The 95,732-nt window shown below is 71.0% G+C and carries 93 protein-coding genes and 2 pseudogenes (1 of these 95 running past the window's edge); 47 read left to right on the plus strand and 48 right to left on the minus strand.

What is annotated here, in order from left to right; all coding sequences use genetic code 11:
• From ACFPA8_RS10890 to ACFPA8_RS10900, 3 genes are all read right to left on the minus strand, one after another.
• Window positions 1–424, minus strand: partial view of a S1C family serine protease gene (locus tag ACFPA8_RS10890; protein WP_386445992.1) — the beginning only. Its footprint begins 680 nt before the window's first position; only the first 424 of its 1,104 coding nucleotides appear in the window; its start codon is at window positions 422–424; the stop codon falls past the left edge of the window.
• A 96-nt stretch (window positions 425–520) separates the two neighbouring features.
• Window positions 521–1,558 (minus strand): LacI family DNA-binding transcriptional regulator, encoded by a 1,038-nt coding sequence (locus ACFPA8_RS10895; protein WP_386445995.1) that lies wholly within the window; start codon window positions 1,556–1,558, stop codon window positions 521–523.
• 40 nt (window positions 1,559–1,598) lie between these two features.
• Window positions 1,599–2,447: a response regulator transcription factor gene (locus ACFPA8_RS10900; RefSeq protein WP_386445998.1), complete on the minus strand. Its 849-nt coding sequence runs from the start codon at window positions 2,445–2,447 to the stop codon at window positions 1,599–1,601.
• Window positions 2,448–2,580: 133 nt separating this feature from the next.
• Between ACFPA8_RS10900 and ACFPA8_RS10905 the strand changes: the two genes are divergently transcribed.
• The 11 genes from ACFPA8_RS10905 to ygfZ all read left to right on the plus strand — a co-directional run bounded on the left by ACFPA8_RS10905 (window position 2,581) and on the right by ygfZ (window position 10,480).
• Window positions 2,581–3,657, plus strand: coding sequence for an alpha/beta hydrolase (locus tag ACFPA8_RS10905; RefSeq protein WP_386446001.1), 1,077 nt, complete (start codon window positions 2,581–2,583; stop codon window positions 3,655–3,657).
• Between the two features lie 41 nt (window positions 3,658–3,698).
• Window positions 3,699–3,965 (plus strand): MoaD/ThiS family protein, encoded by a 267-nt coding sequence (locus ACFPA8_RS10910; RefSeq protein ID WP_386446003.1) that lies wholly within the window; start codon window positions 3,699–3,701, stop codon window positions 3,963–3,965.
• Entirely contained in the window at window positions 3,962–5,005 is a 1,044-nt protein-coding gene (locus ACFPA8_RS10915) for a hypothetical protein (protein ID WP_386446005.1), read from the plus strand. Before ACFPA8_RS10910 ends, ACFPA8_RS10915 begins: the two co-directional genes overlap by 4 nt.
• A 130-nt stretch (window positions 5,006–5,135) precedes the next feature.
• Window positions 5,136–5,846 carry an LmeA family phospholipid-binding protein gene (locus ACFPA8_RS10920; RefSeq protein WP_386446008.1) on the plus strand — a complete coding sequence of 237 codons (711 nt, stop codon included), beginning with the start codon at window positions 5,136–5,138 and terminating at the stop codon, window positions 5,844–5,846.
• A 199-nt stretch (window positions 5,847–6,045) separates the two neighbouring features.
• Entirely contained in the window at window positions 6,046–6,129 is an 84-nt protein-coding gene (locus ACFPA8_RS10925) for a putative leader peptide (RefSeq protein WP_386446314.1), read from the plus strand.
• Between the two features lie 196 nt (window positions 6,130–6,325).
• Window positions 6,326–7,165, plus strand: coding sequence for a sulfurtransferase (locus ACFPA8_RS10930; protein WP_386446010.1), 840 nt, complete (start codon window positions 6,326–6,328; stop codon window positions 7,163–7,165).
• Between the two features lie 48 nt (window positions 7,166–7,213).
• On the plus strand, window positions 7,214–7,501 hold the full coding sequence (locus tag ACFPA8_RS10935) for a DUF1416 domain-containing protein (RefSeq protein WP_386446013.1): 288 nt from the start codon (window positions 7,214–7,216) through the stop codon (window positions 7,499–7,501).
• A 157-nt stretch (window positions 7,502–7,658) separates the two neighbouring features.
• On the plus strand, window positions 7,659–8,027 hold the full coding sequence (locus ACFPA8_RS10940; RefSeq protein WP_386446015.1) for a DsrE family protein: 369 nt from the start codon (window positions 7,659–7,661) through the stop codon (window positions 8,025–8,027).
• Window positions 8,028–8,353: 326 nt separating this feature from the next.
• Window positions 8,354–8,932 (plus strand): heme-binding beta-barrel domain-containing protein, encoded by a 579-nt coding sequence (locus ACFPA8_RS10945; RefSeq protein ID WP_386446018.1) that lies wholly within the window; start codon window positions 8,354–8,356, stop codon window positions 8,930–8,932.
• Between the two features lie 22 nt (window positions 8,933–8,954).
• Window positions 8,955–9,446, plus strand: a complete 492-nt coding sequence (locus tag ACFPA8_RS10950) for a Fur family transcriptional regulator (protein ID WP_386446020.1) — start codon at window positions 8,955–8,957, stop codon at window positions 9,444–9,446.
• Between the two features lie 62 nt (window positions 9,447–9,508).
• Window positions 9,509–10,480, plus strand: coding sequence for a CAF17-like 4Fe-4S cluster assembly/insertion protein YgfZ (ygfZ, locus tag ACFPA8_RS10955; protein ID WP_386446023.1), 972 nt, complete (start codon window positions 9,509–9,511; stop codon window positions 10,478–10,480).
• A 22-nt stretch (window positions 10,481–10,502) separates the two neighbouring features.
• Here the strand turns inward: ygfZ and dtd are convergent, their stop codons facing one another.
• Entirely contained in the window at window positions 10,503–10,952 is a 450-nt protein-coding gene (dtd, locus tag ACFPA8_RS10960; protein ID WP_386446026.1) for a D-aminoacyl-tRNA deacylase, read from the minus strand.
• Window positions 10,953–11,113: 161 nt separating this feature from the next.
• On the opposite strand from dtd, the gene ACFPA8_RS10965 reads away from it, so the two are divergent.
• The 3 genes from ACFPA8_RS10965 to ACFPA8_RS10975 all read left to right on the plus strand — a co-directional run bounded on the left by ACFPA8_RS10965 (window position 11,114) and on the right by ACFPA8_RS10975 (window position 14,218).
• The gene (locus tag ACFPA8_RS10965; RefSeq protein WP_386446029.1) at window positions 11,114–11,707 is read left to right on the plus strand and encodes an RsiG family protein; all 594 of its coding nucleotides are present in this window, start codon (window positions 11,114–11,116) and stop codon (window positions 11,705–11,707) included.
• A gap of 73 nt (window positions 11,708–11,780) precedes the next feature.
• Complete coding sequence (locus ACFPA8_RS10970) at window positions 11,781–12,845, plus strand: asparaginase (protein WP_386446031.1); 1,065 nt, start codon at window positions 11,781–11,783, stop codon at window positions 12,843–12,845.
• Window positions 12,846–12,967: 122 nt separating this feature from the next.
• Window positions 12,968–14,218 (plus strand): GNAT family N-acetyltransferase, encoded by a 1,251-nt coding sequence (locus tag ACFPA8_RS10975; protein WP_386446034.1) that lies wholly within the window; start codon window positions 12,968–12,970, stop codon window positions 14,216–14,218.
• Between the two features lie 41 nt (window positions 14,219–14,259).
• On the opposite strand, the gene ACFPA8_RS10980 is transcribed toward ACFPA8_RS10975, so the two are convergent.
• Together ACFPA8_RS10980 and ACFPA8_RS10985 are read right to left on the minus strand one after the other, a co-directional pair.
• Entirely contained in the window at window positions 14,260–14,655 is a 396-nt protein-coding gene (locus tag ACFPA8_RS10980) for a DUF6188 family protein (protein ID WP_386446037.1), read from the minus strand.
• 151 nt (window positions 14,656–14,806) lie between these two features.
• Complete coding sequence (locus ACFPA8_RS10985; RefSeq protein WP_175439819.1) at window positions 14,807–14,983, minus strand: hypothetical protein; 177 nt, start codon at window positions 14,981–14,983, stop codon at window positions 14,807–14,809.
• A 270-nt stretch (window positions 14,984–15,253) separates the two neighbouring features.
• On the opposite strand from ACFPA8_RS10985, the gene ACFPA8_RS10990 reads away from it, so the two are divergent.
• From ACFPA8_RS10990 to ACFPA8_RS11000, 3 genes are all read left to right on the plus strand, one after another.
• Complete coding sequence (locus ACFPA8_RS10990; RefSeq protein WP_386446040.1) at window positions 15,254–16,129, plus strand: GntR family transcriptional regulator; 876 nt, start codon at window positions 15,254–15,256, stop codon at window positions 16,127–16,129.
• 85 nt (window positions 16,130–16,214) lie between these two features.
• Window positions 16,215–17,381, plus strand: coding sequence for a phosphotransferase (locus ACFPA8_RS10995; RefSeq protein WP_386446043.1), 1,167 nt, complete (start codon window positions 16,215–16,217; stop codon window positions 17,379–17,381).
• A 40-nt stretch (window positions 17,382–17,421) separates the two neighbouring features.
• Entirely contained in the window at window positions 17,422–18,123 is a 702-nt protein-coding gene (locus ACFPA8_RS11000; RefSeq protein ID WP_386446046.1) for an HAD family hydrolase, read from the plus strand.
• A 138-nt stretch (window positions 18,124–18,261) separates the two neighbouring features.
• On the opposite strand, the gene ACFPA8_RS11005 is transcribed toward ACFPA8_RS11000, so the two are convergent.
• The 5 genes from ACFPA8_RS11005 to ACFPA8_RS11025 form a co-directional block, all read right to left on the minus strand.
• Window positions 18,262–20,559, minus strand: a complete 2,298-nt coding sequence (locus ACFPA8_RS11005; protein ID WP_386446049.1) for an MMPL family transporter — start codon at window positions 20,557–20,559, stop codon at window positions 18,262–18,264.
• Window positions 20,559–21,425 (minus strand): cytochrome d ubiquinol oxidase subunit II, encoded by an 867-nt coding sequence (locus ACFPA8_RS11010; RefSeq protein WP_386446052.1) that lies wholly within the window; start codon window positions 21,423–21,425, stop codon window positions 20,559–20,561. Before ACFPA8_RS11010 ends, ACFPA8_RS11005 begins: the two co-directional genes overlap by 1 nt.
• Window positions 21,425–22,768 carry a cytochrome ubiquinol oxidase subunit I gene (locus tag ACFPA8_RS11015; protein ID WP_386446055.1) on the minus strand — a complete coding sequence of 448 codons (1,344 nt, stop codon included), beginning with the start codon at window positions 22,766–22,768 and terminating at the stop codon, window positions 21,425–21,427. Before ACFPA8_RS11015 ends, ACFPA8_RS11010 begins: the two co-directional genes overlap by 1 nt.
• Window positions 22,769–23,029: 261 nt before the next feature.
• Window positions 23,030–23,695, minus strand: a complete 666-nt coding sequence (locus ACFPA8_RS11020; RefSeq protein WP_386446058.1) for a response regulator — start codon at window positions 23,693–23,695, stop codon at window positions 23,030–23,032.
• Entirely contained in the window at window positions 23,692–24,975 is a 1,284-nt protein-coding gene (locus ACFPA8_RS11025; protein ID WP_386446061.1) for a sensor histidine kinase, read from the minus strand. Before ACFPA8_RS11025 ends, ACFPA8_RS11020 begins: the two co-directional genes overlap by 4 nt.
• Before the next feature lie 128 nt (window positions 24,976–25,103).
• Here ACFPA8_RS11025 and ACFPA8_RS11030 point away from each other — a divergent pair, with 128 nt between their 5' ends.
• The gene (locus tag ACFPA8_RS11030; RefSeq protein WP_386446063.1) at window positions 25,104–25,526 is read left to right on the plus strand and encodes an ankyrin repeat domain-containing protein; all 423 of its coding nucleotides are present in this window, start codon (window positions 25,104–25,106) and stop codon (window positions 25,524–25,526) included.
• Window positions 25,527–25,685: 159 nt separating this feature from the next.
• Here the strand turns inward: ACFPA8_RS11030 and ACFPA8_RS11035 are convergent, their stop codons facing one another.
• From ACFPA8_RS11035 to ACFPA8_RS11045, 3 genes are all read right to left on the minus strand, one after another.
• Window positions 25,686–26,777 carry a MerR family transcriptional regulator gene (locus tag ACFPA8_RS11035; protein WP_386446066.1) on the minus strand — a complete coding sequence of 364 codons (1,092 nt, stop codon included), beginning with the start codon at window positions 26,775–26,777 and terminating at the stop codon, window positions 25,686–25,688.
• A gap of 110 nt (window positions 26,778–26,887) precedes the next feature.
• A complete protein-coding gene (locus ACFPA8_RS11040) occupies window positions 26,888–27,736 on the minus strand; it encodes a class I SAM-dependent methyltransferase (protein WP_386446069.1) in 849 nt (282 codons plus the stop codon).
• Window positions 27,737–27,833: 97 nt separating this feature from the next.
• A complete protein-coding gene (locus ACFPA8_RS11045) occupies window positions 27,834–28,448 on the minus strand; it encodes an NADPH-dependent F420 reductase (RefSeq protein WP_386446072.1) in 615 nt (204 codons plus the stop codon).
• Window positions 28,449–28,825: 377 nt separating this feature from the next.
• Between ACFPA8_RS11045 and ACFPA8_RS11050 the strand changes: the two genes are divergently transcribed.
• The gene (locus tag ACFPA8_RS11050) at window positions 28,826–29,554 is read left to right on the plus strand and encodes a DUF4097 family beta strand repeat-containing protein (RefSeq protein ID WP_386446075.1); all 729 of its coding nucleotides are present in this window, start codon (window positions 28,826–28,828) and stop codon (window positions 29,552–29,554) included.
• An 83-nt stretch (window positions 29,555–29,637) separates the two neighbouring features.
• Here the strand turns inward: ACFPA8_RS11050 and ACFPA8_RS11055 are convergent, their stop codons facing one another.
• Entirely contained in the window at window positions 29,638–30,765 is a 1,128-nt protein-coding gene (locus ACFPA8_RS11055; RefSeq protein ID WP_386446078.1) for an aminotransferase class V-fold PLP-dependent enzyme, read from the minus strand.
• 258 nt (window positions 30,766–31,023) lie between these two features.
• Between ACFPA8_RS11055 and ACFPA8_RS11060 the strand changes: the two genes are divergently transcribed.
• The 3 genes from ACFPA8_RS11060 (at window position 31,024) to ACFPA8_RS11070 (ending at window position 35,445) form a co-directional block, all read left to right on the plus strand.
• Window positions 31,024–32,280 (plus strand): saccharopine dehydrogenase family protein, encoded by a 1,257-nt coding sequence (locus ACFPA8_RS11060; protein ID WP_386446081.1) that lies wholly within the window; start codon window positions 31,024–31,026, stop codon window positions 32,278–32,280.
• A 101-nt stretch (window positions 32,281–32,381) separates the two neighbouring features.
• A complete protein-coding gene (locus tag ACFPA8_RS11065) occupies window positions 32,382–33,785 on the plus strand; it encodes a dihydrolipoyl dehydrogenase family protein (protein ID WP_386446082.1) in 1,404 nt (467 codons plus the stop codon).
• 205 nt (window positions 33,786–33,990) lie between these two features.
• Window positions 33,991–35,445: a radical SAM protein gene (locus ACFPA8_RS11070; RefSeq protein ID WP_386446085.1), complete on the plus strand. Its 1,455-nt coding sequence runs from the start codon at window positions 33,991–33,993 to the stop codon at window positions 35,443–35,445.
• Window positions 35,446–35,474: 29 nt separating this feature from the next.
• Here ACFPA8_RS11070 and ACFPA8_RS11075 read toward each other — a convergent pair whose 3' ends face one another.
• The 9 genes from ACFPA8_RS11075 to ACFPA8_RS11115 form a co-directional block, all read right to left on the minus strand.
• Entirely contained in the window at window positions 35,475–36,458 is a 984-nt protein-coding gene (locus ACFPA8_RS11075; RefSeq protein ID WP_386446088.1) for an Rv1681 family radical SAM protein, read from the minus strand.
• 4 nt (window positions 36,459–36,462) lie between these two features.
• Entirely contained in the window at window positions 36,463–37,272 is an 810-nt protein-coding gene (locus ACFPA8_RS11080; RefSeq protein WP_386446091.1) for an Rv1680 family SBP-like protein, read from the minus strand.
• A gap of 67 nt (window positions 37,273–37,339) precedes the next feature.
• Window positions 37,340–38,464, minus strand: coding sequence for an acyl-CoA dehydrogenase family protein (locus tag ACFPA8_RS11085; RefSeq protein ID WP_386446094.1), 1,125 nt, complete (start codon window positions 38,462–38,464; stop codon window positions 37,340–37,342).
• Window positions 38,454–38,843 carry an Rv1678 family membrane protein gene (locus ACFPA8_RS11090; RefSeq protein WP_386446097.1) on the minus strand — a complete coding sequence of 130 codons (390 nt, stop codon included), beginning with the start codon at window positions 38,841–38,843 and terminating at the stop codon, window positions 38,454–38,456. The genes ACFPA8_RS11085 and ACFPA8_RS11090 overlap by 11 nt, the downstream gene beginning before the upstream one ends.
• 64 nt (window positions 38,844–38,907) lie before the next feature.
• Complete coding sequence (locus ACFPA8_RS11095; protein WP_386446100.1) at window positions 38,908–39,465, minus strand: DoxX family protein; 558 nt, start codon at window positions 39,463–39,465, stop codon at window positions 38,908–38,910.
• A 385-nt stretch (window positions 39,466–39,850) separates the two neighbouring features.
• Window positions 39,851–40,909 (minus strand): ABC transporter ATP-binding protein, encoded by a 1,059-nt coding sequence (locus tag ACFPA8_RS11100; protein ID WP_386446103.1) that lies wholly within the window; start codon window positions 40,907–40,909, stop codon window positions 39,851–39,853.
• Window positions 40,906–41,895, minus strand: coding sequence for an ABC transporter permease (locus ACFPA8_RS11105; protein ID WP_386446106.1), 990 nt, complete (start codon window positions 41,893–41,895; stop codon window positions 40,906–40,908). The genes ACFPA8_RS11100 and ACFPA8_RS11105 overlap by 4 nt, the downstream gene beginning before the upstream one ends.
• Window positions 41,892–42,749: an ABC transporter permease subunit gene (locus ACFPA8_RS11110; protein ID WP_386446109.1), complete on the minus strand. Its 858-nt coding sequence runs from the start codon at window positions 42,747–42,749 to the stop codon at window positions 41,892–41,894. Before ACFPA8_RS11110 ends, ACFPA8_RS11105 begins: the two co-directional genes overlap by 4 nt.
• Complete coding sequence (locus ACFPA8_RS11115; protein WP_386446112.1) at window positions 42,746–43,999, minus strand: ABC transporter substrate-binding protein; 1,254 nt, start codon at window positions 43,997–43,999, stop codon at window positions 42,746–42,748. The genes ACFPA8_RS11110 and ACFPA8_RS11115 overlap by 4 nt, the downstream gene beginning before the upstream one ends.
• Window positions 44,000–44,146: 147 nt before the next feature.
• Between ACFPA8_RS11115 and ACFPA8_RS11120 the strand changes: the two genes are divergently transcribed.
• Window positions 44,147–44,761 carry a CDP-alcohol phosphatidyltransferase family protein gene (locus tag ACFPA8_RS11120; RefSeq protein ID WP_386446115.1) on the plus strand — a complete coding sequence of 205 codons (615 nt, stop codon included), beginning with the start codon at window positions 44,147–44,149 and terminating at the stop codon, window positions 44,759–44,761.
• Between the two features lie 141 nt (window positions 44,762–44,902).
• Here ACFPA8_RS11120 and ACFPA8_RS11125 read toward each other — a convergent pair.
• The 7 genes and pseudogenes from ACFPA8_RS11125 to ACFPA8_RS11155 form a co-directional block, all read right to left on the minus strand.
• Window positions 44,903–45,478, minus strand: a pseudogene (locus ACFPA8_RS11125) (TVP38/TMEM64 family protein); the annotation flags it as partial.
• Window positions 45,468–46,277, minus strand: a complete 810-nt coding sequence (locus tag ACFPA8_RS11130) for a class I SAM-dependent methyltransferase (protein WP_386446117.1) — start codon at window positions 46,275–46,277, stop codon at window positions 45,468–45,470. The pseudogene ACFPA8_RS11125 and the gene ACFPA8_RS11130, both read right to left, overlap by 11 nt.
• A gap of 277 nt (window positions 46,278–46,554) precedes the next feature.
• The gene (locus ACFPA8_RS11135) at window positions 46,555–47,433 is read right to left on the minus strand and encodes a potassium channel family protein (RefSeq protein WP_386446119.1); all 879 of its coding nucleotides are present in this window, start codon (window positions 47,431–47,433) and stop codon (window positions 46,555–46,557) included.
• Between the two features lie 260 nt (window positions 47,434–47,693).
• Window positions 47,694–48,485: a sulfite exporter TauE/SafE family protein gene (locus tag ACFPA8_RS11140; RefSeq protein ID WP_386446122.1), complete on the minus strand. Its 792-nt coding sequence runs from the start codon at window positions 48,483–48,485 to the stop codon at window positions 47,694–47,696.
• 118 nt (window positions 48,486–48,603) lie between these two features.
• On the minus strand, window positions 48,604–50,028 hold the full coding sequence (locus ACFPA8_RS11145) for a rhodanese-like domain-containing protein (RefSeq protein ID WP_386446124.1): 1,425 nt from the start codon (window positions 50,026–50,028) through the stop codon (window positions 48,604–48,606).
• Entirely contained in the window at window positions 50,025–50,348 is a 324-nt protein-coding gene (locus ACFPA8_RS11150; RefSeq protein ID WP_386446127.1) for a rhodanese-like domain-containing protein, read from the minus strand. Before ACFPA8_RS11150 ends, ACFPA8_RS11145 begins: the two co-directional genes overlap by 4 nt.
• A 559-nt stretch (window positions 50,349–50,907) precedes the next feature.
• On the minus strand, window positions 50,908–51,186 hold the full coding sequence (locus ACFPA8_RS11155; RefSeq protein WP_386446130.1) for a metal-sensitive transcriptional regulator: 279 nt from the start codon (window positions 51,184–51,186) through the stop codon (window positions 50,908–50,910).
• A 78-nt stretch (window positions 51,187–51,264) separates the two neighbouring features.
• Here ACFPA8_RS11155 and ACFPA8_RS11160 point away from each other — a divergent pair, with 78 nt between their 5' ends.
• Window positions 51,265–51,837, plus strand: a complete 573-nt coding sequence (locus ACFPA8_RS11160) for a rhodanese-like domain-containing protein (protein ID WP_386446133.1) — start codon at window positions 51,265–51,267, stop codon at window positions 51,835–51,837.
• Between the two features lie 203 nt (window positions 51,838–52,040).
• Window positions 52,041–52,913, plus strand: coding sequence for a GNAT family N-acetyltransferase (locus ACFPA8_RS11165; RefSeq protein WP_386446135.1), 873 nt, complete (start codon window positions 52,041–52,043; stop codon window positions 52,911–52,913).
• 151 nt (window positions 52,914–53,064) lie between these two features.
• Here ACFPA8_RS11165 and ACFPA8_RS11170 read toward each other — a convergent pair.
• The 3 genes and pseudogenes from ACFPA8_RS11170 to ACFPA8_RS11180 all read right to left on the minus strand — a co-directional run.
• Window positions 53,065–53,394, minus strand: a pseudogene (locus ACFPA8_RS11170) (ATP-binding protein); the annotation flags it as partial.
• A 10-nt stretch (window positions 53,395–53,404) separates the two neighbouring features.
• Entirely contained in the window at window positions 53,405–55,057 is a 1,653-nt protein-coding gene (locus ACFPA8_RS11175) for a long-chain fatty acid--CoA ligase (protein WP_386446138.1), read from the minus strand.
• A gap of 187 nt (window positions 55,058–55,244) precedes the next feature.
• A complete protein-coding gene (locus tag ACFPA8_RS11180) occupies window positions 55,245–56,567 on the minus strand; it encodes an MFS transporter (RefSeq protein WP_386446141.1) in 1,323 nt (440 codons plus the stop codon).
• A 284-nt stretch (window positions 56,568–56,851) separates the two neighbouring features.
• Between ACFPA8_RS11180 and ACFPA8_RS11185 the strand changes: the two genes are divergently transcribed.
• Window positions 56,852–58,132 carry a PucR family transcriptional regulator gene (locus tag ACFPA8_RS11185; RefSeq protein WP_386446144.1) on the plus strand — a complete coding sequence of 427 codons (1,281 nt, stop codon included), beginning with the start codon at window positions 56,852–56,854 and terminating at the stop codon, window positions 58,130–58,132.
• On the opposite strand, the gene ACFPA8_RS11190 is transcribed toward ACFPA8_RS11185, so the two are convergent.
• A complete protein-coding gene (locus tag ACFPA8_RS11190) occupies window positions 58,119–58,682 on the minus strand; it encodes a DM13 domain-containing protein (protein ID WP_386446316.1) in 564 nt (187 codons plus the stop codon). The genes ACFPA8_RS11185 and ACFPA8_RS11190 overlap by 14 nt on opposite strands.
• A 504-nt stretch (window positions 58,683–59,186) precedes the next feature.
• Here ACFPA8_RS11190 and ACFPA8_RS11195 point away from each other — a divergent pair.
• Window positions 59,187–60,956 carry a GDSL-type esterase/lipase family protein gene (locus tag ACFPA8_RS11195; RefSeq protein ID WP_386446147.1) on the plus strand — a complete coding sequence of 590 codons (1,770 nt, stop codon included), beginning with the start codon at window positions 59,187–59,189 and terminating at the stop codon, window positions 60,954–60,956.
• A 321-nt stretch (window positions 60,957–61,277) separates the two neighbouring features.
• On the opposite strand, the gene ACFPA8_RS11200 is transcribed toward ACFPA8_RS11195, so the two are convergent.
• A complete protein-coding gene (locus ACFPA8_RS11200; protein WP_386446150.1) occupies window positions 61,278–62,816 on the minus strand; it encodes an FAD-dependent oxidoreductase in 1,539 nt (512 codons plus the stop codon).
• A gap of 22 nt (window positions 62,817–62,838) precedes the next feature.
• The gene (locus tag ACFPA8_RS11205) at window positions 62,839–63,753 is read right to left on the minus strand and encodes an AurF N-oxygenase family protein (RefSeq protein ID WP_386446153.1); all 915 of its coding nucleotides are present in this window, start codon (window positions 63,751–63,753) and stop codon (window positions 62,839–62,841) included.
• A 288-nt stretch (window positions 63,754–64,041) separates the two neighbouring features.
• Here ACFPA8_RS11205 and ACFPA8_RS11210 point away from each other — a divergent pair, with 288 nt between their 5' ends.
• The 3 genes from ACFPA8_RS11210 to ACFPA8_RS11220 all read left to right on the plus strand — a co-directional run bounded on the left by ACFPA8_RS11210 (window position 64,042) and on the right by ACFPA8_RS11220 (window position 65,783).
• Window positions 64,042–64,530: a helix-turn-helix domain-containing protein gene (locus ACFPA8_RS11210; RefSeq protein WP_386446156.1), complete on the plus strand. Its 489-nt coding sequence runs from the start codon at window positions 64,042–64,044 to the stop codon at window positions 64,528–64,530.
• A gap of 28 nt (window positions 64,531–64,558) precedes the next feature.
• On the plus strand, window positions 64,559–65,257 hold the full coding sequence (locus tag ACFPA8_RS11215) for a hypothetical protein (protein ID WP_386446159.1): 699 nt from the start codon (window positions 64,559–64,561) through the stop codon (window positions 65,255–65,257).
• A 199-nt stretch (window positions 65,258–65,456) separates the two neighbouring features.
• The gene (locus tag ACFPA8_RS11220) at window positions 65,457–65,783 is read left to right on the plus strand and encodes a DUF2516 family protein (RefSeq protein ID WP_386446318.1); all 327 of its coding nucleotides are present in this window, start codon (window positions 65,457–65,459) and stop codon (window positions 65,781–65,783) included.
• Window positions 65,784–65,974: 191 nt separating this feature from the next.
• Here ACFPA8_RS11220 and ACFPA8_RS11225 read toward each other — a convergent pair whose 3' ends face one another.
• Complete coding sequence (locus ACFPA8_RS11225) at window positions 65,975–67,384, minus strand: PP2C family protein-serine/threonine phosphatase (RefSeq protein ID WP_386446162.1); 1,410 nt, start codon at window positions 67,382–67,384, stop codon at window positions 65,975–65,977.
• Window positions 67,385–67,580: 196 nt separating this feature from the next.
• Window positions 67,581–68,648, minus strand: a complete 1,068-nt coding sequence (locus ACFPA8_RS11230) for a C40 family peptidase (RefSeq protein ID WP_386446165.1) — start codon at window positions 68,646–68,648, stop codon at window positions 67,581–67,583.
• 474 nt (window positions 68,649–69,122) lie between these two features.
• Here ACFPA8_RS11230 and pstS point away from each other — a divergent pair, with 474 nt between their 5' ends.
• The 4 genes from pstS to pstB all read left to right on the plus strand — a co-directional run bounded on the left by pstS (window position 69,123) and on the right by pstB (window position 73,475).
• Window positions 69,123–70,238: a phosphate ABC transporter substrate-binding protein PstS gene (gene pstS, locus ACFPA8_RS11235; RefSeq protein WP_386446167.1), complete on the plus strand. Its 1,116-nt coding sequence runs from the start codon at window positions 69,123–69,125 to the stop codon at window positions 70,236–70,238.
• A gap of 191 nt (window positions 70,239–70,429) precedes the next feature.
• On the plus strand, window positions 70,430–71,434 hold the full coding sequence (gene pstC, locus ACFPA8_RS11240) for a phosphate ABC transporter permease subunit PstC (RefSeq protein ID WP_386446170.1): 1,005 nt from the start codon (window positions 70,430–70,432) through the stop codon (window positions 71,432–71,434).
• Window positions 71,435–71,489: 55 nt separating this feature from the next.
• Window positions 71,490–72,575: a phosphate ABC transporter permease PstA gene (pstA, locus tag ACFPA8_RS11245; RefSeq protein WP_386446173.1), complete on the plus strand. Its 1,086-nt coding sequence runs from the start codon at window positions 71,490–71,492 to the stop codon at window positions 72,573–72,575.
• A 123-nt stretch (window positions 72,576–72,698) separates the two neighbouring features.
• A complete protein-coding gene (gene pstB / locus ACFPA8_RS11250) occupies window positions 72,699–73,475 on the plus strand; it encodes a phosphate ABC transporter ATP-binding protein PstB (protein WP_386446176.1) in 777 nt (258 codons plus the stop codon).
• A gap of 247 nt (window positions 73,476–73,722) precedes the next feature.
• Here pstB and ACFPA8_RS11255 read toward each other — a convergent pair whose 3' ends face one another.
• Both ACFPA8_RS11255 and ACFPA8_RS11260 read right to left on the minus strand, forming a co-directional pair.
• A complete protein-coding gene (locus tag ACFPA8_RS11255) occupies window positions 73,723–74,718 on the minus strand; it encodes an inorganic phosphate transporter (RefSeq protein WP_386446179.1) in 996 nt (331 codons plus the stop codon).
• 6 nt (window positions 74,719–74,724) lie between these two features.
• On the minus strand, window positions 74,725–75,345 hold the full coding sequence (locus tag ACFPA8_RS11260) for a DUF47 domain-containing protein (RefSeq protein WP_045862025.1): 621 nt from the start codon (window positions 75,343–75,345) through the stop codon (window positions 74,725–74,727).
• Between the two features lie 259 nt (window positions 75,346–75,604).
• Between ACFPA8_RS11260 and ACFPA8_RS11265 the strand changes: the two genes are divergently transcribed.
• Complete coding sequence (locus tag ACFPA8_RS11265; protein ID WP_386446182.1) at window positions 75,605–75,964, plus strand: metal-sensitive transcriptional regulator; 360 nt, start codon at window positions 75,605–75,607, stop codon at window positions 75,962–75,964.
• A gap of 160 nt (window positions 75,965–76,124) precedes the next feature.
• Here the strand turns inward: ACFPA8_RS11265 and ACFPA8_RS11270 are convergent, their stop codons facing one another.
• Window positions 76,125–76,403: a hypothetical protein gene (locus tag ACFPA8_RS11270; RefSeq protein WP_386446320.1), complete on the minus strand. Its 279-nt coding sequence runs from the start codon at window positions 76,401–76,403 to the stop codon at window positions 76,125–76,127.
• A gap of 148 nt (window positions 76,404–76,551) precedes the next feature.
• On the minus strand, window positions 76,552–77,442 hold the full coding sequence (locus ACFPA8_RS11275) for an SCO4651 family lipoprotein (protein WP_386446323.1): 891 nt from the start codon (window positions 77,440–77,442) through the stop codon (window positions 76,552–76,554).
• Window positions 77,443–77,537: 95 nt separating this feature from the next.
• Between ACFPA8_RS11275 and ACFPA8_RS11280 the strand changes: the two genes are divergently transcribed.
• A complete protein-coding gene (locus tag ACFPA8_RS11280; protein ID WP_386446185.1) occupies window positions 77,538–77,759 on the plus strand; it encodes a hypothetical protein in 222 nt (73 codons plus the stop codon).
• Window positions 77,760–77,864: 105 nt separating this feature from the next.
• Here the strand turns inward: ACFPA8_RS11280 and ACFPA8_RS11285 are convergent, their stop codons facing one another.
• Both ACFPA8_RS11285 and ACFPA8_RS11290 read right to left on the minus strand, forming a co-directional pair.
• On the minus strand, window positions 77,865–78,620 hold the full coding sequence (locus ACFPA8_RS11285; protein WP_386446187.1) for a phosphatase PAP2 family protein: 756 nt from the start codon (window positions 78,618–78,620) through the stop codon (window positions 77,865–77,867).
• A gap of 423 nt (window positions 78,621–79,043) precedes the next feature.
• On the minus strand, window positions 79,044–80,030 hold the full coding sequence (locus ACFPA8_RS11290) for a C40 family peptidase (protein WP_386446190.1): 987 nt from the start codon (window positions 80,028–80,030) through the stop codon (window positions 79,044–79,046).
• A gap of 174 nt (window positions 80,031–80,204) precedes the next feature.
• On the opposite strand from ACFPA8_RS11290, the gene ACFPA8_RS11295 reads away from it, so the two are divergent.
• The 4 genes from ACFPA8_RS11295 (at window position 80,205) to ACFPA8_RS11310 (ending at window position 83,447) form a co-directional block, all read left to right on the plus strand.
• The gene (locus ACFPA8_RS11295) at window positions 80,205–80,513 is read left to right on the plus strand and encodes a hypothetical protein (RefSeq protein WP_028429910.1); all 309 of its coding nucleotides are present in this window, start codon (window positions 80,205–80,207) and stop codon (window positions 80,511–80,513) included.
• A 284-nt stretch (window positions 80,514–80,797) separates the two neighbouring features.
• Window positions 80,798–81,442, plus strand: coding sequence for an O-methyltransferase (locus ACFPA8_RS11300; protein WP_386446193.1), 645 nt, complete (start codon window positions 80,798–80,800; stop codon window positions 81,440–81,442).
• Window positions 81,443–81,621: 179 nt separating this feature from the next.
• Window positions 81,622–82,434, plus strand: a complete 813-nt coding sequence (locus ACFPA8_RS11305; protein ID WP_386446195.1) for a maleylpyruvate isomerase N-terminal domain-containing protein — start codon at window positions 81,622–81,624, stop codon at window positions 82,432–82,434.
• Between the two features lie 572 nt (window positions 82,435–83,006).
• The gene (locus tag ACFPA8_RS11310) at window positions 83,007–83,447 is read left to right on the plus strand and encodes a VOC family protein (RefSeq protein WP_386446198.1); all 441 of its coding nucleotides are present in this window, start codon (window positions 83,007–83,009) and stop codon (window positions 83,445–83,447) included.
• Between the two features lie 133 nt (window positions 83,448–83,580).
• Here ACFPA8_RS11310 and ACFPA8_RS11315 read toward each other — a convergent pair whose 3' ends face one another.
• Entirely contained in the window at window positions 83,581–86,067 is a 2,487-nt protein-coding gene (locus ACFPA8_RS11315; RefSeq protein ID WP_386446201.1) for a hypothetical protein, read from the minus strand.
• 217 nt (window positions 86,068–86,284) lie between these two features.
• Between ACFPA8_RS11315 and ACFPA8_RS11320 the strand changes: the two genes are divergently transcribed.
• Window positions 86,285–87,295: a hypothetical protein gene (locus ACFPA8_RS11320; protein ID WP_386446203.1), complete on the plus strand. Its 1,011-nt coding sequence runs from the start codon at window positions 86,285–86,287 to the stop codon at window positions 87,293–87,295.
• Between the two features lie 262 nt (window positions 87,296–87,557).
• On the opposite strand, the gene ACFPA8_RS11325 is transcribed toward ACFPA8_RS11320, so the two are convergent.
• Window positions 87,558–87,851 (minus strand): YiaA/YiaB family inner membrane protein, encoded by a 294-nt coding sequence (locus ACFPA8_RS11325; protein ID WP_386446206.1) that lies wholly within the window; start codon window positions 87,849–87,851, stop codon window positions 87,558–87,560.
• A 276-nt stretch (window positions 87,852–88,127) separates the two neighbouring features.
• Here ACFPA8_RS11325 and ACFPA8_RS11330 point away from each other — a divergent pair, with 276 nt between their 5' ends.
• The 6 genes from ACFPA8_RS11330 to ACFPA8_RS11355 are packed head-to-tail and all read left to right on the plus strand — an operon-like array spanning window position 88,128 to window position 94,951.
• A complete protein-coding gene (locus tag ACFPA8_RS11330; protein ID WP_386446209.1) occupies window positions 88,128–88,991 on the plus strand; it encodes a hypothetical protein in 864 nt (287 codons plus the stop codon).
• Window positions 88,981–90,297 (plus strand): hypothetical protein, encoded by a 1,317-nt coding sequence (locus ACFPA8_RS11335; RefSeq protein WP_386446212.1) that lies wholly within the window; start codon window positions 88,981–88,983, stop codon window positions 90,295–90,297. The genes ACFPA8_RS11330 and ACFPA8_RS11335 overlap by 11 nt, the downstream gene beginning before the upstream one ends.
• Window positions 90,294–91,859, plus strand: a complete 1,566-nt coding sequence (locus ACFPA8_RS11340; RefSeq protein WP_386446215.1) for an SCO6880 family protein — start codon at window positions 90,294–90,296, stop codon at window positions 91,857–91,859. Before ACFPA8_RS11335 ends, ACFPA8_RS11340 begins: the two co-directional genes overlap by 4 nt.
• A 14-nt stretch (window positions 91,860–91,873) precedes the next feature.
• Window positions 91,874–92,005: a hypothetical protein gene (locus tag ACFPA8_RS11345; protein ID WP_386446218.1), complete on the plus strand. Its 132-nt coding sequence runs from the start codon at window positions 91,874–91,876 to the stop codon at window positions 92,003–92,005.
• Window positions 92,006–92,015: 10 nt separating this feature from the next.
• Window positions 92,016–93,437 (plus strand): ATP-binding protein, encoded by a 1,422-nt coding sequence (locus tag ACFPA8_RS11350; RefSeq protein ID WP_386446221.1) that lies wholly within the window; start codon window positions 92,016–92,018, stop codon window positions 93,435–93,437.
• Between the two features lie 2 nt (window positions 93,438–93,439).
• Complete coding sequence (locus ACFPA8_RS11355) at window positions 93,440–94,951, plus strand: hypothetical protein (protein ID WP_386446224.1); 1,512 nt, start codon at window positions 93,440–93,442, stop codon at window positions 94,949–94,951.
• A gap of 30 nt (window positions 94,952–94,981) precedes the next feature.
• Here the strand turns inward: ACFPA8_RS11355 and ACFPA8_RS11360 are convergent, their stop codons facing one another.
• A complete protein-coding gene (locus ACFPA8_RS11360) occupies window positions 94,982–95,500 on the minus strand; it encodes a GNAT family N-acetyltransferase (protein ID WP_386446227.1) in 519 nt (172 codons plus the stop codon).
• Window positions 95,501–95,732: the final 232 nt, after the last annotated feature.

Consider the following 95,732-nt stretch of genomic DNA (forward strand, 5'->3'; position numbering starts at 1 on the left):
CGGAGGACGCCTCGATCTCCACGACGCTCGGCGCAACCTTCTCCGCCACCGAGGAGACCGTGCCCCCGTCGTCCGCGGCGGCGTGGCCGCCGCCGGCGAGAGCGTGGGCGGCGCTGCCGCTGCCGTCCTCACCGAGCAGTTGCTGCACGCCGACGGCGGCGCCGCCGCCGAGCGCGGCAGCCCCCAGCACCAGTGCGGCCAGCGCCGCCACCGGCAGCCGTACCGCGCCGCGCCGTCTCCCCGCGTGCGCGCCGCCCGGCCCGGAACCGGCGGTGGAAGCCGCGGGGACGAACGAGGCAGGCGGTGCGGGAGGGACGGGCGGATACGACGTGGGCCACGGGGAGGACGTCGTGCTGCCGGGGTGACCGGGGAGGGGCGCCGGCTCATGCCCCGGGTGAGAAGAGAACCCCTGATGTCCGCTCATGCGCTCACCGTCCCCCAGTTCCATGAGAGGGAGCTGAGACCCGGCTGAGAAGGCTCCGAGAACTGCGGTGAGCCGGCCGTCGGCCTCCCGTCAGCGTCAGCGCTTCGGAGGTGACCCGCACCCGCACGAGCGGCGGACGACCAGCCCCGCGGGGAACTGCCGCACGCGCTGGCCCCTGGACCCCGTCACCCGCAACGAGTCGTCCAGCACCAGGTCGACCGCGGCCTTCGCCATGCCTTCGCGGTCGGAACCCACCGTGGTGAGCGGCGGGTCCGTCAGACCCGCCTCCTTGACGTCGTCGAAGCCGGCGACCGCCAGGTCCTGCGGCACGTCCATGCCCAGCTCGCGTGCCGCGCGCATCACGCCGAAGGCCTGGTCGTCCGTCGAGCAGAAGACGGCCGTGGGCCTGTCCGGGGACTGCAGCAGCTCCAGGGCGAGCTTGTAGGTGTCGTAGCGGTTGTAGGGGGCCTGGAAGAGGCGTCCCTCGACGGAACGCCCGGCCTCCTTCATCGCGCGGGTCCAGCCCTCGACGTGATCGGTCACGGGGTCGCCGGACTCCGGCGTGGAGTCGATGCCGCCGAGGCAGGCCACGTACTCGTGTCCGTGCTCCAGCAGGTGCCGCGTGGCCAGTTGCGCGCCGCCGACGTCGTCCAGGACCACCGCGACGTCGTCGATGGCTTCCGGACGGCGGTGCAGCAGCACGACGCGGGCGTCCCAGGCGTCGATCTCGACGGCGGCGTGTTCGCTGGGGCCCTGGCTGATGAGGATCAGACCGGAGACCCGCATCCCGAGGAACGCCCGCAGATAGTGGACTTCGCGCTCGTCCAGGTAGTCGGAGTTGCCGACGAGCACCATCTTCCCGCGCTCGGCGGCGGCCTGCTCGACCGCGTGGGCCAGCTCCGCGAAGAACGGCTGCCGGGCGTCCGGGACGATCAGGCCTATCAGGTCGGTGCGGCGGGATGCCATGGCCTGCGCGACGCGGTCGGGCCGGTAACCCAGCTCCTTGATCGCGGCCAGTACGCGCTCACGCGTCGCCGGTGCGACAGGCCGCGGCCCGTTGTTGATCACATAGCTGACGACCGCGGTCGACGTACCCGCCAGCCTTGCCACATCGTCCCGCGTCACCCTGGCCACCCGGGCAGTCTACGCGGGAAGCATCCGCCGTTTGAGGGCCCTACCGGTTGGGCGTACGACCGCCCCGCACGTTGCCGTCCACGGCCGCGGCTTCCTGTCCGTAACCACCGCTCTCCGTGGCGGATCCGTCAACTGCCTCGCGGGCGACCCGGGTTGCCGCATCGGTGACGGCGCGGGCCGCGGCGGCGGCCTTCTTCTCCTCCGCCGACTTCTCGCCCTTCTCCGGTGAGACGAAGCGGTAGCCGACGTTGCGTACGGTTCCGATCAGCGACTCGTGCTCGGGGCCGAGCTTGGCCCGCAGCCGCCGCACGTGCACGTCCACGGTCCTGGTGCCGCCGAAGTAGTCGTAGCCCCACACCTCCTGGAGGAGCTGGGCCCGGGTGAACACCCGGCCGGGGTGCTGGGCCAGGTACTTCAGCAGCTCGAACTCCTTGAAGGTCAGGTCGAGGACCCGGCCCTTCAGCTTCGCGCTGTACGTGGCCTCGTCGACCGACAGATCACCGTTGCGGATCTCGGTGGGAACGTCCTCGGAGCCTGCCTGCTGCCTGCCGGTCGCCAGCCGCAGCCGCGCCTCGACCTCGGCGGGGCCCGCGGTGTCGAGCAGCACGTCGTCGACGCCCCAGTCGGCGGTGACGGCTGCGAGCCCGCCCTCGGTGACGATCAGGACCAGCGGACAGCCCGGTCCTGTGGAGTGCAGCAGCCGGCACAGGGAGCGCACCTGCGGCAGGTCGCGCCGGCCGTCGACGAGGATCACATCCGCACCCGGGGTGTCCACGAGGGCCGGGCCTTCGGCGGGTGCCACGCGCACGTTGTGCAGCAGCAGTCCGAGGGCGGGCAGAACTTCGGTGCTGGGCTGGAGGGCGTTCGTCAGCAGGAGTAGCGAACTCACGTCAAGTCCTTCCTAGGTCCCCGCGGGGACTTCGGTACGGCACGGCACTGCTTCGTACGGATGCGCTCCTGAAAGCACAAAAGGACCCAGGGGCGGCGCTGCCCGGGTCCTTCACTCCAGCAGAATAGCCGACATGAGTGACGAAGCGGAGTGTGAGTTCGCTCGCTCTTCTGCCCCGGGCGCCTCCGGAGCCGCCGCGAGAGGCACAGAGCGTGAACACCGCGGCGGTGGAAGGCCCGTGGGCGAGACCCTCCGGGAGACCCTGCGGACGGCGGACGGCGTCCGGATCGAGGCCGCGTACGACCCGTACGCGGGCCCCGCGGTGACCGGGGACGACGGGACAGCCGTCCGTGGACTGCCGCAGGGACCGTGCGCGATCGTCGTCGCACACGGCTTCAGCGGTTCCCTGGACCGGCCGGCGCTGCGCAGGGCGGCACGGGTCTTCACGCAGTACGGCGCCGTGATCACCTTCTCCTTCCGCGGGCACGGCAACTCCGGCGGACACTCGACGGTCGGCGACCGCGAGGTCCTCGACCTCGCCGAGGCGGTCTCCTGGGCACGGTCGCTGGGACACGAGCGGGTGGCGACGGTCGGCTTCTCCATGGGCGGCTCGGTCGTCGTCCGGCACGGGGCTCTGCACCGCCGGGACGGCCGGGAGGGGTACCTCGGCGAACGTCCCGGCAGCGACGCTCAGCACACGGAGGCGCACGAACGGCGCACAGGCGCACACCCCGGCACGGCGGCGCAGCCGCTGGAAGACTTCCCCGGGGATGCCACCCAGCCGTATGCCCGTACGCACTCCGACGCCGTCGTGGCCGTCAGCGCACCCGCCCGCTGGTACTACCGCGGCACCGCACCCATGCGGCGGGTGCACTGGGTGATCCAGCGTCCCGTGGGCCGCCTCGTCTCCCGGTACGGACTGCGCACCCGCATCCACCCCCACGACTGGGACCCGGTCCCCCTCTCACCCGTCGGTGCCGCACCGGCACTCGCGCCCACGCCGCTGCTCGTCGTGCACGGCGACCAGGACCCGTACTTCCCCCTCGACCACCCGCAGTCCCTCGCCGGGGCGGGCCACCCCGCAAGCACCGACCTGTGGATCGTGCCGGGCTTCGGTCACGCCGAGAACGCCGCCGGACCCGGGCTCCTGCACCGCATCGGACAATGGGTCGACGCTCGGTGGGAGCGGGCCGCCGGCGGCCCGGCATGATGGGTCCCGCAACCGGGACGGCTGAGAGGGACAGGACCAGGATGGCGACTGGCACGATCCGTTATTGGGCTGCGGCCAAGGCCGCCGCCGGGGTCGCCGAGGAGCGGTACGAGGCCGACACCCTCGCCGGCGCTCTCGACGGCGCCCGCGAACGGCACAGCGGACGCCCCGACTTCGCGCGCGTACTGCTGCGCTGCTCGTTCCTCGTGGACGGCGAACCCGTGGGCAAGCGCGCACACCAAGCGGTGCGGCTGCACGACGGCGGCACCGTCGAGGTGCTCCCCCCGTTCGCAGGAGGCAGCGCATGAGCGAGCAGCCGCAGCACGGTGCGTACGGCAAGAAGGCGAAGCACCGCGGTCCGGAGGACCCGTACGAGACGCAGTACACGGGTTACGGGCGTCCTCACCCGGGACCCGGCCCGATGCCGGCGGCCGTGCCCGACGCCACGACCGGTCCGATGCCCGCCGCTGCTCCCCCCGGCACGACCCCCGGCACGACGGCCGGCGCGACGTCCACCACGGGGCCGCACCCGGTCGCCACGGGCGCACCGGCCGCCGGGCGGCCCGGCGCCCCCCGCCGCGGGGACAGCTCGCCGCTCATCGCCCCCGGCCTCCGACCCGCGGCGCTGACCGCCGCGTTGGCCGTGCTGGTGGGCGGGGCCGCCCCGCTCGGGCCCGTTCCGCTCGCGGTGGCCGTCGCGCTGCTCCAGGCCGTGACCGCCGCGGGCTGGTTCCGGCTGAACGGGATGTGGCCGGCACGGCAGGGCATCGCCCTCGCCTTCCTGGGGGGCCTGGCCACCGACGCCGGCCTGCTCCTGACCTGGAGCGGGCAGGCAGCGGCCGTCGTACTGGGGACGCTCGGCGTCTGGTGCCTGCTCACCCTCACGCTCCATCTGCGCAACGGCTCCGGCCCCGACGAGCGCCTCTACGCCCTGACCGCCGCCTTCACCGCGACGGCCCTGACAGTCGTGGCGGCCGGGTTCCTCGCCTCGCTCGACGCGGCCACCGCGGACGCCGTCACAGCCGGCTGCGCCGCCGTTGCCGTCGCCGTCCTCGCCCGTACGCTCCCGCTGCCGCCCTGGGTCTCGCCCGCGGTGGCGCTGCTCGCCGCCGCGGGGGCGGGGATCGCGGCCGGGCAGCTGACCGGGCTGGGCGGGACCGGCGGTCCCGCGGGTCCCGCCGCCGCGGGCGGACTGCTGGGCCTGGCCGCCGGCGGCTGCGCGCTGACCGGTCTGCGGGTGGCGAGCTACGACTATCCGTCGCGCTTCGTGCACATGACCGCGGGCGTGGCACTGCCGCTGACCCTGGCAGCACCAGCCGTCTATCTGTTCGGCCGTGCCTTCGTCTGAGAAAACCCTCGGGTTAGGCTCGCGGCAGACCCGTGATCCCGGGGTCTCCGGGCTGCCCGCGGCCCGCGGGTCTGCGCAGCACGGAGACCCGGCCGAGCCGACCGCCGCCGCTACATGGGGGAGATCGCAGATGCGCGCACTACGCAGGGGGCTCTTCGTCCTTCTCGTCCTCGCGGTGCTGTTCGCCGGCGCCGACCGGCTCGCAGTCAAGCTGGCCGAGGACGAGGCGGCCGAGAGGATCAGGAGTGCGGAGGGCGTCTCCTCCTCGACCGAGGCCTCGGTCGACATCAAGGGCTTCCCGTTCCTCACCCAGATCGCCGGCAGGGAGCTGGAGCAGATCGACGCCGAGCTCAACGGCATCAAGGCCGGACCGGGCGAGGACGATCTGACCGTCAGCCGCGTCGACGCGCAGCTGAAGAAGGTCCGTATCGGCAGCGACTACTCCTCCGCGGTCGCCGAAGAGGCCACCGGCAGCGCCTTCGTCTCCTACAAGGAACTGACCAAGGCCGCCCACGAGGGAGTACGGGTCGGCTGGGGCGGCAAGGACGAGAACGGCAAGGGCCGGGTCAAGGTCTCCGCCGGTATCACCCTGCTCGGCCAGACCTTCGAGCGCAGCGTCACGAGCACCGTCAGCGTCACGAAGGGCGACATCGTGGAGCTGCAGGCCGACGAGGTGCCGGGTGACGGCATCCCCGGTCTGGAGGGCGCCGTCCGGGAGCGGATCGACTTCGCCCGGAAGATAGCGGGACTTCCGCCGGGGCTGGAGCTGGAAAGGGTCGAGGCCAAGAAGGACGGCATCGAACTGTCCGTGCGCGGCAGCGACATCGAGCTCTCCGAGTGAGATCCGGCGCCCCGGACGCGCTCCCGTCCGGCTGACGAGACAGAAGCGTCCGCGAGCCAGCCTCCAGAGGCCCTGCGGTGCGTCGGGACGGTCCCGCGGGACACCCTCTACGGAGCGTCGTCCCACATTACGGACTTCGACGTCTCACCATATGGATTCGCGGTGACACGGGGCCTCCGACGTCCCTACGATCGACTCCATGAAGCGACAGGCGGACCTCACGAAGCGACGTGCAGTCGACTTGTGCCGTGTCGCCGCAATGCTCTGTCGCACCCCCTCCTGACGGCTGCCCACCAGCACGCCCAGCCGGAGTCCCACAGCCGGCGGCTGCTCGTCCGCAACCGCATCCGCCCGCCGGACTCCGGCTCCGCGCCGCACAGCGCCCTGCCTGTGTGCGCCCGACGATCCCCGCCGTACGTGCGCAAACGCACCGCACCGGTACGTATCCGCTCATCCGCAATCTGCCTCGGAGGAGAACCATGAGCCGCAGTGACGTCCTCGTAGACGCCGACTGGGTCCAGGACCACATCGACGACCCGAAGACAGTCATCGTCGAGGTCGACGAGGACACCTCGGCCTATGACAAGAACCACATCAGGAACGCCGTCCGCATCGACTGGAAGCAGGACCTCCAGGACCCGGTCCGCCGTGACTTCGTCGACCAGGAGGGCTTCGAGCGTCTGCTCTCCGAGAAGGGGATCTCGAACGACGACACGGTCGTCCTCTACGGCGGCAACAACAACTGGTTCGCGGCCTACGCCTACTGGTACTTCAAGCTCTACGGCCACCAGGACGTGCGGCTGCTCGACGGCGGCCGCAAGAAGTGGGAGCTGGACTCCCGCGACCTCGTCGCCGAGGTGCCGGCCCGCGCGAAGACCGAGTACAAGGCCAAGCCGCAGGACACCTCCATCCGCGCGTTCCGCGACGAGGTCGTCGCGGCCATCGGCACCAAGAACCTCGTCGACGTCCGCTCCCCCGACGAGTTCAGCGGCAAGCTGCTCGCCCCGGCGCACCTGCCGCAGGAGCAGTCCCAGCGTCCCGGCCACGTGCCGAGCGCCCGCAACATCCCCTGGTCGAAGTCGGCCAACGACGACGGCACCTTCAAGTCCGACGAGGAGCTGAAGGAGCTGTACGAGGGAGAGGGCGTCGACCTCGGCAAGGACACGATCGCCTACTGCCGCATCGGTGAGCGCAGCGCTCACAGCTGGTTCGTGCTGCACGAGCTGCTGGGCCAGGAGAACGTCAAGAACTACGACGGCTCGTGGACCGAGTACGGCTCGCTGGTCGGCGTCCCCGTCGCCGTCGGCACCGAAGACTGACCGGCCCCGCCGGACCCGACCGACCCACCGAACCGAAGGGAAGATTCCATGTGCGGAGCGAAGGCGGGCGGACCCGACGCCTCCACCGTCAAGCCCGGTGAAACGACGATCCAGGGCAGCGTGACCCGCGACGGCGAGCCCGTCACCGGCTACGTGCGGCTGCTGGACTCCACCGGCGAGTTCACCGCGGAGGTCCCCACCTCCGCCACCGGCCAGTTCCGCTTCTACGCGGCCGAGGGCACCTGGACCGTACGCGCCCTGGTGCCGGGCGGCACCGCGGACCGCAAGGTCGTGGCCCAGGACGGCGGACTCTCGGAGGTCGCCATCGCGGTCTGACCCTCCGACGCGAGAGAGAGCCGTGCCCCGGAGAGCCCCGGGGCACGGCTCTTCCGCGCGCCCGCCGCGTGGACGCGGGACTGCTCCTCGTCCTGATCCCCGGCCGCCCGTCGGCCCGTCGGCCCGGCCGCCCGGCCGCCCGGCATACGCTTGCCGCATGGCAGCAACCAGGAAGCTCGTGATCAAGGTGACAGCGGGGGCGGACGCTCCGGAGCGCTGCTCACAGGCCTTCACGGTCGCCGCAGTGGCGGCGGCCAGCGGTGTGGAGGTCTCACTGTGGCTCACCGGCGAATCGGCGTGGTTCGCCCTGCCCGGCCGCGCCGCGGAGTTCGAACTGCCGCACGCCGCACCGCTGCCCGAGCTGCTGGACGGCGTGCGGGCCGGGGGCCGGATCACCCTGTGCACTCAGTGCGCCGCCCGTCGCGGCATCGAGGAGAAGGACGTCATGGACGGCGTCCGCATCGCGGGCGCCCAGGTCTTCGTCAGCGAGATCACGGGCGAGGGCGTCCAGGCTCTCGTCTACTGACGGCGCCCGTCCGCCGGCCCCGCGGACGCCTGCCCGCTCCCCACGGCGTACGCCCGTACCCGGCGGCCGGGGGCGTCCGCGGAGCCGATTAGACTCGGGGGCGTACGTCGAACAGCACACTTCGCCACATCCAAGGAGCACACCCCGTGCTTGAGGCATTCTTCACCGCGCTGATGGTTCTGGTCTGCGTCGGCACCGCGGCCTTCGCCGGTCTCACGCTCAAGAAGCTCTACCAGGGCCAGCGCTGACCGCACGGAAGGCCGGCTCCCCCGGCTCCGCCCAGTGAACCTCTTCCCTCCGGCTTCCTACAGATCGTCTGAGTCCTCATGATCGAGATCCCGTCCGACCTGCACCCGGACCTCGTCCCCCTCGCCTTCCTGCTCGGGAACTGGCAGGGCGCGGGAGTCGCCGCCCTCGACGGTGAGGACGGTCCCGGCACGGACAAGTGCAACTTCGGGCAGGAAGTCACCTTCAGCCACGACGGGCGTGACTTCCTCGAGTACGTCTCGCACAGCTGGCAGCTCGACGACGACGGCAAGAAGGTACGTCCGCTGGAGAGCGAGAGCGGCTTCTGGCGCATCGACGCCGAACGCAAGGTCGAGGTCGTCATGATCCGCGACCAGGGAATCGCCGAGGTGTGGTACGGCGAGATGGCCGACCAGAAACCGCAGATCGACCTCGCCACCGACGCCATCGCCCGTACGCCCGCGGCCGGCGAGTACAGCGGGGGCAAGCGTCTGTACGGCTACGTCAACGGCGACTTGATGTGGGTGGGCGAACGGGCGGCCCCGGGGGTACCGCTCCAGCCGTACATGTCGGCCCACCTGAAGAAGGCCGTCGACCCCAGCGAATGGGCGAAGGACCTGGGCGATCTGCCCGACGACGGCATCGCCTTCTTCAAATAGGCCGCAGTCCTACACTGACCGTGTGGTGACAACCGACTGGCAGAGCGACCTCAGAGCGCGCGGGTACCGGCTGACCCCGCAGCGCCAGCTCGTGCTGGAGGCCGTCGACAAGCTGGAGCACTCCACGCCGGACGACATCCTCGCCGAGGTACGGCGCACGGCGGGCGGTGTGAACATCTCCACCGTCTACCGGACGCTGGAACTGCTCGAAGAGCTCGGCCTCGTCTCGCACGCGCACCTGGGCCACGGCGCCCCGACCTACCACCTCGCCGACCGGCACGACCACATGCACCTGGTGTGCCGGGACTGCTCGGAAGTGATCGAGGCGGAGCTGAAGGTGGCCGGGCCGTTCGTCGACCGCATCCGGGAGACGTTCGGTTTCGACACCGACATGAAGCACTTCGCCATCTTCGGCCGCTGCGGGAAGTGCACCGAGAAGCGCCAGGGCGCGGCGGTGCGGGAGCAGGACGAGCAGGTCCGGCGGCCCTCGGAGCGCGGCGGAGCGCCGTCGTAGGCTGGTCGTATGTCCTTCAGCAGCCAGGTCCGTCGCTTCCCTTCGCCGCCCGGTGGTGCCGCATGAACTCTCCGCTTCTTTCGCTGCCCGGCGCCGTCGCGGCCGAGGGCCAGGACGAAGGTGTCGCCGCGCACTACGGCGATCTCTTCCGGGAGCAGCGGTCGCTGGCCGAGGGCGAGGGTTTCGTCGATCTCTCCCACCGCGGAGTCGTCACCGTCTCCGGCGCCGACCGGCTCTCGTGGCTGCACCTGCTGCTGACCCAGCACGTCAGCGAACTCCCCGCGGGGCACGCCACGGAGGCGCTGATCCTCTCGGCGAACGGGCACATCGAGCACGCGCTGTACCTCGTCGACGACGGGGAGACCGTCTGGATGCACACCGAGCCCGGTTCCCAGGAGGCGCTCATCGCCTACCTGGAGAGCATGCGGTTCTTCTACCGCGTCGAAATCGCCGACCGCACCGAGGAGTTCGCGGTCGTACACCTTCCGGCGGGCTCCATCGCCGAGCAGCCCGAAGGCACCGTCGTACGGGAGACGCCGCACGGCCGGGACCTCTTCCTTCCGCGTCCCGCCCTGAAGTCCTTCGCCGACGCGAGCGGCCCGGCGATCGGCCTCCTCGCCTACGAGGCGCTCCGCGTGGAGAACCACCGCCCGCGGCTGGGCATGGAGACGGACCACCGCACGATTCCGCACGAACTGGGCTGGCTGGGTTCGGCAGTCCACCTCGACAAGGGCTGCTACCGCGGGCAGGAGACCGTCGCCCGCGTGCACAACCTCGGCAAGCCGCCGCGGCGCCTCGTCTTCCTCCACCTGGACGGCAGCGAGGTACGCCTCCCCGTGCACGGCGACCCGGTGCGGCTCGCCTCCGACGGGCCCGAGGGACGCAAGCTCGGCTTCATCACCACGTCCGCCCGGCACCACGAACTCGGCCCCATCGCCATGGCGTTGATCAAGCGCAACGTGCCGGTGGACGCACAGCTGATCGCCGGGGAGCACGCGACGGCGGCGGCGCAGGAGGTCGTCGTCGCCCCCTGAGGGGCGCCGCCGGTCGGGACGGTCAGACCTCCAGCAGAACGGTGAACGGGCCGTCGTTCGTCAGAGAGACCTTCATCTTCGCGCCGAACCGCCCGGTGGCGACCTCGGCGCCCAACTTCCGCAGCTGCGCGACGACTTCGTCGACCAGCGGTTCGGCGACGGCTCCGGGGGCGGCTGCGTTCCAGGTGGGGCGGCGGCCCTTGCGCGCGTCGCCGTAGAGGGTGAACTGGCTGACGACGAGGAGCGGCGCACCGACGTCCGAGCAGGACTTCTCGCCGTCCAGAATCCGCAACGACCACAGTTTGGCGGCCAGTCGGGCCGCTGTCGCGGGCGTGTCCTCGTGGGTGACGCCGACGAGGACGCACAGGCCCTCGCCGGCGATCTCCCCGGCCGTCTCCGGCGCTGCGCCGTCCGGCGAGTCCCCCTCCACCACGACGCTCGCACCGTTCACCCTCTGCACCACAGCTCGCATGGCAGCCATCATGCCGTGCGGCTCGGCGATGTGTTCGCATGCTCCGGATGGGTGCGACATCGCTGCGCGAGAGCACCGCACAGTGGCACGATGCGTACACGCGGTACGTACCGCAGCTCTCACCGCTATTGCGGCTATAAAGGATGAAGGGGACACCATCCATGAGCGCTACCGGCGCCGCCCGTCCGCCCGGCGGCCCACCGGCCGCCGCCCGTGCCGGTTCGGCCACCGCTCCGCTCAGCCCGCTCACGGGCCCTGACGTGGAAGACGCCCGTACCGAGGCGGAGCTGCGCGGGCTGCGGCTGCCCGAGGTGCGGGCACTGCTGCGCCGCGCGCAGCAGGAGGAGGGCGACCTCAGCTACGTACGGCGTCTCCTGCAGGGCCGCATCGACATCCTCCGCGCCGAGCTCGCCCGGCGCACCGCCCCCGGCTCACCGCTGCTGGAGCTGCTCCCCGAGATCCTCGCCGACGGCCCGTCGCAGCACCGCTCGTCGGCACGGCACGTCACGCTGGGCACACCGCAGAGCGAGGAGTACCGCTCCCTCGCCGAAGGGATGCTGGCGGAGGTCGAGTTGAGCGACCTGACCGCGCGTACGGACGCGGAGCTGCACGACGCCATGGCCCGCCTCGTCCGCTACGAGCAGCACGTGTCGCAGCGCCGTCAGGTGATGCAGCGCACTGCGGACGCGTGCAGTACGGAGATCGCCCGCAGGTACCGTGAAGGCGAAGCGCAAGTGGCAGACCTCCTCCCCTGAGTGCCGTGTGACAAGTACCGAGTGACGAGTACCGAGTACGGGGCGGGGGCGACGATCGCGAAAGGCTCCGCCGATGTCCTCCCCCAGCTCGGGTGCGTCCCAGGCGCCCGGTGCGTCCGGTGCGTCCGAGGCCGCCTCGGCCGCTCCGTCCGGCTCCTCCACCCTTACGGCCGGTACCGACGGCGCGATACCGCCGGTGCTCGCCGAGGTCGTACGTTCGGGATTCACCGAGGGGCACCACCGGGGTTCGCTCGTGGTGCTGGCGGCGGACGGCAGCGTCGAACGTGCGCTGGGCGACGTGGCCTCCCCCTTCTTCCCGCGCTCGGCCAACAAGCCCGTCCAGGCGTCGGCGATGCTGCGGGCCGGGCTCGGCCTCTCGGGCGAACGGCTCGCGCTGGCGACGGCGAGCCACTCCGGTGAGCCCTTCCACCTCGACCTCGTCCGCAAGATGCTCGCCGAGCAGGGCCTCACCGAGGACAGCCTGCAGTGCCCGGCCGAACTCCCCATCGACCAGGAGGAGGCCGACCGCGCGCTGCTCGCCGCCGGCTCGCGGGACGCGGCCTTCAGCCGCGTCGCGATGAACTGCTCGGGCAAGCACGCCGCCATGCTCGCCGTCTGCGCGGCGAACGGCTGGCCGCCGGAGAGCTACCTCGACGCCTCCCACCCGCTTCAGCAGCTCATCGCCGAGACCCTCGAATCCCTCTCCGGAGACCGTGTGGCCCACGTCGGGACGGACGGCTGCGGCGCCCCCTTGATGGCCATCACCCTGACGGGCCTGGCCCGCGCGTTCCGCGCCGTCGCGCTCGCCCCGCCGGAGAGCCCGGAGGGCCGCGTCGCCGACGCCATGCGCGCCCACCCGGAGTACGTCGCGGGTACGCGGCGCATCGACACCTGGCTGATGCGCGAAGTGCCGGGCGTCGTCGCGAAGGTGGGGGCCGAGTCGGTGCAGGCGGTGGGCCTGCCGGACGGGCGTGCACTCGCCTTCAAGATCTACGACGGCGGCAACCGGGCCGTGGGCCCGGTGCTGGCCCGTGCGCTCGCGACGCTCGGGATCGACTCCCCCGTGCTCGACCGCATCGCCGACTCGCCGCTGACAGGCGGGGGACGCCGGGTCGGCGAGGTACGCGCGGTCTTCTGAGCCGCGGAGCGTGCCGGGGCGTATGCGCACCCTCCCCGGCGCACGTGCGCCGGCCGGTGCGCCTGTCCGGGCGGGGCGATATTCCGGTGCGTCACCGTTCGTTCCCGCCTAACGTGACCGGCATGGCCCTGGAGATCCGTACTCTCACCTCGCCCGAGGAGTTGCCCGGCTGGTTCCGTGCCGTCGCCGTGGGCTTCCTCCGCGCTCCCGAGATCTCGGACGAGGAGGTGGCGTCCCGCGCGCCGGGCATCGAACTGGGGCGGACTCAGGGCGCGTTCGACGGAGACCGCTGCGTGGGAACCTTCCGTACGATGCCGCAGCAGCTGACCGTCCCCGGCGGCGCGAGCCTGCCGTCGTGCGCCGTCACCAACGTCACGGTCTCCCCGACCCACCGGCGGCGCGGCCTGCTCTCGCGGATGATGGCGGAGGCGCTCGCCGCGGCGAAGGACCGCGGGGACGCCATGGCCTCGCTGATCTCCGCCGAGTATCCGATCTACGGGCGGTACGGGTTCGGCCCGGCCGCCTGGACCGCGGAGTGGGAGGTCGATGTCGCCCGTGCGGGCCTGGACCCGCGCCACTCCGGCCCCGCCGACGGCGGAAGTGTCGATTTCGCGGACGCCGCCGAGGTCCTCCGCGTCGGCCCCGAGCTGTACGAGCGTTACCGCAGGCAGCCGCACCGGCAGGGCGTCATCGACCGCCCCGGCAGGTGGTGGCGGCAGCTCACGGGTCAACTCCGGCACCCCGGGGACCAGTTCACGCTCCCCTTCTTCGCCGTCCACAGGGACGCGGCGGGGGAACCGCAGGGGCTCGTCGCCTACACCGTGAAGGAGCACTGGGAGGCGAAACTCCCCGAGAACACCGTCGAGGTGGCCTCCCTCACCGCTCTCACCCCCGGGGCCGAGCGCGCCCTGTGGCACTTCGTCCTCTCCATCGACTGGGTCGCACGCGTCCGCTCCGGCAACCGCGCCCCCGACGACCTCCTTCCGCTGCTGCTGCCCGACCCGCGGGCGGCCAGGCTCCAGACCCTCGCGGACTTCCTGTGGCTCCGTCCGCTCGACGTCCCGCGCCTGCTGGAGTCCCGCGGCTACCCCGTACCGGGCACGCTCGTCCTCGACCTGCACGACGCGGCGGGGCTCGCGGGCGGCCGGTACCGCCTGGAGGCGGGGCCCGACGGAGCCGCGTGCAAGCCGTGCGACGACAGCGCCGATCTGAGCCTGGAGATCGGGGAGTTGGGGACGCTCCTGCTCGGCGACGAGTCCGCCGTGCGGCTCGCGGCGCTCGGCCGCGTGGAGGAGCAGCGCGAGGGTGCCGCCGTGTCGGCCGACTCCCTCTTCCGTACGTCGCGCCGGGCCTGGTGCCCCGACGTCTTCTGACCGGCAGAACGGGCGGGCGGCACGGCAGTTGCCGCTCCTGGTCAGCGGTGCCAGTGGGCTTCGCCGCCCGGGCCGACCAGCACGGGTGTGACTCCTTCTCCCGTCAGGTTCCACGACTCGAAGCCGGGATGCGGGGCGACGGTCAGACGGGACCCCTGGTCGAAGTCGAGGATCAGCTTCCCGCGGCCCTCGACCCCGACCCCGGTGACCGTCGCGGTGAAGAGGCCGAGGACCGGGGCGAGTGCGGTCCCGCTTCCCGGTTCGAGAGCGTGCCGGCCGCCGGCGGTATCGCTGAGCGTGAAGTCCGTCTCGATGACGAGTTCGGCGTCGAGACGTCTGCCGGCGCCGGAGTCGCAGGCCGTGAAGCTGATTCGGACCTGCTGGTCGAACGCGGTGCGCGAGACATGGGCGCCGACCAGTTCCGTGGGGACCTTCACTCCGCCTCCGCCTCGTCATATGACCGCGTGCAGCCTAGGCTGCTCCGCTGCCCGCTTCCGCGAGGGCGCTGGAGTCGCGGCAGCACGAGGACGGAAGTGGGGGTACGCGGCGCGCGGCATAGGCGTGGGATGGGAACCGCGCGCCGCGCAGTCAGACGATCAGCATGGTGAGAACCACCGCGCCGACACAGCTGCAGGTGATGTTCTTGGCCTTCACACCGACGCTGAGCAGTACGAAACCGATGACCCCGAGGGCACCGAACTGCCATTCCACCAGCCGCTCGAAACCGAGGACTGCTCCCGCGAGCATGAGCGCGTACAGAGGCATGGCATGACCTCCTTCGTCGAACACGGAGAAGACGGAGCGAGGGGCGCCCGTACGGCGTCGGACAGGCGGGATATCCGGAACGCGTGATGTTGCGGAGTTGCGGTTGATGTTGGCGGGCACTGCGCACACTTGGTGACACCTGTTGGACTTGTTCACCATTCGGATCAAGTTGTTCGCCAACTTCAATCGAAGTCTGCCCACTTGGCGGCAGTCTGAAAACAGTTGACCAACAACTCCCGCGGCTTGGGCCGAAGTTGTACCTTCTTTGTTGTGGACAAGACGACCCCCGCTGAACACGGACGCCCGCAGCACGAAGAGGTCGCCGCCAAGCTCCGGGAACGGATCGACTCCGGCGAGCTCCCCGTCGGAGCCCGCATCCCCACGCAGAAGGACCTGGTCAGCGAGTTCGGAGTCAACCGCACCGTCGTCCGCCAGGCCCTCGACGAGCTCAAGCGGGAGGGGCTGCTCACCGACACCGGCCGCGGCGCGCCCCCGACCGTCGCCGAGCCCGCCCACTCCCACGGAGCTCCGCAGCCCGCGGGCACCGAACTGGCGGAACGCCTCTACGAAGCGTTCCGCGCCGAACACGTCACGATCGACGCGTACTCCCTGACCACCGAGACCTTCAACAACGCCCTCGCCAGGCCCCACCGCGCCATCGCCGACGGTCTTCTCACTCCCCGCTCCATCACGGTGCGCGTCATCATCCCCAGCCCGGACGCCTATCTGGCGCTTCCCCGCCTCGTCGACGACCCGGAGGACCGCCGTCCGCTCCAGCGCCTCCATGCGCTCCAGCGGACGTGGGCCACGGCGCTGCGCATGAGCCTCGACAGCTTCAAGCACCGCTACGAAGTGCCCGAAGTCAGCTGCGCCATACGGACGGTGGCGGCGACCCCGCTCCAGAAGCTCTACATCCTCAACGGCACCGAAGCACTGACGGGCTACTACCACGTGGTGCCGGGAGAGGTGGCGTACCAGGGAGAGACGCTCCAGATCTTCGACGTCCTCGGTTTCGAGACGACTCTCTTCCGCTCCACCGCGGGCCCGCGCAGCCACGACAAGCAGGAGATCGCCTTCGTCCAGAACTCGAAGGACTGGTTCAACTCCCTCTGGGAGACGATCGCCGCCCCGCTTCCCCTCGACTGAGCAGGACGGTCGTGGCCGCGTCGCGTCACGCAAGGGGTAGTCTCAGCGCCCTCACTGTCCTCTGAGTCATCATCCGGTGGCGCGCATGACTGTTCCCCCCGAGCCCCTGGCGGTGTCCCCGACCGCCTCGGCTTCCCCCACAGCCTGGGACCGCTGGCGTCTGCGGTGGCACTTCGAGCAGCACCGGCGCCGTCCCGACGGCTTCCAGCTGCACGGTCACCACCACCACAACTACGTCGTGGAGTTGCGCGAGCCGCTCGCCTCGATAGTGCAGGAGGCACCCGGCCGGCTCGGGAAGTTCCGCACCCCTCTGGAGACCGTGCAGGTCCTGCCCCGGGTGTGGCACGAGGGCGACGTCCTCCGCGCACTGCGCCCCGCCCTGCCGGGAGTTCCCCGTGTCCTGATCACGATCGGCCGGCGTGCGCTGCACTCGTACGTCGAAGGTGCCGCCCTGTCCGAGACGGCACCCCCCGGAACTCCGCTCGGGGACGAGACGCTGCGCCGCATCGCCTCGCTCTTCGGCGACCTCGCGGAGGTCCCCGCGGAGAGCCTGCCGCGACTGCCCGCCGAGTGGAGCAGCGACGGCGACAGCGCCCGGTTCCTGCAGAACCTCGCGGACTTCGCCCACCACGAGGTCCACCTGCGCAACCGTCCCCGATTCGGCGCTCTCTTCCGCGAGCTCGGCATCCCGGACGACGCGATGGAGCGGTTCTCCCGCGACGCGAAGCTGCTGCACGACCGTCCGTACTCGCTGCTGCACGCCGACATCCACCGGGCCAATCTGGTGCGCCGCAAGGACGGCGGCCTCGCCCTCGTGGACTGGGAGTGCGCGCTGTTCGGCGATCCTCTGCACGACCTGGCGACCCATCTCGTACGGATGGAGTACACCGCTGAGGAGCAGCGCCGCATGACGGGCCTGTGGCGGCGCGAGATGCGACGGCGCGGGCTGGCCGACCGGCTCGTGGGCATGGAGTCCGATCTGCGTGTCTACCTCGACTTCGAGTACGCGCAGTCCGTCTTTCCCGACACCATCCGCGCGGCCCGTGCCCTGCCCGCCGATGCGGGCCGGAGCGACTTCGAGGTGGCCGCCGCGTCCGTGCACAGGGCGCTGCGGCGGGCCGAGGCGGCGCTGGAGCTGAGGGGCGTCCCCGACCACGCGCACGTCGAGGAAGCGCTGCGCTCCTGGCACCGTGACCGGCAGCCGCCGCCCCGTCGTCTGCCCGCTGTACGCCGTGGCCCACGCGGGAGATAGTTGAGCGACCACCCGCCACGGACCTGGTACGAGGAGCGGAATGCGCGATCTCATCGGTGCCGCGAAGTGCGTGCTCTTCGATTTCGACGGGCCCGTCTGCCATCTCTTCCGGGACCGGCCGACGCCGGCCATCGCCGCACGTCTGCGTGAGGCGGTGCTGACCGACGAGTTCGCCGGCGACGCCGGGAACTGGCTGCCGGAGACCGACGATCCGCTGGAGATACTGCGCGCCGCCTTCGAGCGGCCCGAGCTCGTGGAACGCGGACTCGCGCGGGACATCGAGCGGGCACTGACGAAGGAAGAGGTGCAGGCGGCACCGGGGGCGTTCCCCACGGCCTACGCCGACACCCTCGTCCGTACGCTCTCCGCGACGGGAAGGCAGTTGGCGATCACCACCAACAACTCCCAGCAGGCCGTGGAGCGTTACCTCCAGACCCGGATGACCGGCGAGCTGTTCGCCGACCGCATCCACGGGCGCAGCTCCGAGGGGCCGCTGCGCCTGAAGCCCGATCCGTACTGCCTGCTGAAGGCCCTCGAGTCGACGGGTACGTCCCCGCAGGACGCCCTGATGATCGGGGACGCGGCCCGCGATCTGGAGGCGGCGCGTGCGGCCGGAGTGGCCTTCGTCGGATACGCGCGCGACGAACACAAGGCGGAGCAGCTGCGGGCGGCGGGCGCCGAACACACCGTCGACTCCCTGCGGGACGTCGTGCTGGCCGTCGATCCGGGCGCGCACGTCTGATCCGGGCGCACGTCTGATCCGGTACGGAGCGGGGTCGCGGCAGCGGGGCGCCGGCGCGACGGGGCGGTACGGGCAAGGCCGACCCGCCCTGCCCGTACCGCAGCCGCCGCAGCCGCAGGCAACGGCCGTCACCGCACGTCAGTGATGCTCCAGCCGTACCCTCGGCAGGACCTTGCGCAGCCACCCCGGCAGCCACCAGGCGCTGCGGCCCAGCAGCTGCATGACCGCGGGGACGACCAGGCAGCGGATGACCACCGCGTCGAGCAGGATCGCCACCGCCAGTCCCAGACCGAACTGCTGAAGCATGCGGTCGGGGCTGAGCACGAAGGCCGCGAAGACGACGATCATGATGGCGCCGGCCGCCGTGATCACCTTGCCGGTGTGGGCCAGCCCCTCCCGTACCGCCAGACCGGGGTCCCGGGTGCGTTCCCATTCCTCGTGGATGCGGGAGAGCAGGAAGACCTCGTAGTCCATCGAGAGCCCGAAGACGATCGCGAAGATCATCACCGGGATGAACGCCTCGACCGGCCCCGGCTGCACTCCGAACCAGCCGTGCTGGAAGACGAGGGTGATCACGCCCAGCGACGCTCCGATGCTCAGCAGGTTCAGCACGGCGGCCTTCAGCGGGATCAGCACGGAGCGGAACACCGCGGTGAGCAGCAGCGCCGAGAGTCCGACCACGACGGCGACGAAGAGGGGCATACGGTCGGCGACCGTGGCGGCGAAGTCCTCGGAAGCCGCCGTGGGGCCGCCGATGAGGAACCGGGCGTCGGTGCGCTGCTCCAGCGGCGGAAGTACGTCCGCACGCAGGGCCGTCACCAGGCCGGACGTCGCTCCGTCCTGGGGTGCCGAGTCGGGGAAGGCGAAGACGGTCGCGGTGGAGGGGTCGGAGGTCGGAACGGGGGGCGAGGTCTCCGCGATTCCGGGGACCTGCGCGAGTTCGCTGCGCAGCGCGCGGGCGGCGTCGGCCACACTCCCGTCCGTACCGCGGCTTTCGGCGACGACGATCAGCGGACCGTTGAAGCCCGGCCCGAAACCGTCCGCGAGCAGGTCGTACGCGGCGCGGCTCGACTTGGTCCGCGGGTCGTTGCCGGCGTCGGCGAAGCCCAGCCGCAGGCCGAGCGCCGGTGCCGCGAGCGCGCCGAGAGCGATCACCGACACCAGCAGAGCCGCCCACGGCCGGCGCTGGACGGCCGCGCCCCAGCGGCGCCACCTCGCGCCCTCCGCCCCGCTCTCCCCGGTGCCGCCGTGACCGTTCTCGCGCCGCTTCGCGGCCCGGCGCGCGACGTTGCGTTCGATCCGGCGGCCGACGACTGCCAAGAGGGCCGGAAGCAGCGTCAACGAGGCGAGCATGGTGACGAGTACGGTCAGCGCGACGGCCAGTGCCACTCCCTGGAGTGACCCCAGGCCGAGGACGACCAGTCCGAGCAGCGCGATGATCACGGTGCAGCCGGCGAAGAAGACGGTGCGGCCGGCGGCGTCCATGGCGCGGCGGGCGGCGCTCTCGCGGTCTGCGCCGTGCAGCAGTTCGCCCCGGTAGCGGGTGAAGATCAGCAGTGCGTAGTCGATGCCCACGCCCAGGCCGACCAGCATCATCACGTAGGGCGTGAAGTCGGCGACGGTGAAGGCGTGGGAGGCCAGCACGATCAGCCCCAGGGCCGTTCCCACCGCGAAGACCGCCGTCACCACGGGCACGCTCGCGGCGATCAGCGACCCGAACAGGAAGACGAGGATCACCAGCGCGCCCATGATTCCCGCGCCTTCGGCGGCCCCGCCCCCGGACTCCTCCGCCGCCCGGGCGGCCTCGCCGCCCAACTCCACCTGCAGACCGCCCCCTTGGGCGCTGCGGGCAGTCGTGAGGATGCGTTCGGTGCGTTCCGGGGGAACCTGTTCGGCCTTGCCGTCGAGTGTGACGGTGGCGTAGCCGGTGCTCCCGTCCCGGGAGACCGCCGAGCCGTCCTGGTACGGGCTGCGCACCTGGGCGACGCCCGGCAGTGCGCCGACCTTCTCCAGCATGGGCTCGACGCGCTCGCGTACGGCCGTCGCGCGGACGCCGCCGTCGCCCTCGTCGTGCAGCACGATCTGGACGCTGTCCCCGGCCTGTACGGAGCCGTGCTCCTGCATCACCTCCAGGGCGCGCTGCGAGTCGGTGCCGGGAAGGGAGAAGTCGTTGCGGTAGGCGTCACCCGCACCGGAGGCGAGCACCTGGGTGCCCACGAGCACCGCCACCCACAGCAGCAGCGCCCACCAGCGGCGCCGGGCGGAGAGTGCGGCGATGCGCTCGAAGACGCTCCTTCCGGCGCCCCCGGAGGCCGCGTGGCCGTCCTGCCGCGTCTTCCCCGTGCCCGGGGGCGGGCCGGTCCCCGTTCCCTGTGCGGCGTCCCCTCCCGCTCCGGTTTCCGGGTCCGGCTGGGCTTCTGTGCCTGTGCGGCCCATCACGAGTCACCTTCCTCGATGTCCATGTGCAGTGCGTGCGTCGAGTCGTCTGCGGGCAGGGGGATTCCGGGCCGCCAGGGGCGGCGGCCGAAGCTCCGCCACATCCACACCTGGGCGCCGATCAGCAGCGGCAGGACGGTCAGGAGGGCCGGCACGAGGAGGCTCAGCACCGGTTCCGTCACGGCGGACTCGGCCAGCGGAAGCCGGGCGCCGCCGGCCACCGGCAGGGCCGCCATCGCCAGGGCCGTCACGGCGAGAGCCCCACGCGGGCCTCCCCCGCGTCCGCTCAGCCGGCGTGCCCGCTCCCCGGGGGCGCCCGTCAGGCGCAGCGCCCCGAACGCGAGACCGTGCGCGGCGAAGAGCGCGGCGACGGCGAGCGCCGTCCCGACAGCGGGAAGTCCCGCGGCCGGACGTCCGGGAGTGCCCGCGAACAGCCCGGCCAGCAACCACCCCCACGAGAGGGCGACGGCCCAACTACCGCCCGTCACCAGCCAGTCGGGGAACGAGTTCGGGCTGCCCCGCCGGCCGTCCGGGTGCTGTCCGTTCACGTGCCACCACAGGCCCGTGTCGCGCAGCATCCACCCGGCCAGCAGCGGGATCAGCGCCGCAACCTGGCCCTGGAACAACTCGCCTTCCAGCGCGGTGAAGCAGCCCGTGAAGACACCGGCCGCGGCGACCAGCCACACCTCGTTGCCGAGGAAGAAGGGGACGGCGGCGGCAACCGTGAGACGCCGTTCGTGCGCGCCCCGTGCCAGGTACGGCAGCACCATGCCCAGTCCGAGATCGGCGCCCGCCAGCACGGACCAGCCGACGGTGAAGAATGCCAGCAGGCCCACGGCCGCCGTCTCCAGTACGTCCTGTGACATCACAGGCTCCACACCGGGTGTTGTGCGTCTGCTCCGGCACCGGTCGCCCGGCCCCTCCCGGAGCCGCCGCCGGGCCCGCCGTCCGGCTCGCGTTCGTCGCGGCCCAGCAGCGGATCGTCGGGACCTCGTGCGGCAGTACGCAGCAGCAGCCACCAGTTGAGGACGACGAGCAGGGCGAAGAGCGTCCCGAACACGGCCAGCGAAGTCCGCATCTGCCCGGCGGAGAGCTCGGATACGGCGTCCTCCGTCTTCAACAGGCCCTGGATGACCCATGGCTGACGACCCGCCTCGCGGAATATCCATCCCGCGGTCATCGCGATGTACGGCAGCGGCACCAGCGCCATCAGCACCACGTGCCAGGCACGGAACCGGTGGACGGCCTTGCTGAAGGCGGCCAGCACCGCTCCCGGCAGGCAGACGTGGAGCAGCACGGCGAAGACGAGAAGCATCACGACGGCTCCGCCTCGCGTCAGCGCCGTGGACGGCACGTAGTCGCCCGCCCCGAACTGTGCTAACAACTCCTCCTGCAGCCGGGCGATTTCGCTCTCCTCCCCCTGGAAGACGGCGAGCTTCATGGGCTGGACGCCAGCCAGGGAGGCCAGTTGAACGCCGCCCAGTGCCGCGGTGAGGAAGAGGGCCGGTACGGAGGTGAACACCCCGATCCGCAGCGACTTGCGGAACACTTCGTGCGCGGGGCTGCGTCTGAAGAGGTGGTACGCGCTCACGCCCGCCATGAAGACGGCGGCGGTGAGCAGCGCGCCGCCGAAGATGTGGAAGAAGGCGAGCAGCGAGCTGGGGTTGGTGAGCACCGCCCACGTGCCGTCCAGCTCGATCCCGCCGCCGTGCCCGGCCCCCTTGGGCGAATTCCGGTATCCGACGGGGTTGTTGAGGAACCCGTTGGTGATCAGGATCCAGTACGCGGACAGGTACGCGGTGAGAGTGACCACCCACAGCAGTCCCAGGTGGACCCACTTGCCGAAGCGGTTCCAGCCGAAGATCCACAGGCCCAGGAAGGTCGACTCGACGAAGAAGGCCACCACCGTCTCCATCGCGAGCGAAGCGCCGAACAGCCCGCCCGCGTAGTGCCCCAGCCCGCTCCAGGCCATCCCGAACTGGAACTCCATGACGATGCCGGTGACGATCCCCACGGCGTAGTTGACGACGTAGAGCTGTCCCCAGAAACGCACCATGCGCCCGTAGACCTCGGCTCCGGAGAGCACGGCCCACGTCTGGATGCAGGCGACGACCGGCGCCAGGCCGAGAGTCAGCGAGACGAAGAGGAAGTGGCCGCCCGCCGTGAGAGCGAACTGCCACCGTGCGAGATCGAGAGTCTGGGGGTCCACGCCCGACAGCGTGCGTGTACGGCTGCCGCCCCGGCGTCACCCCACGGCGGTGATGTGCGGTACGCCAGGAGTTGAGGCCACGGTCCGGCCCGTACCGCCCCGGTTGCGGCCGGCCCCCAGACGCCCCTGATACGACCCCTGAGGCGGCCCGCTGCCCCGGCCCTCCGCGCGTCCTCGCCACGGGTGCTCACGCGGGCCGGCGCCCGGACCCCGAGGGGCGGGGCGCCCTCGTCGCGGCACGCCGGCGGCACCGGCCCCGCGCTACGCCAGCCAGCCCGGGGTGATCATGCCCGTCTCGTAGGCGAGGACGACCAGCTGTGCCCTGTCCCGCACGGCCAGCTTCGTCATCAGCCTGCTCACGTGGGTCTTGGCCGTCGCCGGGCTGAGGACCAGCCGCTGGGCGATCTCGTCGTTCGACAGGCCGGACCCCACCAGCGTCATGACCTCACGCTCGCGTTCCGTCAGCGCGTTCAGCCGCGGGCTCGGCCCCGGCCGCTGCGCACGTCCCGCGAACTCGGAGATCAGCCGGCGTGTGACAGCGGGGGCGATGAGCGCGTCGCCGCGGGCCACGACACGTACTGCGTGCAGCAGTTCGGTCGGTTCGGTGTCCTTCACGAGGAAGCCGGAGGCGCCGGCGCGCAGCGCTCCGTAGACGTAGTCGTCGACGTCGAAGGTGGTCAGGATGACGACCCTGACTCCGTCGAGCCGGTCGTCGCCTGCGATGTCCCGCGTCGCCTCCAGCCCGTCACGCTCCGGCATGCGGATGTCCATCAGCACGACGTCCGGCCTCGACTCCCTTGCCAGACGCACAGCTTCGCGGCCGTCCGAAGCCTCCCCGACGACCTCGATGTCGTCCTCGTCCACGAGGATCGACTTGAAGCCGGCACGTACCAGTGTCTGGTCGTCGGCCAGCAGCACCCGGATCACGGAGTCCCCTCCCCCGGCTCGCGCAGCGGCAGCCGGGCCTCCACGACCCAGCCGGTGCCCTCACCCGCGTGACCGTGCACCGCCCCGCCGCCTGCCCCGCCACCGGCCCCGCCGTCCGCCCCGCGGCCCGCCGCGGCACCCGCCGCGTTGCCCACCGTCAGCCAGCCGCCGAGCGCCCGCGCCCGCTCCTCCATACCGCTGATGCCGCTGCCCCGCGCTCCTCGCGGCGCGCCGCGCCCGTCGTCCTCGACCCGCACCCGTAGCACCGTTCCTCCTTCGTCACCCTCGCCGCCGGCCTCGTCCCGGACCTGCACCCGCGCGCTCCGTGCGTGCGCGTGCCGTACGACGTTCGTCAGCGACTCCTGCACGATGCGGTACGCCGCCAAGCTCACCTGCGGGGGCAGTTGGGCCCGTACGTCCACCTCGACGCGCACGTCGAGGCCGGCGCGGCGGGCACGTTCGCCGAGGGCCTCGATCTCGCCCGTACCGACCGCCGCCGGCACTGTCGGTGCCGGCTCGTCCACCTGTCGCAACACACCCAGTGTGGCCCGCAGTTCACGCAACGCCTCCCGGCTGGCGTCCCGCACCGATTCCATGGCCCGCAGCAGTTCGTCCGTACGGGAGGAGTCCTTCGCGTGCCGGTGCAGTGCGGCCCCGGCCTGCACGTTGATCAGCGAGATGCTGTGGCCCAGCACGTCGTGCAGCTCCCGGGCGATGCGCAGCCTCTCCTCCGCCGCGGACTGCATGGCCCGGACGTCCTTCTCACGCTCCGCCGCCAGGGCGCGCTGTTCCGCCTCCCGCAGATACGCCTGGCGTGTGCGCTGGGCGTACCCGGCAGCGACCAGACCCACGAACCACCCCACGAGCAGGAACATCGCGGCGTCGTCGACATGGCGCTCGCCCCGGGAGAGACCGAGCTCTCCGTAGGCCACGCTCACCAGCGTGACCAGGGCGATCGTCGCCGCGGCGATCAGATGTCCGTCGGCGGCGACCGTGTACAGGGCGACGGCGAAGGCCAGCACGAGCAGCGGGACGTCCTCGTTGCTGATCGGGAAGTAGACGCCGTTGCAGAGCAGCACGAACACACCGACGGCGACGGGCCGGCGGTGCCGCCAGTACAGCGCGCCGCACCCCGCGACCGTCAGGAGCCACCCGGCCGCCTCCTGACGCGGCGAGGAGGACTCCACGCCCTGCTTCACGAAGAGGACCCACACCACGGCCAGTACCGCCGCGGCCAGGACCGCCACGACGGCAAGGGTGCGGGGCTTATAGGCGGGCATGCGACGAAGCGTACGTAAGGTGGGCAGCCGAAGCACCGCGCCGGCCCTCCCGCGGCTTCGGCCGGGTGGGGTGCTCCCGACGGGAGGTGCCGCCGGCCCACCCGGCGCAGCAGGACGAGGAGAACGCGATGAGCGACGCCCCCACGCCCGAGAGCAACGAACCCGCGCACGACCCCGAAGTCCTGGAGCTCGCACAGAAGATCTTCCAGCTGGCCCGGCACGGCGACACCGACACCATCGCCGCCTACGTCGACGCCGGAGTCCCCCCGGACCTCACCAACGACAAGGGCGACTCCCTCGTCATGCTGGCGGCCTACCACGGTCACGCCCCGGCCGTGCAGGTGCTCCTGGACCGCGGCGCGGATCCCGACAAGCCCAACGACAAGGGGCAGACGCCCATCGCGGGTGCCGTCTTCAAGGGCGAGGAACAAGTGGTGCGGATGCTCCTCGACCGAGGAGCGGACCCGCGGGCGGGGCAGCCTTCGGCTGTGGAGACGGCGCGGATGTTCGAGAAGACCGAGCTGCTCGAACTCTTCGGGGAGAGCGCCTGACCGGTGCCCGCGACGGCGGCTCCGCCTCCAGGGCCGGGCGGGACGGGACTGGCCAGGGCGGGACGGAACCAGAACGGAACGGGCGGGACGGGACGCGCTGCGGCCCGCCCCGCCCCGGCTCTCCCCCCTCCCCGCGTCTCCGCGTCTCCGTGGGGGAAGCTACGCCTCCAGCACGTCGGCGACGACGCAGCTGACGTTGTCGGGCCCGCCCGACTGCCGTGCCATGCCGACCAGTTCGCGTACGGTCTCCTCCGGCCCGGCCCCTCCGGCGACGGTCTGCCGAACCCGCTCGGCGGGCACCACGGCCGTCAGTCCGTCGGAACACAGCAGGTAGCGGTCGCCGGCCCGCGCGTCCTGGAGCCGCACATCGGGCCGGGTTCCCGGACGCACACCGAGCGCCCGCATCAGCAGCGCACGCTGCGGATGTGAAGCCGCCTCCTCGGCGGTGATGCGCCCGTCGTCGACCATCTTCTGTACGAGCGTGTGGTCGTGGGTGATCTGGAAGAACCCGCCGTCCCGCAGCAGATACGCGCGGGAGTCCCCGATGTGGACGAGGGCCAGCTGTGAGCCCGTCCACAACATCGCGGTGAGCGTCGTGCCGGCCTCGCCGCCGCCCTCCGGGCCTGCTCCGGCGACTTCGCGCACGGCCTGGCCGGCCCGCGTGACGCTCTCCTCCAGGACGTTGAGGAGATCCGCCGCGGAGAGGGCGTCCGCGAGGGAACCGTCCGTCTCCAGCCTCCGCAGAGTGTCGACGGCCGCCGCGCTCGCGGGGGCGCCGCTGCCGCCGAATCCGTCGGCGACGGCGAGCACCTGCGAACCGGCGTACGCGGCGTCCTGGTTGCTCTCGCGCACGAGTCCGGCGTCGGACAGTGCGGCGTACCGGATGGCCAGGGGTCTGTCGTTGTTCGGCATGTGCTGTTCCCTCCGTGACAGGTGGTCGACGAGGAAGGCGGCCATGCCGCGCCGGGCGGCGACGTCGTTCTCGACCTCCGCCCAGTACGCCTCCACCTCACGCGCGGCGGCGGGACCGTCCATGGCGGTCACGTCGCGGATACGCGAGAGAGGCATGCCGAGACGCCGCAGCCACGCCACCAGCCGGGCCTGTTCCAGCTGTTCGGGGGCGTAGAGGCGGTAGCCGGTCACCGGGTCGACGCGGGCGGGTGGGAGCAGTCCGAGTTCGTCGTACAGGCGCAGCGCCTTCGGCGAGAGCCGGGACGCCTTCGCGAACGCCCCGATGGTCAGCAACCCCATGTCCGCTCCTCCTCACGCCGGGCGTCCGGCCCGGCCCCGCCGATGCTGTGGCCTGCCCCGAGGGCAAGGTCAAGGACGGGCCGGAAACAGGTCACGCGACCGGAAACAGGTCACGGAAGAGGACGGGAGCGGGGGCCGGTGCCGTTCCCGGGGGCCCTGGCCGTGAGACCGGGGGCCCTGGCCGTGAGAACGGAGACGGTCACGTGCTCGGTGAAGCGCTCGCACGGCCCCAGCGCCTCACCGATACGCGCCGCGAAGCCGGGCCGGGCGGCGGGAGGCGGCAGCAGGTCCTCGGGGACCGCGGAGAGGACACCGCCCACGACTTCCGCGAGGGCCGGCTCCGCGTCGTACGAGACGTACCGGGTGCGTACGTCCTCGAACCCGGCCGCCTCCAGGGCACGCGCGTACCGGAGCCGGTCCTGCGCGGCTGTGCCGCAGGTGTCCTTCAGCTCGGTCCCGAAGTGCTCCTCCAGAAAGCCGCGCAGGGCCCGTGACCAGGCGCTGTCCTGCAGCCAGGCGGGGGAGCCGTTGGCGAGGACGGCGACTCCCCCGCCGGGGCGGAGCAGCGGCAGGAGTGCACCGAAGAGCGTGCCGTGCCGCATCCAGTGCAGCGCCTGCCCGATCACTGCCGCCGCGAGGGCCCGTCCGCCCAGCAGCGTCCCGAGGGCGGGCACGTCGGTGTCGGCACCGAGGACCCACGTGACGTTGCCGGAGTCCTGCCGCGCGGCTGCGTCTCTCGCATGACCGAGCATGTCGGGTTCGGGGTCCATGCCGATCACCGAGCCGACGCGCCCGGCAAGGGGGAGGGCCAGCTGCCCGGTGCCGCAGCCCAGGTCGAGCACGGTGTCGGCCGTGCCCAACTCGAAGGTCTCGGCGAGCACTTCGATGACCTCGGGTGGATAGCCGCGCCGGAACTCGGCGTAGTACCGGGCCACGTCACCGCTGAATCCGGAAGACATGTCCGTCATGCTGCCCCGGCGCGGACGGCAGGGTGGCGGATGTCGCCGAGAGCAGAGCGGCGCGGCGCGGCGCGGCACGGCACGCTTCGGCCCGGACTCAGCTCGTGACCACGCCGATGTTGAACGTGTGGGTGCCGAGCGCACCGGCGATGCCGAGGAAGAGCAGCGCGTAGTGCTCCTGGCCTCTCGCGGTGGCGATGCCGCCGAGATCCAGCTGTGCGGAGTCGGGCCAGCCGAGGTCGTTGAGCAGGCGGCCGGTGGTCTTCTTGGCCGCGCCGTCGTCGCCGGAGAGGAAGACGTTGCCGGGGCTGCGCAGGGCTCCCGGGTCGGCCATGACGGAGGCGGTCATGGTGGCCAGCGTCTTGACCACGGAGGTGGCGGGGAACGCCGCCTGGATCTCCTCGCCGAGTGAGGTGACGGGGTGGGTGAGCGCCATGCCCTCGGTGAAGCCGATGCCGATGTCGATCAGCACCTTCCCCTCCAGGGCCGGTGGCCCGATCCCGGTCAGCACGCCCAGGGAGGCGTCGCCGGGAGTGGCGTTCACGAGTACCTCGCCGTGCGCCGCCGCCTCCGCCAGCCCGGTGACCGTACGGCCCGGCGCCGCTCGCTCCTCCGGGTGACGTGACCCGAGCACGACGTCGTGTCCCGCGTCGGTCCAGCGCGCTGCCAGTGCGCCGGCGACGTTGCCTGTTCCGAAGAATCCGATTCGCATGGCGGCACGCTAGGCGCAGCGACGGGGTCGAGGGATCGGTCCGCGGGCCGTACCCGTCTCGGTCCGGAGACCCGGGGCCCTGGTCCCGACGGACGTGAACGGGGGACCTGACGGGCCGTGGGTCCTGGGCCCTGACGGGCCGTGGGTCCTGGGTTCGAACGGGCCGTGTGCAGGGGTTCTGACGGCCCGTACGCCTCGTGCGCGGGCCGGTACCGCCCTGCGCGGTGCTCCTCCCCCGTACCCGGTCCGTACGGGCAACCCCTCGCCGGAACCGGGGGGTTGCCTCATGGCAGCACCGCAGCCGGTGCCATAGCCTCGTCGGGCATAGACCGCGAAGCTGCCATTCCGGGCAGCTTCTGATCGAACCGGGAGAAATCATGCGCAGGCTGCTCCGTCTCCTCGGGGCGTTCATCGCGGCCGGGGCCTGCGCGTGCGCGCTGACCGCGTGCGGGCTCGTACCCGATGAGACATTCGAGGACGACGTCACCCTTTCGGAGAAGGTCACGTCCGTACGCCTGGACATCCGGACGGGTGGTGTGAAACTCCGGAGCAAGCAGACCGTCACCGACGTCGCCCTGCACCGCCGGGTCGAGTTCAACGGCGACAAGCCGAAGGCCACCCACCGCGTCGAGAACGGCGTGCTGGTGCTGAGGGGCTGCGGCCGGGACTGCGAAGTGAGCTACACCGTCGATCTGCCGCCGAGGATTCCCGTCAGCGGCCGCACCTCGACCGGCGGGGTCAGTCTCTCCGGAGTCGGCAGGGTGGACGTACGCACCGACACCGGCGCCGTCGACCTCGACGACGTGGACGGCGCCGTCGACGTGCACACCACCAACGGCCGCATCAACGGCCGCGGCCTGAAGGGCGACCGGCTGCGGGCCGAGACCTCCAACGGCGCGATCGACGTCAGCCTGGCCACGCCGCAGGACGTACGGGCCAGGACGGCCAACGGCGCGATCTCCGTCACCGCGCCGGACGGGAGCTACGACGTCTCCGCGGAGACGGACAACGGCAGGAAGAGCATCGGCGTACCCGACGACCCGTCCGGCGACCACCGTCTCGACCTTGAGACGAGCAACGGGAGAATCACCGTCAAGTCGTCCTGACGGCAGGGCGTCCGGCGCCCGCGGAGCGGTCCGGGCCACCGGACGGTACGGGGCGCCGGACCGCTCCGCGGGCGCCGGACGCGTCAGACCGACGGCCCGTCCGCCGCTGCCATGTCCAGGTGCCCGTCCACCACCTCCGCCGCCCGGTCCACGTCGGCCTCGGTGTTGTACACGTGGAAGGCGAGGCGCAGCCTGCCCGCCCGCACGCTGCCGACGACCTCCGCCCGCTCCAGCAGCCCGTGCGTGCCGTCGTCGACCGCCACGCTGACGATCGCCGAGTCGCCCGGCGGCAGCCCCACGGCTTTGCGGAACCGGTTGGCCAACCCGAGGGCGTGCTCGTGCAGTGCGTCCGTACCGACCCCGGCGAGCAGTTCGAGCGCGGGTTCCTGGCCGACCCACGCATGCCACACAGGGGAGAGATCGAACCGGCGGGCGTCATGGGCGAGCCGCAGCGGACCGCCGTAGAGGCTCTCCCACCGCTCGTCTCCCGCGTACCAGCACGCGCCGTGCGGGATGATCTCGTCCACGAGCGCGGGCTGCACGGTCGAGAAGGCTGTACCGCGCGGCCCCAGCAGCCACTTGTAGCCCCCGCAGGTGGTGTAGGCGAAGCGGGACGCGTCCACGGGCAGCCAGCCGACCGCCTGGGTCACGTCCAGCAGGATGCGCGTGCCGGTCGCTTCGCACGCGGAGGTGAGGGCGTCGAGGCCGGCGACGCGTCCGTCCGCGGACTGCACCGCCGCGACGGCCACGAGTGCGGTACGGGAAGTCACCTCCTCCGCCAGCCGCTCCAGGGGCACCTCGCGCACCTCGACCCCGCGCGGCGCCTGCGCGTGGAAGGGGAAGACCACACTGGTGAACTCGCCTGCGGCGGTGAGCACTTGGCTTCCGGCGGGCAGATTCGCAGCGATCAGCCCGACGAAGGCGCTGACCTGGCTTCCGACCGTCACCCAGGAGGGGTCGACGCCCACCAGCCGGGCATAGGCGGCCCGTGACGCCGCGAGCGGCGCGTCGTAGGCAGGCGGGGCGGCCCTTCCCGCGCGCCACTCCTCCAGCGCGCCGTGCAGCGCGTCGAGCGAACGACGGGGCGGCAGGCCCAGCGAAGCGGTGTTGAGGTAGACGACCTCGGGGTCGAACTCCGCCTGCGCGAGGGCGAGTCGGGAGAGACCCCCGGGGTGCTCCGCCTTCCCGGCGGTGGCTGTGTTGTTCTGCATGGCTTCAGCCTGGGGCCACACCGGTCCCCGACGGAAGTCCGACTTTCCGGCTGTGGGCCCCCGATTCCCATCCGTACCGGCGGAGGGACCCTCCGCCGGTACGTGCTGGAGGGCGCGCGGGAGTCCACGGCGGCACCGTCCTCGCCGCAGAAGGCGTACCGGACGCCGGACCGCCCCCGCCGGGCGGGCCGGTCCGGATACGTTGGCACGAGGTGCCCCCGCATCCGCGCCTGCCCGGAGACCCGGAAGGACACGCTCATGACCAGCTCTCATCGCCGCGCACGCGACATCGACGTCGCCGTCTACGGAGCCACGGGCTTCGTGGGCGGCCTGGTCGCCCGTCACCTGGCCCGGACGGCCCCCGACGGAGTGCGGATCGCGCTCGCCGGACGCAGCGAGGAGAAGCTCGTCGCCGTACGGGAGGGCCTCGGCGCGGAGGCACGGCGCTGGCCCCTGATCGTCGCCGACGCCGGCGACCGTCCGGCGCTGGAGGAGATGGCCGGAGCGGCCCGTGTGGTCATCACCACCGTGGGCCCGTACACGCGATACGGACGTGAACTCGTCGGAGCCTGCGCACGGGCCGGGACCGACTACGTCGACCTCTGCGGGGAGGCGCTCTTCATCCGGGAGAGCATCGACGCCCACCACGGCACGGCCGCCTCCACGGGTGCCCGGATCGTCCACGCCTGCGGCTTCGACTCGATCCCCTCCGACATCAACGTCCACCTGCTCCACGAGGCCGTCCGCGCCGACGGCAGCGGCGAACTGGCGGACACCACCTCGGTCCTCACCGCGATCAGCGGCGGCGTCAGCGGCGGCACCATCGACTCGGTACGGCAGCAGATCGACACGATGAAGCAGGACCGCGAGGCCCGCCGGCTCGCCATGGACCCCTACACCCTCAGTCCCGACCGCGCCGCCGAGCCCGAACTCGGCCGCCAGGACGACCTGTTCATGTGCCGTGCGTCCCAAGCGGGCATCCCGCTGCGCGGCGTCCTCGCACCGTTCCCCATGGCGCCCTTCAACACCCGGATCGTCCGGCGCAGCGCCGCGCTGCGCGGTCACGCCTACGGCGCCCGCTTCCGCTACCGCGAGGCCATGCGCCCCGGGCCGCCGGTGCTCTCCCCGCTGCTGGCGGTCGGTACGGCCGGAGTCATGGGTGCCCTCTTCACCGGGCTGGCGCTGCCGCCCACGCGCCCTCTGCTGGACAAGGTCCTGCCCTCTCCGGGCGAAGGTCCCGGTCCGCGTACGCGCGAGAAGGGCCACTTCACGCTGGACACCTTCGCCGAGACGACGACCGGCGCCCGTTACACCGCACGCTTCAAGGCCCACGGCGACCCCGGCTACAAGGCCACCGCCGTCATGCTCGGCGAATCGGCCCTCGCCCTCGTCCAGGACCGCGCCGCCCTGCCGGAGAGCGACGGCGGAGTGCTCACCCCGGCCACCGCTCTCGGTGACGCTCTCGTCGGCCGGCTGCGCTCGACGGGCATGTTCATCGCGGTTCGCGCCTACTGACCCGGGCCTGCCGGGCCCGGCAGGCCCGCGGTGCGGCGTCCCGGCGGCTGCGGCACCCCGGCGGTCCCCAGCCGCCCCGACCCGAGGAGTGAGGACGCCGGATGAGCACGTACGACCTGGTGGTGATCGGCGGCGGCAGCGCCGGTCTGACCGCCGCCCGCACAGCGGGCCGCTTCGGCGCCCGCACACTGCTGGTCGAGCGGGAGCGGCTGGGCGGGGACTGCCTGTGGACCGGATGTGTGCCGAGCAAGGCACTGCTGCACGTGGCCGGCCAGGTGCAGGCCGCGCGCAGCGCCGGGCAGTACGGGCTGCACCCGGCGCCCGGGGGCCGTGCCGATCTGGCGGCGGCCATGGGTCATGTGGAGCAGGCGATCGCCGCGATCGAGCCGCACGACTCCGCCGAGTCGCTCCGCCCGCTCGGCGTCGAGGTCCTGCACGGGAACGCCGTCTTCACCTCGGAGCGGTCGCTGCGGATCGACGGCGGACAGGGCAGCCAACAGGTGGACTTCCGCTATGCACTGATCGCCACCGGCTCGTCCCCCGCTCTCGCGCCGGTCCCCGGGCTGGCCGAAGCCGAACCCCTGACCAGCGACACCGTGTGGGCGGAGACGGAGCTCCCGGAGCGTCTGGTGGTGCTGGGCGGCGGGCCGGTCGGCTGCGAGCTGGGGCAGGCGTTCGCCCGTCTCGGATCGCAGGTCACCCTCGTCGAGGCGCTGGACCGGCTGCTTCCGGACGAGGAGCCGCGCGCCTCCCGGTCGGTGCGGAAGCGGCTGGAGTCCGAGGGCGTCACAGTGCTGACCGGCTGCCGGACCGAGGAGGTCACCGGTGGCGCGGTGCACGGCCCGGGCGGCCCGGTCCCGTACGACCGGCTGCTCGCCGCCACCGGCCGCCGCGCCGCCACCGAGGAACTCGGACTCGCGGCGGCGGGAGTGGAAGCCGACCAGCATGGGTGGGTACGGACCGACGACCGGCTGCGTACTGCCAATCCCCGCATCTACGCGGCCGGGGATGTCACCGGAAAGTCCGCGTTCACACACCTCGCCGGGGTCCAGGGGGCGTCCGCGGCCACCGACGCGCTGCTGGGTGTGCGACGCCGGATCGACTACCCGGCGGTGCCGTGGGTGACGTTCACCGACCCGGAAGTCGCCCGCGTCGGCCTGCTCTCCACCGCGGGGGAACGGACGCTCACCCTGGACCACGACCGGTCCGACCGCGCCGTCACCGACGGTCGCACCGACGGCTTCACCACGCTGGTGCTGAACAAGCGCGGGAGGATCGCCGGGGCCACGGTCGTCGCCCCGCGGGCGGGCGAGACCGTCGCGCATCTGGCGGCGGCGGTACGGAAAGGCTGGACGCCCTCGGAGTACGCCAGGACCGTCCACCCTTACCCCACATACGCCGACGGCCCCTGGCATGCCGCGCTCACCGGCGTCCACGCCCGGCTGGAGCGGGCTCGGCGCGTCACCGGTGCACTGCTGCACGTACGGAAGAGGATGCGCGGATGATCCTGCTTCCCGCCCTCGGAGCGCTCCTGGCCGCGACGGCGCCGGGCGTACCGGCGGGCGCGGCTTCGACCGTCGTGGCGGTGGCGCTGACAGGCCGGTGAGGCGGTGTGCGTGGTGTGGCTGTCCGCCCGGCCCCGACGGCCCCTTCGGCGGGCGCAGGGCAGCAGTGATGACACGTCACACGCGGCGGGACCGGAGGAGAACGATGGGACTGATGGCACGGCTGCGCGCGGCCGCACAAGCGAGCCGCCCGTACGACCCGGAGTTCGCGGAGGCCATGGAAGAGCGGTGGTCACAACTGCCGGACGTGGTCAGGACGCCCGGTCAGGTGCTGGGCCGGCACGGCGTCGGCTGCGAGGGCACGCACGGGGTCTTCCCCAAGTGCAACCTGAAGTGCACCCCCTGCTACCACTCCCGCGACGCCAACCGGGTGCGGGTGGACGGCCGCCACACCCGCGATCAAGTCGCAGCACAGATGCGGCTGTTGCGCGAACGGCGCGGCCCGTACGCACACGCCCAGCTGATCGGCGGCGAGGTGAGCCTGCTGCCGCCCGACGACCACGCCGCCGCTCTGGCCGTCATGCGCCGGCACGGCCGCGAACCGATGAGTTTCACGCACGGCGACTTCGACGAGGACTACCTCACCGCCCTCGCCCTCGGCGGGGACGGAAGACGGCGCTTCGAGCGGCTGTCGTTCGCCGCGCACTTCGACAAGTTCATGTACGGGCGGCGCGGCATCGAACGCCCGCCCAGCGAGAAGGCACTCGACCCGTACCGCAGGCGCTTCGCGGACATGTTCCTGCGGCTGCGCCGGGAGCACGGTGTGCGGTTCTTCCTCGCCCACAACATGACCGTCACGCCCGGCAACCTGGACGAGGTCGCGGACGTCGTACGCGACTGCGCGGACATGGGGTACGGGATGTTCTCCTTCCAGCCCGCCGCCTTCCTTGGCGACGAGCGCCGCTGGAAGGAGCGCTACCGCGAGGCCACTCCGGATGCCGTGTGGGCGGAGATCGAACGCGGCGCGGGAACGCGGCTGGACTACCGGGTCTTCGAGAACGGCGATGTGCGGTGCAACCGGACTGCCTACGGCTTCTACGTCGGCAGCCGCTGGTATCCGTTCCTGCGCGGCGAGGACCGACGCGATCTCGCGGTCCGCGACACGTTCTTCCGCCGCTTCGGGAAGGTCAACTTCGGCGGCACCCCGCCCGGCCTGCTCGCCGTCAGGATCACACGGGTGCTGCTGCGCCATCCGTCCACCGCCCTGACCGCGCTGAGCTGGTTCGGCCGGACCGTCCGCCGTGTGGGCCTGCTGCGGCTGGCCCGGCACCGCTTCCGTGTCCGGCCGGTGACGTTCGTCATGCACCAGTTCATGGACGCCGAAGTCGTCGCGCCCGCGTGGGAGTTGATGCAGCGCGGCGTACACGCCGACGATCCCGCGCTGCGCGGGGCCCAGGAACGGCTGGCCGCCTGCCACTACGCCATGGCGCACCCCGAGGACGGCACCCTCGTCCCCGCCTGCGTCCAGCACGCGGTACTCGACGAGGCCGAGAACGCCGAACTGCGCACCCTGCTCCCGCTGATCGAGACCCGCGGCCCCAGGACCGCCGGATCCACCGGGCAGCGGGCGGCAACGGCCCCGCCGAGCGACGTTCGCTGACGCCGCGTACGGTCCGCCGGCTTCGGTGGTCAGGCGCAGGGAAAGGTGCGCGCGGCGGAGTCGGCGTGTTCCCGGTAGCCGCGGAACTTCTCCCGGACGAGTTCGACGGCGGCGCCCAGGGGGAAGATGTCGCGAGTCACCAGTTGTGCGTCGTTGTCCGCCGCCACCGGGTGCCAGTAGACGCCGTCGGCGGTGAGGGTGATCTCGGGGATGAGGGTCTCGGAGGTCAGGTGCAGGCCGTTCTCGGCCGCGCCTTCGTGGGCGAGCGGACGGATCACCTGGTCGCGGCGGTGAATGCCGAGGGTGTCCAGGAATGTCCGCAGTCCGGCTTCCTCGTGCCGGTCGTTCGTGGTCAGTGTGGCGGCCACCCGTACGGTGAAGCCCTCGTCGAGGGCGGTGCGGATGCCGGCGACGGACTTGGCCCACGTGCCTTCACCCCGGTGGGAGTCGTGGAGTCCGGGGGTGGCCGAGTCGAGGCTGATCTGGAGCGTGAGCCGGTCGCGGGGCATGGCTCGGAGCATGTGGAGCCGGCGTCCGCGGAAGAGCATGCCGTTGGTGAGGAGGGTGGTGGGCAGTGCTGCTGTGCAGTGGGCGACGATCCGGTCGAGGTCGGGCAGCAGGAAGGGTTCGCCGCCGGTGAGGAGGATCTCCGAGATCCCGGCGCCGGGTGCTGCTTCGGCGATCTGGCGGACCCGGTCCGTACCCAGCGCGCGGCGCGCCGTCTGCGGGGACGAGCGCACGCAGCAGTAGTCGCAGGCGAGGTTGCAGTCGAAGTTGGTGTACAGCCACAGGCGGGCTCCGGGACGGCGGTCCGGCGGCAGCTCGGCGATGGGATCGGTGGGACGTCCGCGGCGTACGGTGACGCTGCTGTCGTCCGCGGCCACCAGTGTGTTGCCTGTGCGCCTACACCATGCGGCCACCAGTTCCCTGTCCGCCGCAGAGCCGACGGGCAGGGTGATCCGGTCTCCGTCCGCCACCGAGGAGATTTTCCCGACCAGTTCGAGTATCAGCACGGAATCACCAGTGCGCCGGGATGCGTTGTTCCTCGACTGCTTCGAAAAGGTCGTCGTAGCCCTCGAGTTCGGGACGGACCCACTGCTTCAGGCCCTCCATCTCCAGAATCCTGCGATGCCCGGGGTCGTTCCAGTCCATGGCGAGGAGGTGGGCCGTCCACGCCTCGGCACGGTCCGCATCGAGGGTGTCCAGAGCGGTGAAGTTGCAGTGGCAGTAGGCAGGGCTGGTCCAGAACTCCTGCAGGGCGTCCGGCATGAGTTCGTCGCGCCCGATGGACTCCCACGTGGTGACGCCGATCGCCGCGGCGTCCGCTTCGCCTTCCATCACGGCCCGGATGGCGTCCAGTTCGCTGCGGCCCGTGTCGCCGTGCTTGCCCAGATCACTGTCGATGCGCAGGAGTTCGACGTCCCCGTCCGAGATGCCCTCGCGGCGCAGGTAGTGCAGCGGCAGGATTGCCGCGTGCGCGGAGTCGCGGCTGCCCAGGGCCAGTTTCTTCCCCTTCAGGTCGCCCACTCCGCGCAGTCCGGCACCGGCGCGGCAGACCAGGTGCGTGCGGAAGCCCAGGTCGGTGTCGCGCATGGCCAGCGCACGCGCCCGGCCCTCGCTCTGCAGGACGGTACGCACCCAGGCCAGGTTGGTGTTCCAGGCGACGTCGATGGTGCCGGCCAGCAGCGCGTCCACCTGACGGCCGTAGTTGGAGAACAGCACGAAGTCCGTCTCGACCGGTGCCGACCGGTAGTAGTCGCGGATGCCTTCCCAGATGGGCACGATGTTGGGTGCGTAGGCCACTGCTCCTACGACGAGCGGTTCCATGACGTCTCCTTGTTCCGGTGTGGAGCGGGGACTGGGGAGTGGGGAGTCGAGGGTGCGGTGTGACGGCTCAGCCGAAGACGGGCCGCCCTGTGATGGCCTTGCCGTAGAAGTCGTAGAGCGCGTCGGCGGTGGGAGCCATGACGCTGCCGGCGCGGGCGTCGCGGAAGTACCGCTCGATGGCCAGGTGGTTGGAGAACGCGGCGCCGCCGCACACCCGCATGGCGTCCTCGGTGACGGTCAGTGCCGTGTCGTTCGCCAGTGCCTTGACCCCGAGGACGTGCAGCGGGGTCGTCTCGTCGGGCGCCGCGATGCTCGCCGCCGTCTTGTGCAAGTAGGCACCGGCGGCCTCCAGTTGCAGCGACATGCGGGCCAACCGGGCCCGGATGGTGGGCAGATCGGCAAGCGTCTGGTCGAGGTGCTGGAACGTGGCGCCGCCGGTATGCCGTACGGCCGCGTCGAACGACGCCCGTGCCAGGCCCAGCGATACGGCGGCGTTGCCCAGGTTGAACCAGGGCATGACCGTGTCGGTCATCATGCCGAAGCCCCCGCCGGCCTGGCCGATCCGCCTGTCGTCGGGTGCCGTCAGCTCGAAACGCATCGGCGCCGACTCGTTGCCGCGCAGGCCCAGGCCGCGGAAGGCACCGGTGACGCTCACCCCCGGCTCCGTACCCGTGACGGCGAACAGGTCGATGCCGCCCGGCTCGTCGGCCGACAGCACCGAGGTGACGTACAGCCCCGCGTGTCCCGCCGAAGTCACCCAGCTCTTGTCGGCGGTGAACTCGACCTCCCCACCGCCGTCGCGCTTCGCCTGCGAGACGGGGGCCCAGAAGTGCGAGCGTGACCCCGGTTCGCTGAACGCCAGCGTCGCGAGCGTCCGGCCGGCCGCCAGATCGGACGGCAGGGAGGGCAGCCCGGACGGTGGAGCGGCCAGCGCCGTCATGGTGCCGCAGACGTGCATGATGTAGATCATCGCCGTCGAACCGCAGACGGCAGCCAACGCGGACGAGACATGGGCGAACTGCTCCGGGCCGCCGCCCAGTCCGCCGTCCTCCTCGCCAACGGTCAGGCCCAGCAGGCCGGATGAGGCGAGAGCCGAGACCGATTCCGCCGGGAAGCGGCCTTCCGCGTCGACGTCCGCTGCGTGCTCGGCTGCGGTGGCCAGGACCGGCTGCAGCGTGCTGTCAAGATTCATCTGCGGGCTGCCTTTCGGGTTGCCGAGGGGCGGGCGGTGCGGGAGCGAGGGCGAGCAGGCCGACGCCGAAGCCGAGCAGGAGAGCCATCGTGGAGCCGTTGCCGCCCATCAGGTTCGTGTCCGCCCAGCCGAGCTGGATCAGCTGCACCACGGCCATCGCCACGAACGCGGCACCGGCCAGCGCGATCAGACCGGGCAGCGCCAGAACACCCGCGACGACGGCCAGGGCGGCCAGCGCGAGGAGGATCAGCGTTCCCGTCCCGTCCAGGGCGATGAACCGCCACGGCGAGGTGTCGGCGATCCCCAGCACGGTGCTCGACGCGGCACCCAGCCCCAGCACGATCGCCGCGCGGGCGGCCGCTGAACGTGGTGACCTCACCGGAACCTCCATCGGGCCGTCTTATGGATTGTTGTGCGGACCGTGCAATTCACGGTTCGGGACGTCATGAGAGGCGCAGCAGAAGACGCGACAGCTTGCCGCCCCGCTGCCGCCACACCGGACGCAGCACACCGTCCACGCCGTGAGCGCGGCCCGCTGCCGTGGCCAACAGGGCCAGATGCGCCACGTAGATGAGGATGTAGGCCCAGAACCACTCGTGCGGTGCGTACAGCACCGAGAGAGTGATCGCCGTCGTCTGCGCCAGCCCGATCAGCGCCCACAGGCGGGTGGCCAGACCCACCAGCAGGAAGGCCCCCAGGCACGCCTCCACCAGGTACGCCGCCCACGCGAACACCAGGAAGTTCGGAAGGATCACGTGCTCGGTCAACCACGCCCATACGCCGAGGACTTCGTGCTCCACCCCGTTGAGCGTCCACTTGTACAGGTCACGCGGCGGGTCGGTGTCGTTCCCGAAGTCCGGCGGATGCTTCCATGCGACGTTCTGGATCCACATCAGCGCGACCGCGACGCGGCAGACCCCGATGAGAACCCGGGAGAGCCGCGAGGCTCCGAGGTCCAACTGCTCCTCGGTCGCACTCGTGGTGCTGCGCGGCACATCCATACGAACTTGCCCCTGCTCTCCGGTCGCGGGAGGCGGCCCGTCGCCCCCTCCTCACCACCCCGATCGACTCACGCCCCGGCACCCCTCGCAAGAGGCGCGCTCATTACCGAACACGAACGGCTGAATTCGCCCTCGCCGGCCTTGAAACAGCGGCAGCGGTTCGCAAGGCCGGTACTGAGGACGGCTGAGGACGGTGCGCGGCGGTGGAAGAAGCGGCGGGCGGCGGCGTCGAGCGCCCACCTCCACCGTCCTGCCGGCAGCCCAACTCGGGTGTGAGCGGCACGACATGAGCGAGACGCCGTCGGCGCGAACCCCGCGCGGGGCGGGTCTGCACCACCGTCGTCCGGGCCCCGCACGGTCCGGCAGGGACATGGCTGAGCGGCGGTCAGGGGCTGTCCGCGACGACCCAGCGGTGGGCCAGAGGCAGCCGCAGCCGGATCGGTTCGTCCGCCGACGGGTGCGGGCCCGGCGGAAGCAGGGCGTGGACCGCACCTGCCGCGGTGTCGGCGGTCAGGGCCGTGAAGGCGCCCTCCGGCCGTGCGGTCCGGGCGACGGCCGGTACCGAGTCCTCGCCGTCGCCGGGGGTGATGGATTCGGGACGGACGACCAGCCAGCCCGGACCGCGGTGTCCGACCGCGGCGGGTAGCGCCAAGTCGCCCAGCGCGCAGCGGAATCGGCCTCGCTGTGTGACCGTTCCGGGCAGTGCGGTGTGGCAGCCGAGGAACCGGGCCACGGTGCGGGAGGCGGGCCGTGCGTACAGCTCGGCGGGTGCGCCGCGCTGGAGTATGCGCCCGTCGTGCATGACGGCGACGGCATCGGCGACGGCCGCGGCCTCGGCCTGATCGTGTGTGACCAGGAGCGTGGTGAGGCGCAGTTCGCGCTGAACGGCGCTGAGCAGGTCGCGCATCTGGTGTCGCAGTCCGGTGTCGAGGGCGCTGAAGGGTTCGTCGAGGAGGAGGACGCGAGGCCGCGCGGCAAGTGCGCGGGCCAGGGCGACACGTTGGGCCTGTCCGCCGGACAACTGCCGCGGATACCGGTCGGCGAGCGTGTCGACCCCAAGGTGCTGGAGATGTTCGTGCGCCTTGATGCGCGCTTCCCGGCGACCGAGGCCGGCGACGCGGGCGGGGAAGGCCACGTTGTCCACCGCTGTCAGATGCGGCAGCAGCAGCGGCTGCTGGAAGACGACCGCCGTGCGGCGGCGCTCCGGGGGCGTACGGGTGACGTCGCTTCCCCCCAGTTCGACCGTGCCGCGCGAAGGGGGCAGCAGCCCGGAGGCCACTTGCACGGTCGTCGTCTTGCCGCAGCCGGACGGGCCGAGCAGGGCGAGGAGTTCACCGTCGGCGACCTCCAGTTCGAGGTCTTCGAGAACCGGTGTGCGGCGGCCCGGGTGTCCGGCTGTGATTCCGGACAGGCGCAGTCCGTCGCAGGTGGGGCTCGGAGTCATGTCCACGAGTCGGGTTCCGCTTCGCTGGTCGTGTGCGTTCGGTGGTTGCCGGGGTACGCCGCGGTCCGCGCGGGGTCGGCCCAGCGGGCCCGGCGGCGGCGCAGCAGCCCGGCGGCCACGCCGAACAGCAGGACCGGCGGTGCCACGACGAGAACGCCCAGGACGGCGGTCAGGGCCTGGTTGCCGCTGCCCGAGGCCGTGGAGAACAGCAGAAGCGGAAGTGTGGTGACCACCCCGCCCCCGACGAGCACCGTCATCAGGTACTCGCCCCAGGACACCAGGAACGCCAGAGTCGCCGCGGCCAGCAGTGCGGGCGCGAGTGCGGGCAGTACGACGTGGCGCACCACGGCCGTACGCGAGGCCCCGAGCGTACGCGCCGCCTGTTCCATGCGGACGTCGTAGGTGGCGTGGGCCCCGACGAGGGTCAGCACCGTGTACGGCAGCGCGGGGACGAGGTGGACCAGAGCCACCCCCAGCGCCTGGTCGGACAGCCCGAGGCGGATGAAGATCTCCTGCACGCCCACGGCGAGCGCGAACGGCGGGACCAGGACCGGGGCGAGGAGCAGCAGCCGCAGCAGGGGAGCGGCCGGCGGCGCGTGCAGCGCCAGGCCACGCGCGGCGAGCACGCCGAGCACGGTGGCGGTGGCGGCGGTGAACAGGGCCAGGCCCAGCGAGGTGCCCAGCGCCGCCAGGACGCCCCGCTGGGGGTCGGCCGCGTCCGTCCACGCTCCGAGCGACCATTCCTGCGGCAGCAGCCCCGGGTACACCCATCGGCGGGTGAACGCCCAGGCCAGCAGCGGCAGCAGAGGTGCCACCACCCAGAGGACGAGGACGACGAAGCCCGCTGTTCTGCCTGCGCCCCGGAGCCGGCCGCGCGGCACCGCGTCGCGAGTCCGGTGTGCCGCAGGTGGGCTCGCCCGGCTGCCGTCGCCGCTGTCACCGTCGTCCGGCGGTTGCCGCGGCATCAGCACGTCAGGGTTGCTCACGGGAGAGTCCTCGCGCGAAGCAGCCGGCGGGAGATCACAGCGGCGGCGAGAGCGGCCAGAGCGACCACGGCGCCGGTGACGATCGCGAGCGCCAGGGCACGTGGCCGGTCCGCCAGTTCGACGGAGCGGTACAGCTCCACCGCCTCGACCGGCAGTGCCCGCGGAGCGGAAGGACCCAGCAGAGCGGGCACCTCGAACGCGGCGAAGGTGAAGGCGAAGACCAGCAGACACGCCTCGACCAGCGCCGGTGCCAGCAGCGGCCACGTGACGCGCAGCAGCCGCTGCAGGCGTCCCGCACCCAGTGTGCGCGCAGCGGTCTCCAGATCCCGTACGGCGGGAGTGTGCGCGGCAAGCAGCAGCAACGCGATGAAGGGAGCCTCCTTCCAGGCATAGGTGAGCAGGACCGCCGTCTGCCCTTCGCCGGCGACCAGGACGGGGAAGTCGGCGGGAGCCCCGGTCAGTCCCACGGCGTGACCGAGCCGGGAGGCCAGCCCGGAACCCGCCAGCAGCAACGCGAACGCGGCAGCGGCGAGGACGTGCGGTACGGCCAGGGTGGCCCGCGCCACCGCGTCCAAGGCTCTCCGCGCACCACGCACGGTGCTCACCGCGCCCACCGCTCCCAGGGCGAGCAGCGCCGACCCGGCAGTGGAGACGGACGCGATACAGAGGCTGGTGAGCAGGGACTCCCGGATCACCGGGTCGGTGAGCAACTCCCGGTAGGCGGTGGTGTTCCAGCCGCCGCCGAGGCCGTCTGCCACGCTGCCGCGCGCCGCGTACACCAAGCCGGTGCCCGCGAGCGCGACGACGGCGAGTGCGGGAGCGACCAGCAGCAGCCCCGCGACGCGGCGGCTCACCGGCCGCCCAGCACGTGCCGCTTCCAGCCCGCGTCCAGGGGGGCCACCCACTCACCGCTCAGCTCGGGCACGGCGTTGCGGGACAGTTCGTCGAAAGGCAGCACCGTCTCCGGGGTCTTGATCGCAGCGAACTTCTTCCGCCACACGCCGGGCAGCCGCTCGCGGTCCAGAACGGAGTAGGCGCCCCAGCCGTTCGGCCGCGCCTTCGCGTACTGCAGCCGGGGAGAGAGCATCAGGTCGGACAGCACGAGTGCGGCTTCACGATGCGCGGCGTTCTCGGGCACCGCGAGGTAGCTGGTGTTGCCCAGCGTGCCCTCCTCCGGTACGAAGACGCGGGTGGAGGCGGGGAACTTCCCCTTGGCCACCAGGCGCGGCACCTGGGCGGGCCCGTAAGTCATCGCCATGTCCACCTCCCCGTCGGCGAACAGGTCGTTCAGCGCCGACTCGTCCTTGGGGTAGGTCGCGCCCTTGCGCCACAGCTTCGGCGACAGCTTCTTCAGCTCTTTCCACAGGGCGGGTGCCGCCCTGTCGTACGCCTTGCGGCTGTACCGGGCAGGGACTCGGGAGTTGCCGCGTGCGGAGGCTTGCAGCACCTGGCGTACGAAGGCCGAGCCGGTGAAGTCCGGCGGTGCCGGATAGGTGAAGCGACCGGGGTTCTCGGCGATCCAGTCCGTCAGCTGCCGCATGGTGCGCGGCGGTTCGGGCACCTCGGCGGCGTCGTGGACGAAGGCGAACTGGGCGCGGCTCCACGGGGTCTCGCAGTCGTCCACCGGAGTGCCGAAGTCCTGTGTGATCGTGGGGTCTTCGTCGTCGACGTACTTCTGGTTCGGCATCAGGCCGGTGTAGCCGCACAGCCACAGCCCGGCCTGCTTGCCGGTGCGGAAGTTCTCTCCGTTGACCCAGACCAGGTCCACCGCGCCGCCGCTGTTCCTGCCGGCCCGCTTGTCGCCGAGCACTTTCTGTACGGCGTCCTGGGTGTCGGCGACCGGCACGCGCTTGACGGAGATGCCGCGCCTCTTCGCGGCCGGCGCGACCTCCTCGTCGATGTAGGAGTTGGCGCCGTCGTCCCCGCCGTACATGAACAGGTTGACGGTCTGGCCGCGGGCGGCGGCCCGCAACTCGTCCCAGTTCTTCGGCAGTGCCTCCTGGGATCGTGTACCGCCGCCCGCCGAGCACGCCGACAGCAGCAGCGCGGCCAGGGCGCTCCACGCCGCAGCCGGGCGTGTTACGGCCCGCCTCGGTATCCGCATCGAAGATTCTCCTTGCCGGACTCCGACGAATCCTTGCCGGAAGTGGAACACAGCGGGGCGGTGGGAGGCTTCCCTTCGGGGTGACGGCACAGCGGCGCAGGTTCCGGCGATCCGGTCCTGCACGGCCCGGGACGAGAGGGATGCAGGATGCTGGACGTACAGGCACGGGCGGCGCTGACCGGCCCGCTGGAGCGGGCAGCGGCCGGCCTCGACCGGCCGGGGGTCACGCCCAACCGGCTCACCGCGGCAGGGGTGGTCCTCGGCCTGGCCGGCGCGGGCTGTGCTGCGACCGGCTGGTGGGCGGCGGCCGCGGTCCTCTGGCTGCTCTCCCGGCTGGCCGACGGCCTGGACGGGCCCCTCGCCCGCCGCCGGGGGGCCGACGGCGCGGGCGGCTTCCTCGACATCACCGCGGATTTCCTCGTCTACGGAGCCTTCGTCGTGGGTGTCGCCGTCGGGGTGGGCGGCAGTGCCCTGCCGTTCCTCGTCGTACTGCTCGCCTACTACGTCAACGGCACCGCGTTCCTGGCGTTCTCGTCGATCGCGGAGCGGGCCGGACGCCGCGAAGTGGAGGACGACCGGCTCTCCCGTGGCAGGTCACTCAATTTCCTCGGCGGGCTGACCGAGGGCACGGAGACCATTGCCGTGCACACGCTGTGGTGTCTGCTTCCGGGCATCGCCCACACCGTCGCGTGGGTATGGGCCGGGGCCGTCGGCGTCACGGCGGTCCACCGGGTCGTCACCGGATACCGGCGACTGCGCTGACTCCCCGGCCGTGTCGCTGCCGGCGCGCGCGGCGACCCGCCGGGCCGCCCAGCCGCCGCCCGCACTCAGCGCCAGCAGTCCCGCGAGCGCGGTCCACAGCACTGGTGAGGACGGGTCGTGCAGCGAGCCGCCCAGTCCCGTGTAGGCGAGGACGCCCGGCACGATCCCGAGGGCCGTCGCCGTGAGATAGGGCACGAAGCGCACTCCGGCCACGCCCGCACCGTAGTTGACGACTGCGAAGGGGAACAGCGGCACCAGACGCAGCACCAGTACGGCCCCGAACCCCCGCCGGGACAGATGCGCGTCGAGCCCGGCCAGCCGTCCCGTACCGGCGTACCGGGCGACCGCCGGGCGCCCCAGCCAGCGCGCGAGCCCGAACGAGAGCGCCGCTCCGGCGGTCGCCCCGGCCAGCACCACCGCCGTTCCCAGCGGGACGCCGAACAGCGCCCCCGCCGATGCGGTCAGCACCGAAGCGGGAAAGAGGGCGGACACCGCGATCGCGTAGCACAGCGCGAACACCAGCGGGGCCCACCAGCCCAGGGAGTCCACCTGGCGGGTGAGACCGACGAGGAACCGTCCGCCACCCGCCGCAACCCAACTGCCCAGCGCGGCCAGCACCAGCACGAGGACGAGCAGCCGGACGAGAGCACCCCGCCGTTCGACGGCGGCCCGCTCCCGACCGTCCCGTGACGAGGACGCGGATCCGTCACTGCTCATGCCTGCCTCCGCCGGTCCGGGCGCGCGTCGACGACGGCGTACTGCGGTGATCCGGAGTCCTGGCCACGACACGGCGCAGCGGCAGCGGAAGGGCCCGGCCGGGCTCTGCCCAGTCGCCGAGGGCGCTCTTGGCCGCCTCCGCGCGCTGCGGCGTCAGGCCGGGCAGGTACAGGGCGTCGACCAGGCGGCTCGCGTCTTCGGAGTTCTCCAACGGGAGCCTGAAGACACGGCGTTCGTCCGACTCGACGAGGAATCCGGCCCGGCGCAGCACGGCGGCGGCGTTGTCACAGGCCTCGGGGTTGGGCCAGGACTGGCGCACCGCCCGGAGCGCCCACATCACCCGCAGCCAGCCCAGCAGGCCGGACGGCATCGGTCCCATCCGCGCCGGGACGAGCACCGCGAGCATCCCGCCAGGTCGCAGGACGCGCCGGACCTCGTCCAGCACCTGACCCAGCGGGGTGAGAACGGGAAGGCACATCGACGCGCAGACCGCGTCGACGGCTCCGCTCGCTACGGGCAGGGCATCGGCACTGCCCCGTACGAGCGGGCCGCGTCCTTGCCCTGCGGCCCGGGCGAGTTCGCCGGTGGACGAGTCGATGCCGGCCCAGTCCGCGTCAGGAAGCACCGCGCGCAGAGGAGCCGATCCGCACGCCAGGTCGAGAACGGGACCCTCGGGCCGCAGCGAGCCGGCCAGCCACCTGTAGGGAGAGGCGTCGAGCTGCTGGAAGAGACGTTCGGTGATGCCGGAGCGGGTGTCGTGATACCGGGCGACGTAGTGCCGCCACTCCTGCTCATGCACAAGGGCATTCCTCTCCTGGGTCACTCCGCGACGGGCCGCCGCCGGCCCGCGGGAGCAGCAGATTCGCCGCCGTCCAGCGGTCACGTGCCGCCGGAAACCCACCCCCGGTGCCTCCCGCCTTCCTCTCCCGGCGACTCGCGGGAGAGGGCCCCGGCCACCGGGGCCGGGCGGAGCTGCGAAAGGCGGACGTCCGTGGTGGGTGGTCCTGGGCAGGTGACCGGGGACGACACGCTACTCGGCCGGGTGGCGAAGAGCGCCGGAGCCGGTGAAGCGGAGGTCACGACCGGCCGGGGAGCCGGCCGTGATCGCTGGCGTACGCGGCGAAGACCTCCGTCGACGTTCCACCCGTATGGAGAAACCGCTCGTCCAGAGTGACGGCGAGATCTTCCAGGGTGTGGCCCAGTACGGCGGCGGCCATCCGTACGTCCTCACGCTCACTCGCAGGCCCCCGCCTGGCGAGGGCTTCGGCATAGCCGATCATGGCGGCCAGTGACAGGTCTTCGTCACCGTCGTAGAAGTAGTAGGCCTCGGCGTACTGGGTGAAGTCGACGCGGATACGGGCGACTTCGGCGGCGAGGCTCTCCATGAGACGGGCGCTGGCCGAGCCTTGCAGTTGCTGTGGCGACGGTTCGACGCGACGCAGCATGGCCAGTCGCAGCGCCAGGCTCCGTCTGCGGGTGAGAGCGGGATAGATCTCCAGCACCCAGGAGACGGCGGCCGTGAGCAGAGCGAACCCGACCAGTGCCTCCAGCGGTGCGACGACCCGGAGCCAGCCGGCGTTCGGCGCGATGTCTCCCAGGCCCAGGGTGGTCACGGTGGCCAGGGACAGGTAGAGAGAATCGAGCATGCCGGTGCGCTCGCCCGGTTCCAGCCCCGCTGCGAAGGTGAACTCCTCCGGCATGTGGGGCAAGTAGACGATCGCCCACCCCAGGGCGATGGTGAAGGCCCACATGCCGACCACGGTCACCAGCGCGAGCGGCCCCACGAGTTCGGCCACGCCTCTGCGGGCGGGGAAGGCGTGGGACAGCCGCCACAACGCCGTCATGACGACACGGCTGACTCCCCCTCTGCGCGTCGGATGCCAGAGCGTGTGGAACAGGTCCCGCAGGGCGCCGAGGACGAGTGCGACGCCGGTCAGCGAGATCAACCAGCCCATGCCGCTCCTCCCACCCGGAGCTCAAGTGGAGTGTTCGCGGGGGCTCTCCCGCGAGGACGCCCGGTGCACCGCCGAGCCGGCCGGCCGGTACGTGGCGGGGGCGCCTGCCGATGATGACACGGTCCTGGTCGTGGACCGGTTTCATCGCGGGGCCGTCTCCGGTCGTGCCGCTCGGCGACGCCTGCGGAACCGGGAGCGCGACGGTCCCCTCCGCGACCGTCACTCCGTGCGCGGGCCTGCGGGCGTCCTGCCTGCGACGTTCATGCGACCAGGGCGGAGGGGACGAGGATCGCCGTGCTGGCGACCCCCGCGGCCACCGCCAGGACCACGTAGGCGAACCAGCGACGGATGGTTGCGGCGGGGAGGCGGGGCGCGATGCGGGCCGCTGCGAGGGAGACGGCCAGGGACGTGCCCGCGAAGAGCAGCAGGACGGTGAGGTCCATGCTCGTCACGGCACTCGCGTGCGCGGCGAGCCCGGACACGGAGTTGACGAACACCACCGCCAGGGACGTGGCAACGGCCTGCTGCGGCCCCAGACCCAGCAGGAGGCTGAGAGCCGGGACGATGACGAAGCCACCGCCGACGCCGAACAGGCCCGTCAGCAGACCGACACCGAGGCCGGCGAGAAGCGACTTGGGCAGACAGCTGCGCCAGTTGACGCCCCCGTCCCGGGTGCGGCAGGCGCCGACGGGTTCGTCCGAGCCGCGCAGCATCCGGATCGCCACCACAGTCATCAGTACGGCGAAGGCGAGGAAGAGCCAGCGTTGCGGCAGGAGGCGGCCCAGTGCGGCACCTGCGAACGCGGCGGGGATCCCTGCGGTGCCGAAGACGCCGGCGATGCGCCATTGCACTTCACGGCGACGCTCTCGCGGCAGCACGCCGCCGAGCGAGGAGACGGCCACCACAGCGAGGGAGACGGGGATCGCGGCATGCAGTGGATGCCCGACGCCGTAGACGAGTGCGGGCACCGCCAGGATCGACCCGCCGGCGCCGAGCAACCCCAGCGCCAGTCCGATGACGGCTCCGAAGAGCGCGGCCAGGATACTGATCACCTCTTGTCAGTGCATGAGAACGGCGGGGGAAGACCTTCCGTACAGGTCCCGTGGTGAGGGCACGGTGCGGCCCGTGGCGGGGACGGTCGCCCCGTCCCCGCCACGGGGCCGACGCGTCTCAGATCTCCGCCATGGACACTCCGGCCCGCTCGGCGGCGCCGAAGTCGTCGTCGACGATGACCGCTGCGCGGCCGGCCTGCTCCAGCAGCGATGCGCCGGCGGTTGCCCGGTATCCGCTTCCGCAGTGCACCCACACGGTGCCGTCGGGGATCTCGGCCAGACGGGCCTTGAGTTCGTACAGCGGGATGTGGACAGCACCGTCGACATGAGCGGCGCGGAACTCGTTGTGGGTCCGCACGTCCAGGACCACGCCGGCCTCCGGCAGACCGTCGACGCGGCCGTGCTGAACCGCGGCGAGATCCTCGAAAGTCGCTGTGGGGGTGTCACGCGTTCGTGACTGCCCGGTGGCGAGTTCGGCGGGTTGGCCGGTGGCAGCGCCCGCGAGGGCGTCGATGCCGATACGGGCCAGCTCTCGCTGTGCCTCCGCGACCTGTTCGCTGGTTTCGCCCACCAGTGTCACCGGTGCGCCCCAGTCGATCATCCAGCCCAGCCAGGTGACCATGGGGCCGTCCAGGCCGAGGCTGACGATGCCCGCGAGGTGCGAGGCCGCGTACGCCTTGCGGCTGCGCAGATCGATCACCCACTCGCCCGCGGCCAGACGCCGGGCCAGTTCCTCCCGGGACGCCGTGGCCGGAGGCCGCAGGTCCAGGGGCTCTGGCCCGCGGGCGTTCTGCACGCCCATGTGCGCGTAGTAGGCGGGGTAGGCGTCCAGGCCGGACAGGGTCTGCTCGACGAACTCGTCCTCCGCCAGCGTCAGAGCCGGATTGACGCGAAGCTGCTCGCCGATGTCCGCGGCGTCCCCGGAAGGGGGAGTGGCCGAGCAGAAGCTGCCGAACCCGTGGGTCGGCCAGATGTGGGCGCCTTCGGGGAGGGCCTGGACGAGCTTGCGGGCAGAGGCGTGCTGGTGCCGTGCGAGATCCCGGCTGTGTTCGGGGCCGAGCAGATCGGTGCGCCCGGTGGTGCCCAGCAGCAGGGAGCCGCCGGTGAACACACCGACCGGCCCGGCTTCGCCCTCCAGGACGTACGACATGTGGTGGAAGGTGTGCCCAGGCGTGGCGACCACGCGCACGCGCATGCGGCCGGACAGCTCGATGACGTCGCCGTCCCGCAGGGGCCGATGCGCGAACGGCGCCCGGTCGGCCTCCGCGACCCCGTATTCGGCACCGGTCAGACGGGCCAGTTCCAGACCGCCGGAGACGTAGTCGTTGTGCACGTGCGTCTCCAGGACCGCGGTGATCCGCACTCCCAGACGCCCGGCCTCGGCGATCACCCGGTCGACGTCGCGCTGCGGGTCGATCACCACGGCCACTGCGCCGTCGGCGGCCAGGTAGCTGCGGTCGCCGAGGGAGGACGTGGCCACGGTGGACACCACCAGACCGCCTGCCAGAGATCCCGCTGCCTGTGTGGTTGCTGTGCCGGTCACGGCGTACCTCCTTCGATCTTGCGGCCGGACTCGATCCACGCGGCGGTTCCACCGGCGACGGAAACGGCCGGAATACCTGCCTCCCCCAGCGCGCGGACAGCTTCGGCACTGCGCCGGCCGGAGTGGCACACCACGTGCGCTCCTGCACGCGCAGAAGCGGCGGGGGCGGCCAGCAGGTCCTCGAACGGCATGTTCACCGCGCCGGGTACATGGCCTGTTGCGTACTCCTCGGGCGAGCGGACATCGATCACCTGCACGTCGCCGAGGTTTCGTTGGGCTTCCAGTTCCTCGACGGTCACTTCGCGCACCGTGCGGGTCATACAGCGAGCCTCCTCACTGAGCGAACCGGTCCTTGGACGGATGCAAGCCACGGCAGCGGTCCCTCGGGAACCGCCGTGCGACTGCCTCAGGTGAACAATACCCCCCGGGGTATTATTTCGCCGAGGAGGGTGCACAGGGAGGGGAATGCCGAAGCCGGCGGGGGTCCGAAGTCGCACCTCGGGCGGAAGCGGGCCCACCGGCACGGCAATGGCCGGCGACGCAGGGCCCGTGCCGTCCTCTAGCCCGTTCCCGGCGGGATCGCGGACCGGGAGACGCCCGCTCCTGCGGCCCGCCCTCGTCACGGCCCCCGAAGATGCGGGAGCACGCGAACAGGCGGGAGGAGGAAGGAGAAGCGAGGGCTGGACGACGACAGCGGTGCGTGGCGGGCGGCGGCCGTGCGTGGCGGGCGACTGTGCACCCCGGGACGCCGGCACTCGGCCGGCCCGGGGCGCTCGACCGGAGCGCCCACCCCAGGACACTGAAGCCGGAGAACCGGCGGACAGCGCCGTTCCAGGCGGCTTCAGGACCGTCCACGACCGCGGGACACGACCGGGATGCTCAGGCCAAGGACAGGAACAGCTTCTCGAGGCGTGCGCGCAGCCTGTCCCGGTCCTCCGCCTCTTGCGGCTCCTCCGTCAGGCAGTGCTGCAGCCCGGTGGCGATGATCGAGAAGCCTGCCCGGTCCAGGGCCCGGGAGACCGCCGCGAGTTGCGTGATGACTTCCTCGCAGTCCCGCCCGTCTTCGATCATCTTGATGACTCCGGCGAGCTGACCCTGAGCCCGCCGCAGACGGTTGAGTGCCGCCTTGAGCTCGTCGGCGGCCATGTTCAGCTCCACTACGCCTCCTCCTGATACCCCTAGGGGTATTGTACTCTCGTCAGGGCAAGCCCGTCGGCCCGTTGCGAAAGGACCCCCATGCCCGCCCCTGCAGCCTTGCGGCCCGCTGAGGCAGCACCACGCGTAGGCGACTACACCGTGATCGACGTGCGAACCCCCAGCGAGTATGCCTCCGGACACCTGCCCGGAGCCCACAACATCCCCCTCGACCAGCTCGCCTCCGCGGTGCCCGCCCTGCAGGAGGTCGCTGCGCGCCACGAGTTGCTCGTCGTGTGCGCCTCAGGTGCCCGCTCCGGCCAGGGCTGTGCCGCCCTGGCGGAACACGGCATCACCGCCACCACCCTCACCGGCGGCACGCACGCCTGGGCGGAGCAAGGACATGAGCTCGAGCACCCCGACGACGCCCGTGCCTCCTGGCCGATGGAGCGCCAAGTCCGGTTCACGGCCGGAGCCCTCGTCCTGCTCGGACTTCTTCTCGCCCTGCTGGTCCACCCCGCCTTTCAGCTCATGTCTGCCTTCGTCGCCGGCGGTCTCGTCTTCTCCGCACTCACCGACACCTGCGGTATGGCTGCCGTGCTGGCCAAGCTCCCCCACAACCGCACACGCCCCTCCGACCTCCGCGCCACGCTCGACGCCCTCCCCACCCGGTAGCGCACGTGGGGATGCGCCGGGACCCCGGTCGGAGCGCTGTGCCCGGTCTCGCCGACACCGAGGCAGGACAGAGCTCTGACCCGGGGTCCCTCAGGTTGAGCGGAGAACGCGGCGCGCATGCGCGGCCCGGCGGTCCGGAGCGCAACCCGTCGCGGAGGAGCCTCTCGCATCCCCCGCAGCGAGCCCATCGGGGATCATGAAGCATGCGACTGGACGGCTGGCACCTCACCGAAGACGTCGACGGCTTTCTCGCCCGAGCCGGAGACTTCCTGCGCTCACGCCCCGCCCTGCACACCATGCCGCTGACGGTCACCGAGAAACTGCGCACACGCGGTGCGGACGCATACGGCGCCCACGCCCCCGTCCTCGGCCGGCTGGAGCGAGAGGGCAAGGTCCGCGCCACCTTCTACCGCCTCCCGTCCCGCGGTCTGAGCCTCACCCCCCTCGGCCCGGAGCAAGCCGACACCCTCGCCGCTCATCTGGCCGCCCTCGGGTACTCCCTTCCATACGTCAGCGCGGATCACAGCACCGCCACGGCTTTCGCCGAGGCATGGCAGCGGCACACAGGCGCAGCGCCGACGCTCAGCAAGCGGATCCGCCTGTACCGTCTCGGCACGCTCACCCCGCCGGAGCCGCTCCCGGAGGGCCGGGGCCGAGTCGCGGGCGAGCGGGACCATGAGCAACTGGTCTGCTGGTGCGGCGAGTTCGCCGATGCCGTCGGAGAAGTCCCCGCCGTGGACGCGGACTCCTGGGCGGGCTCGCGCTTCGCCGACAAACACTTCACGTTCTGGGAGACCCCGGACGGCACTCCCGTCTCCATGGCGGCCGTGACCTCGATGATCGGCGGCATGGTCCGGGTGGACCCCGTCCACACCCCGGCTCACTTCCGGGGCCGTGGTTACGCGGGCGCCGTGACGGTCGAGGTGAGCAGGGCCGCGCTGGCCGCAGGCGCGACGGACGTCGTGCTCTTCGCGGACCCTGCCAATCCCACCAGCAACGCCCTCTACCGACGCATCGGATACGTCCCGGTCACCGACTGGGCCGTGTACGACTTCGCGCCGGCACGCATCGACTGAGACACAGCAGCGGATGCCCGACCGAGATCGAGCGGGACGCGTGGGCGGATGCCTCAAGACGTCCGGGACCGCCTCACCTGCGCAGAACACTTCATCTCTTGTCGCGCAGAGGGCGTTCGCAAGCCGCGGTGTCGCCACCGTGGGGCGGACCTCAGCCATTGACGGCCTCCGCGATCTGCCGGGCGGCCTGGGCGGGCGTGAGGTGAGTGGTGTCGACGACCTCGGCCTCGCCGTGCAGCCACGTGCGGGCGGCCTCTGCGTAGGGCTCGACGTGTTCGAGACGGAACGGGGAGTCGGGGCCGATGACAGTGTCGCCCGCGATGCGCGCGCGGAGGGTGTCCTGGTCGGCGTGGAGGACGAAGTGCCGTACCGGAATGGCATGCTGGGCGAGGCCCGTGCTGATCTCGCGCCAGTACTGCTCGACCAGGACGGTCATGGGCATCACCAGAGCGCCGCCGGCGTAGTCGAGTACGCGGCGGGCGCCGCATCCCTCACGCCGCCGCACCGCCGACTTCCGAGACATCGAGCTCACCCGCCGCGTACCGGCGGCGCAGTTCCTTCTTGTCGAGCTTTCCGACGCTGGTCATGGGGAGGGTCCGCAGCGTGGTCCAGCGCTCGGGAAGCTGCCAGCGTGCGACCCGGTCCGCGAGGTGAGTGCGCAGGTCCGCGAACTCGGCTGCTGCACCGCTGTGCCGGGTGTGCTCCGCCCAGACGATCACGGCGAGCGGGCGTTCGTCCCAGCGTTCGTCCGGTACGCCGATGACGGCGGCTTCCCGTACGGCCGGGTGTGCCGTCAGATGGTTCTCCAGGTCGACCGAGGAGATCCACTCGCCGCCGGACTTGATGACGTCCTTCGCACGGTCGGTCAGCGTCACGAAGCCGTCGGGGGTGACGGTGCCCAGGTCACCGGTGCGCAGCCAGCCGTCCCGGAACTTCTCCGGCGCGTCGGTGAGGTGGTACGAGCCGGTGATCCACGGCCCGCGTACCTCCAACTCGCCCACGGTGGAGCCGTCGTGCGGCAGAACGTCGCCGTTCTCGGTGGTCAGGCGCAGTTCGACCGCGGCCGGTGGCCGTCCGGCGGTCGACCGGTAGCGCAGGGCGTCCCCGGGTTCCTCCGCGTGGTGCGGCGCACGTGCCACCGTGCCCAGCGGCGACGTCTCGGTCATCCCCCAGGCGGCGATCACCCGTACTCCGTGCCGTTCCTCGAAGCCGGTCATCAGCGCGGACGGGCAGGCGGCGCCCCCCACCAGCACCTCCTGGAGGGAGGAGACGTCACCGCCGTGTGCGTCGAGGTGTGCGAGGAGGGAGGACCAGACGGTCGGTACCGCGGCGGCGGTGCCGGGGCGTTCGGCAGCGATGAACTCGGCCAGCGGGGCCGCCTGCAGATGAGGGCCGGGCAGCAGCAGCGACGCACCGGACATCAGCGCCGCGTACGGAAGCCCCCAGGCCATCGCGTGGAACATCGGCACGACGGCGAGGGCCCGCACGGAGTCGTCGAGGCACAGGGCATCGGGCATGCACACCTGCATGGAGTGCAGAAAGACCGAGCGGTGGGAGTAGACGACTCCCTTGGGGTCGCCGGTCGTTCCGGACGTGTAGCACATCGCCGCGGCCGAGTCCTCGTCCGGCTCGGGCCAGTCGAACCGCTCGGGCGCTGCGCGGAGCAGCTCCTCGTACATGTGGGTCGCCACGCCCGGCAGCGGCTCGGGCGGCTGTGCGCCGCCGACGACGATCACATGCCGGATGCCGGGGAGTCCGGGCAGCAACGGCTTGAGCAGCGGCAGCAGGCTCTCGTCGACGAGGACGATCCGGTCGTCCGCGTGGCGGGCTATGTGGCAGAGCTGCTCGCGCGGCAGCCGCAGGTTCAAGGGGTGGAGAACGGCACCCATCGCGGGGACCGCCAGATACGCCTCCAGGTGCGCCTGGTTGTTCCACATCAGGGTGGCGACACGCTGGTCGCCGTCGATGCCGAGGCCGCGCAGGGCGGCGGCCAGCCGGGTCGCGCGGGCAACGGTCCCGGCGTAGGTGACACGCCTGGCTCCTCCTTCCGTCCAGGTGACGGCTTCACTGCGGCCGTGCACGGTGGCGCCGTGGCGCAGCAGGGTGGTCACGGTCAGCGGGCGGCGCTGCATGGTGCTCAGCACAAGGACTCCTGGGAGGAAGGAGGAACGGTCGGCAAGTGGGGGCGTACACCCGGGTGTCGGGGCAGGAGGTGGCAGTCGGTGCCGGGCGGCGTCCGGATCGAGGACGTCGAGGACCTTGCGCCGGGCCACCGGGGTCGGGCCGCATGGTGGTGGCGCTGCGCTGCTGACACCGGCGGGAGATGGCGGTTCAGTCCGCCGGTTCACGCCGTACGCGGGCCCGCTTGTGCAGTACGGCGATGGACGCGAGCGCGATCACGGCCAGAACCATGACGTAGGCCGAGACAGCCATCGACGTACCGCTCGCCTCCAGCAGCAGCACCATCATGAACGGGGCCAGACCGCCGCCGGCCACCGCCGCGAACTGATAGCCCAGCGACGCACCGGTGTAGCGCATCTCGGCCGTGAACAACTCGGCGAACAGGGCGGCTTGGGGCCCGTACATGATGCTGAGGAAGCAGCTCGTGACGAACGTGCCGACTCCCAGCAGCCACAGCGAGCCGGTGTCGATGAGCAGGAACATCGGCACCGCCCAGACGAAGAGACCGACGGCCCCGGCCGTGTAGACGGGCAGCCGCCCGACGCGGTCCGAGACGGCTGCGGCGCCGGGAATCAGCACGAGTTGGGTGAGACTGACCAGCAGCGAAACCATCAGGACCGAGCTGCGCTGCATGTGCAGGCTGCGCGTCGTGTAGTCCAGTACGCCCGTGATGATGATGTAGAACGTGGCCGTGTTGACGGCGAAGGAGCCGCCGGCCAGCAGGACGGTCCCCAAGTGGTGCCGCAGGATGGTGCGCAGCGGCGAGCGCGCAGCGCCCTCGCGTTCGGCCAGTTCACGCTCCGCCTCGCGGAACTCCGGCGTCTCCTCGACCCGCGTGTGTATGTACCAGGCGAGCAGCAGCACGAGGATGCCGACGGCGAACGGTATCCGCCAGCCCCACGAGCTGAACGCGGCGTCGTCCGTCACGCTTCCGGTGACGAGGAAGGCCACGTTGGCCGTCACCACACCGATGGGCACGCCCATCTGTACGAGGCTGCCGTAGAGCCCCCGCTTGCCCTCCGGTGCGTACTCGGTCGCCATCAGCATCGCGCCGCCCCACTGCGCCCCGACGGCCAGGCCCTGAAGCACGCGCAGGGCGACCAGGGCGATCGGAGCCGCGACCCCGATCCGGTCGTAGCCGGGGAGCAGGCCGATGGCGGTGGTGGCGAGACCCATCGTGGTCAGCGCCAGTACGAGCATCGGCTTGCGGCCGCGCTTGTCGCCGAGCTGCCCGGCGATGATGCCGCCGACGGGGCGGGCGAGGAAGCCGACCGCGAACGTCGCGAAGGCGGAGAGGACTTCGGCGACGGGACTGCTGGAGGGGAAGAACTTGCCGCCGAGTACGAGGGCGGCAGCTATGCCGAAGATGAAGTAGTCGTACCACTCCACTGCCGAGGCCGCCGCTGCGGCAGCGGCCACCTTGCGCCGGTTGGTCTTCCGCGGGGTCGGGTATCCGGCTGAGGTCTTATCCATGGCTGTCCATTGCTTCACGCTCCGGGGTTGTGACGCGGGGAGAGGCGACGGTGAGCGCCGCGCCGCAGTTCCGGGCGAAATGCGTTCCTGGGACAACAGGACGTCCGGCGGCTCCCGATCGGCTGCATCCGAGCATCCGGACGCCCTGCTGTCCCAGGGGTGTCGCCGAAGCCGTTGCCACGGCCAAACGGGGATGTGGCTCCCTTGTGCACGGTGCACAACGAAAGCGGTGCTCTGCCGCCCGTCCCTACCGTTCACCGACGCGCCGTGCCACGCTGCCCGTCATGGAGCCGGCCGCGCTGTCACCGAACGCGCTCCCCGACGATGTGCCGGGAATCATCGGGGCGATCCGGGACGAACTGACCGGCCGCTTCGCATCGGCCGCCGACGACCTGGCGGCCACCACACTGCGCGACGATCCCGCGTACGCCGCACTGATCACCAGGACCGAGCTGTCCCAGCGCATCCACCGCAACCTGTGCCAGGCGCTCACCGCCGTGACCCAGCATGCTCAGGGTCTGCCCATCGACCTGGACGACGCGTTGAGCACCGGCCACCGCAGAGTGCAGCAAGGACTGCCGCTGGCGTCGCTGCTGCACGCCTACCGGCGCGGCGGACGCCTGCTGTGGGAGGTCGTCACCGAGGTCGTCGCGGAACGCGAGCCGGAGGCCCTGCCCCGGCTGCTGCCCATCGTGTCCGTCATCTGGGACGTGGTGGAACAGATCACGGACGCCGTCGCCGAGTCCTACCAGCAGGCCGACGCCGCACGGGCCGCCCGCGACCAGGTGCGACGGCACGCCCTGCTGGACGCGCTCCTCGAAGGCTCCGGGGCGGCGGCGGGGCTCGCTTCCGAAGCCGCGTCGCTGCTGGGACTCCCGGAACGTGCCCGGTACGCCGTCGTCGTCCTGCGTGCCGACCCCGCGGGGCGACCGCCCTCCTCCGATGCCGGTTTCCCGGGCGAGGCATCCGGCGTGCGGATCCTGTGGCGCATCCGCGCCGACGGCGAGACGGGCCTGGTCCACCTCGGGGACCGTCCCGCGGAGACCCTGCGGGAGCTGCTCGCCCCGCACGCCGTACGGGCGGGAGTGAGCCCGGTCGTCGGCGCCCTCTCGGAGGTGGGACGGGCCCGCTGGCTGGCGGAGCTGGCACTGCGCACCTGCGGACATACGGGCCCGAAGACCGCGCTGCTCGATGAGCGTCTGCCGATGGCACTCGTCGCCGCGCAGACCGAACTGGCCGGACGGCTGCGCACGGTGGTCCTCGGCCCGGTCCTCTCCCTGCCGCCCGACGACTGCGCCACGCTGCTGAACACGCTGGAGATCTGGCTGACGTCCTCGGGCTCCATGTCCGCCGCCGCACAGCGCCTGTACTGCCACCGCAACACCGTCGCCAACCGGCTGCGGCGGCTGGAACAGCTCACCGGGCGCTCACTGACCGATCCGGCTCGCATCGTCGAGACCTCCCTCGCCCTGACAGCGGTTCAGCAGCTCACGCGGTGGCACAGTGCAGACTCACTGGCCGACAGGTCGACGGGGAGCCTGCGCGAAACGTTCAGGCAGAAGTGAGGGGCGCGGCGCCGAAGGAGACGGCGAAGGTGTCGCACCAGATGCTGACGCTGGTGTAACGGTCCAGATCGAGATTCGCAGGCAACTTGTAGTCCTGGTTGCCCTGGTTGGACTTGAGGTCGCCGAGGCTCACGTAGGCGCCGTCGTCGAACACCCGCGCGCCGGCCTCTCCCGGCTTCACCGGTGCATCGGTGACCCACACGCGGACGTCCTGGCCGCTGGTGCTGCTGGTGTTCAGGTTCTCCATCCGCAACACCCTGGAGCCGTCGGGCATTTCGACGACCTTCACTTTTCCAGCGGTCGGGTGGTCATGGCTGATCAAGTCACCTTCGGCCAGCGTCAACGGTTCGAGTCGGCTGGTGGAGCGCAGAGTCTTGTCAGTGGCCTGGCTGTGCTGCTCCTTGAGAGCCTCCGCCGCAGGGGGCTGTGCCTCGTTCACGTCGTCGTCCCACGTCTGCCACTGCCACGCCTGGATCAGCCAGTAAAGCCCCGTGCCGAGCGCTGTCAGTCCGACCACCAACACGCCGATGGCCAATGTCTCGCCCACCAGTTTCCTCGCCCGTCTCACTACTGCCTCCCGGTATTAGGCTCCCCCCTTGCGGGGTGTGCGCGCTTGTCGCCCGCCGTTTGAGCCGACCTCGGCGATCCGCCGCAGGGACTTACCGAGTTCACGCGCCGACGCTGGTGTCGGGGAACCCGTCGGAGCATTACCGAATCCTTACGGAACCGGCAGTGTCCGTTGGAACAGCCCTCACGGATCTTGACGTATGGGCTGTCGTGCGGCCGCTCCCATCGTCTGAGCCGACGGCCTCGAAGCGGCCCCCGGGATCTCACGGGGATGTCAAGTCGCTCCTCCTCGGCCGGTGGTGGGAGCCGTGCCACGGGCCCTGCGCGACCGGAGCCCCCCGCGCCGCAGCGTTGTGCCGCCTGCACAGCCGTCGCGGCCCCGGATTGGTCGCCTGCCCCGACCTGTCCCGCGTCGTCTGTATCCGGCCGTGGTCCGGTGCTTCGGTGTGCCGCGAGACGTACCCCCCATCGCCATGAGGAGGCCACGATGACGTGGCGACGACGTATCGCCGGACCGCTCATCGCTGTGGTGTCGGCACTGACACTGATCACCCTGCCGGCGCTGCCCACAGCCGCGGCCGAACGGGAGGAGCCCGCACCGGCGGCGAAGAGCGCGGCAGCCCCCTGGGAAGACCCGGGACCGTACGGCGTCAAAGTCAAGATCGGCCTGACGCACACCTTCTACTACCCGGACGGCATGGGCGACGGCGGGCGCACGCATCCGGTGATCCTCTGGGGCAACGGCACCGGCGTGATCCCCGGCGTCTACAGCTCCCTGCTGCGGCACTGGGCCGGCCAGGGATTCATCGTCGCCGCCGCCAACACCCCGAACGGCAACTTCGGCATCTCGATGCTCCACGGCATCGACAAGCTGACCGACTGGAACGCCGACCCGAGCAGCGAGTTCCACGGGCGGGTGGACCTGGCCAACATCGGTGCCAGCGGGCATTCCCAGGGCGGCTCGGGCGCGATCAACGCCGGAGCCGACCGGCGGGTGAAGACCACCGCGCCGATCCAGCCGGGGCCGCTCAACTCCCCCTCGGCGCTGCGCGGACCCGCGCTCTTCCTGGCCGGTGAACGCGACCTGATCGTGCCGCCCGCCCTGGTGCGGTCCCTGTATGACCACGCCGACCAAGTACCGGCCGTCTACGCCGAGTTGAAGGGCGCTCGTCATGTGACCACGGTGGGTGACGCGGGCGGTTTCCGCGGGGCCACCACCGCCTGGTTCCGGCATCAGCTGATGGGCGACGCCGCAGCGGGAGCGCTGTTCTTCGGACCGGACTGCGGGCTGTGCGACGATCCGGCCTGGTCGGACTTCCGCCGCAACTCCCGCGCGGAGCCGTCGACAGCGGCTACCACGGCGAAGACGGCCCTCACGTCGGCCGAGGCGAACACGGCCACGGCGGCCACCGGCAGCACGGCCACCAAGGCCACCAAGGCCACAGCCACTCGGGCAAGCACTCCCCAGCAGCAGTCCGAGAAGATCCGCTACGTAGCGCTCGGGGACTCGGCCGCCGCCGGGCCGTTGATCCTCCCGCCGGACCTGCGGCAGCCCGGCTGCCTGCGGACCACCCGCAACTACCCCGCCCGCACCGCCCGCGCGCTCGGCACCGCTGAGTTCACAGACGTGACGTGCTCCAGCGCCAGGACCACCGACCTGACCGATTCCCAGAAGACCCCACTGGGCCCGGTGCCACCGCAGCTCGACGCGCTGGACGCCGACACCACCCTCGTCACCCTCCACATCGGCGCCAACGACATCTCCCTGAGCAGCCTGATGGGCGATTGCCTCAACCCGCTGCGGCTACCGCTGAGAAGCCGCTGCGCCGACACCTTCCAGGAGAACGGGCGCGATCAGTGGAAGGAACGGATCGCCCGCCTCGCGCCCCGCATCGACGACACCATCGGCGCCGTAAAGGCCCGTGCGCCCAGGGCCGAGGTGCACGTCGTCGGCTACGGCAGTTACCTGCCGCCCGGCGGCTGCCACCCCAGGGTGCCGATCCTGCCGCGCGACGCCACCTACATCCACAGCACCATCGGGCACCTCAACACCATGCTGGAACAGCGCGCCGCCGCGCAGGGCGTGCACTACATCGACCTGGCGGCCGGGAGCACGGGACACGACGTCTGCCGTCCGCCCGGCACCCGCTGGATCGAGCCCTACGTGCCGGCGTCCCCCGCCGTCCCGTTCCACCCCAACGCCTTGGGCATGGAAGGGTTCGCACGCATCGTCACGGCGGCCGTCACCGCCGCCTGAGCCCCCGGGCCCCTGGCTGAAGCCTGTCGGGCGCGTGGCTCCCTGAGCCTCGTGGCCACGCGCCCACGGCAGACGTACGCCTCGACGACCCGGCGAAGACACCGTCGACTCGCCCTGGTGACAGCACACCCCGCCGGCGCACGGTTCGCGCTGCCGACGGGCGTGCACACGCTCCGACCTCGCGCACCGTTCACGGCCGCTTTCCGGGGGAGCCGAGACGGCCCGACCCGGCAGCCGGGCGAACTCGCCCACCGTGCCGCCGAGTTCGCTTACTCCGCCGACGAGCAGTCCGCCCGTCCCCGCCCGCCCGGCTGAGGAGCGTCAGCGGCGCCGGCGGCGTGCGAGGCGGCGGAACGCCCGCTGTCCGCCGGTCGGTGCGGGCAGTACGCCCGCGACCGCGTCGGCCAGCAGGGTGCCGACCGTCTCCGCCGCGCACGTACGGTTCGCGCCGATGCCGCCCGAGGGCCCGCGTTTGATCCAGCCGACGACGTACGTTCCGGGTCTGCCGGTCACCCGGCCGGCTTCGTTCGGAACGGTCCTGGTGACCTCGTCGAACGGCAGCCCCGGTTGGGGCGCTCCGCGGTAGCCGATCGCACGCAGCGCCATCCCGGCCTGGATCTCCAGCTCACCGTCGGCGCCGGTGACGCGCACCGCGCGGATGTCTCCGTCCCCGCACACCTCCACGGGCCCGGAACGGAAGCGGAACACGATGCGGCGCCGTCCTGCCGCACCCGGAGGCGCGGACCAGTCGACGGATTCCCGCGCCACGCCCCGCAGTACCGACGCCTTCTCGTTCGGCCCGGCGGCGTCGATGGCCGCCCCGATCCGCGGATCGTGGTCGTCCACGAGCAGGTCCGGCCCGGGGAGGTGCTTCAGGGCGAGCAGTTCGGACCGGGTGTACGCCGCGTGTTCGGGGCCGCGGCGTCCCAGCAGCACCACCTCGCGCACCTTGCTGCGGCGCAGCTCCTCCAGCGCGTGTCCGGCGATCTCGGTACCGGCCAGCGTCTCCGGGTCGGAGACCAGGATGCGGGTGACGTCGAGGGCGACGTTGCCGTTGCCGACCACGACCACCCGTTCCGCGGAGAGGTCGACGGCGTCGGGCGCGACCTCCGGGTGCGCGTTGTACCAGGCGACGAACGTGGTCGCGGAGACGCAGCCCGTACGGTCCTCGCCGGGTATGCCGAGCCGCCGGTCCGTGGCGGCGCCCACGGCGTAGATCACCGCGTCGTGGTGTGCGGCGAGTTCCTCGGCCGTGACGTTCCCGTTCCCGTCCCCGCCGACTTCGAGGCGCAGGTGCGTTCGCGCTCGCGGATGGGTGTGGAAGCGCGCGAAGGCGTCGCCGATCTTCTTGGTCGACGGGTGGTCGGGCGCCACCCCGTAACGGACGAGCCCGCCGGGCACCGGAAGCCGGTCGATGAGCGTCACCTCGGCCCGGGTGTGCAGCAGCAGGTCCTCGGCGGCGTACATACCGGCGGGCCCGGTGCCGACGATCGCGACCCGGAGCGGCCCGAAGTCCGCAGGCAGGACACGGTCGAAGGCCGGCTCGCCCCACTCGTGGAGGTTCGGCCCGGGGCCGTCCGCGTCCGGTGGTGCGGGCGCCGCCTCCGGGCGCTCGAAGTAGGCCGCGTTGATGCCGGCGTACTCGCGCTGCCCGTCCGCCAGACGGTCGACCGGGAAGACGGCGTCCACCGGGCAGGCGTCGGCGCACGCACCGCAGTCGATGCAGGTCTTCGGGTCGACGTAGAGCATCTCCGTGCTGCCGAAGTCCCGCTCCCCGGGCGCGGGATGGATGCAGTTGACCGGACAGACGGTCACGCAGGTGGCGTCCGTGCAGCAGGTCTGGGTGATTGCGAAAGCCATGTCGTCCGCTCGCGTGGGGTCGTCAGATCAGGTGGGCGCGCTTGTAGAAGTACAGCGCGGGCCTGGTGAGCAGTCCGACCGAGGTCAGGAACTCCATCAGGCCCGAACAGCTGGAGCGCAGCATCGACTTGTGGTGCTCGTTGGCCTTCGCCTCGCGGACGGCGCGTGCCTCGTCCAGCCCGGCGTTCGCATAGACCTTGCGGTTCACCATGCTGGTGACGATGACGTAGGACGCCACGGCGATCATGACCGAGTGGATCTGGCGGCGCAGCCATCCCGCGCGCGCGAGGCGCTTGCGCGTCTCGTCGCGGGCGAACCTCATGTGCCGTGATTCCTCGACGACATGGATGTTGTTGATGGTGCGGACGAACGGCACGACCCGCTCGTCGCGCATCCAGTCGCGCTGCATGACGTCGAGCACCTCTTCGGCGACCAGGATCGCCGCGTACGCAGCCTCGCCGAACGCGACGGTCTTGAAGAACCTGCCGAGTTCCACGGCGACCCGGTGCGGACGGTAGGCCGGGGCCCGCAGCTTCTTCGCTCCGCGGGCGAACATGATCGAGTGACGGCACTCGTCGGCTATCTCCGTGAGCGCCCACTGGAAGGTGTCGTCCGTCGGGTCCTTCGCGTAGATGTCCCGCAGCACCATCTGCTGAAGGATCATCTCGAACCAGATGCCGGTACTGGCCACCGAGGCGGCCTCCTGCCGCGTCAGCGCCTTGCGCTGCGCGTCGGTCATCTCGGCCCAGTAGCGCGTCCCGTAGAGGGTGCTCCACTCCGGACTGGCGCCGTGGAAGTCCTCGTCGAGCGGTGTCTCCCAGTCGACCTCGGTGAGCGGGTCGTACGAGAGCTGCTCGGACGATTCGAGCAACCGCCGAGCGATGCCGTCCTCGAGGGGCTGGTTCTGGGTCTCCGGCCGCGGGGTGCTGACTGCCATGCGGGGCTCCTGAGATCGAGTCCGGGAAGTACCTCATCCATTGCTGCTATTACCAGCGGTAACGCTCTTTGTTGACGGACTGTATAGCAAGGGCCGCCGCGTGCCTACCCCCGAGTACGCATCGAGAGGACCCGGACCGGCGGCTCGACGGCACCCGGGACGGCGCGGCAGTCGTCCCGCGAATACGACAGCCACCGCGCCCATCCACAACCACCGCTCGTGACAGATGCGCCACAGTTGCAAGCACCTTGCTTGCAATAGTTAGCAAGAGCGGGCATGGTGGAGGGCATGGCTTCCCTGAACGTCGGCAATGTGGGCGAGTTCCTGCGTGAGCAGCGGCGCAACGCCAAGCTCTCGCTGCGGCAGCTCGCCGACGCCGCCGGGGTGTCCAACCCGTACCTGAGCCAGATCGAGCGCGGCCTGCGCAAGCCGAGCGCCGACATCCTCCAGCAGCTCGCCAAGGCGCTGCGGATCTCGGCCGAGACGCTGTACGTACAGGCCGGGATCCTCGACGAACGGGACCGGGAGGACCTGCTGCAGGTTCCGGCCGCCATCCTCGCGGACTCCTCGATCAACGACGGGCAGAAGCAGGCGCTGCTCCAGATCTACGAGTCGTTCCGCAAGGAGAACGGGCACACGGCGTCCGAGGAGCCCGGAAAGCCCGGCGAGACCGAACCGCCCGGGCAGGCCGGGGAAACCGGGCCGCCGGGAAAGCGCGCACAGACCGCGGACACCCGGAAGAACGAAGCCGAGGCCCATGAGGCCGACGCCCGATAGCACTACGTCCAGCAGGGAGAGACCTTCCATGCCCAACGGCAACGACCTCCGCAAGACGATCACCGACCCCAAGCCCCTCTACTTCGCAGCCGGCGTGCTCGACAAGATCCGCGAGGAGGCCCCCGAGCGGATCGCCGCCGTACGCGCGACCGACCCCAAGGAGGTGCAGGCGCGCGTCAGCAAGCAGGCGAAGGAGACTCAGGCGAAGGTCAGCCAGACCCTGGGGAACATCGACACCGACATCAAGAAGCTGCGCGAACAGGCGCAGCACCTCGCGCTCCAGAGCCTGGGCGTGGCCGCCGAGTACGCCGTCAAGGCACGTGAGACCTACGACGAGCTGGCCGACCGCGGGCGCGGCGCCGTGAAGAACTGGCGCGGCGAGAACAGCGACGTCCCGGAGGTCACCGTCGAGCGCGAGCCGGTGAAGGTCGCCGAGCCGCCGTCCGAGCCGCGGCGGAGCACCACCGGGCCGGGCGAGGCGAAGGCAGCGGACGACGCCCCGTCGACGGCCGGGCAGACGGCCGCCGCACGCAGGACCACGACGGCGAAGACCACCACGGGCAAGACCGGCACGGCCGGCACCGCCGCGGCCGGGAACAGCGGCGCCAAGTCCGGTACCGCCAAGTCCTCCGCCCAGAAGAACGCCGACGGCAAGGCGGCCACCGGCAGGACGGGTACCGCGAAGTCCAACGGCGGCCGGAAGTCGTCCCCGAAGTCCGACTCCTGATCTCGGCGGCACTACGGCCACGACGGCCGCACAGTTACCGTCCTCCTCGCCGGACCGGCCCGGGCACAGCCCGGATGACCGGTCCGGCGAGCGGGTACGGTGGCAGGACGGACGGCCCACAGGGTCACCGCACGGCCGCCGACCGAGCTGACGTGCTCAGCGACTCACCGACTCACGAACTCGCAGGGATGTGGACAAGATGATGGAGGGGTTCCTCGGGGTACTGGGAGTGATCTCCATGGTGCTCCTGGCCATGGCGGTGTTCGCCTTCATCGACGGAGCGATGCGCCCGACCAGCGCTTACCCCGCCGCGAGCAAGCAGACCAAGATGTTCTGGATGATCATCCTCGGTCTGACCATCGCAGCGAACATGTTCCAGATCCTCTTCCTGCAGGTAGCGGGCCTGATCGCCACGATCGTCTACATCGTCGACGTCCGTCCCGCCCTGAAGCAGGTCACCGGGAACGGGCCGCGCCGTGGCGGCAGCAGCAGCGACGGACCGTACGGGCCCTTCAACGGCCGCTGAGCCGACCGCTCTCGGCTGTTCCGCGTCCGTGTTCCGCGGCCGTGCTCTGCGTCCGTGTTCCGCGGCGCTCCCGGCCGCGGTTCCGGCGACGCCTTCCGGCCCCGGGCCGGCCGCAGGCTCACGGCGCCACCCACGTGACCGAGGAGTTCCGGCTGCCCGAGCGGCGGGGCAGCGGGCCGCCCTCGGTGGGCTCACCTCCGGTCGAGCAGCAACACCGCGACGTCGTCGGTGAGTTCGCCGCCGTTCAGCCCGCGCACGTCCTCCATCGTCGCGTCGAGCAGCTGCTCCCCTTGCGCGCCCTGCGCCATGCGCGCGGTGACGATCTCCAGCATCCCTTCCTGTCCGAGACGCTGGCGTCCCTCGCCGACCCGGCCCTCGATGAGGCCGTCGGTGTACATCAGCAGACTCCAGGCCCTGCCCAGTTCGACCTGCCGCCGCGGCCAGCGGGCTCTCGGCAGCACACCCAGCGCGGGCCCGCTCTCGTCGTACGGGAGCAGCCTCGGGGCCGTGCCCCCCGCACCGGCGACCAGCGGTGACGGATGTCCGGCGAGGCAGACGCCCGCACGGTGCCCGTCGGGGGAGATGTCCACCGTGCACAAGGTCGCGAAGACCTCGTCGCTCGGACGCTCGTTGTCCAGCACCTTCTGCAGCGTCCCCAGCAGCTGGTCGCCGCACAGTCCCGCGAAGGTCAAGGCGCGCCAGGCGATGCGCAGTTCGACGCCGAGAGCCGCCTCGTCGGGGCCGTGGCCGGACACGTCGCCGATCATCGCGTGGACTGTGCCGTCAGCTGTGCGCACGGTGTCGTAGAAGTCGCCGCCGAGCAGGGCTCGGGAGCGGCCGGGGCGATAGCGGGCGGCGAAGCGCAGTTCGCTGCCCGCGAGGAGCGGCGTCGGCAGCAGGCCGCGTTCCAGACGCGCGTTCTCCTGCGCACGCAGCCGTGATTCGGTGAGCTGTCGCTGGGCGAGGTCGGAGCGCTTGCGCTCGACGGCGTAGCGGATGGCGCGGTTGAGGAGCCGCCCGTCGAGCTCGTCACGGAAGAGGTAGTCCTGGGCGCCGACCCGCACGGCCTCGGCGGCCCGTTCCGCGTCGGAGCCGTCGGTCAGTACGAGCACCGCGTGCCGGGGTGCGAGGCGCAGCACGTGCCGCAGCATCTCCAGCTCGTCCGTCTGCGGACCGTCCTGCTCCGCGGACCGGTCCGTACCGGTGCCTCCGCCCGCCGCGGCGCCGCCTCCCCGGCTGCCTTCCGCCGCACCCGCCTCCTGGGCTGCGGCTCCGCCCTGGGCGCCGGTGAGGGCGAGATCGAGCAGGATGCACTGCACGTCGTCGGTCAACAGCCGTTCGGCTTCGGTGAGATTGCGCGCTGTGCGCACTCTTATGCGCTCGCCCGAGGCGTCGGAGTGTCTGTCCCCGGGGAGGTATCCGCCGGCGGCGTCGAGCATTTCGGGGACGCTGCGTCCCCCTGTGCGGCTGTCCTCGATGACCAGCAGCGACAGCCCGCTCTTCGCGGGCCCCGCGGCCCGGCCGGGCCCGCCGGCCTGGCGCGGTACAGACGCACGCGGCGACGCGGACACGGCGTCCTCGCGCGGCACGCCTACGGGCATATGTGCTTCCTTCCCTCCCCCCGAGGGTGCGGTCGCGTGCCAGCCGGCACACCACCGGGCCCGGCCGGCGGCGCTGGTCCCCCGCGCCCGCGTCGACCGGACTGTGCAGGGGACCCTAGCGCCCCCGCACGTATGTACGGAATGGCTGCCGGCAAACCTCACATGGCATATGCCTGCACACGCAGCCGGCTCGTCCTCATTTGTCCGGACGGACGACGCCCTTGATCAACAGGGAGCCGGCCCCCGCAACGGTGATCTGGCGGCCTGTACGGGGTGCGTGGACCATCTCGCCGCCGCCCACGTACATTCCGACGTGGCTTGCGTCACGCTTGTAGATGATCAGGTCTCCGGGCCGCATCTCCCTCAGCGGCACCCGCGGCAGCTGCCTCCACTGCTCCTGCGACGTCCGCGGTATCTCCTCCCCCGCCGCCTGCCAGGCACGGAGAGTCAGCCCCGAGCAGTCGAACGTACGGGGCCCCTCGGCGCCCCACTCGTAGTCCTTGCCGATCTGGTTCGTGGCGTAGGCGATCGCACGCTTCCCCGCCTTCGACGCCTTGCCGCTGATCTCGTCCAGCACGCCGGATTCCAGCCACTGCGACTGCCGCGCCCACGCCGCTTCGTCCTCCAGCTGCCTCAGCCGCTTCAGCTCGTCCTTCGCCAGCCGCGATTCGAGCTGCTCGGCCCGCTCCAGCTCCTTCTCGACCTTCTTCTTGGCCGCTGCCTTCCGCTTTCGGTTCGCCTCCAGCGCCCGCAGCTTCGCCGAGGCCTCGTCGGCGTACTTCTCCAGCTGGAACTCGCTGCGGGCGAGCGTGGTGATGACGCCCTTCGCCGCCCGCTGACCCTTCCGCATGATGAAGGCGTCACGCATGAACGCCTCCGGGGACTCGCGCAGGATCAGCCGGGCCTCGTCCGGCATCCCACCGCTGCGGTACTGGGCACGGGCCAGCGCTCCCGCCGTGTTCCTGTACTCCCTCTGCTTCACGCGCAGCGCCGCGGCCTTCTTCTTCAGGCTCTCGACGGCCTTCTCCTGCCCCTCGGCGCGCTCCTCGGCGCCGTTGTAGGCCTCCGCCGCCGCCTCGGCCCTGTCGTGGAGCCGGTCGATCTGCTTCTGGACGTCCTCGAGGCTCGGCCCGCTGACACCGGCCGTCCCGTCGCCACCGCCCGGACCGCCCGGGTCGGCGTGCGCGGTTCCCGCCGCAGGCACCGCCAGCATCCCGAGCACGCAGGCCGCCACCACTGCCCGGTGTTTCGCCGTACCGCCCACCCTTGCCCCCTCGTGGTCACGTCCGCCGTACGCACAGCCACGTGCTGCGCCTGCCGGCCCGCCGGGTCACGGACGGCGGACGGCTCGTCAGAAACCGTCAACTTCCGTCCACTCAGCGGATGGTGCCACGCGCTCACGGAGAACAACAGGCCCGCAGGCGCCGCCCCGTGCCGCTGAACCAGTCCTTCCGAGCCCCCTCGCGCCTGGTCGGGCGAGGGAACACCTACCCGTCGGTACGCCCGGAAAACAAGCCCTGCCCGGGACCCGCACGGCGCCATCGGCCCGACCGCCGAGGTTCACCGCACGTTCATTCACTTCCGTGGGCCGCTTCACCTGATCTGTCTAATTTCAGCCTTACGGAGCGCGGACTGACCGCCTCCCGACCGACTGCCGGCAGCCCCGGGAGTCCCAAGAACCCGAAGACGTCTCGCGCGCCGCCCCCACCGGCGGGCTCCAGGAAGGAACTGAACGAAAGTGATGCTTCAGCGCACGAACCGGCTTCGCGCCCTCGCCCTCGGCGCCGTCGCGGTCTCCGGCGCCCTGGTACTCACCGCCTGCGGCTCGGACAACAACACCTCGAAGACCACCGAGAAGGCCGCCGCCGACATCAAGTGCGACGGCAAGGGCAAGCTTCTGGCCTCCGGCTCCACGGCGCAGAAGAACGCGGTGGACGCATGGGTGAAGAACTACCAGGCGGCGTGCAAGGAAACCCAGATCAACTACAAGGACATCGGCTCCGGCGGCGGCATCCAGGAGTGGCTGCAGGGCACCACGGCCTTCGCCGGTTCCGACTCCGCGCTCAAGCCCGAAGAGGTGGCCGCCTCCAAGAAGATCTGCAAGGGCGGCCAGGGCATCAACCTGCCGATGGTGGGCGGCCCGATCGCCGTCTCCTACAACCTCTCCGGCGTCGAGGACCTCGCGCTGGACGCGCCCACCCTCGCCAAGATCTTCGACTCGAAGATCAAGAAGTGGAACGACCCGGCGATCAAGAAGCTCAACCCGGGCAAGAAGCTCCCCAGCACCGACATCCAGGCCTTCCACCGCTCCGACGAGTCGGGCACCACGCAGAACCTGGGCAAGTACCTGGGCACCGCGGCCAAGGACGACTGGAAGTACGAGGACGAGAAGTCCTGGCCCGCCAAGGGCGGCCAGTCCGCATCGGGTTCGGCCGGCATCGCCCAGCAGGTGAAGCAGACCGACGGCGCCATCGGCTACTTCGAGCTGTCCTACGCCACCGCCAACAACCTCGACAGCGTCAAGATCGACACCGGCGCGGGCGAGCCCGTCGAGGCCACGTCCGAGAACGCCTCCAACGCCATCGCGGACGCGAAGGTCGTCGGCAAGGACAAGGACCTCGCGCTGGAGCTGAACTACAGCACCAAGGCCGAGAGCGCCTACCCGATCGTCCTCGTCACCTACGAGATCGCCTGCGACAAGGGCAACAAGAAGAACACCCTCGACGCCACCAAGTCCTTCCTGACCTACACCGCCAGCGAGGACGGCCAGAGCACCCTCTCGAAGCTGGGTTACGCGCCGCTCCCCGCGGAGGTCGCGAAGAAGGTCCGCAGCGCCATTCCGGAGCTGTCCTGACGGGCCGGACCCGGCCCTGACCGTGGCTCCTTCCGCCACGGGGCGTGACGTGGCCGGCCCGGCAGCGGGCCGGCCACCACGTCTGCCCCCCTTCTCCGACCACACCGCCCCACTCAGACCGGCACGCCACGCCGGCTGCCATCCGGTGCACCGCCGCCAGGGGAATCTCCCCGACCCAGACCGGAGACACCATGGACCTCTCACGCACATCGACAGCGCCACCCCCGACGCCGCCGGACACCGCTCCGGCCGCCGTCAAGGGCAAGGCAGTTCACCCCGGTGACAAGATCTTCCGCGGCCTCTCCCGCGGCTCCGGCATCACGCTGCTGGTGATCATGGCGGCCATCGCCGCCTTCCTCACCTACCGCGCGTCGATCGCCATATCCGAGAACTCGGTCAACTTCCTGACCGCCTTCGAGTGGAACCCGCAGGGCGACCCGCCCGCGTTCGGCATCGGCATCCTCGCCTTCGGCACGGTCGTCAGCTCGCTGATCGCGATGGTCATCGCCGTGCCCGTCGCCGTGGGCATCGCACTGTTCATCTCGCACTACGCGCCGCGCAGGCTCGCGGCGCCGCTCGCCTACGTCATCGACCTGCTGGCCGCGGTGCCCTCCATCATCTACGGCCTGTGGGGCGCGCTCTTCCTCGTCCCCTACCTCGACGGCCTCACCCGCTGGATGGATCAGTTCCTCGGCTGGACGACGGTCTTCGAGATGTCCAACCCGGGCAGCCCGGCGCGCTCCATCTTCACCGTCGGCATCCTGCTGGCGATCATGATCCTGCCGATCATCACGAACGTCTCCCGCGAGGTATTCCTCCAGGCGCCGAGGATGTACGAGGAAGCGGCACTGGCGCTGGGCGCCACCCGCTGGGAGGTCATCCGCATGTCGGTCCTCCCCTTCGGCCGTTCCGGCATCATCTCCGCCTCGATGCTCGGCCTGGGACGCGCGCTGGGCGAGACCATGGCCGTCGCCACGGTCCTCTCCCCCGGCTTCGTCTTCACCTGGCACCTGCTCGACCCGGGCAGCGGCACGTTCGCGCAGAACATCGCCGCGAAGTTCAACGAGGCCGACGACTTCGGACGTGACGCACTGATCGCCTCCGGCCTCGTCCTCTTCGTCATCACCCTGCTCGTCAACGGCGCCGCCCGCTACATCATCGCCCGGCGCAAGGAGTACTCGGGGGCCAACGCATGAGGGACGCACAGGCACTTCGCCGAGCAGGCACCACCACCCGTGAGCGGGGGCACGCATGAGCGACAACGCACTGATGGACAAGCCGCAGGTCACCGACCCGCCGCCCACCACGCCCTCCCTGGCCCGCCGGCGCCTGCCGCGCTGGACCCCGGCGCTCGTCGCGCTGGTCTCGGCGGGGCTCGGCATCGGCACCGGCACCCTCGCCGGCTGGGAGAGCCGCATCCAGTGGGGGCTTGTCGCCGCGCTGCTGTTCGTGATCGTCACCTACGCGCTCACGAGCCTCGTCGAGGACAGCCGCCAGGCCAAGGACAGGGTCGCCACCAGCGTGGTGTGGGTCTGCTTCATCATCGCCGTCGTCCCGCTGGTCTCCCTCGCGTGGACGACCGTCAGCCGTGGCGCGGAGCTCCTCGACGGATACTTCCTCTCCCACTCCATGGGCGGCATGACCAACCTCGAAGAGGGCGGCGGCGTCTACCACGCGCTGCTGGGCACCCTCGAACAGGTCGGTCTGGCAACGCTCGTGGCCGCCCCCATCGGCCTTCTCACTGCGATCTACCTCGTCGAGTACGGGCGGGGCAGGCTCGCACAGGCGGTGACTTTCTTCGTCGACGTGATGACGGGCATCCCGTCCATCGTCGCGGGCCTGTTCGTCCTCGCCTTCTGGAACCTCGGTCTCGGCTTCGGCCCGTCCGGGTTCGCCGGCTCCATGGCTCTGGCGATCCTGATGATGCCTGTCGTGGTCCGCTCCACCGAGGAGATGCTCAAGCTCGTCCCGAACGAACTGCGCGAGGCGTCACTGGCGTTGGGCGTGCCCAAGTGGCGCACGATCCTCAAGGTCGTGCTGCCCACCTCCATGGGCGGAATCGCCACCGGCGTGATGCTCGCCATCGCCCGCATCACCGGCGAGACCGCACCCGTGATGCTGCTGGTCTTCGGCAACCCGCTGATCAACCCCAACCCGTTCTCAGGCGCGCAGGAGTCCCTCCCGCTCTACGTCTGGAACCAGTACAAGCTCGGCAACGCGGCCAGCATCGACCGCGCCTGGGCCGGAGCGCTCACGCTCATCGCGTTCGTGATGCTCCTGAATCTGCTGGCACGCGGGATCGCCCGCTGGAAGGCGCCCAAGGCGGCGGGCCGTTGACGGCCCTCCCGGGCGGCCCGTCGACGGCACGGCCCACGGAGCCGTCGACGGCGACCGCCCCTCCGCCACAGGCACCCGCACACCCGCCCTCCCGCACGCACCCCCGAGAAAGCGACTGACACCATGGCCAAGCGAATCGACGTCAGCGGCCTCACCGCCTTCTACGGCGGTCACCGGGCCATCGACGACATCTCCATGAGCGTCGAACCCCGCTCCGTCACGGCCTTCATCGGGCCGTCCGGCTGCGGCAAGTCGACCCTCCTGCGCACCCTCAACCGCATGCACGAGGTCACCCCGGGAGGCCGCGTCGAGGGCAAGGTGATGCTGGACCACGAGGACCTCTACGGCACCAACGTGGACCCCGTCGCCGTACGCCGCACCATCGGCATGGTCTTCCAGCGGCCCAACCCGTTCCCGACGATGTCCATCTACGACAACGTCGCGGCGGGCCTGCGCCTGAACGGCGACTACAAGAGGAAGGAGCTCGACGGCATCGTCGAGAAGTCCCTCCAGGGCGCCAACCTCTGGAACGAGGTCAAGGACCGTCTCAACAAGCCCGGTTCGGGTCTCTCCGGCGGCCAGCAGCAGCGGCTGTGCATCGCCCGCGCCATCGCCGTGCAGCCGCAGGTGCTGCTGATGGACGAGCCGTGCTCGGCTCTCGACCCGATCTCCACGCTGGCGATCGAGGATCTGATCGGCGAACTGAAGTCGCAGTTCACGATCGTCATCGTCACCCACAACATGCAGCAGGCGGCCCGGGTTTCGGACCGTACGGCCTTCTTCAACCTCTCCGCGGTCGGCCAGCCGGGCCGGCTCATCGAGATCGACGACACCGAGCGGATCTTCTCCAACCCGTCGGTGCAGGCCACCGAGGACTACATCTCCGGCCGCTTCGGCTGATCCGCAGCCGACGGACGGTGTCCGGCGGCCTCGCGGTGCTGCATGGCGGTGCCACCGCAGGGCGGCAGGGCTCGCCCCCGGGTCTCCGGGGGCGAGCCCGTGACTTCCGTATCCCGCACGGTCGTTGCGCGCGTACAACCGCCCGCGCCCGCCCGAGCGCACCCGGGTTCACGGCGGCCGCGTGCGCGCAGGCGGACCGGAAACGGCCGCGGAGCGGCCCGGCCCGCCGTGCGCGGACGGGCGGAGGTCAGCCGAAGAAGAGCAGGATCGACCAGTAACTGAGCGCCGCCACCGTCGCGGCAGCCGGCATGGTGATGAACCATCCCGCGACGATGTTCCCCGCAACTCCCCATCGCACCGCGGAGACCCGCTTCGTCGCGCCGACGCCCATGATCGCGGAGGTGATGACGTGCGTGGTGGAGATCGGTGCGCTGAACATGAAGGACGCCGTGTACATCACGGAGGCGGCTGTCGTCTCCGCGGCGAAACCCTGCGGCGGGTCCAGTTCGATGATCCGGCGCCCCAGCGTCCGCATGATGCGCCATCCGCCGGCGTACGTACCGAGCGAAAGCATCCCCGCGCAGGCGAACTTGACCCACAGCGGAATGCCCTTGCCCTCCTGCACATCCGCGATGCTCAGGGCCAGCACCACGATGCCCATCGTCTTCTGCGCGTCCTGCAGACCGTGTCCCAGGGCCATTCCGGCCGCGGAGACCGTCTGCGCGATACGGAATCCCCGCTTCGCGCGGTGCGGGTTGGAGCGGCGGAAGAGCCACAGGATGGCCATCATCACCAGATAGCCCAGCGCCATCCCGACGATCGGCGAGATGAACATCGGCAGCACGATCTTCTCGATCACACCGGACCAGATGACGGCAGTGCCACCTGCCAGTGCGGCACCGACCATGCCGCCGAACAGCGCGTGCGAGGACGAGGACGGCAGTCCGAAGTACCACGTGATCAGGTTCCACACGATCGCACCGACGAGCGCGGCGAAGAGGATGGCCATCCCGCTCCGCCCGTGCGGCGTCTCGATCAGCCCCTTGCTCACGGTCTTCGCCACCGAGCTGCCCAGGAAGGCGCCGGCGAGGTTCATCACAGCGGCCATGGCCAGCGCGGCGCGAGGCGTCAGCGCACGCGTCGAGACCGAGGTGGCGATCGCGTTCGCCGAGTCGTGGAAGCCGTTCGTATATGTGAAGAAGAGCGCGACCCCGATGGTCACGATGAGAGCGAACGTGTCCACGGGGGGTCAGGACTCCTTGACCGCGATGGTCTCGACCGTGTTGGCCACGTGCTCGAAGGCGTCCGCCGCCTCCTCCAGCACGTCCACGACCTGCTTGAGCTTCATGACGTCCATCGCGTCGTACTTGCCGTTGAAGAGGTGGGCGAGCAGCTTGCGGTGGATCTGGTCCGCCTGGTTCTCGAGGCGGTTGACCTCGATCCAGTACTCGGTGAGGTTCTCCATCGTGCGCAGATGCGGCATGGCCTCGGCGGTCAGCTCGGCCGCCCGCGCCAGCACCTCGATCTGCTGCTCGACGCCCTTGGGCAGGTCCTCGATCTCGTAGAGAACGACGAGATCGACGGCCTCCTCCATGAAGTCCATGATGTCGTCGAGCGAGGAGGCCAGCTTGTAGATGTCCTCCCGGTCGAAGGGCGTGATGAAGGAGGAGTTGAGCTGGTGGAAGATCGCGTGCGTCGCGTCGTCCCCCGCGTGCTCCGCTGCACGCATACGCTCGGCGATCTCGGCGCGTGCGGAGGATTCCGCCCCGAGCAGTTCCATGAGGAGTCTCGAGCCCGTGACGATGTTGTCCGCGGAGGCCGCGAACATGTCGTAGAAGCTCGTCTCCCTTGGGGTCAGACGAAAGCGCACTGGAGATCCTCGGGGTCCATCGGTGACGGTCTCGTTGATGCTAAGCGCATCATCCGGCCACGGCGAGGCGGCCTCAGACAGTGTCGCCCATACCTCACTCTGCCCTGAACCGCCCTCCCCGAATCCGCTACGATATACCCATGAGGGGTATGTTCTCCGCAGGTCGGACAGTCCCCACCACCGCACATTTCCGGCCATCCAGGCACTTTCCCGTACGCCTTCGCGTACCGCCCCGCGCCCACTGACCACGGGAGGCACCATGACGACGGCCGGCGCAACCGACGACAGGAGCACCGCCACAGGCGATGACCCCTGCGCGGCGCACGCCACCACCGGCGAGCACGGCTACACCAAGGACAAGGACGCCCACCTCAAGCGCCTGCGCCGCATCGAGGGCCAAGTGCGCGGTCTGCAGCGCATGGTCGAGGAGGACGTCTACTGCATCGACGTCCTCACCCAGGTCTCCGCGTCCACGAAGGCGCTGCAGTCCTTCGCGCTCCAGCTCCTGCAGGAGCACCTGCGGCACTGCGTGGCACACGCCGCGAAAGAGGGCGGCGAAGAGATGGACGAGAAGGTGGAGGAGGCGACAGCAGCCGTCGCCCGCCTGCTGCGCACCTGAGACACCGCGGGCATCCGGGACACGACCGCCCGGAACACAACGGGCGGGTCACGGCGGAAGTGGCAGATCACACACGGAGACGGGCGCTCCGTCCGGCGCGGAGAGACGATCCGCGCCGGCCCCGGCCGCCCCGGCGCCGGCGCACGGAGTCAGCGGCTCGTCAGAGACAGCGCCCCGAGGGCTCGCCCGTCCGGCCGCCGGGCGCCTGGCCCTTGGCCTGCACGGAACGGGGCACCGGGCGCTGCACGGACTGCCAGGCGGTCTCGTCGAGGTCGCCCGGGACCGTGCCCAGCACCTCGTCGATACGTGCGATGCTCAGCCTCTCCTCGCCGGCCTCCTCCGCCGCCGAGGCAGCGATCATCAGCTCACTGCACAGCTCGATCTCGGCGAGGGCCACGTGGTCCTGGACGACATAACCCCGCGAACCACGACCGGGCACACCGGGAACGCTGCCAGGCACACGCACCACCTCCTCGTGTATCCCCACAGTAGGGACGGGCGCACCCTCCGCGCATGGCAATTCCGGACCATTTCGAACCCGCAACCGCGGCTGAAGCGCCCGTTGCGGGACCGTGAGCCGTAACTGTTCAGAACGGCGCGATCTTTCCTGCGTAGATGTCGGACGAATCCGGCATCTCGACTCTCACCGGTGCGCCGAAACCGTGGAACCACGTCGTCGACGAGACAGCGACATCCCCGCCGCCGCTCCCGCCGGACTCCGCCCCGCCCGGCCTGTCCTGCGCATCACCCGCGAAAGTGAACTCGTGCCGAATCTTCCGCAGGCGCCCCTGCCCATCGATGTACGCGTCAAACGGGACCGTCCGCTCGGAGAACCCTTTCGCCGCGGCAGCCAACTGATCGCGCCAGTGCGGCACGGCGCTCCGCGCCGCCGCCCGCAGGTCGACCGTGCCCCGGTAGCGGCGCACGCGCTCCCCGTCCAGCTCCCGCCTTCCCCCGTACGTCACTCCCCGCGCGCCGCGCAGCAGTTCGGCAGCGCTGACCGGGTCCGTCGCACCGGCCGTGACCAGATTCCCGTCGGGGAGCGCGGTGGTGTCGAGACGCACCCACTTGTCCTCGGGAACGCCCGCCCCCCGGTTCTTCATGTACAGCGCCTGCGGAACCACGATCTCCTTCACGAGCCGCCGCTCGCCGGGCTGCGCGCCCGAAGTCCCCTCCGGCAGCCGCACCGTGAGGTGGCCGAGCCGCTTGCGGTAGTCGAAGCCGCCCTTGCCGTCGACGGAGATGCGGGTGCCGCCGCTGGCCATCGTCATGGAGGTGCGGGAGCGTGAAGTCCCGTATTTCGTCAGTACGTCCGGAGCCGCCCGTACCACCTCGACGGGGCTCGGGTGCGGCTTGTCGCTCGCGGCCGCCGTGCCGTTGTCCGTACATCCGGTGGTGAGGACGAGCAGCGGCCCGACGGCTGAGAGGGTGGCGGCAGCGGCCCACGCGTGACTGCGCCCGAGCCCCTGCGCCACCATCGTCCGCCGACCCCCAACGAGCACTCTGTTCCTGGGATTCGATCCCTTAACGAGAGCCCGGGGCCGCCCGTCACGGGGCCGGTTACGGTTGTCACGTGCGCGAGCGAACGGGTCACGGGACCGGCAGTGAGAGCCCCGACCAGGACGGACGGCACGGCATGGACCAGGACGGACCGCACGACACGTCGACGGTCGAACGGGGTTCCTTCACGCATGCCTGCTGTTCCTGCGGCTGGCTCGGACCCGCGCGTCGCTCGAGAGGCACCTCGCGCGCTGACGCGGCGGCACACGGGACGCACGAGGCGCGGGAGGTCTGAGCAGGACGCGCCGGTGTGTGGGAACACCGGTGTGCTGGGCGGCAGTCGGGGGGCGGGCGACCGCCGGGCCGGGTGGGCTCCGGCGGTGCGCGCGTGCGTGGCGGGCTACGCCGCCAGGTCGCGGTCGTCGCGCTGACTGCGGCGCCCCTGCTGCCGCCCCGCGCCCGACGAGTCGCGGCCCTCTGCGCCTTCGGCCGCGCGACGGCTTTCGGGCGCGTGCCCCGCACCGGCGGCGCTCCGGGCGGACGACGCCCACACCAGTCCGCCCAGCCCGGATGTGTCGGCGACCGCCCGTACGACGGGTGTCAGCAGCCACATCGCGGCCGGCGCCAGCAGCAGTGCGACAGCGGTACCGAGAGCGAGACCGCCGATCACGTCCGTCGGATAGTGCACGCCCATGTAGACACGGCTGAGACCGGCGGCCACCGCGAGCAGTATGCCCACCAGCCCGTACCGGCGGTGGACCATGAAGATTCCGACGGCCAGCGCCATGGCCAGGGTCGCGTGGTCGCTCACGAACGAGTAGTCGTCCTTGCCCCGGATGAGGACTTCCAGCCCCTTGTGGTCCACGAAGGGCCGGGGACGCTCGACGAAGTTCCTGATGGGGATGTTCAACAGCAGGGCGAGAGCGGCCGCCAGCGGCGTCCAGACCAGCCCCGCGAAACCGGCGACCGCTTCCTCACCGGATGCCGCCCGGCGCGTGACACGCCACCAGGCGCAGAACCCGAGCAGTACCAGCGCGATGACGATGCCGTACTCGCCGACGTACTCCATGGTCCGGTCGGCCCAGGTCGGGGCGGACTCTGCCAGGCCGTTGATCTCGTAGAGCAGATCGACGTCCGGGTCGTCCCAAACTGCCATCGCGTTGCTGACCTCTCACTCTGATCTGCTCGACGCTCGTCCGCCGCGCTTCGACCCCCCGTGGCCGTGGATGCGGAAGTGCTCTTCCGCCGTAAAGAGAACGCCGGTCGACGCTCCGGGCGTTCCGGTCTTACCGAACGATCACCCGGACGTTATCGAAGGGTGATCCGTATCCGCAGCTCAGGGGCCACGTCTCACCCAGCGTTCCGCAATGATTACACGTTCCTGCACGCCCTCCTCACGGTCCCGCCACCTACGGGGCCCCGCACATGCGAACCAGATTTCACACCGGCCCGTCGACCTGCCAATTCGCCGGCCGGGCCCGGTCGTTCCTGGTCGACCGACGTCATCTGCCGGTGGCCGCACGCCAGTTGTGATTCGTCACCTGCCACCGCCGTCAGTCATTCCCTCTCCCGTCACCTGTCACCCGTCACCCGTCGGGCGGGTGGCACCGAAGTAGTTCGGCGTGTCGATGGGGTCGAAGCGGATCGTGGCGCCGGTGTAGGGCGCGTTGATCATGTGGCCGCCGCCGACGTAGATGCCCACGTGGTCGATGGAGCGCGAGTTGTTCAGGTCCGTGCCGAAGAACACCAGGTCGCCCGGGAGCAGTTCGTCCCTCTTCGGATGAGGTCCGCTGTTCCACTGGTCGTTGGCCACCCGCGGCAGCGTGACGCCCACGCTTCTGTACGCGGCCAGGGTCAGCCCCGAGCAGTCGAACCTGCCGTCCTGCTCAGGCGTGCCGTTGCCGCCCCACAGATAGGGCGTGCCGAGCTTCTTCTGCGCGTAGTAGATGGCACCCGCAGCGCGCTTGGAGGGGTCGACGCGTCCCTTGGTGGAGGCGAAGCTCTGCTCCATCTTCCGGATCGTCGACACGTAGTTCTTCGTCTCGCGGTACGGCGGGACTCCCCCGTACTTGATGACGGCGTAGGCACCCGCGTTGTAGGCGGCCAGCATGTTGTCCGTCTGGCTTCCGGGGGCGTCCTTCACGTAAGAGGCGAGCTTGCAGTCGTAGTTGGCGGCCGACGGGATGGCGTCCTTCGGGTCCCACACGTCACGGTCGCCGTCGCCGTCGCCGTCGAGGCCGTGCGCCGACCACGTGCCGGGGATGAACTGCGCGATGCCCTGCGCCTGCGCGCTGCTCTTCGCGTCCGGCCGCCAGCCGCTCTCCTGGTAGAGCTGCGCCGCCAGCAGCGCCGGGTTCAGCGCCGGGCACAGCGATCCCCACTTCTGCACCAGCGCCTGGTACTCGGTGGGCACGGCGCCCTTGGCCAGTCCCACGACGCGGCCGCCGGCGCCCGCGAGCCCGGCCGCCGTCACGTACGTGCCGATCACGAGCAGGGCCAGGAATCCGGCGAGCAGACCTAACCCGCCGACGCCCAGCCAGAGCTTCTTACGTCCCGATCCACGCATCCGCACCACTCAACCATCCCTCATACGAGCGTGGTTCACTGCCCATCCCGTCCGACTCATGACAGAATCCGAGGAGGCGTGCCCCTGCCGGGCACAGCATCCAGCTTCATCATCCATTCCCTAGCAGCGTGTTCAATGCATCATCAATCTCCGACAATGGGCGGTGAGTTCACCATGTTTCTGGCGGCCGACAAGGGCGACATCACCACCATCATCGGCGGAATCGCGCCCGACTGGGGCCCGTTCGGGTCGCTCGGCAACGAGGCACGGATCATGATCGAGGTCGTGATGGCCATCGCCATCCTCCTCTGCCTCGGCATCGCCATCTGGGGCGCGGCGAAGCAGCGCATCGGCGCCACGGCGTTGCGCGACACCTTCAGCGCCGAGCAGGGCAAGGGCCTGATCGTGGCGGGTCTGACCGGCGTGTTCATCATCGGTTCGCTCGGCACGCTCTTCACAATCGTCTACGGCATGGCGGTCTGAGCCCTGTCGGGCAGATGGCTCCGTCCGCCGCTCGGGCAGATGGCGCCGTCCGCCGCGGACGCGGCGTCACGGCGGACGGCGCGTGCAGCCTCAACGCGGAGGATCGTCCCGTGACGGGCTGCTCGGCTGTGGCCCGGACCTGGGACCCGGACCTGGGACCCGGACCGGTCATGACGGCGGGAGGCGTCGCGCGTACCGCCTGCGTCCCCTGGCGTCCCGGTGCTCCGGGACCCACGGGCACGCGTGACCTGAACTTCCCGGCAGCACGGAGGATTTGAGTACGCATGGACATCGTGAACCCCGCCCTCGAGGACTACCTTCTCGCCCACGCCACTCCGGCCGACGACGTCCTGCGCGACCTCGTCGAGGAGACGCACGGGCTGGAGCCGGGAACGACGATGCAGGTGTCGCACGACGAGGGCGAGTTCCTCACGATGCTCACCCGGCTCACCCGCGCCGAATTCGCCGTGGAGATCGGTGTGTTCACCGGATACTCCTCGATCTGCATCGCCCGCGGCCTCACCGGGGGCGGCCGGCTCCTGGCGTGCGACGTGTCCGAGGAGTGGACGTCCGTCGCCGCCCGTTACTGGGAGCGCGCGGGGCTGAGCGAACGCATCGACCTGCGTATCGCTCCGGCGCTGGACACGATCCGCGGTCTCCGCCCGGGTGCCCGCATCGACTTCGCGTTCGTCGACGCCGACAAGACCGGCTACCCCGCGTACTACGAGGAGCTCGTCCCGCGCATGCGCCCGGGAGGGCTGATCGTCCTGGACAACGTGCTGCGCGGCGGCCGTGTCGTCGACCCGGCGGCGCAGGACGAGGCCGACAAGGCCATCCGGCAGGTCAACGACACCATCACGGCGGACAGCCGCGTCCAGTCGGTGATGCTGCCGCTTCGGGACGGTGTCACGCTCGCACGCAAGCTGTGACGCCCGCGGGGGCCGTCGCGGGACGGTCCTCCGGTAACTCCGGACCACCGGCGGGCGTACGGTGCACGACGCGCGCCGTCGAGCGGGCTGCACGCCCGCCGAGGTGTGCGGAAGAGGCCGGTGGTGCCGCCGGTGCTCTCGCCGGTGATGTTGTCAGTGGTGCGTCCTAGGCTTCGATCATGCCTGCCACCCTGGAGCACGAACGCTACTGCGCCGAAATCATCGATCAGACCCGGCTGTTCCGCGACGTTCTCGACAGCACTCCGCTCGACGCCCGTGTGCCGTCGTGCCCGGAGTGGACGATGCGGGACCTGGCCGTGCATCTGGGCGACGGCCACCGGTGGGCCGGCGAGATCGTACGGACACGGGCGGCGAGCGCCGTTCCGCTCGATTCCGTGCCGGGCCGCGGCGGCCCCGCCAGAGTCTCCGACGCCTCCGCCGACGCAGCCGCACTCGACGCCTGGCTGGCCGAGAGCGCTCAGCTGGTCTCCGACGAGCTGCGCATCGCCGGGCCGGAGGCCGCTGTGTGGACGTTCCTTCCGCAGGGCCGAACCGGCTTCTGGGCGCGGCGGAGGACGCACGAGACGCTCGTGCACCGCGCGGACGCCGCGCTCGCCGCGGGCTCCGGCTTCGACGCGGACCACGCCCTGGCGGCCGACTGCATCGACGAATGGCTGGACATCGTCGCCAGCGAGGAGGCGAAGGATCACCGGCCCGCGCTGCGCACGCTCGCCGAGCGTGCCGGCGAGACGCTCCACCTCCACGCGACGGACACGGGGGCGGATCTCGAGGCGGAGTGGCTGATCACGCTCGGCGAGGAAGGCATCAGCTGGCGGCGCAGCCACGAGAAGGCTCCGGTCGCCCTGCGCGGTCCCGTCGTCGACGTGCTCCGTGTCTTCTTCCGGCGCCTGCCGCCCACCAGCGACCGCGTCGAAGTGCTGGGAGACACCGGGCTGTTGGACTTCTGGCTGGAGCGCGTCAGCTTCGCGTGAGGGGGTTGCTGCGACAGCGGAGGCGGCACGGCGGAGGCGTTCGCGGCGTCTCTCGGCCGTGCCGCCTCCGGAGCAGCGAGGACCGGGCTGTCGGCGCGGCGGGCGCACGCCGTCCGGTGCGGTGCGGTCCGGTCCGGTCCGGTCCGGTCCGTCAGCAGGGTCCCGACCGCCGAGTGCGGCGCGGCGTTCGAGGTGATTGATGACTGGCAGTGCGCGTGCACCGTCCGACGGGGCACGCGCACTGCGGCATGTCCTGTTCCGTTCTGTTCTGTCGGGCGCTCGTGCTGCGCGTCGACTGCGGCTTCGTCATCCACAGCCTGTGGATGACGGACGACGCAACAGGGCGCCGCAGAGGCCCGATCCACTGCGTTTGTGCAGCAGGGCCGAGGCGAGGCGAAACCGTCCGGACGAGCCGCACCATACCGGCGGTCTTCCCGGACCGAGGAGGCGGCGCGACAGCCGGAAGCCGGATACGGGAAGCGGGTTCCGGCCGGGCCGCCACCGCCGGGGCACCTCCGCTCCGGCCGCCCGACCTCCCAGGACGCCCTGGTTCCCCGTGCCAGACTCCCCGAATGGAACAGCGCATCCACTTCGTGACCCTCGCGACCCCGGACCTCGACGCCTCCCGGGAGTTCTACCGGGAAGGGCTCGGCTGGGAACCGCTCGCCGACGTTCCGGGCGAGATCATCTTCTTCCGTACGGGCCCCGGTCTCGTACTCGGCTTCTTCGAGGAGGAGAAGTTCCGCGCGGACGTCGCGGACGCCGTCTCGTCCACCAGCACCACGGGAGTGACTCTGTCGCACAACGTCGGCACCCCGGAGGAGGTCGACACACTGGTGAACGCGGCCGTCCGGGCCGGGGCACGCCTCGTCAAGTCCCCCAGGGCCGTCCCCGTGTTCAGCGGTTACCACGGGCATTTCGCCGACCCCAACGGCGTGGTCTGGGAGATCTGCCACAACCCCGGCTGGAGCATCGACGCCACCGGCCGCGTCCACCTCGGTCCCGCCGGCTAGAAGCTGCCGTCCGGGCAGGCCATGGCCGGTGGGCGGGCCCGCCGGGGCATCCGCACACCGCGAGCGGCCCCGCCCGGAAGGAACCCGGGCGGGGCCGCCTGTACTCACGCCGCGTACGGCACCGGGACCGGGCTCAGCCCCCGGCGGCCATGCGCCTGCGCCTCCACCACACCAGGGCCGCACCCGCGGCGGTGAGCGCGGCGGCGATGCCCGCGATCAGGCCGACGGGCAGGTCGGAGCCGGTGTCGGCAAGGTCACCGTCCGGATCCTGCGGGCCCTGGCCGGGCTTGGTGCCGCCCGGCGTGGACGTGGTGGGGTCCGGGGCCGGGGTCGCCGGAGGGCCCGTCGGTGACGGGTCCGGGTCGCCCGAGGGCGAGGGGTCCGGGTCACCTGACGGGTCCGGGTCGCCCGGCCGGGTCGGGTCGTCCGTCGGCGGCTCGCCGTCACCGTCGCCGGTCGAGCCGTAGTTGTTGCCGCCCAGGTAGCCGGTGCCCGGATCGCCGTCGTACTGGATGGTCGACTTCGACGACTGCCGCGCGGTGTCCGGCAGATCGGGGTGATCGGCCTCGAACTTCGCCTTGGAGACGTTGTCCGGCTTCGGCTGCCTGGAGAAGTCCACACCGCCGGTGGCGAACTCGAACTCGAGGACCGCGCCGTCCTGTTCGTACTTCCGCTTGAAGTGGAAGTCACCCTCCTTGTAGGACTTCAGGTAGTCGGCGTAGATCTTGTTCCGGTCCCATTCGGTGCGCGACGGCCACGCGGTGGCGTCGTCGGAGCCGATGAGCGAATGGAAGTCGCCGGGCCGCTTCGCGTCCTTCTGCTTGATCCACTCCGCTGCGATGCGGGACGTGTAGACGCTGCGCAGGTCGGCGTAGTCCGGAGCCGTGTTGACGGTCTTCTCCAGATCCGGGATCGCGATCTCCTGGATCTTCCTGAAGTTGTAGTCCTGGATCTCCTTGGGCTGCTCGCACTGCCCCGAGTCACTGCTCTTGATCTTCGCGGCCTTGACGTCCATCGGAGCATCGAGGACGAAGAGCTTCCCGCCCTCTTCACGGACCGTGGCCGGGTAGGGCTCGATGAAGTACCGGTACGTGTCCCAGCACGGTGCGCCGTTGACGTGCCGGAAGGAGTCCCACAGCCGGTTGCCGACCGGGTTGTCGGGAACCATGACCTTGGCCAGGTCGTGCTTCATCTGCAGGTCGGCCTCCAGCAGCACGCGCCCGGCGTCGGTCCTGGCCAGCTTGTCGTCGGTGACCTTGTCGGGCTGGTCGGGGTTGAGGTTGACCCAGAACCGGTTGGGGTCCAGCGCGAGCCACGTGAACATCGCGTCGGACGAGAGGTCGATCTTCTCGCTCCCGCCCCACGAGGGGTTGGCGTCCTCGTCCTCGTTCAGGTCCGCCTTGAACCCGTAGTCCATGCCCCTGCCCTTGACGGGCTCGGTGATGTAGCGCAGCTCCATCGTCGAGAAGTCGATCCCGCCGGGCCCTCGCACCCGGTTGATCGCCCCCGGCGCCTTCGCCCGGGCCTGCGCACGGCGCTGCGCCTCCTCCTTGGTCTTTCCCGACTCGCGGGCCATGTCGTTCGCGGCGCCGCGGGAGGACCGGCCCGTGCAGGGCTTCGCTTGCGCTGCCGTCTGCACCGAATTCAGCTGCGCTGTGGGGCAGTTGTTCTTCGGGTTGTTGAACGCGGTGTCCTTGCGGGTGTGTTCACCGGGTGTGTAACGCCCGCTCTCCACAGCCCGGTGCTGGTACCAGTTCATCCCGTGCTGACGCAGCAGGTTCTGAGTGTTCCTGGTGGGCTCGCGGCCGAAGACATAGACGACGCGGAAGCCGCGCTTGGCCATGGCCTTGTCGATGAGGATCTGGTTCCTGCTGACGTCACGGCCCGACTTGAACTCGTAGATGACCTTCTGGCCGCGGCTGTTGCGGTAGGCGTCGAAGCGGCGGTCCTCCTTGAGCACCTTCTTCGCCTCTTCGCGGCCCCGCTGCTCGCCGTACTGGTCGATCATCTCCTGCGTGATCTCTTCGACGATCTCGGCCCAGATCTCGGGCAGTTCGTCGCGCAGCGAGTACTGGCAGTACCAGTCGCCGCCGCCGAGCTTGAAGTAACGGGCGTTCTCCCGTTCGTAGGCGACACCGCGGCGGCTGTTCGCCTCACCGTTGACGTAGAGGGTGTTCACGTACTCGTTGAACGTGCCCTTGTACCGGTCCTTGGGAGGCTTGCGCTGGTTCTGCTTCCAGTACGCCCACGCGTGCTCGGGTGTGGCGTTGTCGTACAGATCCGGGTTGGGCTTGACCCTGTCGTAGGCCTTCTTCGCCTCCCCGCCCGCGGGGATCTGGAGGCCGGACAGAGCCTTGCGCGGGCTGTCGTAGGTGTAGGTGCGCCTGGTGTCGCCCTTGGTACGCCACTGGTACTTGCCCGGCGCCTTGAAGCCGGGAAGGCTCCGCAGCCGCGGAGCCCGGTCGGGCGTGCCGTACATGTCGGTGCACCGCTTGGGGGCGGCCTCGGCGTCCTGGAGGTTGTCCAGGACGGGGAGTCCGCCCGTGAGGATGCCGACGCTCAACGCGAGGACGGCCGTGCGGCCGAGCCAGTTCGAGCGCCGCGGTATGGCGTTGCTCATGTTCTGTGTCCCGTTGGTCAGGGGGCCACGGGATCGGAGTCGTCCGGGCGCGGGTCACCGCCCCCGTCAAGATGCCCCCCGCCATGACACACCATAATGTGACGGGTTGACAGGAGTTGCGCGGACGAACCCGATGTTACGTGAACGCAACTCTCCGTCATGACTTGCCAGTTCGAGCCCGTGTCCGGTGCCCGGTCGCAGCACTAGGGTGCGCCTCATGCCTGAGAACACGAGCGGTCCCGCCGGAGCGGCGGCCCCCGGTGGGGACCCGGACCTGGCCGAGTGGATCGGCGACGTGCCGGCGCTGGTGATGCGTCTGGACACCTGGCACACCCCCGCGCACTTCCGCCCGGACCTGACGGCGGACTCCTTGCGGGTACTGGAGGAGGCCGTCGTCCTGACCTATGTGCCGGAGGAGACCGAGGACTCGCGGGACTTCCTCCAGGGTGCGATGGCGTATCTGGGCGAGGCGCTGATGCACGCCGGCGGCGGCCGGTGGGGGTGGAGCAGCGACGGGCACCCGGTCGTACTGCCGGACACGGAGCTGGACACGGGGCCCCTGGACCCACTGCGTCTGATCATCGAGGCGCAGGAACGTGCGGACTTCGGGGTGTTCGAGGAAGCAGCCGACCGGGTGCGGGCCGAGGTCGCCGCCCGCCGCGGGAGGGAGCCGGGGTGGAAGCCGGTCAAGGAGGCGACACCCGGGCTGGACCCGTGGGAACCGGAGGAGCAGCATCCGTGGCTGGTGCAGTGGCTGGACGCCCGGAAGGCCGGGTTCGACGCGTGGGCGGCGGAGACCGGGAGCGCCACGGCGGTCTGGGACTTCACCCCCGCGTCGCTGGATCTGCTGGGACGGCTGGTGATCAGCCGGTACGGGACGCGGGAGAAGCTTCTGGACCACGTGGACGACTCCTTCGTCCAGGGCGCGGTCTGGTACGTGGGTGAGGTGGCGGTGCGTCACCGTGCAGGCGTGTGGGAGTACCGGGAGGCCGGGCCCGACACCTCACCGGACGATCCGTACGCGGGTGAGCCCTTCGTGAATCAGCCGGCGCTGCGTGACGGAGGGGCCGACGTGCCGAAGGACGCCCTGATGGTCGCTCTGGACGACGGGGACGAGAGGGCCCTGCGGGAGCGGCTGGACTGGTACGAGGACCCCGCGGAGGCCGAGGGGTCCGACGAGTCCGACCTGTCCCGGGAGGCGCCGGTCGTCTACCGGCGGCGCGGCTAGGGTGCGTCGTTTGGATCTTCGTGGGTCGGCGAGCGGCGTCCGGTGCGTCCAGATGCCAGGCGGAGGATCGCCCTCGTACTGGGCGTACTCGGACGACTCCGACAACGCAGCAGATGGGCGGACCGGGCGTCGCGAGCCCGCGAAGATCCAAACGACGTGCCCTAGGTTCGTTGTCTCTCCGGCAGGCTGCCGCTCACCGAACTCCCCGCGGGCGCCACCGAAGCGTCCGGCGCCGGAGGCGGACCTGCAGGGAGCCGGTCCCTCAGACGCGGTGCGGGTCGAACGGGTCCTGTTCGGTGAGGAGTTTGTCGACGCGGGCCCTGTCGACCTTGCTGGTCATCTCCTCCACCTCCTGCCGGTCGCGCACGCACTTGGCGAGCGTGAACGCGGACGAGACGACGAAGACCAGCCCCAGTGCGAGGAAACTGCGCTCCCAGGCTCCGACGGGGAGCTTCGCGATACCGATCACGACCGCCGCCAGTGACAGACCGAAGGCGACGGCCGACTGCACGAAGAAGGCCGCTGTGGTGGGCCGTTGAACGGAAGGAGTAGTCATGAGGCCAGGCTGACGGCCCCACGGTACTTTCACATGAGTACAAGTACTCGAATCGGCATGGGTAGACGACCCGATGCAGGTCGCGGACACACGCAACAGCCGTGACCCCTGAGACGGGCGGGGCGTATGAGGCCGTACGCGTACCGCATCGTAAGACGAGCGCCCCCCGTTATCCACAGGATCCCCGCCAGGGCTGTGACACAGCTACCTTCGTTGGAGGGGACAATGCACTGACGGCAGTTGACGGAGCATGAGGTTCGAGGGGGCACGTCCGGGATGAGTATCGGCGGCGAGGGGTACGGCGAGCGCGACCGTACGGGAGAGGAAGGCGGAGGCGCGGCATACGGCCGTGGTCCGTCCGGCCTCACCACCACCCGCACGCGTCTTCCGGACGGCGAGGGCGGGGGCAGACCCCCGTCGCGCCCCGGACGCAACCTCATCACCGTCGTGGGTGTCGTGGTGCTGCTGATCGCCGCCATCGCCTTCGCCAACCGCAGCGGCGGAGACTCGGAGGACGACGCCGGATCCGGCGGCAAGGAGGCGGGCGGGGCGCAACCGACCGCTCCGACCGGACAGAAGCCCGTGAAGGGCAACGAGGGCGGCATCGCTTCGGGCTTCCCGCAGTCCGAGCAGGGCGCGGAGAGCGCGGCGGCGAACTACGCGGTGGCGCTGGGCGGTGACGGGATGTTCGACAAAGACACTCGCCACGAGATCGTCGACACTGTCTATACGGAGGAAGCTGCCGCAAAGCTCAAGCCACCGCAGGACAAGGCCTACGGCCCGAAGTTCCTGGACCGACTGGGGCTTGACGAGGACGGAAACCCCCCGAAGGGGAAGACCTTCATCAGCCGGACGATCCCTGTGGGGACGAAAGTGATGGAGTTCGAGGAAGAGCAGGCCACAGTCGCGGTTTGGTACACGGGCCTGATCGGGATGGCCGGGACCGGCTCACAGGATCCAGTGCGCACCGACTGGAAGACCTGGACTTTCAAGCTCCGCTGGACGGGGGATGACTGGAAGGCCGTCGACGACACTCAGAAGGACGGTCCCGCTCCTGTTCAGGGCGACATCGCCGCGTCCGGCGCTGAGGAGATCAGCGACGCGGTCGAGGAGTACGGAGGGTTCACCTATGCCCGCTAGTGATCACCGAGTTCTCAAACTCGGGGCCACTGTTGCCGGTCTGCAGGGCATGGCGCTCCTGTTTGCTGGCCGCGCTTCCGCAGCGCCTGCCGACGATGAGCCCTGCGATCTACTCATCGGCCCCGCCAAGGAGTACTGCGAGAAGGGCGAAGGCGGCGGAGGAGGAGGCGGCGGCAGCACCGCCCCCGACCCGACGAGCACCCTCGACCCCCTCACCTCCCTCGCCCAGGGCTGCGCCAAGGCCGCCTCCTGGACCGTCGACAAGCTCTCCGAGCTCGTCAACGAGACCACGAAGGTCGACTTCACCAACCCGGAGTTCCTGCGCCAGTACGCAGTCGTCTTCGCCGCGTCGACGATCCTCACGCTCACCATCTGGCTGCTGGCCGTCGCCAAGCGGGCCATCCGCGGCGTACCCCTCGTGGAGGCCCTCACCGAGGCCATCGGCTTCCTCTGGCTGACCGTCATCGCCTCGGCCTTCACGCCGCTGATCCTCTACACCGTCGTCTCCGCGACCGACGGCGTGACCGACATCATCGCGGCAGGCACGTCCGACCAGACGGACAAGTTCTTCGGGACGTTCTCCGAGGCCCTCAAGGAGGGCAAGGACATCGGCGGCGGCCCGATCATGCTGATCGTCGTCTCGCTCATCTCCGTCCTCGCCGCCGGCGTGCTCTACCTCGAACTCGTCGTCCGCGCCGCCCTGTTGTACGTCGGAGCGCTGCTCGGCACCGCCGTCTACGCGGGGCTGGTCGACAAGAACATGTGGGGCCACGTCCGCCGCTGGGCGGGCATCATGATCGCGGTCATTCTCGTCAAGCCGGTGATCGTGATCGTCCTCGGTCTGGCGGGTGCACTGTCCTCGGACGAAGGCCCCAACGCCTTCTCGGCCATCGTCTCCGGGCTGGCCATCATCCTGCTCGCCATCTTCGCCAGCGCCATGATCTACCGGTTCGTCCCCGGCTTCGGCGACGAGATCGTCAACCACCGCAACGCCTCCCGTGATCCGGCCTCCCGCTCGGCCGCCGCAGTCGTCTCGTCCCCGGCGGCGCTCGTACGGCAGGGAATCAACACCCACAGTGCACGCGGCGGCGGAGGCGGCTCCGCCGCGGGCGGCGGCGACGCAGGCGCCAAGCAGCCCGGCAGCCAGGTGGCCGGCGGTGTCGCCGCTCACAGCTCCCGCGGAGGAGGCGGCGGAGGCGAGGTCCCCCGCCGTCCGGCGCCGCCCGCACCCCGTACGTACGACAGCTCGACGCCGTCCCGCCCGGCCAGGAGCACCAGCAACCGCACCGGAGGTGACCGCGGATGACGACGCACCCCCACGTCGGCGCCGCTCCGCGCCGCACGTACATGATCGGCCGCGCCCGCCCGAACGCGATGATCGGCAAGAACCGGGAGACCGGAGAGATCGCCCTGATCATCGCGGGTGCCTTCCTGGGCATGATGAGCGGTCTGCTGATCCCCGTGCTCTCCTTCCGCATCCCCGCACTCGTCGGCTTCCCGATGCTGGCGCTGGCCGCGGTCTACGTCCCCTTCAACGGCCGTACGTTCTACAAGTGGTACGAGATCAACCGCTCCTACCGGAGGATGCTCCGCAAGGGCACGGGCACCTACCGTTCCGGCGTCGCCGAGGCCGGCACACGGCTGGACGGGCGCGAGATCGAGGTCGGCCCCCCACCCGGAGTAGGCCGCATCAACTGGCTGACGGCGCCCTTCGGTCCGGACGAGCTCGCCGTGCTGCTGCACGCCGACCGCCGCACCGTCACCGCGGCCATCGAGATCGAGGGGCCGGGCGTCGGACTGCGCGACAGCGAGGACCAGGAGGCCCTCGTCGACCGCTTCGGCACACTCCTCAAGCACGTCGCGAACGGCGACGGCTTCGTGACCCGCCTGCAGATGCTGGCCCGCACCCTCCCCGCCGATCCCGACGCCCACGCCAAGGACGTCGAACAGCGCGGCGACGAGCGCGCGTCGCCGTGGCTGCGTGACTCCTACGACCAGCTCCAGTCGATGGTCTCCACCTCCAGCGAGCAGCACCGCGCCTATCTCGTCGCCTGCATGCACTACGGACGTGAGCTGGCCGCCGAGGGCGCCGCCATCGCCAAGGCGGCCCGGCGCTCCGCGGGAGCGGCGGGACGGAAGCTGTCCAAGGACGAGGGCCTGGCCATCGTCATGGCCCGCGAACTCACCGACATCTGCGCCCGCCTGACGGAAGCAGACATACGGGTACGGCAGCCGCTGGGCCAGGCACGTCTCGCGTCGCTGATCCACTCGATGTACGACCCGGACCACCCCATCGACCATCTGCAGGCCATGTCGAAGCGCAACGCCTGGCCCGCGGAGCTGGACGCCACGGAACCGACGTACCTCATGGCCAAGACGCGCGAGTCCGTGACGCGCGCCCCCTGGTGCCACTCGACGGCCTGGGTGAAGGAATGGCCGATGACTCCCGTCGGCGTCAACTTCCTCGCCCCGCTGCTCGTCCACACCCCTGACGTGATCCGTACGGTCTCCGTCACCATGGACCTCGAGCCGACCGAACTGGCCATCGAGCGGATGCTCACGGAGAAGACCAACGACGACGCCGAAGCCAGCCGCCAGGCGAAGATGAACCGCACCATCGACCCGCGCGACGTCGCAGCCCACGGCCGCGTCGACCAGCGCGGCGAAGACCTCGCCTCGGGAGCGGCGGGCGTCAACCTCGTCGGCTACATCACCGTCTCCTCACGCTCCGCCGAAGCCCTCGCCCGTGACAAGCGCACGATCCGCGCCTCGGCCGGAAAGAGCTACTTGAAGCTGGAGTGGTGCGACAGGGAGCATCACCGGGCGTTCGTCAACACGCTGCCGTTCGCGACCGGCATCCGCCGCTGAGGAGGACGCGCACGATGACCGACAGCCTGACCGACGGCATGACCAACGGCTGCTGCACGCACGGCGATCGCCCGCACCCGCGGGCCGCCCGCCGGGCCGGCGCGACCGGCTTCCTCCGCGGCAGCACCTCCCACCGAAGGGGCTGAAGGAATACCGATGGCCGCGCTCGATCCGCTGACCGCAATCACCGACGCCTTCACCAGCTTCCTCTTCGGCAAGACGGAGACGACCCGGCTGCCCGTGCGTACCTCCACCGGCCAGGCGCAGGCCGTGTACCTGCCCACCGCCGCCCCCGGCCTCGGCGACTCGGGCGTCATCATCGGCCGTGAGGTCTACAGCGGCAAGGGCTACATCTACGACCCGTTCCAGCTCTACGGCCAGCAACTCCCCGCCCCGCACTGGCTGGTGCTCGGCGAATCCGGCAACGGCAAGTCGGCGCTGGAGAAGACGTACGTACTGCGCCAACTCCGCTTCCGCGACCGCCAGGTCGTCGTCCTCGACGCGCAGGGCGAGGACGGAGTCGGCGAATGGAACCTCATCGCCGAGGAGATGGGCATCACCCCCATCCGCCTCGACCCGGCGGCGGCGCTCGACCAGGGCATCCGTCTCAACCCGCTCGACCCGTCCATCACCACCACGGGCCAGCTCGCGCTGCTGCGCACCATCATCGAAGTGGCCCTGGGACACGGCCTGGACGAACGGTCGGGCTTCGCCCTGAAGGTCGCCCACACCCACGTGACCGCGACGATAGCCGACCGGCAGCCCGTCCTCACCGACATCGTCGAACGCCTCCGCCACCCCCGGCCCGAGTCCGCCGAAGCGATGAACGTCGCCCTCGACGACGTACGCGCCTGGGGCCTCGACGTCGCCCTCGTGCTGGACCGTCTCGTCGACGGCGACCTGCGCGGCATGTTCGACGGCCCGACGACCGTGGGCATCGACCTCGACGCCCCCCTCATCGTCTTCGACCTCTCCCACATCGACCGCAACTCGATCGCCATGCCCATCCTCATGGCGATCGTCGGCGTCTGGCTGGAACACACCTGGATCAGGCCCGACCGCAAGAAGCGCATCTTCCTCGTCGAAGAGGCCTGGCACATCATCAACAGCCCGTTCGTCGCCCAACTCTTCCAGCGGCTGCTGAAGTTCGGCCGCCGGCTCGGGCTGTCCTTCGTGGCCGTCGTGCACCACCTCTCCGACGTCGTCGACGGCGCCGCGGCCCGGGAGGCCGCCGCCATCCTCAAGATGGCCTCGACCCGCACCATCTACGCCCAGAAGGCCGACGAGGCACGGGCGACCGGCAAGGTTCTCGGCCTGCCACGCTGGGCCGTCGAGATCATCCCCACCCTTTCGCCCGGCATCGCGGTGTGGGACGTCAACGGCAACGTCCAGGTCGTCAAACACCTCGTCACCGAAGCCGAACGTCCTCTCGTCTTCACCGACCGCGCCATGACGGAGACTTCGTCGGCGCCGGACGACTTCGACGCCTCGCTCGAAGCGGACCTGGAGGCCGAAGCCGAAGCCCGCGCCCTCGCCATCGAGCAGGCGAAGACGTCCTCCAACTCCACCGTCGCCTAGCGATGCCGCAGGAATACGGACCCGACCACGGCCGTCCCCACGACGGCCACCCGTCGCCCGTGCGCCGTTCCCGGGGTGTTCCCGGTCCCGGATCCGGCTCCGGCTCCGGCTCCGGCGGAGGCATCCCGGACGGCCTGCTGGTGGGCGTGCTGGCACTGCTGCTCGCTGTCACCGTCCTCGTATGGACGGCCACCGGCCTCGCCGGGATGCTCGCCCACGGGTCGTGGCCGCAAGGGGTGACCTTCGTCCGCACGCCCATGGCCATAAGGGACCTCGCAGCGGCACCGCAGGATCTGGCAGGCGCCTGGCCCCACGTGAACGCTTCACAGCTGCCCGGCCACGGGCTCTTCTGGGGGGTCTTCATCGGACAGCTGATGGTCGCCCTCGTCCTCACGGTCTTCACCGTCGGCACGGTCACCCGCGCCCGCGCCGTGCGCGCCGCCCGCCGTTACCACCGCTCGGCCGCGCCGACAGACGACAAGCCGCAACAGCCGCAGGCCGGCGGCCCGACCGAAGTCACCACCGCCACGCCGGACTTGAGCAAGCCGCCCGGCCACACTCCAGCACAGCTCCCCCCCGACGCGACAGACCCCGGACCAGCTGCTGAACCACGAACCGGCCACTCGGTCACGCAACCGCAGCCACACGCCCCACCCGCGAGCCTCGCTTCGGCCCCCGAGGGTCCTCCTGCGCTCCTGAACGCCGAACCGAACACAGCCGGCGCCGGCACCGACCCGCACAGCCGCATCGTCGACGCACCCGGCGCTGCGCTCGTAGCCACCACCGACCCGGTCCTGTGGGCAGCCACGAAGGACGCCCGCGCGAAACTCGGCCCCGTCCACCTCTTCGACCCGGGCCAGTTGTGCGACACCCCGGACCGGCTCCGCTGGTCCCCACACCACGGCTGCGCCGACAAGGACGCTGCGGCAGCCCGGGCGACAGCCCTCCTCGCCCCGCTGCGCTCCCCTCGGCCCATCGACGCCGAGGTGCACGCGGCAGCCGAGACACTGCTCCGCTGCTGGCTGCATGCCGCGGCTCTCGACGACCGTCCGTTCCGCGAAGTGCACCGCTGGGCCCTGGCGAAGACCGCACCCACCGACCCCGTGCACACACTCCGCACCCACCCGAAGGCTGCCGCCGGATCCGCCGGCGAATTGGAAGCCACTCTCACCGGCCATCCCGAACGCCGTAGGGAGGCCACGGAACTCATCCGCCGCGCGCTGGCACCGCTCTCCCAGCTCCATGTCCGCAACGCGTGCACAGCGGCCCGCGCCGATCGCCTCGCGTTGGAATCGTTCATCGACGAAACGGGCACGCTCTATGTAGTGGGCGACGACCCGGAGTTGATGCCGCTCCTCAACGCCCTCACCCAGAGCGTGGTCGAGCACGGCCGCCGCATGGCCGTACGGTCATCCCCCGGCCGGCTCGACCCACCACTCACCACCGTCTTCGAACTTCCCCTGGACGGCGCAGGCCTGCCACTGCCCGGCGGACGCCCTCAGCCATCCGGCTGACCGGCCCGCCTCCCGCCCCGTCCGCACCATTCACCTTTCCGGAAGCCTGCGGACCATCTCGTACTCACGGAATTCGGTCGCCTTCGGATCGTTCACGAACGCACCGGTACGCCGGTACCCCACCCGTCGGTAGAAGGCCTCCGCCCGAGGGTTGTGCTCATGAACGTGCAGCACCATGCGTGTCACGAAGGGCCGTTCGAGAGCCCACTTCTCCGCGGCGCTGAAGAGCAACTCCGCAAGACCGGTCCCTCGATGGTCAGGCCGCAGATAGACGCCCACGATGTGAGCGCTGTCGCCCTCGTCCAGGACGGTGACGCTTCCTGCCCAGCGCCCGCCGTCCGCGCCGTCCTCACCGATGAAGGTCTCCGCCAACAGTCCCCGCGAACCTTGCTCGGCGCGACGCTGCCAGAACTCGTTGCTCTGTGCTGCTGCCTTCTCGTACGTCTCGTTGAAAGCCACGGACGCCACCGGGTCGGCAAGAGCGGCCAGCCGCAGGTCACGCAGCCTCTCCCAGTCCTCGCTCCGTACCGCCCGAATCGTGTAGGCCATGACCAGATACTGCCGTACGCGTCCTTGCCGCTACAGCGGCTTGCGCTGGACTTGAGGTACGAAGCAGCGGGGCCGGCACCCTGGTGCCGACCCCGCCTTGTGCACTCCCAGACTCCTCGGGTGCCCCCTGCGCGCGCACCCATGCATGCTCAGTCCTGACGTTCCGTCAGCGGGCATGAGAAAAGCCCCGTTGACGTGGTATCCCGTCAACGGGGCTTTCTCCAATGATAGT

The sequence above is a fragment of the Streptomyces ovatisporus genome, from assembly GCF_042653885.1.
Taxonomy (GTDB): Bacteria; Actinomycetota; Actinomycetes; order Streptomycetales; family Streptomycetaceae; genus Streptomyces; species Streptomyces ovatisporus.

Excerpts from the sequence above, each read along its gene's own strand:
- ACFPA8_RS11275 (WP_386446323.1), bottom strand. The coding sequence starts at position 77,442 with ATGGTGGCGCAGGGGCTCGGGCGCAGTCACGCGTGGGCCGCTGCCGCC.
- ACFPA8_RS11330 (WP_386446209.1), top strand. The coding sequence starts at position 88,128 with ATGAGTATCGGCGGCGAGGGGTACGGCGAGCGCGACCGTACGGGAGAG.
- ACFPA8_RS11195 (WP_386446147.1), top strand. The coding sequence starts at position 59,187 with ATGACGTGGCGACGACGTATCGCCGGACCGCTCATCGCTGTGGTGTCG.
- ACFPA8_RS11305 (WP_386446195.1), top strand. The coding sequence starts at position 81,622 with ATGCCTGCCACCCTGGAGCACGAACGCTACTGCGCCGAAATCATCGAT.
- ACFPA8_RS11310 (WP_386446198.1), top strand. The coding sequence starts at position 83,007 with ATGGAACAGCGCATCCACTTCGTGACCCTCGCGACCCCGGACCTCGAC.
- dtd (WP_386446026.1), bottom strand. The coding sequence starts at position 10,952 with ATGCGAGCTGTGGTGCAGAGGGTGAACGGTGCGAGCGTCGTGGTGGAG.
- ACFPA8_RS11000 (WP_386446046.1), top strand. The coding sequence starts at position 17,422 with ATGCGCGATCTCATCGGTGCCGCGAAGTGCGTGCTCTTCGATTTCGAC.
- ACFPA8_RS11320 (WP_386446203.1), top strand. The coding sequence starts at position 86,285 with ATGCCTGAGAACACGAGCGGTCCCGCCGGAGCGGCGGCCCCCGGTGGG.
- ACFPA8_RS11135 (WP_386446119.1), bottom strand. The coding sequence starts at position 47,433 with ATGGGCTGGTTGATCTCGCTGACCGGCGTCGCACTCGTCCTCGGCGCC.
- ACFPA8_RS11085 (WP_386446094.1), bottom strand. The coding sequence starts at position 38,464 with ATGAATCTTGACAGCACGCTGCAGCCGGTCCTGGCCACCGCAGCCGAG.
- ACFPA8_RS11285 (WP_386446187.1), bottom strand. The coding sequence starts at position 78,620 with ATGGCAGTTTGGGACGACCCGGACGTCGATCTGCTCTACGAGATCAAC.
- ACFPA8_RS11160 (WP_386446133.1), top strand. The coding sequence starts at position 51,265 with ATGCCCGCCCCTGCAGCCTTGCGGCCCGCTGAGGCAGCACCACGCGTA.
- ACFPA8_RS11225 (WP_386446162.1), bottom strand. The coding sequence starts at position 67,384 with ATGCCCGTAGGCGTGCCGCGCGAGGACGCCGTGTCCGCGTCGCCGCGT.
- ACFPA8_RS11350 (WP_386446221.1), top strand. The coding sequence starts at position 92,016 with ATGGCCGCGCTCGATCCGCTGACCGCAATCACCGACGCCTTCACCAGC.
- ACFPA8_RS11005 (WP_386446049.1), bottom strand. The coding sequence starts at position 20,559 with ATGGGCCGCACAGGCACAGAAGCCCAGCCGGACCCGGAAACCGGAGCG.
- ACFPA8_RS11150 (WP_386446127.1), bottom strand. The coding sequence starts at position 50,348 with ATGACCCGCACGGTGCGCGAAGTGACCGTCGAGGAACTGGAAGCCCAA.
- ACFPA8_RS11030 (WP_386446063.1), top strand. The coding sequence starts at position 25,104 with ATGAGCGACGCCCCCACGCCCGAGAGCAACGAACCCGCGCACGACCCC.
- ACFPA8_RS11205 (WP_386446153.1), bottom strand. The coding sequence starts at position 63,753 with ATGGCAGTCAGCACCCCGCGGCCGGAGACCCAGAACCAGCCCCTCGAG.
- ACFPA8_RS11355 (WP_386446224.1), top strand. The coding sequence starts at position 93,440 with ATGCCGCAGGAATACGGACCCGACCACGGCCGTCCCCACGACGGCCAC.
- ACFPA8_RS11100 (WP_386446103.1), bottom strand. The coding sequence starts at position 40,909 with ATGACTCCGAGCCCCACCTGCGACGGACTGCGCCTGTCCGGAATCACA.
- ACFPA8_RS10905 (WP_386446001.1), top strand. The coding sequence starts at position 2,581 with ATGAGTGACGAAGCGGAGTGTGAGTTCGCTCGCTCTTCTGCCCCGGGC.
- ACFPA8_RS11185 (WP_386446144.1), top strand. The coding sequence starts at position 56,852 with ATGGAGCCGGCCGCGCTGTCACCGAACGCGCTCCCCGACGATGTGCCG.
- ACFPA8_RS10970 (WP_386446031.1), top strand. The coding sequence starts at position 11,781 with ATGTCCTCCCCCAGCTCGGGTGCGTCCCAGGCGCCCGGTGCGTCCGGT.
- ACFPA8_RS11165 (WP_386446135.1), top strand. The coding sequence starts at position 52,041 with ATGCGACTGGACGGCTGGCACCTCACCGAAGACGTCGACGGCTTTCTC.
- ACFPA8_RS10930 (WP_386446010.1), top strand. The coding sequence starts at position 6,326 with ATGAGCCGCAGTGACGTCCTCGTAGACGCCGACTGGGTCCAGGACCAC.
- ACFPA8_RS11345 (WP_386446218.1), top strand. The coding sequence starts at position 91,874 with ATGACCGACAGCCTGACCGACGGCATGACCAACGGCTGCTGCACGCAC.
- ACFPA8_RS11095 (WP_386446100.1), bottom strand. The coding sequence starts at position 39,465 with ATGGATGTGCCGCGCAGCACCACGAGTGCGACCGAGGAGCAGTTGGAC.
- ACFPA8_RS10975 (WP_386446034.1), top strand. The coding sequence starts at position 12,968 with ATGGCCCTGGAGATCCGTACTCTCACCTCGCCCGAGGAGTTGCCCGGC.
- ACFPA8_RS11025 (WP_386446061.1), bottom strand. The coding sequence starts at position 24,975 with ATGCCCGCCTATAAGCCCCGCACCCTTGCCGTCGTGGCGGTCCTGGCC.
- ACFPA8_RS10940 (WP_386446015.1), top strand. The coding sequence starts at position 7,659 with ATGGCAGCAACCAGGAAGCTCGTGATCAAGGTGACAGCGGGGGCGGAC.
- ACFPA8_RS10945 (WP_386446018.1), top strand. The coding sequence starts at position 8,354 with ATGATCGAGATCCCGTCCGACCTGCACCCGGACCTCGTCCCCCTCGCC.
- ACFPA8_RS10920 (WP_386446008.1), top strand. The coding sequence starts at position 5,136 with ATGCGCGCACTACGCAGGGGGCTCTTCGTCCTTCTCGTCCTCGCGGTG.
- ACFPA8_RS11210 (WP_386446156.1), top strand. The coding sequence starts at position 64,042 with ATGGCTTCCCTGAACGTCGGCAATGTGGGCGAGTTCCTGCGTGAGCAG.
- ACFPA8_RS11220 (WP_386446318.1), top strand. The coding sequence starts at position 65,457 with ATGATGGAGGGGTTCCTCGGGGTACTGGGAGTGATCTCCATGGTGCTC.
- ACFPA8_RS10985 (WP_175439819.1), bottom strand. The coding sequence starts at position 14,983 with ATGCCTCTGTACGCGCTCATGCTCGCGGGAGCAGTCCTCGGTTTCGAG.
- ACFPA8_RS11360 (WP_386446227.1), bottom strand. The coding sequence starts at position 95,500 with ATGGCCTACACGATTCGGGCGGTACGGAGCGAGGACTGGGAGAGGCTG.
- pstB (WP_386446176.1), top strand. The coding sequence starts at position 72,699 with ATGGCCAAGCGAATCGACGTCAGCGGCCTCACCGCCTTCTACGGCGGT.
- ACFPA8_RS11265 (WP_386446182.1), top strand. The coding sequence starts at position 75,605 with ATGACGACGGCCGGCGCAACCGACGACAGGAGCACCGCCACAGGCGAT.
- ACFPA8_RS11060 (WP_386446081.1), top strand. The coding sequence starts at position 31,024 with ATGACCAGCTCTCATCGCCGCGCACGCGACATCGACGTCGCCGTCTAC.
- ACFPA8_RS10915 (WP_386446005.1), top strand. The coding sequence starts at position 3,962 with ATGAGCGAGCAGCCGCAGCACGGTGCGTACGGCAAGAAGGCGAAGCAC.
- ACFPA8_RS11180 (WP_386446141.1), bottom strand. The coding sequence starts at position 56,567 with ATGGATAAGACCTCAGCCGGATACCCGACCCCGCGGAAGACCAACCGG.
- ACFPA8_RS11340 (WP_386446215.1), top strand. The coding sequence starts at position 90,294 with ATGACGACGCACCCCCACGTCGGCGCCGCTCCGCGCCGCACGTACATG.
- ACFPA8_RS11335 (WP_386446212.1), top strand. The coding sequence starts at position 88,981 with ATGCCCGCTAGTGATCACCGAGTTCTCAAACTCGGGGCCACTGTTGCC.
- ACFPA8_RS11295 (WP_028429910.1), top strand. The coding sequence starts at position 80,205 with ATGTTTCTGGCGGCCGACAAGGGCGACATCACCACCATCATCGGCGGA.
- ACFPA8_RS11070 (WP_386446085.1), top strand. The coding sequence starts at position 33,991 with ATGGGACTGATGGCACGGCTGCGCGCGGCCGCACAAGCGAGCCGCCCG.
- ygfZ (WP_386446023.1), top strand. The coding sequence starts at position 9,509 with ATGAACTCTCCGCTTCTTTCGCTGCCCGGCGCCGTCGCGGCCGAGGGC.
- ACFPA8_RS11290 (WP_386446190.1), bottom strand. The coding sequence starts at position 80,030 with ATGCGTGGATCGGGACGTAAGAAGCTCTGGCTGGGCGTCGGCGGGTTA.
- ACFPA8_RS11035 (WP_386446066.1), bottom strand. The coding sequence starts at position 26,777 with ATGGGGTTGCTGACCATCGGGGCGTTCGCGAAGGCGTCCCGGCTCTCG.
- ACFPA8_RS11080 (WP_386446091.1), bottom strand. The coding sequence starts at position 37,272 with ATGGAACCGCTCGTCGTAGGAGCAGTGGCCTACGCACCCAACATCGTG.
- ACFPA8_RS11120 (WP_386446115.1), top strand. The coding sequence starts at position 44,147 with ATGCTGGACGTACAGGCACGGGCGGCGCTGACCGGCCCGCTGGAGCGG.
- ACFPA8_RS10995 (WP_386446043.1), top strand. The coding sequence starts at position 16,215 with ATGACTGTTCCCCCCGAGCCCCTGGCGGTGTCCCCGACCGCCTCGGCT.
- ACFPA8_RS11010 (WP_386446052.1), bottom strand. The coding sequence starts at position 21,425 with ATGTCACAGGACGTACTGGAGACGGCGGCCGTGGGCCTGCTGGCATTC.
- ACFPA8_RS11325 (WP_386446206.1), bottom strand. The coding sequence starts at position 87,851 with ATGACTACTCCTTCCGTTCAACGGCCCACCACAGCGGCCTTCTTCGTG.
- ACFPA8_RS10935 (WP_386446013.1), top strand. The coding sequence starts at position 7,214 with ATGTGCGGAGCGAAGGCGGGCGGACCCGACGCCTCCACCGTCAAGCCC.
- pstA (WP_386446173.1), top strand. The coding sequence starts at position 71,490 with ATGAGCGACAACGCACTGATGGACAAGCCGCAGGTCACCGACCCGCCG.
- ACFPA8_RS11300 (WP_386446193.1), top strand. The coding sequence starts at position 80,798 with ATGGACATCGTGAACCCCGCCCTCGAGGACTACCTTCTCGCCCACGCC.
- ACFPA8_RS11055 (WP_386446078.1), bottom strand. The coding sequence starts at position 30,765 with ATGCAGAACAACACAGCCACCGCCGGGAAGGCGGAGCACCCCGGGGGT.
- ACFPA8_RS11040 (WP_386446069.1), bottom strand. The coding sequence starts at position 27,736 with ATGTCTTCCGGATTCAGCGGTGACGTGGCCCGGTACTACGCCGAGTTC.
- ACFPA8_RS10965 (WP_386446029.1), top strand. The coding sequence starts at position 11,114 with ATGAGCGCTACCGGCGCCGCCCGTCCGCCCGGCGGCCCACCGGCCGCC.
- ACFPA8_RS11065 (WP_386446082.1), top strand. The coding sequence starts at position 32,382 with ATGAGCACGTACGACCTGGTGGTGATCGGCGGCGGCAGCGCCGGTCTG.
- pstC (WP_386446170.1), top strand. The coding sequence starts at position 70,430 with ATGGACCTCTCACGCACATCGACAGCGCCACCCCCGACGCCGCCGGAC.
- ACFPA8_RS11200 (WP_386446150.1), bottom strand. The coding sequence starts at position 62,816 with ATGGCTTTCGCAATCACCCAGACCTGCTGCACGGACGCCACCTGCGTG.
- ACFPA8_RS11045 (WP_386446072.1), bottom strand. The coding sequence starts at position 28,448 with ATGCGAATCGGATTCTTCGGAACAGGCAACGTCGCCGGCGCACTGGCA.
- ACFPA8_RS11315 (WP_386446201.1), bottom strand. The coding sequence starts at position 86,067 with ATGAGCAACGCCATACCGCGGCGCTCGAACTGGCTCGGCCGCACGGCC.
- ACFPA8_RS11050 (WP_386446075.1), top strand. The coding sequence starts at position 28,826 with ATGCGCAGGCTGCTCCGTCTCCTCGGGGCGTTCATCGCGGCCGGGGCC.
- ACFPA8_RS10910 (WP_386446003.1), top strand. The coding sequence starts at position 3,699 with ATGGCGACTGGCACGATCCGTTATTGGGCTGCGGCCAAGGCCGCCGCC.
- ACFPA8_RS10925 (WP_386446314.1), top strand. The coding sequence starts at position 6,046 with ATGAAGCGACAGGCGGACCTCACGAAGCGACGTGCAGTCGACTTGTGC.
- ACFPA8_RS11115 (WP_386446112.1), bottom strand. The coding sequence starts at position 43,999 with ATGCGGATACCGAGGCGGGCCGTAACACGCCCGGCTGCGGCGTGGAGC.
- ACFPA8_RS11215 (WP_386446159.1), top strand. The coding sequence starts at position 64,559 with ATGCCCAACGGCAACGACCTCCGCAAGACGATCACCGACCCCAAGCCC.